The organism is Stutzerimonas sp. Brlt_14, assembly GCF_051948915.1.
Classification (GTDB): Bacteria; Pseudomonadota; Gammaproteobacteria; order Pseudomonadales; family Pseudomonadaceae; genus Stutzerimonas; species Stutzerimonas stutzeri.
Map to the genome: position 1 here is coordinate 1 of NZ_JAYJLM010000005.1, position 110597 is coordinate 110597.

115 protein-coding genes, 4 tRNA genes, 1 pseudogene and 1 riboswitch (1 of these 121 running past the window's edge) are annotated in these 110597 nt (G+C 64.5%); of the genes and pseudogenes, 79 read left to right on the forward strand and 41 right to left on the reverse strand.

What is annotated here, in order from left to right:
- From rsxC to rsxA, 3 genes are all read right to left on the reverse strand, one after another.
- A partial coding sequence (rsxC, locus tag VF716_RS13080) for an electron transport complex subunit RsxC (RefSeq protein WP_440552742.1) occupies positions 1-2154 on the reverse strand: 2154 nt, incomplete at its 3' end.
- Positions 2151-2726, reverse strand: coding sequence for an electron transport complex subunit RsxB (gene rsxB / locus VF716_RS13085; protein ID WP_011912393.1), 576 nt, complete (start codon positions 2724-2726; stop codon positions 2151-2153). The genes rsxC and rsxB, both read right to left, overlap by 4 nt.
- Complete coding sequence (rsxA, locus tag VF716_RS13090; RefSeq protein WP_011912394.1) at positions 2723-3307, reverse strand: electron transport complex subunit RsxA; 585 nt, start codon at positions 3305-3307, stop codon at positions 2723-2725. The genes rsxB and rsxA overlap by 4 nt, the downstream gene beginning before the upstream one ends.
- A gap of 231 nt (positions 3308-3538) precedes the next feature.
- On the opposite strand from rsxA, the gene VF716_RS13095 reads away from it, so the two are divergent.
- Entirely contained in the window at positions 3539-3961 is a 423-nt protein-coding gene (locus VF716_RS13095; protein ID WP_125866628.1) for a hypothetical protein, read from the forward strand.
- Between the two features lie 7 nt (positions 3962-3968).
- Here VF716_RS13095 and VF716_RS13100 read toward each other — a convergent pair whose 3' ends face one another.
- The 3 genes from VF716_RS13100 to VF716_RS13110 all read right to left on the reverse strand — a co-directional run bounded on the left by VF716_RS13100 (position 3969) and on the right by VF716_RS13110 (position 7328).
- On the reverse strand, positions 3969-5075 hold the full coding sequence (locus tag VF716_RS13100) for an enoyl-CoA hydratase/isomerase family protein (protein ID WP_111481675.1): 1107 nt from the start codon (positions 5073-5075) through the stop codon (positions 3969-3971).
- Between the two features lie 33 nt (positions 5076-5108).
- Positions 5109-5927 carry an enoyl-CoA hydratase gene (locus VF716_RS13105; protein ID WP_049325600.1) on the reverse strand — a complete coding sequence of 273 codons (819 nt, stop codon included), beginning with the start codon at positions 5925-5927 and terminating at the stop codon, positions 5109-5111.
- Positions 5928-6083: 156 nt separating this feature from the next.
- Positions 6084-7328 (reverse strand): ABC transporter substrate-binding protein, encoded by a 1245-nt coding sequence (locus VF716_RS13110; RefSeq protein WP_440552743.1) that lies wholly within the window; start codon positions 7326-7328, stop codon positions 6084-6086.
- Positions 7329-7578: 250 nt separating this feature from the next.
- On the opposite strand from VF716_RS13110, the gene ung reads away from it, so the two are divergent.
- On the forward strand, positions 7579-8274 hold the full coding sequence (gene ung, locus VF716_RS13115; protein ID WP_013982071.1) for a uracil-DNA glycosylase: 696 nt from the start codon (positions 7579-7581) through the stop codon (positions 8272-8274).
- Positions 8275-8310: 36 nt separating this feature from the next.
- On the opposite strand, the gene VF716_RS13120 is transcribed toward ung, so the two are convergent.
- The 3 genes from VF716_RS13120 to ygfZ form a co-directional block, all read right to left on the reverse strand.
- On the reverse strand, positions 8311-8826 hold the full coding sequence (locus VF716_RS13120; RefSeq protein ID WP_111481677.1) for a DUF4142 domain-containing protein: 516 nt from the start codon (positions 8824-8826) through the stop codon (positions 8311-8313).
- A gap of 142 nt (positions 8827-8968) precedes the next feature.
- Positions 8969-9805, reverse strand: a complete 837-nt coding sequence (locus VF716_RS13125) for an HDOD domain-containing protein (RefSeq protein WP_011912400.1) — start codon at positions 9803-9805, stop codon at positions 8969-8971.
- Between the two features lie 107 nt (positions 9806-9912).
- A complete protein-coding gene (gene ygfZ, locus VF716_RS13130; protein ID WP_013982073.1) occupies positions 9913-10860 on the reverse strand; it encodes a CAF17-like 4Fe-4S cluster assembly/insertion protein YgfZ in 948 nt (315 codons plus the stop codon).
- Positions 10861-11006: 146 nt separating this feature from the next.
- Between ygfZ and VF716_RS13135 the strand changes: the two genes are divergently transcribed.
- Complete coding sequence (locus VF716_RS13135; protein WP_011912402.1) at positions 11007-11261, forward strand: FAD assembly factor SdhE; 255 nt, start codon at positions 11007-11009, stop codon at positions 11259-11261.
- Positions 11245-11700, forward strand: a complete 456-nt coding sequence (locus VF716_RS13140; RefSeq protein ID WP_049325603.1) for a protein YgfX — start codon at positions 11245-11247, stop codon at positions 11698-11700. The genes VF716_RS13135 and VF716_RS13140 overlap by 17 nt, the downstream gene beginning before the upstream one ends.
- On the opposite strand, the gene nadB is transcribed toward VF716_RS13140, so the two are convergent.
- Positions 11669-13285 carry an L-aspartate oxidase gene (gene nadB, locus VF716_RS13145; protein ID WP_230486049.1) on the reverse strand — a complete coding sequence of 539 codons (1617 nt, stop codon included), beginning with the start codon at positions 13283-13285 and terminating at the stop codon, positions 11669-11671. The two genes, VF716_RS13140 and nadB, sit on opposite strands and share 32 nt — an antisense overlap.
- Positions 13286-13632: 347 nt before the next feature.
- On the opposite strand from nadB, the gene rpoE reads away from it, so the two are divergent.
- The 12 genes from rpoE (at position 13633) to pdxJ (ending at position 24064) form a co-directional block, all read left to right on the forward strand.
- Complete coding sequence (gene rpoE, locus VF716_RS13150; RefSeq protein ID WP_003282114.1) at positions 13633-14214, forward strand: RNA polymerase sigma factor RpoE; 582 nt, start codon at positions 13633-13635, stop codon at positions 14212-14214.
- A 31-nt stretch (positions 14215-14245) separates the two neighbouring features.
- Positions 14246-14833, forward strand: a complete 588-nt coding sequence (locus tag VF716_RS13155; protein ID WP_014596050.1) for a sigma-E factor negative regulatory protein — start codon at positions 14246-14248, stop codon at positions 14831-14833.
- A gap of 8 nt (positions 14834-14841) precedes the next feature.
- Positions 14842-15786, forward strand: a complete 945-nt coding sequence (locus VF716_RS13160) for a MucB/RseB C-terminal domain-containing protein (protein ID WP_125852872.1) — start codon at positions 14842-14844, stop codon at positions 15784-15786.
- Positions 15783-16235 carry a SoxR reducing system RseC family protein gene (locus tag VF716_RS13165; protein WP_013982078.1) on the forward strand — a complete coding sequence of 151 codons (453 nt, stop codon included), beginning with the start codon at positions 15783-15785 and terminating at the stop codon, positions 16233-16235. The genes VF716_RS13160 and VF716_RS13165 overlap by 4 nt, the downstream gene beginning before the upstream one ends.
- A 35-nt stretch (positions 16236-16270) precedes the next feature.
- Positions 16271-17692, forward strand: a complete 1422-nt coding sequence (locus VF716_RS13170) for a DegQ family serine endoprotease (RefSeq protein ID WP_011912408.1) — start codon at positions 16271-16273, stop codon at positions 17690-17692.
- Between the two features lie 179 nt (positions 17693-17871).
- Positions 17872-19671: a translation elongation factor 4 gene (gene lepA / locus VF716_RS13175; protein ID WP_013982080.1), complete on the forward strand. Its 1800-nt coding sequence runs from the start codon at positions 17872-17874 to the stop codon at positions 19669-19671.
- Between the two features lies 1 nt (position 19672).
- Entirely contained in the window at positions 19673-20527 is an 855-nt protein-coding gene (lepB, locus tag VF716_RS13180; RefSeq protein ID WP_013982081.1) for a signal peptidase I, read from the forward strand.
- Between the two features lie 92 nt (positions 20528-20619).
- The gene (locus VF716_RS13185; protein WP_011912411.1) at positions 20620-20997 is read left to right on the forward strand and encodes a DUF4845 domain-containing protein; all 378 of its coding nucleotides are present in this window, start codon (positions 20620-20622) and stop codon (positions 20995-20997) included.
- Positions 20994-21683: a ribonuclease III gene (rnc, locus tag VF716_RS13190; protein WP_013982082.1), complete on the forward strand. Its 690-nt coding sequence runs from the start codon at positions 20994-20996 to the stop codon at positions 21681-21683. The genes VF716_RS13185 and rnc overlap by 4 nt, the downstream gene beginning before the upstream one ends.
- Entirely contained in the window at positions 21676-22587 is a 912-nt protein-coding gene (gene era, locus VF716_RS13195; protein WP_013982083.1) for a GTPase Era, read from the forward strand. Before rnc ends, era begins: the two co-directional genes overlap by 8 nt.
- A 48-nt stretch (positions 22588-22635) precedes the next feature.
- Complete coding sequence (gene recO / locus VF716_RS13200) at positions 22636-23325, forward strand: DNA repair protein RecO (protein WP_049325607.1); 690 nt, start codon at positions 22636-22638, stop codon at positions 23323-23325.
- Positions 23318-24064 (forward strand): pyridoxine 5'-phosphate synthase, encoded by a 747-nt coding sequence (gene pdxJ / locus VF716_RS13205; RefSeq protein ID WP_011912415.1) that lies wholly within the window; start codon positions 23318-23320, stop codon positions 24062-24064. The genes recO and pdxJ overlap by 8 nt, the downstream gene beginning before the upstream one ends.
- Before the next feature lie 56 nt (positions 24065-24120).
- On the opposite strand, the gene VF716_RS13210 is transcribed toward pdxJ, so the two are convergent.
- Complete coding sequence (locus VF716_RS13210; protein ID WP_049325608.1) at positions 24121-24327, reverse strand: DUF2905 domain-containing protein; 207 nt, start codon at positions 24325-24327, stop codon at positions 24121-24123.
- On the reverse strand, positions 24312-25262 hold the full coding sequence (locus VF716_RS13215; protein WP_049325609.1) for a LysR substrate-binding domain-containing protein: 951 nt from the start codon (positions 25260-25262) through the stop codon (positions 24312-24314). Before VF716_RS13215 ends, VF716_RS13210 begins: the two co-directional genes overlap by 16 nt.
- Positions 25263-25400: 138 nt before the next feature.
- On the opposite strand from VF716_RS13215, the gene VF716_RS13220 reads away from it, so the two are divergent.
- A complete protein-coding gene (locus VF716_RS13220) occupies positions 25401-25673 on the forward strand; it encodes a hypothetical protein (protein ID WP_234462112.1) in 273 nt (90 codons plus the stop codon).
- A gap of 19 nt (positions 25674-25692) precedes the next feature.
- On the opposite strand, the gene cmoB is transcribed toward VF716_RS13220, so the two are convergent.
- The 4 genes from cmoB to lon form a co-directional block, all read right to left on the reverse strand.
- Positions 25693-26655 carry a tRNA 5-methoxyuridine(34)/uridine 5-oxyacetic acid(34) synthase CmoB gene (cmoB, locus tag VF716_RS13225; RefSeq protein ID WP_049325610.1) on the reverse strand — a complete coding sequence of 321 codons (963 nt, stop codon included), beginning with the start codon at positions 26653-26655 and terminating at the stop codon, positions 25693-25695.
- Complete coding sequence (gene cmoA / locus VF716_RS13230; RefSeq protein WP_026012591.1) at positions 26652-27395, reverse strand: carboxy-S-adenosyl-L-methionine synthase CmoA; 744 nt, start codon at positions 27393-27395, stop codon at positions 26652-26654. Before cmoA ends, cmoB begins: the two co-directional genes overlap by 4 nt.
- A gap of 65 nt (positions 27396-27460) precedes the next feature.
- A complete protein-coding gene (locus VF716_RS13235; protein ID WP_017245691.1) occupies positions 27461-27865 on the reverse strand; it encodes a protease inhibitor I42 family protein in 405 nt (134 codons plus the stop codon).
- Between the two features lie 128 nt (positions 27866-27993).
- On the reverse strand, positions 27994-30369 hold the full coding sequence (gene lon / locus VF716_RS13240; protein WP_013982089.1) for an endopeptidase La: 2376 nt from the start codon (positions 30367-30369) through the stop codon (positions 27994-27996).
- 156 nt (positions 30370-30525) lie between these two features.
- On the opposite strand from lon, the gene VF716_RS13245 reads away from it, so the two are divergent.
- From VF716_RS13245 to putP (VF716_RS13255), 3 genes are all read left to right on the forward strand, one after another.
- Complete coding sequence (locus VF716_RS13245) at positions 30526-31281, forward strand: helix-turn-helix domain-containing protein (RefSeq protein ID WP_017245692.1); 756 nt, start codon at positions 30526-30528, stop codon at positions 31279-31281.
- A 263-nt stretch (positions 31282-31544) separates the two neighbouring features.
- Positions 31545-34706 carry a bifunctional proline dehydrogenase/L-glutamate gamma-semialdehyde dehydrogenase PutA gene (gene putA, locus VF716_RS13250; RefSeq protein WP_440552744.1) on the forward strand — a complete coding sequence of 1054 codons (3162 nt, stop codon included), beginning with the start codon at positions 31545-31547 and terminating at the stop codon, positions 34704-34706.
- A gap of 258 nt (positions 34707-34964) precedes the next feature.
- Entirely contained in the window at positions 34965-36449 is a 1485-nt protein-coding gene (gene putP / locus VF716_RS13255; protein ID WP_440552745.1) for a sodium/proline symporter PutP, read from the forward strand.
- Positions 36450-36594: 145 nt separating this feature from the next.
- Here the strand turns inward: putP (VF716_RS13255) and VF716_RS13260 are convergent, their stop codons facing one another.
- Complete coding sequence (locus VF716_RS13260; protein WP_011912425.1) at positions 36595-36819, reverse strand: DUF3203 family protein; 225 nt, start codon at positions 36817-36819, stop codon at positions 36595-36597.
- Between the two features lie 224 nt (positions 36820-37043).
- On the opposite strand from VF716_RS13260, the gene VF716_RS13265 reads away from it, so the two are divergent.
- Both VF716_RS13265 and putP (VF716_RS13270) read left to right on the forward strand, forming a co-directional pair.
- Entirely contained in the window at positions 37044-39062 is a 2019-nt protein-coding gene (locus VF716_RS13265; protein WP_020309264.1) for a TonB-dependent receptor, read from the forward strand.
- 194 nt (positions 39063-39256) lie between these two features.
- Complete coding sequence (putP, locus tag VF716_RS13270) at positions 39257-40741, forward strand: sodium/proline symporter PutP (RefSeq protein WP_041755407.1); 1485 nt, start codon at positions 39257-39259, stop codon at positions 40739-40741.
- Between the two features lie 164 nt (positions 40742-40905).
- Here putP (VF716_RS13270) and VF716_RS13275 read toward each other — a convergent pair whose 3' ends face one another.
- On the reverse strand, positions 40906-41721 hold the full coding sequence (locus VF716_RS13275; protein WP_011912428.1) for a DUF1206 domain-containing protein: 816 nt from the start codon (positions 41719-41721) through the stop codon (positions 40906-40908).
- Between the two features lie 136 nt (positions 41722-41857).
- Here VF716_RS13275 and pcaQ point away from each other — a divergent pair, with 136 nt between their 5' ends.
- The 12 genes from pcaQ (at position 41858) to pcaC (ending at position 53063) form a co-directional block, all read left to right on the forward strand.
- Positions 41858-42772 (forward strand): pca operon transcription factor PcaQ, encoded by a 915-nt coding sequence (gene pcaQ, locus VF716_RS13280; RefSeq protein WP_011912429.1) that lies wholly within the window; start codon positions 41858-41860, stop codon positions 42770-42772.
- Positions 42773-42882: 110 nt separating this feature from the next.
- Positions 42883-43602, forward strand: a complete 720-nt coding sequence (gene pcaH, locus VF716_RS13285) for a protocatechuate 3,4-dioxygenase subunit beta (RefSeq protein WP_011912430.1) — start codon at positions 42883-42885, stop codon at positions 43600-43602.
- Between the two features lie 12 nt (positions 43603-43614).
- Positions 43615-44220 carry a protocatechuate 3,4-dioxygenase subunit alpha gene (gene pcaG / locus VF716_RS13290; RefSeq protein WP_011912431.1) on the forward strand — a complete coding sequence of 202 codons (606 nt, stop codon included), beginning with the start codon at positions 43615-43617 and terminating at the stop codon, positions 44218-44220.
- On the forward strand, positions 44210-45304 hold the full coding sequence (gene zapE, locus VF716_RS13295; RefSeq protein ID WP_011912432.1) for a cell division protein ZapE: 1095 nt from the start codon (positions 44210-44212) through the stop codon (positions 45302-45304). Before pcaG ends, zapE begins: the two co-directional genes overlap by 11 nt.
- Positions 45305-45314: 10 nt before the next feature.
- Complete coding sequence (locus VF716_RS13300) at positions 45315-46244, forward strand: AEC family transporter (RefSeq protein WP_020308028.1); 930 nt, start codon at positions 45315-45317, stop codon at positions 46242-46244.
- Positions 46245-46312: 68 nt separating this feature from the next.
- The gene (locus VF716_RS13305) at positions 46313-47155 is read left to right on the forward strand and encodes an IclR family transcriptional regulator domain-containing protein (RefSeq protein WP_011912434.1); all 843 of its coding nucleotides are present in this window, start codon (positions 46313-46315) and stop codon (positions 47153-47155) included.
- A 191-nt stretch (positions 47156-47346) separates the two neighbouring features.
- Positions 47347-48204, forward strand: coding sequence for a CoA transferase subunit A (locus VF716_RS13310; RefSeq protein WP_020308029.1), 858 nt, complete (start codon positions 47347-47349; stop codon positions 48202-48204).
- A complete protein-coding gene (locus VF716_RS13315; protein WP_011912436.1) occupies positions 48204-48986 on the forward strand; it encodes a CoA-transferase subunit beta in 783 nt (260 codons plus the stop codon). The genes VF716_RS13310 and VF716_RS13315 overlap by 1 nt, the downstream gene beginning before the upstream one ends.
- Positions 48983-50188 (forward strand): 3-oxoadipyl-CoA thiolase, encoded by a 1206-nt coding sequence (pcaF, locus tag VF716_RS13320; protein WP_011912437.1) that lies wholly within the window; start codon positions 48983-48985, stop codon positions 50186-50188. Before VF716_RS13315 ends, pcaF begins: the two co-directional genes overlap by 4 nt.
- Positions 50189-50410: 222 nt before the next feature.
- Positions 50411-51772 (forward strand): 3-carboxy-cis,cis-muconate cycloisomerase, encoded by a 1362-nt coding sequence (locus VF716_RS13325; protein WP_011912438.1) that lies wholly within the window; start codon positions 50411-50413, stop codon positions 51770-51772.
- An 8-nt stretch (positions 51773-51780) separates the two neighbouring features.
- Positions 51781-52569 carry a 3-oxoadipate enol-lactonase gene (gene pcaD, locus VF716_RS13330; protein WP_011912439.1) on the forward strand — a complete coding sequence of 263 codons (789 nt, stop codon included), beginning with the start codon at positions 51781-51783 and terminating at the stop codon, positions 52567-52569.
- A gap of 95 nt (positions 52570-52664) precedes the next feature.
- The gene (gene pcaC, locus VF716_RS13335; protein ID WP_011912440.1) at positions 52665-53063 is read left to right on the forward strand and encodes a 4-carboxymuconolactone decarboxylase; all 399 of its coding nucleotides are present in this window, start codon (positions 52665-52667) and stop codon (positions 53061-53063) included.
- 219 nt (positions 53064-53282) lie between these two features.
- Here pcaC and VF716_RS13340 read toward each other — a convergent pair.
- From VF716_RS13340 to metG, 4 genes are all read right to left on the reverse strand, one after another.
- Positions 53283-53356 (reverse strand) — tRNA-Gly (locus VF716_RS13340).
- A gap of 79 nt (positions 53357-53435) precedes the next feature.
- A complete protein-coding gene (locus VF716_RS13345) occupies positions 53436-54128 on the reverse strand; it encodes a pseudouridine synthase (protein ID WP_011912441.1) in 693 nt (230 codons plus the stop codon).
- Positions 54128-54334, reverse strand: coding sequence for a cysteine-rich CWC family protein (locus VF716_RS13350; RefSeq protein ID WP_020307253.1), 207 nt, complete (start codon positions 54332-54334; stop codon positions 54128-54130). The genes VF716_RS13345 and VF716_RS13350 overlap by 1 nt, the downstream gene beginning before the upstream one ends.
- A 57-nt stretch (positions 54335-54391) precedes the next feature.
- On the reverse strand, positions 54392-56431 hold the full coding sequence (gene metG / locus VF716_RS13355) for a methionine--tRNA ligase (protein ID WP_125920598.1): 2040 nt from the start codon (positions 56429-56431) through the stop codon (positions 54392-54394).
- Between the two features lie 170 nt (positions 56432-56601).
- On the opposite strand from metG, the gene apbC reads away from it, so the two are divergent.
- Positions 56602-57696, forward strand: coding sequence for an iron-sulfur cluster carrier protein ApbC (gene apbC, locus VF716_RS13360; protein ID WP_020307256.1), 1095 nt, complete (start codon positions 56602-56604; stop codon positions 57694-57696).
- 104 nt (positions 57697-57800) lie between these two features.
- Here apbC and VF716_RS13365 read toward each other — a convergent pair whose 3' ends face one another.
- Complete coding sequence (locus VF716_RS13365) at positions 57801-58010, reverse strand: cold-shock protein (protein WP_003282211.1); 210 nt, start codon at positions 58008-58010, stop codon at positions 57801-57803.
- 327 nt (positions 58011-58337) lie between these two features.
- On the opposite strand from VF716_RS13365, the gene dcd reads away from it, so the two are divergent.
- Complete coding sequence (gene dcd / locus VF716_RS13370; protein ID WP_013982166.1) at positions 58338-58904, forward strand: dCTP deaminase; 567 nt, start codon at positions 58338-58340, stop codon at positions 58902-58904.
- A 60-nt stretch (positions 58905-58964) separates the two neighbouring features.
- Here the strand turns inward: dcd and VF716_RS13375 are convergent, their stop codons facing one another.
- Genes VF716_RS13375 through napE form a run of 5 tightly spaced genes read right to left on the reverse strand, consistent with a single transcriptional unit; the run spans position 58965 to position 63069 of the window.
- On the reverse strand, positions 58965-59561 hold the full coding sequence (locus VF716_RS13375) for a cytochrome c3 family protein (RefSeq protein WP_011912445.1): 597 nt from the start codon (positions 59559-59561) through the stop codon (positions 58965-58967).
- 10 nt (positions 59562-59571) lie between these two features.
- Positions 59572-60060, reverse strand: a complete 489-nt coding sequence (locus VF716_RS13380; protein ID WP_011912446.1) for a nitrate reductase cytochrome c-type subunit — start codon at positions 60058-60060, stop codon at positions 59572-59574.
- 11 nt (positions 60061-60071) lie between these two features.
- On the reverse strand, positions 60072-62576 hold the full coding sequence (napA, locus tag VF716_RS13385; RefSeq protein ID WP_013982167.1) for a nitrate reductase catalytic subunit NapA: 2505 nt from the start codon (positions 62574-62576) through the stop codon (positions 60072-60074).
- A complete protein-coding gene (locus tag VF716_RS13390; RefSeq protein ID WP_014596119.1) occupies positions 62576-62830 on the reverse strand; it encodes a chaperone NapD in 255 nt (84 codons plus the stop codon). Before VF716_RS13390 ends, napA begins: the two co-directional genes overlap by 1 nt.
- Before the next feature lie 59 nt (positions 62831-62889).
- A complete protein-coding gene (gene napE, locus VF716_RS13395) occupies positions 62890-63069 on the reverse strand; it encodes a periplasmic nitrate reductase, NapE protein (RefSeq protein ID WP_011912449.1) in 180 nt (59 codons plus the stop codon).
- Positions 63070-63252: 183 nt separating this feature from the next.
- On the opposite strand from napE, the gene VF716_RS13400 reads away from it, so the two are divergent.
- Complete coding sequence (locus VF716_RS13400) at positions 63253-64428, forward strand: MFS transporter (protein ID WP_011912450.1); 1176 nt, start codon at positions 63253-63255, stop codon at positions 64426-64428.
- A 15-nt stretch (positions 64429-64443) separates the two neighbouring features.
- Here VF716_RS13400 and VF716_RS13405 read toward each other — a convergent pair whose 3' ends face one another.
- The 4 genes from VF716_RS13405 to VF716_RS13420 all read right to left on the reverse strand — a co-directional run bounded on the left by VF716_RS13405 (position 64444) and on the right by VF716_RS13420 (position 67198).
- Positions 64444-64938 carry a SprT family zinc-dependent metalloprotease gene (locus VF716_RS13405; RefSeq protein ID WP_011912451.1) on the reverse strand — a complete coding sequence of 165 codons (495 nt, stop codon included), beginning with the start codon at positions 64936-64938 and terminating at the stop codon, positions 64444-64446.
- A gap of 63 nt (positions 64939-65001) precedes the next feature.
- Complete coding sequence (locus VF716_RS13410) at positions 65002-65703, reverse strand: Yip1 family protein (protein WP_011912452.1); 702 nt, start codon at positions 65701-65703, stop codon at positions 65002-65004.
- A 162-nt stretch (positions 65704-65865) separates the two neighbouring features.
- Positions 65866-66465 carry a Yip1 family protein gene (locus VF716_RS13415; RefSeq protein ID WP_049339877.1) on the reverse strand — a complete coding sequence of 200 codons (600 nt, stop codon included), beginning with the start codon at positions 66463-66465 and terminating at the stop codon, positions 65866-65868.
- Positions 66466-66604: 139 nt separating this feature from the next.
- Positions 66605-67198 carry a DNA-J related domain-containing protein gene (locus VF716_RS13420; RefSeq protein WP_125853177.1) on the reverse strand — a complete coding sequence of 198 codons (594 nt, stop codon included), beginning with the start codon at positions 67196-67198 and terminating at the stop codon, positions 66605-66607.
- A 133-nt stretch (positions 67199-67331) separates the two neighbouring features.
- Here VF716_RS13420 and ttcA point away from each other — a divergent pair, with 133 nt between their 5' ends.
- The 15 genes from ttcA to nhaD all read left to right on the forward strand — a co-directional run bounded on the left by ttcA (position 67332) and on the right by nhaD (position 79040).
- Complete coding sequence (gene ttcA, locus VF716_RS13425) at positions 67332-68156, forward strand: tRNA 2-thiocytidine(32) synthetase TtcA (RefSeq protein ID WP_011912455.1); 825 nt, start codon at positions 67332-67334, stop codon at positions 68154-68156.
- 161 nt (positions 68157-68317) lie between these two features.
- Positions 68318-68446: a hypothetical protein gene (locus VF716_RS13430; protein WP_017244708.1), complete on the forward strand. Its 129-nt coding sequence runs from the start codon at positions 68318-68320 to the stop codon at positions 68444-68446.
- 266 nt (positions 68447-68712) lie between these two features.
- The gene (locus VF716_RS13435) at positions 68713-69789 is read left to right on the forward strand and encodes a 3-deoxy-7-phosphoheptulonate synthase (RefSeq protein WP_013982172.1); all 1077 of its coding nucleotides are present in this window, start codon (positions 68713-68715) and stop codon (positions 69787-69789) included.
- 141 nt (positions 69790-69930) lie between these two features.
- On the forward strand, positions 69931-70602 hold the full coding sequence (locus tag VF716_RS13440) for a DNA-3-methyladenine glycosylase I (RefSeq protein WP_020307259.1): 672 nt from the start codon (positions 69931-69933) through the stop codon (positions 70600-70602).
- A 58-nt stretch (positions 70603-70660) separates the two neighbouring features.
- Positions 70661-71026, forward strand: coding sequence for a DUF2946 domain-containing protein (locus VF716_RS13445; protein ID WP_053528126.1), 366 nt, complete (start codon positions 70661-70663; stop codon positions 71024-71026).
- Between the two features lie 105 nt (positions 71027-71131).
- Positions 71132-71683: a putative natural product biosynthesis protein gene (locus VF716_RS13450; RefSeq protein ID WP_014596125.1), complete on the forward strand. Its 552-nt coding sequence runs from the start codon at positions 71132-71134 to the stop codon at positions 71681-71683.
- 343 nt (positions 71684-72026) lie between these two features.
- Entirely contained in the window at positions 72027-72206 is a 180-nt protein-coding gene (cydP, locus tag VF716_RS13455; RefSeq protein WP_254163034.1) for a cytochrome oxidase putative small subunit CydP, read from the forward strand.
- On the forward strand, positions 72203-73834 hold the full coding sequence (locus VF716_RS13460) for a cytochrome ubiquinol oxidase subunit I (protein ID WP_254163036.1): 1632 nt from the start codon (positions 72203-72205) through the stop codon (positions 73832-73834). The genes cydP and VF716_RS13460 overlap by 4 nt, the downstream gene beginning before the upstream one ends.
- A gap of 10 nt (positions 73835-73844) precedes the next feature.
- On the forward strand, positions 73845-74987 hold the full coding sequence (gene cydB / locus VF716_RS13465) for a cytochrome d ubiquinol oxidase subunit II (RefSeq protein ID WP_053528124.1): 1143 nt from the start codon (positions 73845-73847) through the stop codon (positions 74985-74987).
- Between the two features lie 43 nt (positions 74988-75030).
- Positions 75031-75135, forward strand: a complete 105-nt coding sequence (gene cydX, locus VF716_RS13470; protein WP_003292563.1) for a cytochrome bd-I oxidase subunit CydX — start codon at positions 75031-75033, stop codon at positions 75133-75135.
- Positions 75132-75428 (forward strand): cyd operon YbgE family protein, encoded by a 297-nt coding sequence (locus tag VF716_RS13475; protein WP_013982180.1) that lies wholly within the window; start codon positions 75132-75134, stop codon positions 75426-75428. The genes cydX and VF716_RS13475 overlap by 4 nt, the downstream gene beginning before the upstream one ends.
- 105 nt (positions 75429-75533) lie before the next feature.
- Entirely contained in the window at positions 75534-76298 is a 765-nt protein-coding gene (locus VF716_RS13480) for an NAD-dependent protein deacylase (RefSeq protein ID WP_013982181.1), read from the forward strand.
- A 67-nt stretch (positions 76299-76365) separates the two neighbouring features.
- Positions 76366-76998, forward strand: a complete 633-nt coding sequence (locus VF716_RS13485) for a C40 family peptidase (RefSeq protein ID WP_011912463.1) — start codon at positions 76366-76368, stop codon at positions 76996-76998.
- A gap of 76 nt (positions 76999-77074) precedes the next feature.
- Positions 77075-77599, forward strand: a complete 525-nt coding sequence (locus tag VF716_RS13490; RefSeq protein WP_013982183.1) for a C40 family peptidase — start codon at positions 77075-77077, stop codon at positions 77597-77599.
- Between the two features lie 187 nt (positions 77600-77786).
- A complete protein-coding gene (gene nhaD, locus VF716_RS13495) occupies positions 77787-79040 on the forward strand; it encodes a sodium:proton antiporter NhaD (protein WP_125856330.1) in 1254 nt (417 codons plus the stop codon).
- A 22-nt stretch (positions 79041-79062) separates the two neighbouring features.
- Here the strand turns inward: nhaD and VF716_RS13500 are convergent, their stop codons facing one another.
- Complete coding sequence (locus tag VF716_RS13500; RefSeq protein WP_013982184.1) at positions 79063-79866, reverse strand: metallophosphoesterase family protein; 804 nt, start codon at positions 79864-79866, stop codon at positions 79063-79065.
- Between the two features lie 145 nt (positions 79867-80011).
- Positions 80012-80231: riboswitch (cobalamin riboswitch) on the forward strand.
- 118 nt (positions 80232-80349) lie between these two features.
- Between VF716_RS13500 and btuB the strand changes: the two are divergent.
- The 13 genes and pseudogenes from btuB to VF716_RS13565 all read left to right on the forward strand — a co-directional run bounded on the left by btuB (position 80350) and on the right by VF716_RS13565 (position 92521).
- Positions 80350-82202: pseudogene (btuB, locus tag VF716_RS13505) on the forward strand (TonB-dependent vitamin B12 receptor).
- 46 nt (positions 82203-82248) lie between these two features.
- On the forward strand, positions 82249-82818 hold the full coding sequence (locus tag VF716_RS13510; RefSeq protein ID WP_197861275.1) for a hypothetical protein: 570 nt from the start codon (positions 82249-82251) through the stop codon (positions 82816-82818).
- On the forward strand, positions 82815-83426 hold the full coding sequence (cobO, locus tag VF716_RS13515) for a cob(I)yrinic acid a,c-diamide adenosyltransferase (RefSeq protein ID WP_197861274.1): 612 nt from the start codon (positions 82815-82817) through the stop codon (positions 83424-83426). The genes VF716_RS13510 and cobO overlap by 4 nt, the downstream gene beginning before the upstream one ends.
- A gap of 132 nt (positions 83427-83558) precedes the next feature.
- Positions 83559-84851, forward strand: coding sequence for a cobyrinate a,c-diamide synthase (locus tag VF716_RS13520; protein ID WP_285533249.1), 1293 nt, complete (start codon positions 83559-83561; stop codon positions 84849-84851).
- Positions 84848-85495 carry a 5,6-dimethylbenzimidazole synthase gene (gene bluB / locus VF716_RS13525; protein WP_013982189.1) on the forward strand — a complete coding sequence of 216 codons (648 nt, stop codon included), beginning with the start codon at positions 84848-84850 and terminating at the stop codon, positions 85493-85495. The genes VF716_RS13520 and bluB overlap by 4 nt, the downstream gene beginning before the upstream one ends.
- Entirely contained in the window at positions 85492-86292 is an 801-nt protein-coding gene (locus VF716_RS13530; protein ID WP_011912472.1) for a cobalamin-binding protein, read from the forward strand. The genes bluB and VF716_RS13530 overlap by 4 nt, the downstream gene beginning before the upstream one ends.
- On the forward strand, positions 86289-87200 hold the full coding sequence (gene cbiB, locus VF716_RS13535; RefSeq protein ID WP_045632029.1) for an adenosylcobinamide-phosphate synthase CbiB: 912 nt from the start codon (positions 86289-86291) through the stop codon (positions 87198-87200). Before VF716_RS13530 ends, cbiB begins: the two co-directional genes overlap by 4 nt.
- Complete coding sequence (gene cobD, locus VF716_RS13540) at positions 87193-88182, forward strand: threonine-phosphate decarboxylase CobD (protein ID WP_020307266.1); 990 nt, start codon at positions 87193-87195, stop codon at positions 88180-88182. The genes cbiB and cobD overlap by 8 nt, the downstream gene beginning before the upstream one ends.
- Complete coding sequence (locus tag VF716_RS13545; protein ID WP_440552746.1) at positions 88179-89636, forward strand: cobyric acid synthase; 1458 nt, start codon at positions 88179-88181, stop codon at positions 89634-89636. The genes cobD and VF716_RS13545 overlap by 4 nt, the downstream gene beginning before the upstream one ends.
- A 2-nt stretch (positions 89637-89638) precedes the next feature.
- Positions 89639-90157 (forward strand): bifunctional adenosylcobinamide kinase/adenosylcobinamide-phosphate guanylyltransferase, encoded by a 519-nt coding sequence (cobU, locus tag VF716_RS13550; protein WP_011912476.1) that lies wholly within the window; start codon positions 89639-89641, stop codon positions 90155-90157.
- Positions 90157-91206, forward strand: a complete 1050-nt coding sequence (gene cobT, locus VF716_RS13555; protein ID WP_111481705.1) for a nicotinate-nucleotide--dimethylbenzimidazole phosphoribosyltransferase — start codon at positions 90157-90159, stop codon at positions 91204-91206. The genes cobU and cobT overlap by 1 nt, the downstream gene beginning before the upstream one ends.
- Complete coding sequence (cobC, locus tag VF716_RS13560; protein ID WP_013982196.1) at positions 91203-91781, forward strand: alpha-ribazole phosphatase family protein; 579 nt, start codon at positions 91203-91205, stop codon at positions 91779-91781. The genes cobT and cobC overlap by 4 nt, the downstream gene beginning before the upstream one ends.
- Before the next feature lie 8 nt (positions 91782-91789).
- Positions 91790-92521 carry an adenosylcobinamide-GDP ribazoletransferase gene (locus VF716_RS13565; protein ID WP_440552747.1) on the forward strand — a complete coding sequence of 244 codons (732 nt, stop codon included), beginning with the start codon at positions 91790-91792 and terminating at the stop codon, positions 92519-92521.
- On the opposite strand, the gene VF716_RS13570 is transcribed toward VF716_RS13565, so the two are convergent.
- Positions 92518-93453, reverse strand: coding sequence for a LysR substrate-binding domain-containing protein (locus tag VF716_RS13570; protein WP_440552748.1), 936 nt, complete (start codon positions 93451-93453; stop codon positions 92518-92520). The two genes, VF716_RS13565 and VF716_RS13570, sit on opposite strands and share 4 nt — an antisense overlap.
- 130 nt (positions 93454-93583) lie before the next feature.
- Here VF716_RS13570 and VF716_RS13575 point away from each other — a divergent pair, with 130 nt between their 5' ends.
- Complete coding sequence (locus tag VF716_RS13575; RefSeq protein ID WP_126526765.1) at positions 93584-93985, forward strand: RidA family protein; 402 nt, start codon at positions 93584-93586, stop codon at positions 93983-93985.
- Between the two features lie 13 nt (positions 93986-93998).
- Here the strand turns inward: VF716_RS13575 and modC are convergent, their stop codons facing one another.
- From modC to VF716_RS13595, 4 genes are read right to left on the reverse strand one after another with little or no spacing between them, the layout of a single operon-like run.
- Positions 93999-95096 carry a molybdenum ABC transporter ATP-binding protein gene (modC, locus tag VF716_RS13580; RefSeq protein WP_126526764.1) on the reverse strand — a complete coding sequence of 366 codons (1098 nt, stop codon included), beginning with the start codon at positions 95094-95096 and terminating at the stop codon, positions 93999-94001.
- Complete coding sequence (gene modB, locus VF716_RS13585) at positions 95093-95770, reverse strand: molybdate ABC transporter permease subunit (protein WP_049326320.1); 678 nt, start codon at positions 95768-95770, stop codon at positions 95093-95095. Before modB ends, modC begins: the two co-directional genes overlap by 4 nt.
- A gap of 9 nt (positions 95771-95779) precedes the next feature.
- Positions 95780-96532 carry a molybdate ABC transporter substrate-binding protein gene (gene modA, locus VF716_RS13590; RefSeq protein WP_270066708.1) on the reverse strand — a complete coding sequence of 251 codons (753 nt, stop codon included), beginning with the start codon at positions 96530-96532 and terminating at the stop codon, positions 95780-95782.
- Between the two features lie 10 nt (positions 96533-96542).
- On the reverse strand, positions 96543-97349 hold the full coding sequence (locus VF716_RS13595; protein WP_213918744.1) for a TOBE domain-containing protein: 807 nt from the start codon (positions 97347-97349) through the stop codon (positions 96543-96545).
- A gap of 155 nt (positions 97350-97504) precedes the next feature.
- Between VF716_RS13595 and VF716_RS13600 the strand changes: the two genes are divergently transcribed.
- The gene (locus VF716_RS13600; protein WP_011912537.1) at positions 97505-98053 is read left to right on the forward strand and encodes a glutathione peroxidase; all 549 of its coding nucleotides are present in this window, start codon (positions 97505-97507) and stop codon (positions 98051-98053) included.
- A 46-nt stretch (positions 98054-98099) separates the two neighbouring features.
- Here the strand turns inward: VF716_RS13600 and VF716_RS13605 are convergent, their stop codons facing one another.
- The gene (locus VF716_RS13605) at positions 98100-99401 is read right to left on the reverse strand and encodes an OmpP1/FadL family transporter (RefSeq protein ID WP_011912538.1); all 1302 of its coding nucleotides are present in this window, start codon (positions 99399-99401) and stop codon (positions 98100-98102) included.
- Positions 99402-99597: 196 nt separating this feature from the next.
- On the reverse strand, positions 99598-100443 hold the full coding sequence (locus tag VF716_RS13610) for a sulfurtransferase (protein ID WP_011912539.1): 846 nt from the start codon (positions 100441-100443) through the stop codon (positions 99598-99600).
- Between the two features lie 136 nt (positions 100444-100579).
- Here VF716_RS13610 and rnd point away from each other — a divergent pair, with 136 nt between their 5' ends.
- The 12 genes from rnd (at position 100580) to VF716_RS13670 (ending at position 110385) form a co-directional block, all read left to right on the forward strand.
- Positions 100580-101704: a ribonuclease D gene (gene rnd / locus VF716_RS13615; RefSeq protein ID WP_014596186.1), complete on the forward strand. Its 1125-nt coding sequence runs from the start codon at positions 100580-100582 to the stop codon at positions 101702-101704.
- Positions 101701-101994 carry a YcgL domain-containing protein gene (locus VF716_RS13620; protein WP_011912541.1) on the forward strand — a complete coding sequence of 98 codons (294 nt, stop codon included), beginning with the start codon at positions 101701-101703 and terminating at the stop codon, positions 101992-101994. The genes rnd and VF716_RS13620 overlap by 4 nt, the downstream gene beginning before the upstream one ends.
- Before the next feature lie 90 nt (positions 101995-102084).
- Complete coding sequence (locus tag VF716_RS13625; RefSeq protein WP_011912542.1) at positions 102085-102492, forward strand: hypothetical protein; 408 nt, start codon at positions 102085-102087, stop codon at positions 102490-102492.
- A 126-nt stretch (positions 102493-102618) separates the two neighbouring features.
- Positions 102619-103068: a YcgN family cysteine cluster protein gene (locus VF716_RS13630; RefSeq protein ID WP_013982207.1), complete on the forward strand. Its 450-nt coding sequence runs from the start codon at positions 102619-102621 to the stop codon at positions 103066-103068.
- Positions 103069-103140: 72 nt separating this feature from the next.
- Positions 103141-104361, forward strand: a complete 1221-nt coding sequence (locus VF716_RS13635; RefSeq protein WP_125919048.1) for a hypothetical protein — start codon at positions 103141-103143, stop codon at positions 104359-104361.
- Between the two features lie 42 nt (positions 104362-104403).
- Positions 104404-105420, forward strand: a complete 1017-nt coding sequence (gene ltaE / locus VF716_RS13640) for a low-specificity L-threonine aldolase (RefSeq protein WP_440552749.1) — start codon at positions 104404-104406, stop codon at positions 105418-105420.
- A 170-nt stretch (positions 105421-105590) separates the two neighbouring features.
- The gene (gene alaS, locus VF716_RS13645) at positions 105591-108215 is read left to right on the forward strand and encodes an alanine--tRNA ligase (protein ID WP_440552750.1); all 2625 of its coding nucleotides are present in this window, start codon (positions 105591-105593) and stop codon (positions 108213-108215) included.
- A 79-nt stretch (positions 108216-108294) separates the two neighbouring features.
- The gene (locus VF716_RS13650; protein ID WP_013982211.1) at positions 108295-109533 is read left to right on the forward strand and encodes an aspartate kinase; all 1239 of its coding nucleotides are present in this window, start codon (positions 108295-108297) and stop codon (positions 109531-109533) included.
- Positions 109534-109713: 180 nt separating this feature from the next.
- A complete protein-coding gene (gene csrA, locus VF716_RS13655; RefSeq protein ID WP_003283978.1) occupies positions 109714-109899 on the forward strand; it encodes a carbon storage regulator CsrA in 186 nt (61 codons plus the stop codon).
- Positions 109900-109961: 62 nt separating this feature from the next.
- Positions 109962-110052: transfer RNA gene (locus VF716_RS13660), tRNA-Ser, on the forward strand.
- A gap of 110 nt (positions 110053-110162) precedes the next feature.
- A tRNA-Arg gene (locus VF716_RS13665) sits at positions 110163-110239 on the forward strand.
- A 69-nt stretch (positions 110240-110308) separates the two neighbouring features.
- Positions 110309-110385, forward strand: a tRNA-Arg gene (locus tag VF716_RS13670).
- Between the two features lie 49 nt (positions 110386-110434).
- Here the strand turns inward: VF716_RS13670 and VF716_RS13675 are convergent.
- A protein-coding gene (locus VF716_RS13675) for a DUF4124 domain-containing protein (RefSeq protein WP_013982212.1) crosses the window boundary here: on the reverse strand, positions 110435-110597 show its final stretch. Its footprint extends 320 nt past the window's final position; only the last 163 of its 483 coding nucleotides appear in the window; the start codon falls outside the window, past its right edge — the gene reads right to left on this strand; the stop codon is at positions 110435-110437.

The following is a 110597-nucleotide window of genomic DNA, read 5'->3' on the forward strand; positions in this document are numbered from 1 at the left end:
TTCGATCTTGGCCTTTTTCAGCGCCTCGTCATCCGCTGGCTGGGCGGCGGGAGTGGGCGCGGCGCTCTGCGCGGCTGCCAAGGTCTGTTCGGCTTCGTGCAGCTGCTGACGCAGACGAGCGAGCTCGGCCTGCTGGTCGTCGTCCGGTGCTTCGAGCTTTTCCAGCTTGCGGAGCTGCGCCTTGAGCATGGCGGCTTCGATCTTGGCCTTTTTCAGCGCCTCGTCATCCGCTGGCTTAGCGGCAGGAGCGGGCGCGGTGCTCTGCGCGGCTGCCAAGGTCTGTTCGGCTTCGTGCAGCTGCTGACGCAGACGAGCGAGCTCGGCCTGCTGGTCGTCGTCCGGCGCTTCGAGCTTTTCCAGCTTGCGGATCTGCGCCTTGAGCATGGCGGCTTCGATCTTGGCCTTCTTCAGCGCCTCGTCGTCCGCTGGGCTGACGGTAGGTGCTGCGCTGGCACTTTCCTGCATGACGGCATCGAGCGCCTGCTGCGCCGCTTCGGCGGCCTTGCGCAGATCGGCGACCTGGGCTTGCAGTTCGGGTGTGTCGTGTGCGGCGAGCTGCTTTTCGGCCTTCTTCAGTGCGACCTGAGCCATGCTGGCTTCGATCTTCAGTTTCTTCTGGGTCTCCGAGAGCCCCGACTTGGGCGCTGCGCTCGGGGTCGCAGCGGTGGTATCAGAGACCACTTGCGCGCTTTCGCCCTGCGCCGCCTTGGCGCGTGCGGCGCGCTCGGCGCGGGCCTTGCGCTCGGCTTCCTTCTGTTCCTCGGCACGGCGCAGGCGCTCCTGGCGCAGTTCGAAGCGCTGCTTGGAATGCTCGGCCTTCTGCTGCTTCTGCTCCAGCTCGCGGATCTCGGCCTTGGCGGCGCGGTAGTACTGCACCAGCGGGATGTTCGACGGGCAGACGTAGGCGCAGGCACCACACTCGATGCAGTCGAACAGATGGTGGGCCTTGAGCTGCTCATGCTCCTGGCCCAGTGCAAAGAAATGCAACTGCTGCGGCAGCAGGCTCACCGGACAGGCCTCGGCGCACTCGCCGCAGCGGATGCAGGGCAGCGCTGGTGGCGGCGGAGGCAGCTCTTCGAGCGTGCTGGCGAGCAGGCAGTTGGTGGTCTTGATCACCGGCACGTCGAGGGATGGCAGGGTAAAGCCCATCATCGGTCCCCCCATGATCAGACGGTTGAGCCTGTTCTGCTCGAGTCCGGCGAACGCCAGCAGTTCTCCGGCCGGAGTACCGATCAGCGCCTCGACGTTCATCGGGCGTGCCAATGCTTCGCCGGTGAGGGTGGTGATTCGCGAGATCAGCGGCTTGCCGAGCAGCACGGCGTCATGGATGGCAACGCAGGTGCCGACGTTCTGGCAGAGCATGCCGATGTCCGCCGGCAGGCCACCGCTGGGCACCTCTTCACCCGTGAGGATCTGGATCAGCTGTTTCTCGCCGCCGGAGGGGTACTTGGTCGGAAAGACCTTGAGCACGAAGGGGCGCTCCCCGATGGCGGCGCGCACCGCGGCGATGGCCTCGGGTTTGTTGTCCTCGATGCCGATCAGCACGGCCTGCGGTTGGATCAGGTGCGCGAGGATTTCGATACCCGCCACCAGTTCGGCGGCTTTCTCGCGCATCAGCAGATCGTCGGCGGTGATGTACGGCTCGCACTCGGTACCGTTGATGATCAGCGTGCGGATGCGCTGTGTCGGTGGCGGGGTCAGCTTGACTGCCGTCGGAAAGCCTGCACCGCCGAGGCCGCTGATACCAGCCTGACGAATCAGCTCGAGCAGCGCCGGACGCTCCAGCGCACGATAATCGAGGTGGGGCTCGAGCTCGATCCAGCGGTCCTCGCCATCGCTATCGATGACGATCGCATTGGCGAGCATGCCTGAAACGTGTGGGTAGGGCTGCGGGCCGATGAAGCTGACCACGCCGGATGTCGGCGCATGGAGCGCGGCGCTGACGAAGCCGCTGGCGACGGCGATCTGCTGGCCCTTGAGCACGTGCTCGCCGAGCGTCACACAGGGTTCGGCGGGCGCGCCAAGGTGCTGCGCCAGCGGCAGAATCAGGCGCTTGGGCAGTGGCGCCGGCTGGATCGGGGTGCGGTTGGACAGCTCCTTGTGCTCTGGCGGATGGATGCCGCCGTGGATGTCCCATACCTTTAGTGAGGTCATGCCGCCTGCTCCCGGTCAGTCGCGATCAGCTGGCCGGGCGCCAGCGGCCGGTTCCACTTCCAGCTCTGCAGGTTGCTGCCGACCTCGATCATGTCGATGCAATCCACCGGGCAGGGCTCGACGCAGAGGTCGCAGCCGGTGCACTCGGAGATGATGACGGTGTGCATCTGCCGTGCGGCGCCGACGATGGCGTCCACCGGGCAGGCCTGGATGCACTTGGTGCAACCGATGCATTCGGCTTCGCGGATATAGGCCACCATCTGCGGTTTCTCGCCGCCTTCGGCATCCAGCGGTTCCGGCTCGACATCGAGCAGGTCGGCCAGCGCCTGGATGGTCGCTTCGCCGCCCGGCGGGCACTTGTTGATCTTGTCGCCGCCGGCGATGGCCTCGGCGTAGGGCTTGCAGCCCGGGTAGCCGCACTGGCCGCACTGGGTCTGCGGCAGCAAGGCATTGATCTGCTCGGCGATGGGGTCGCCCTCGACGCGAAAGCGCACGGCGGCGAAACCGAGGATGGCACCGCCAAGCAGGCACAGGGCGAGCAGTGCAAGCACTGCGATGAGAACCGCACTCATAGCTTGATCAGTCCGGTGAAGCCCATGAAGGCCAGCGACATGAGGCCGGCGGTGATCATGCCGATCGCCGCGCCCTGGAACGATCTGGGCACATCGGCAATGGCGATGCGCTCACGCATGGCGGCGAACAGCACCAGCACCAGGGAAAAGCCCAGCCCCGCGGCGAAGCCGTTCACGGTGGCGGTCAGGAAGGTGAACTCGGCCTTGTTGGCGTTGAGCAGGGCCACGCCTAGGACGATGCAGTTGGTGGTGATCAGCGGCAGGAAGATGCCGAGCACGCGATAGAGCAGCGGGCTGGTCTTGTTTACCACCATTTCGGTGAACTGGACGGTTACGGCGATCACCAGGATGAAGCTGATGGTGCGCAGGAATTCCAGGTCCAGCGGCTTGAGCACGTACTGCTGAACGAGATAGCTGCACATCGCTGCCAGGGTCAACACGAAGGTGGTCGCCAGCGACAGGCCGATGGCCGTCTCGATCTTCTTCGACACGCCCATGAACGGGCACAGACCGAGGAACTGCACCAGCACGAAATTGTTGACCAGAATGGCGCTAACCATGATCAGGGCGAGTTCGGTCATCTAGGGTCTGTTCCCGTTCCGTCGCGCTCTGCGAGAGCCGTGGGGCTAAAGGGCCGCTATTATCGGGAAGCGGCGGCGGGCATACAAGCTGCGGCAGCCGGTCGCGCTGATCCGGCGACATCTGGAGCGGGTCCAGACGCTACATGGCCGCCGGTTGTCCGCCGTTTCAGCAGCTGGCCGCTGGTTGTGGTCTGATGAGCTGGGGTCCATGACACCATCGGAGGTGTTCTCATGAGCATTCGATCATTGTTGGTCCTGCTGTGCCTCGGCCTGGGGGCGAGCCTGCAGGCGCAGGCGGATCGGCGAGACGGCGTCTGGGTGTTCCAGGCTGAAAGCCCCCGCTATTACAACCATGGTTATAGTGCCGGCTACGGCCAGGGCTACAGCCGTGGCTATCGGCACGAAAGCCGTCCGCATCAGTACGATCCGCGCAGCCCCTATTCGCACTATCCGCAGTACCCGCGCAACCTGCCGCCGCGCTATCAGAGCCAGCTGCCACCGCAGTATTACGACCGTCATCGCGGCTTCGAGCGCCGCGACCACTGGCGTCAGGAGCATCGCCATCAGCGGCCACACGTTATTCGTGATGGCCGCGACTATCGGCTGCGGCCGCACTACGAGCGGGACGGGCGCTACCAGCAGTATCGGCGCTGAGTGTGCTTCAGGGCAGATCCAGGAGCGGGTGCGCACCGCTCCATGTTGGCTCGAAGTGGGCGTCGACCACTGCCTGCGGCACCTGGTGGACGTCTGGCCAGCGCCAGTGCGGTTGCCGGTCCTTGTCGATCAGGCGCGCCCGAACGCCTTCGGCGAACTCGGGGTGACGGCAGCAGTTGAGGCTGAGTGCATATTCCATTTGCAGCGCCTGGCTCAGCGACAGTTTCCGGGCACGCCGCTGTTGCTGCCAGACAATATGAGCGCTAAGGGGGCAGCCCGTGCTGAGAGCATGGGCGGATTCGGCGAGCAGCTCGTCGCGGTCGCTCTGGAGGGCGGTCAATGCCTGCCACGCATGGGGTAGTTCAGCCACGTCCAGCAGCTCGTCGATCCGTGTGCGCCGTGGCAGCAACCGGGCATCCGGCAGCCGCTCGGCGGCCTGTCGGCCGAGTGCTCGCAGCAGGCTGTGCAGCTGGCTGTCGGCCTGCTCTTGCCAATTGATCTGCACCAGGCCGTCCAGCAGCTCGGTCTGCTGATCTTCGCGCAGACAGCGATCGGCGAGGTCGAGGTCCAGCGCATCGCGCGCGTTGATCTGTGTACCGGTGAGGGCGACAAACAGGCCCAGCCGGCCGGGCAGGCGTGGCAGGAACCAGCTGGCGCCGACATCCGTGTGCAGGCCGATGGAAACCTCCGGCATCGCCAGGCGGCTGTCCGGTGTGACGATGCGAAAGGTGCCGGCCTGTAGCAGGCCCATGCCGCCGCCCATGACATAGCCATGGCCCCAACAGATCAGCGGCTTGGGGTAGTCATGCATTCGATGGATCAGACGGTACTCGTCGGCGAAGAAGCGTTCGGCGAGCGACGGTATCGTGCCGGGCTCGGATCGGCATGCCTCCGCCAGCTTGCGCACATCGCCACCGGCGCAGAACGCTTTCGGGCCGTTGCCACGCAGCAGTACACAGACCACGGCGGGGTCGGTTGCCCAGCGATGGAACTGGTCGAGCAGGGCTTCGATCATCGGCAGACTCAGCGCGTTGAGTTGCCGTGGGGCGTCCAGAGTGGCGATGGCGATCCGCGTTCCGTGCAGCGCCGGGCGATCTTCGAACGTGACCTTCATGGGGATCCTCGTCGCCTGCGGGGTTGCCGTGGATTATCGGTTGCGCCAGCGTGGGTCGCGCTTTTCCAGGAAGGCATTGACGCCCTCAAGCGTGTCCTCGGCTTCGAACAGCTCGACGAAGGCTTCCCGCTCAGCGGCGGCGAAGGTGTCCGGGATGCGTTGGCGTGCGCCATTGATCAGGGGCTTGATCGCGCGTACGGCCACCGGACTCTGCCGAGCGACACGGGAGGCGAGCAGCAGGGCGTGGCCGCGTGACTGCCCTTGCTCCACCACCTGTTCCACAAGACCGATGCGCAGTGCGGTGTCCGCAGTGATGCGCTCGCCGCAGAGAATCATCCGTTTGGCCCAGCCTTCGCCCACCAGCCAGGCCAATGCCTGGGTGCCACCGGCACAGGGCAGCAGTCCGACCGAGGCTTCCGGAAGCCCCATCTGCGCTTGCTGTTCGGCGATCCGCAGGTCGCAAGCCAGCGCGCATTCCAGGCCTCCACCGAGGGCGAAACCGTTGATCGCGGCAATCGACACGCCGCGGAACTCGCGTAGCGCTTCGAATGCCTCGCCGAAGCGCCGAGCCATTTCGCGGGCCCGGTTGCGATCCCCGTCGGCAAACAGTTTGAGATCCGCCCCCGCGCTGAAGAACTTCTCACCCTGGCCGCAGATCACCAGTGCGTAGATGTCGTCATCATGGTTGAGATGGTCGATGACCTGCTTGAGTCCGATCAGCGACTCGCGGTCCCAGGTATTGGCGGGCGGATGGTTGATGGTGATGAGCGCGGTGTGGCCGTGCTTTTCCACGGTCAGCTTGTGGGTCAGGTCGAAGACGCCAGCCTGGTAGGGCTCTACGGCAGTGCTCATGGTCGAATCCTCGTGGCGGTTCTGGGCTCCGCTGACAGGCGACGGAGTACGTCGCACCTCTTCAGAGTCCTTCAGTGCAGCGAGGTTGCAGCGTTCCGGGCGGTCACGAAACCGGCACGGTGCGCCTGGGCGGGGCCAGTGCGCACCGTGGTTCTCTCACTGTAGCCTAGCTGGCTGGCCGGCCGCGCGGCGCTCTTCCTGCCATTCGGCCAGGGTAGGCGCCGCCTGTTCGCCGGACAGGCGATGGACGATCTCGAAGTAGTCCTGCTTGAAGCGATCCTTGAGTACTTCCTCACGGGGCTTCACGCGCACGGCGTAGACCGTCTGGACGTTCTGATGATCGAACGCTCGCCACTGCTGTTGGCCCTTGAGCAGGCTGTAGCTGTGGTTTTCCAGGGCTGCGATGACCGGCTCGCTGGCAATGGTCTTGGCGCGGCTGACCGCATCCGCCCACTGGTAGACGATGCTGTAAGCCGATGCGGCCGAGCTGGAGGGGTGCGTCTGGTAGCGCTCGCCGAAGTTGCGCACGAACGCCTTGCCGCGCTCGGAGCCTTCCAGCTCGGGCACTCGCCAAGTCCAGGGCTCGGTGCCGAGCACGCCGCGCATGATGTCCGGACCGGCCAGTTCGACCATGGACAAGGTCAGGTTGGGGACGGCAATCTGCATCTTCTTGTTCAGGCCGAGTTCGTCGGCGATGCGCATGGCGCGCACCATGTCCTCGCCGAACAGTACCAGCACCAGAACCTCGGCGCCGCTGTTGGCAGCCTTCTCGAGCGCGGCGCGGTAGTCCGACAGGCGTGCGCCTGGGAAGGCGGTGCGCACACCCTGGTGCTTGCTGGTGTCGACGGTGCCGGTGGCCTGGCGCAGCGAGCTCTCGCTGGTGTGGCCCCAGGTGTAGTCGGAGGTGATGTAGAAGTAGGTCTTGCCCGGCATGTTCTCGTTCAGGTATTGCCCCAGCACCCGTGCACTCATCCAGGCGTTGTTGCACTCGCGGAACATGTAGCGGTGCCCATCCTTGCCGGTGGTGTCGTTGGAGTACGTCAGCGTGCCGAAATAGAGGAGGCCCCGCTCCTTGGCGCGCTTGCTGGCGGCAATCGCCACCGCGCTGGATACGCCCCCGAACAGCATCGCAACGCCTTCATCAGCCATCTTGTCGACGTTGGCGATGGCCTTGTCCGGGCGCGAGGCAGTGTTCCGGCTGATCAACTGCAGCGGGCGACCCAACACGCCGCCGGCCTGGTTGATCTCGTCGACGGCCAGCAGCGCACCGCGCATCTGCGCCAGGCCTTCTTCCTTGTAGCTTCCGGTACGGGGATAGTTGAGACCAAGCGTGATGGGGTCGGCTGCCTGAGCCACAAGACAGAACCCCAGCCCTAGTGCCAGAAGGGTAATCCGGTTCATAGCATGTTCCTTGTTATCGCTTTTGTTATTGGTTTATTGGCAGTGGGCTTTTTTACCTTGCGGCTGGGGCTTGCGTCACTCTTTATGTGAGGCTCGAAAGCCATGCCTGCGTCAGTACGTGAGCCAGGCGCGATTATGACTAAAGGAGGGGGGCTGATATTGCGGCAACGCAACGATTGAGCGGTTTTGTCGTTGACAACCCCACCGAGCTTTCTTAGGGTTCGGCGGCTTGGCCAACCGGAAATCGACCATGACTCAAGACGATCGCATCAGGCTCGAGGCAGGCTGGAAGGATGCGCTGCGCGAGGAGTTCGACAAGCCCTACATGGTCGAACTCGGTGCCTTTCTCAGGCGCGAGAAGGCCGCTGGCAAGACGATCTATCCACCGGGGCCGATGATCTTCAACGCGCTCAATTCGACGCCGCTCGAGCAGGTCAAGGTGGTCATCCTGGGTCAGGATCCCTATCACGGGCCGGGGCAGGCGCATGGCCTGTGCTTTTCCGTGCAGCCCGGAGTGGCGCCGCCGCCGTCACTGCAGAACATCTTCAAGGAACTCAAGCGCGACCTGAATCTGGATATTCCGCAGCATGGCTACCTGCAGCGCTGGGCAGAGCAGGGTGTGCTGATGCTCAACACCTCGCTCACGGTGGAGCGGGGTTTGGCGGGGTCGCATGCCAAGGCGGGGTGGCAGCAGTTCACTGATCGCATCATCGAGGTAGTCGGCGAACGGCGCCCGCACCTGGTGTTCATGCTCTGGGGAGCGCACGCTCAGTCGAAGGCAAAGCTGATCGATGCGACTCGGCATCTGATGTTGAAATCCGTGCATCCGTCGCCGCTATCGGCGCACCGCGGCTTCATCGGCAACGGTCACTTCAGTCGCGCCAATCAGTTCCTTCGGCAGCAGGGCATGCAGCCTATCGATTGGCAGCTTCCGGCGCAGGTGTGACCCGATGCCGGCACGGCGGGCACCGGGTCTGACGGGTCAGTTGCGCTCGCCGTGCTTGGCCTGCAGCTCCTTGGCGTGCGTCAGGTGTTCTTCCAGTTTGGGCAGCGTCTGCTGAGCGAACTGTTTCAGATCGGCGTTCTCGCCGCTCTCTACGTAGTCCCGATACAGCTCGATGGTTTGCTCGTGGGCGACGACCTGGTTGTTGGCGTAGGCCTTTTCGAAATTCTCGCCGTCGCGCAGTTTCAGGATCATGGCCTTGGCCTTGTCCATGAGCGTGGCCTCGTCCGACATTTCGAGATCTTTCTGCTGCGCCAGCTGTGCGAGCTGCTGATTGGCTTTGGTGTGGTCGTCGATCATCTTCTGGGCAAACTGCTTCACATCCTCCGATGTGCCTTTTTCCAGCGCCATCTTGGCTGTCTCGATTTCCGCGATGCCTTTGGCAGAGGCTTCATCGACGAAGTTGTCGCCTCCCGCAGCCAGAGCCATGTTGGCTGCCAGCCCGACGAGCAAGGCGAAAGCGCCTGAGAAGATTGTCTTGGTTGTTTTGTTCATTGCCGTTCTCCTACTTCACCTGGCTCATGCCCGCCGGCAGGCGGGGCACAAGGCGCGATGCGGCGAAATTGCCGTCCCTTTTTGTGACTAGGTGCCTAGGGGACGGTTCCTCGCTTTCAGGCGAACGGCGCGGTGAAGAGATTTACTGCAGCATGGTCATTGCCGCATCCATGGCTGCGGACAGGTCCTCGTCTTCCTGCATCAGCTCGCTTGGGTCGAGCCCCAGCTTGGAAAACGCCGGGACGCTACTCCAGTCCAGCTGCGCATAGGGATGCTGCGTACCCATGTAGCTCTGCAGGGTGGCCACCTGCACGATGTCGACGTAATCGACCTTGTCCGAGTCGCGCTGGAAATTCGTGTACTGGCCGGCGACCGAGGCGATGGCATCCGGAAAATCCCAGGTGCGCAGAATTTTCTCACCGACGATGGGATGGATCTTGTCGATCACATGGTTGAGGCTGAAGGAATCCGCCAGCAGCGCGCTGTGCTCTTCTGCGTAGGTCAGGATGGGCAGGATGCCGATCTGGTGGACAAGGCCGGCGAGCGTCGCCTGATCTGGCATCAGGCGGGTGTAGTGGCGGCAGAGCACATGGCTGATCGCGGCGACCTCGGTGCTCTTGTTCCAGACTTCGCGCATCTTTCGGTCGACCACGTCGGTGGTGGCCTGGAACATCTGCTCCATCGCCAGGCCCGTGGCGAGGTTGCAGGTGTAGTTGATGCCCAGACGGCTGATGGCCATCTGCAGGTCGTCGATTTCTCGGCTGCTGCGCAGCAGCGGACTGTTGACCACCTTGATGATGCGCGCGGTAACGGCGGCATCGTTCCCGATCACCTTGCTCAGCGCGGGAATGCTGATGTTGGGGTCTTCGGCAGCCTCGCGCACGCGCAACGCCACTTCCGGCAGCGTAGGCAGGACCAGTTCATCGTTCTCGATCGCAAGGGTCAGCTCACGCTGGACTTTCTCGGCAAGGGTGCTCATGTCATTCCTTTATGTGTCGGTCAGTGTCGCTTGGGCGCTTCTGTCTGTCGGCTGGCATGCCGCTATGGTGCGCCTCTTTGGTGAATGCTTTCTGGCTCCGGTTCGCACTAGCGCTGGATTTCCTGGTCGGGATTCAGGCTGTAGGGCAGCTCGAGCAGGCTCAGCGGCAAGCCATCCGGCGAGCCGAGGTAGAGTCGGCCGTCAGCGGCAGCGTCTTCCTGCACCACGGCGAGCAATTCGATGCCATCGGCACTGGTCGCCGCCAGTACCACCTCGCCGACGCTGGAGTTATGGACAGGTGAGAACAGTTCCACACCCGGCGCCGGCAGCTCACCCGGTTCACCTTCGACGGCCAGGTGCTGCAGGCGTCGTTTGAGTTTGCCGAGATACTGCATGCGAGCCACGATTTCCTGGCCCGTATAACAGCCCTTCTTGAAGCTCACGCCGCCGAGTGCCTGCAGATTGATCATTTGCGGGATGAACAGCTCGCGCGTGCTGCCAAAGACCTGGCCGATCCCGGCGCGGACCTGATCGAGCAGCCAGCGGTTGACCGGCACCTCGCCAAGCTGCGCGCTCAGGCGGGTGCGAACCTGCTCGGCTTCTGCTTTCGGTGCCCAGAGTTCGGCGCGTCCATCGGGCAGTCGGATGGCGATCAGGCCATTGCCGCGCACGATGCTGTCCGCTGCCTGGGATAGATCCAACCCCAGGCTGACCAGCGAGCCATCTCCGCCAGCGATGCCGAATCGGCACCAGTCAGCGCTTTCGTCGCTCAGGCGAGACTTGGAAAAAACTGCGTACTTGGCGAGGTCGGCCAGCTGCGGTTGCAGCAGTTCGCCGGCCATCGCCAGCAGGTACCCGTCACCCTCCGGTACGATGCGGAAACTCGACTGCATGCGGCCTTTGGGCGTGCAGCGTGCTCCCAGGCTGGAGGTGTGCGCATCGAGGTAGTTGAGATTGCAGGTCAGCTGACCCTGGAGGAACTTGCTGGCATCCGGGCCGCGTACGGCAAGGACGCCTTCATGCGACAGAACGCAGAAATAAGCTGTGTCGGTCATGATCAGTCGTCGTCAGAATCCGGGTGGGCATCATAGCAGGCTGGCGAAAACGGTTGCGTGGGGCGGGTTCGCCGCGGGGCGAAAAAAGCGGCTGATCAGCGCAACGCAGTCGTTATAATGCGCGCCTTCTCAAAAGGAGCCGATGTATGGCTGAGCAATCCGAACTCAATCGTCTGTTCTGGCAAAGCCGTCGCGGCATGCTGGAGCTGGATGTCCTGCTGGTGCCTTTCGTCAAGGAGGTGTATCCGGGCCTCGACGAAGAAGACCAGCGTCGTTATCGCAAGCTGCTCAGTTGCGAGGATCAGGACATGTTCGGCTGGTTCATGCAGCGCGAAGAGCCCGAGGACGAGGATCTGCGCCGCATGGTTCGCATGATCCTCGATCGTGTCCAGCCCAAGTAATCCGCCTTTCGAGTGCCACTGGCGGCCGTCCGGTCTGCTGCTGGCGTTCTATCTAGCCGTTCAGGCATGCGCGCTCACGGCCATTCTGCTGTCTGGCGCGCCGTCTGCGGTACGGCTGGTCTGCCTGCTGCTGTGTTTGACGCATGCCTGGTTCGCGCTGCCGCGCCACATCCTGTTGTCCGACCCGAATGCCTGGCGCGGTCTGCGTCATGATGGGCACGGCTGGCATCTCTGGAGCGAGCGGCACGGCTGGCAGGCTGTTCAGTTACTGCCCGACAGCCTGGCGCTGCCGTTGGTGGTGGTGTTGCGCTTTCGTTTGCCTGGGCGACGCCTTGCCAGCAGTGTCTGCGTGCCTTGTGATGCACTGCCGCACGAGCAGCATCGCCGCCTGCGGCTGTGTCTGAAATTCAGTCGACGTAGGTGGGCGGCACCAGAATAGTGTCGATGGCTTCGGGAAGCAGGTTGGGGTAGTCGAGGGTGTAATGTAGGCCGCGGCTTTCCTTGCGCTCCATCGCCGAACGGATCATCAGGTCCGCCACCAGCGCCAGGTTGCGCAGCTCGAGCAGGTCGCGGCTGACCTTGTAGTTGCTATAGAACTCGTCGATCTCGCTCAGCAGCAGGCGCACGCGATGCTGGGCACGCATCAGGCGTTTGGTGGTGCGCACGATGCCGACGTAGTCCCACATGAAGCGCCGCAGCTCATCCCAGTTGTGCGCGATGATCACGTCTTCGTCGGAATCGGTGACCTGGCTGGCATCCCAGGCGGGCAGGGTCGCCGTGCTGGTGATCTGGGGCAGCTCGCGCACGATGTCCTGCGCCGCGGCGCGGCCGTAGACGAAGCACTCGAGCAGCGAGTTGCTGGCCATCCGATTGGCGCCATGCAGGCCGGTGAAACTGGTTTCGCCGATCGCGTAGAGCCCGGGAATGTCGGTGCGGCCGGCCTGATCCACGACCACGCCACCGCAGGTGTAGTGCGCCGCCGGAACGACCGGGATCGGCTGGGTGGTGATATCGATGCCATATTCCAGGCAACGTTCGTAGACGGTGGGGAAGTGGCTTTTGACGAAGTCGGCGGGCTTGTGGCTGATGTCCAGATAGACGCAGTCGATACCCAGCCGTTTCATCTCGTGGTCGATTGCGCGCGCGACGATGTCGCGCGGAGCCAGTTCTTCGCGGGGGTCGAAGCGGGGCATGAAGCGCTCGCCATTGGGCAGCCTGAGCAGTGCGCCTTCGCCGCGCAGCGCTTCGGTAACCAGGAAGCTCTTGGCCTGTGAGTGATAGAGACAGGTGGGATGGAACTGGTTGAATTCCAGGTTGCCTACTCGGCAGCCTGCGCGCCAGGCCATGGCGATGCCGTCGCCGCACGCGCTGTCGGGGTTGCTGGTGTACAGGTAGACCTTCGCGGCACCGCCCGTGGCCAGCACGACGAAGCGAGACTGAAAGGTTTCGACCTCGCCCGTGTTGCGGTTGAGCACATAGGCACCCAGGCAACGCCTGCCCGGCAGGCCCAGCTTATGCTCGGTAATCAGATCGACCGCGACACGCTGCTGCAGCAGTTCGATGTTGTCCTTCTGCCTGGCCTGGCCGAGCAGGGTGTTGAAGATGGCGGCGCCAGTGGCGTCGGCGGCATGGATGATCCGCCGGTGACTATGGCCGCCTTCGCGAGTCAGGTGGAACTCGAAACCGCCATCCTCGCGGTCAGGGCCCTCGTCGCGTGTAAAGGGTACGCCCTGCTCGATCAGCCACTGGATCGCCTCGTTGCTGTGTTCGACGGTGAAGCGTACGGCGTCTTCGCGGCACAGTCCGCCGCCAGCCACCAGCGTATCGGCGACATGGGATTCCACGGTGTCGGTGGTGTCCAGGACCGCAGCAACTCCGCCCTGAGCCCAATAGGTGGAGCCATTGGACAGGTCGCCCTTGCTCAGTACCGCAATGCGCAGGTCGGACGGAAGGTTGAGCGCGAGGGTAAGGCCGGCGGCACCGCTGCCGATGACCAGCACGTCGTATCGAAGAACCTGGTTCATGTCCATTTCCGCGGAAAAACGAACCCTAGTATATAGACGGGATGTAGCGCCAAAATAGATGACTGTGCAGTTGTCTTCTAACGAACGGAACTTTTTCGTCGGCGGACAGCTCAATAGGCAGTTATGAATGCAAACCAGCTGGCCATCGTGAATGGGCGGTGCGAGTTTGCTATGGACACCAGGACGGCGTCGTCAGCAAATCTGGCGCAACGCTGTGGTGCAATCGCCGTCAGGTATTGCAGGATAGCTTGCTAGGAGGGGGGAGAACTTTTGCGTAAAGCCCGGGTCTATTCTGGCAGGTCGGTTCACTGGTGTGAGCGACGCTGCTCCGACAAGGAGGAGCGTTCATGCTGACTCAGGAGCAGGACCAGCAACTGGTTGAACGAGTGCAGCGTGGGGACAAGCGGGCGTTTGATCTGCTGGTGATGAAGTACCAGCACAAGATCCTTGGGTTGATCGTACGGTTCGTACATGACTCCCACGAAGCTCAGGACGTCGCGCAAGAGGCGTTTATCAAAGCCTATCGCGCACTCGCCAATTTTCGCGGGGACAGCGCCTTTTATACATGGCTGTACCGCATCGCCATCAACACGGCGAAGAATCATCTGGTGGCGCGCGGAAGGCGTCCGCCGGACAGTGATGTGAGCTCCGAGGATGCCGAGTTCTACGAAGGCGATCACGCCCTCAAGGACATCGAGTCACCGGAACGCTCGCTGCTCAGGGATGAGATAGAAGATACCGTTCATCGAACCATTCAACTTTTGCCAGAAGATTTGCGTACGGCTCTAACACTGCGCGAATTTGATGGTCTTAGTTATGAAGACATTGCGAGCGTCATGCAGTGTCCGGTGGGCACAGTACGTTCTCGGATCTTCCGGGCGCGTGAAGCCATAGATAAAGCGTTGCAACCCTTGTTGCATGAATCCTGAGACAGCGGCGACAGCCAAGAGAGGAACCGCCATGAGTCGTGAAGCCCTGCATGAATCGCTGTCCGCGGTGATGGATAACGAAGCGGACGAGTTGGAATTACGTCGCGTACTCGCAGGCGACAACCCCGAGCTGCGTGCCACCTGGTCGCGTTATCAGCTCGCTCGTGCCGCAATGCACAAGGAACTGATCGAGCCGCGCCTGGACATCGCAGCTGCGGTATCGGCTGCGCTGGCCGACGAGGCTGCTCCGGTCAAGGAGCAGCAGCGTACCGGCTGGAGAAGTCTCGGGCGTCTCGCGGTAGCGGCTTCGGTCACGGTAGCTGTTCTGGCTGGTGTACGCCTGTACAATCAGAACGAAGTTGCCGGTCCGCAGCTTGCCCAGCAAGCGCCGCAGCCGACCATCTCCGTCCCGCAGGCCAATCAGGGGCCGACGGTGCTGGCTGGTTACAGCGAGCAGGCCGAGCTGCCCGCGCAGACAGCGGAGTCAGCACCGGTAGAGCGTTGGCATGAGGAGCGTCTGCCTTCTTATGTTCGTCAGCATGCACAGCAGGCTGCCTTTGGCACCGGATCGGAGAGCGCGCTGCCGTACGCTCGTGCGGCCAGCATGGAAGAACGTTAGGGAGAAACATGCGCGTATTACCGCTGTATGTGGTGATGGGGGGCTGGCTATCGATGCCGGCCCTCGCTGCTGATGCCGAGTCCTGGATGGGGCGCCTCGCGATAGCCGAGCAGCAGCAGAGTTATGCAGGGACTTTCGTCTACGAGCGTAACGGCAGCTTTTCCAGCCATGCTGTCTGGCAGCAGGTCGACGGAAAACGGGTGCAGGAGCGCTTCCTCCAGTTGGATGGGGCGCCTGCCGAAGTTCTGTTGGTCGATGGGCAGATGCAGTGCGCCACCGATGAGCTGGCGGCTCAGGTGCGCGAGGCGCAGGTGTGGCACGGTCAGCGTCTGGACCCCAAGGCACTTTCCGAATGGTACGAATTCCGTGAGATCGGTGACTCTCGTGTCGCCGGCCGTTCTGCGGTGGCGCTTGCCGTCGTTCCGCGTGACCAGCATCGTTACGGATTCGAGCTTCACCTCGATCGCGAAACCGCACTGCCGCTCAAGTCCCTGATGCTCAATGAGAAGGGGCAGCTGCTCGAGCGTTTCCAGTATGCGCAGTTCTCTACCGGTCCGATCGATACCCAACAACTGAAGCCAAGTGCCGATTGCAAGCCGGTATCGGTCAGCAAGCGTGAAGCCAACCCCTCTTCAGTCTGGCGTTCCGATTGGCTGCCGGCCGGTTTCAAGTTGCTTGACGCCAACCAGCGTCCGAGTCCCGCGTCTTCCGAAACGGTGTCCTGGTTGTCCTATGGCGACGGCCTGGCCAAGTTTTCGGTGTTTCTCGAGCCTTTGCGCGGCGCCTTGGTCGAGGATGCGCGTAGTCAGATGGGCCCCACCGTCGCCGTGTCCAAGCGCATCAGCACCGAGGACGGTGACGTGATGGTGACCGTCGTCGGCGAGATCCCGCTCGGTACGGCCGAACGCGTGGCACTCTCCATGCGTGCTGGTGCCGAACAGGCGCAGCGATGATCGAAGAGTCGGGGCGGGTCGTTGCGCTGGATGACGGCGCCGTTTGGGTCGAAACTCGGCGCAAAAGCACCTGCTCTGGCTGTTCGGCGAAGAACGGCTGCGGGCAGGGCTTGATGGATACCCTCGGGGTGCGTGAGCAACGAGGGCTGATTCGGGCGCTTAGCGACTTGCAGCTCCAGGTGGGTGACTCGGTCATCGTCGGGGTCCGCGAGGACGTGTTGCTGCGCGGTGCCGTACTTGTCTATCTTCTCCCTCTGCTCATGCTGATGGCGGCGGCAACGCTCGCCGCCCAGTTTTCTGCGCATGAACCGCTCGTCATCCTGGCGGGGTTCGGGGGATTCTTCGTTGCCTGGCTATTCGTGCGCATGAGAAGCCGAACGGTGGCAAGCGATCCGAATCTGCAGCCGGTGGTTTTGCGCGCTATGCTCGCGGGGCCTGCGAGTCCCTGAGCTTCCTTGTTTTGTCAGTGGGGAGACTTGTAGTCATGCTCAATCGAAACAGCTGCTTTGCCTTCGTGGCAGGCCTGGCCCTGTTCGGGCAGGCCGTGGTGGCGCAAGCGCAAGCGGCTTTGCCTGATTTTACGCCGCTGGTTGAAAATGCCTCGCCAGCGGTCGTCAACATCAGTACCAAGCAGAAAGTGCCCACACGTGGGGCCACCGCGCAGATTCCTGAACTCGAAGGGTTGCCGCCGATCTTTCGCGAATTCTTCGAGCGCAGCATTCCACAAATGCCGGGCGCACCGGGCCAGGGCCAGCAGCGCGAGGCGCAATCACTGGGCTCCGGATTCATCATCTCCGATGACGGCTATGTGCTGACCAACAACCACGTGGTGGCCGGTGCCGACGAGATCATTGTGCGCCTGCCCGATAGAAGCGAGCTCGAAGCCAAGCTGATCGGCGCCGACCCTCGCTCCGATGTGGCCGTTCTGAAGGTCGAAGGCAAGGGCCTGCCGACTGTGAAGATCGGGCGCTCCGACGAGCTCAAGGCTGGCGAGTGGGTGCTGGCCATCGGCTCGCCGTTCGGCTTCGACCATACCGTGACCGCGGGTATTGTCAGTGCGACTGGCCGCAGCCTGCCCAACGAGAGCTACGTGCCCTTCATCCAGACCGACGTGGCGATCAACCCGGGCAACTCGGGCGGCCCGCTGTTCAACCTCAAGGGCGAGGTGATCGGTATCAACTCGCAGATCTTCACCCGCTCAGGCGGCTTCATGGGCCTGTCCTTCGCAATTCCGATTGATGTGGCGATGGACGTGGCCAATCAGCTGCGCACCGACGGCAAGGTCAATCGCGGCTGGCTCGGCGTGGTGATTCAGGAGGTGAACAAGGACCTGGCCGAGTCCTTCGGGCTCGAGCGCCCGGCCGGAGCCCTGGTGGCCCAGGTAATGGATGGCGGTCCGGCGGCTCGTAGCGGGCTGCGCGTCGGCGACGTGATCCTCAGCCTCAACGGCAAGCCGATCGTCATGTCTGCGGATCTGCCTCATCTGGTCGGTGCGCTGAAGCCCGGCAGCAAGGCGCGCATGGAAGTGGTGCGCGACGGTGATCGCAAGACGCTGGACGTCAGCATCGGCGCCATGCCGGAGGAAGGCGAAGCGGTGGCGGCGTCTGGCGGTGGCCAGGAGCGCAGCGACAATCGCTTGGGCGTGAAGGTCACCGAGCTGACCGAGGAGCAGAAGAAGAGCCTCGATCTGCCGGGCGGCGTGGTGATCACCGAGATCCTCAATGGCCCGGCAGCGATGATCGGCCTGCGCCCCGGGGATGTCATCACTCATCTGAACAATCAGGCGATCAATTCGGCGGCGACGTTCAGCCGGGTTGCTGAGCAGCTGCCCAAGAACCGCTCGGTTTCGATGCGTGTGCTGCGTCAGGGGCGTGCGAGCTTCATTACCTTCAAGCTGGCCGAGTAAGCGCGGGTTCAGCAAACGAAGGGCGGCTCAGGCCGCCCTTCTTCGTTTCTGCCGTTTGGCCACTGGACGCAGCTGATCGTGATGCGGGCGGCTTGTGCGTGGCACTGCAGGGGCTGATCAGTTACACTTCGCGGCTATTTTCGGCGGGCAATCGGCCCGCGACTACCGAGTGTTGAGCTGTGAGTGACCTGAGTCATATCCGCAATTTCTCCATCATTGCCCATATCGATCACGGCAAGTCGACCCTGGCGGACCGTTTCATCCAGATGTGCGGTGGCCTGTCCGAGCGCGAAATGGCCGCTCAGGTACTGGATTCGATGGACCTCGAACGTGAGCGTGGTATCACCATCAAGGCCCACAGCGTCACGCTGCACTACAAGGCGCGGGACGGAAAGACCTACCAGCTGAACTTCATCGATACCCCCGGACACGTCGACTTCACCTATGAAGTCAGCCGCTCGCTGGCCGCGTGCGAGGGCGCGTTGCTGGTGGTGGATGCCGGTCAGGGGGTGGAGGCACAGTCGGTTGCCAACTGCTACACCGCCATCGAGCAGGGCCTCGAGGTCATGCCGGTGCTCAACAAGATGGACCTGCCGCAGGCAGAACCCGAGCGCGTCAAGGAAGAGATCGAGCACATCATCGGCATTGATGCCACCGATGCGGTTGCCTGCAGTGCCAAGAGCGGAATGGGCGTCGACGAGGTGCTCGAGCGTCTAGTCGCAGTGATTCCTCCGCCCACCGGTGATATCGAGGCGCCGCTGCAGGCGCTGATCATCGACTCCTGGTTCGACAACTACCTGGGTGTGGTGTCGCTGGTGCGGGTACGCCACGGTCGCATCAAGAAGGGCGACAAGGTGCTGGTGAAGTCCACCGGCAAGGTGCATCAGGTGGACAGCGTAGGTGTCTTCACGCCCAAGCACACCGCCACCGCCGATCTCAAGGCCGGCGAAGTGGGCTTCATCATCGCCGGGATCAAGGATATCCATGGTGCGCCGGTGGGCGATACCCTGACGCTCTCCAGCACGCCGGACGTGGAGATGCTGCCCGGCTTCCAGCGCATCAAGCCGCAGGTATATGCCGGCCTGTTCCCGGTCAGCTCCGACGATTTCGAGGACTTCCGCGAAGCCCTGCAGAAACTCACGCTCAACGACGCGGCACTGCAATACGAGCCGGAAAGCTCCGAGGCGCTGGGGTTCGGATTCCGCATCGGCTTCCTCGGCATGCTGCACATGGAGATCATCCAGGAGCGCCTGGAGCGCGAGTACGACCTGGACCTGATCACCACGGCGCCGACGGTGGTCTACGAGCTGCTGCTTAAGAACGGCGACACAATCTACGTCGACAACCCGTCGCGCCTGCCGGACCTGTCCTTCATCGAAGACATGCGCGAACCCATCGTGCAGGCCAACATCCTGGTCCCGCAGGATCACCTCGGCAACGTCATCACCCTGTGCATCGAGAAGCGCGGCGTGCAGCGCGACATGCAGTTCCTCGGCTCGCAGGTTCAGGTGCGCTACGACCTGCCGATGAGCGAAGTGGTGCTGGATTTCTTCGATCGTCTGAAGTCGGTGAGCCGTGGTTACGCCTCGCTGGACTACAGCTTCGTGCGTTTCCAGTCGGCGAACCTGGTCAAGCTGGACGTGCTGATCAATGGCGAGAAGGTCGACGCTCTGGCATTGATCGTGCACCGAGACAATGCGCATTACAAAGGCCGTCAGCTGACCGAGAAGATGAAGGAGCTGATCCCACGGCAGATGTTCGATGTGGCGATCCAGGCGGCCATCGGCGGGCAGATCGTCGCGCGGACCACGGTCAAGGCGTTGCGCAAGAACGTTCTGGCGAAATGTTACGGCGGCGACGTAAGCCGTAAGCGCAAGCTGCTGGAAAAGCAGAAGGCCGGTAAGAAGCGCATGAAGCAGGTAGGCAGCGTGGAAATCCCGCAAGAGGCGTTCCTCGCGGTACTGAAGGTAGATAGCTGATATGTCGATCAATTTCCCGTTGTTGCTGGTTATCGCCGTGGCCGTCTGCGGTCTTTTGGCACTGAGCGATCTGTTGTTCTTCGCACCCCGGCGTCGGGCTGCGATCGCCAACTACGAAGGGCGCACCGGGGAAATCGATCCATCGACGCTGGAGGCGCTGAACAAGGAGCCACTGCTGATCGAGTATGGCAAGTCCTTCTTCCCTGTGCTGGCCATCGTGCTGGTACTGCGCTCGTTTCTCGTCGAACCCTTCCAGATCCCGTCCGGTTCGATGATTCCGACGTTGGAGGTCGGTGACTTCATCCTGGTCAACAAGTTCGCCTACGGCATCCGCCTGCCGGTGGTGGACACCAAGGTGATCGAAGTCAGCGATCCGAAGCGCGGCGACGTGATGGTCTTCCGCTATCCCAACGAACCCAGCATCAACTACATCAAGCGGGTCGTCGGTCTGCCGGGTGACACCGTGCGCTACAGCAGCGACCGCCGTCTGTTCGTCAACGATCAGCCGGTGGCCGAAATACTGGTCGGCGAAGAGCCGGGCAGTCTCGGCAGCGCCGTGCTGTATCGGGAAAAACTTGGCGAAGTGGAGCACCTGATCCGCAAAGAAATGGGGCGCTATCGAATCGAACCGAGCCGCCAGTGGACCGTGCCGGCCGAGCATTACTTCATGATGGGCGACAACCGCGACAACTCCAACGACAGCCGCTACTGGCAGGACGACTCGATCCCCGCCGAGCTTGCTGGCATGGTTCCGGACCGCAACATCGTCGGCAAGGCCTTCGCCGTGTGGATGAGCTGGCCCGATCCGAAACTCAGCAATCTGCCGAATTTCTCCCGCGTGGGCCTGATTCACTGAAAGCTGTGAATTGCGGCCCCCGTCGAGCGTAGTGGGCTCGTTATATTTGTCCTGCCCCGATCGGTGGGTATCGTTACGACATAGAGGTCGACATGAGTTTTGCGCGTTCGCAAAAAGGGCTGTCCATGCTGAGCTGGATCATGCTCCTGGCGGTTGTGGCGTTTGTGGCCAGCACCGGGTTCAAGATGTTCCCGCATTATTTCGACTACATGTCCATGGACAAGATCATCCAGTCCGTGGAAACCGACGAAGCGCTTGAGATTCGCAGCGTCGGGGAGTTCTATAGTCATGTCAGCAAGGGGATGCAGGTGAACGGCATCCAGAATATCGATCTGAAGGAAGCGCTGAAGGTCGAGATCCAGAACAATGAATTCAGGGCACACCTGAAGTACGAAAAACGCGAGCCGCTGATCCGCAATCTCGATCTGGTGGCGAACTTCGACAAAGAATATCGCCTAAGGATGCCGTGAGCACTTCGTTAGCCCGCCTCGAGCGCAAGCTCGGCTATCAATTCAAGGACCAGGAGCTGATGCTCCTGGCCCTTACCCATCGCAGCTATGCCGGACGCAACAACGAGCGTCTGGAGTTTCTCGGCGACGCCATCCTCAACTTCGTTGCTGGCGAGGCGCTGTTCAACCATTTTCCGCAGGCCCGTGAAGGCCAGCTGTCGCGGCTGCGGGCCCGGCTGGTCAAGGGCGAGACGCTTGCCGTGCTGGCACGCGGCTTCGAGCTTGGTGATCACCTGCGTCTCGGCTCCGGTGAACTCAAGAGCGGTGGCTACCGCCGCGAATCGATTCTGGCCGATACCCTCGAGGCGCTGATCGGCGCCATTTATCTCGATGCCGGCATGGATGTCGCCCGTGAGCGGGTTATCGCCTGGCTGGCCAACGAGCTGCAGGGCTTGACGCTGGTGGACACCAACAAGGATCCCAAGACCCGCCTGCAGGAGTTTCTGCAGTCGCGTGCCTGTGAGCTGCCGCGCTACGAAGTGGTGGACATCCAGGGCGAACCGCATTGCCGCACGTTCTTCGTCGAATGCCAGGTGGCCTTGCTCAACGACAAAACTCATGGGCAGGGCGCCAGTCGCCGCATTGCCGAACAGGTTGCCGCAGCAGCCGCACTGATCGCCCTGGGCGTGGAGAATGGACATGACTGACGAGCAGCAACAATCCGAAGACGTCAGCCGTTGCGGTTATGTCGCCATCGTCGGCCGGCCGAACGTCGGCAAATCCACCTTGCTCAACCACATCCTCGGGCAGAAGCTGGCGATCACCTCGCGCAAGCCGCAGACGACCCGTCACAACATGCTCGGCATCAAGACCGAGGGCAGCGTGCAGGCGGTCTATGTCGATACCCCGGGTCTGCACAAGAATGGCGAGACCGCGCTCAACCGCTACATGAACCGCACCGCGGCCTCGGCGCTGAAGGATGTCGACGTGGTGATCTTCGTCGTCGACCGCACCCGCTGGACCGATGAAGACCAGGCCGTGCTGGAGCGCGTGCAATACGTCACCGGACCGCTGATCGTCGCCGTCAACAAGACCGACCGCATCGAGGACAAGGCCGAGCTGCTGCCGCACCTGCGCTGGCTGGCCGAGCAGCTGCCGAATGCCGAAATCGTGCCGATCTCCGCGCAGCACGGGCAGAATCTGGAAACCCTGGAACAGCTGGTGGCCGAGCGCCTACCCGAGGGCGAGCACTTCTTCCCGGAAGATCAGATCACCGACCGCAGCAGCCGCTTTCTTGCCGCCGAGCTGGTGCGCGAGAAGATCATGCGTCAGCTTGGCGCCGAGGTGCCGTACCAGATCACCGTCGAGATCGAGGACTTCAAGCAGGAAGGCCACGTGCTGCACATCCACGCGCTGATTCTGGTCGAGCGCGACGGGCAGAAGAAGATCATCATCGGCGACAAGGGCGAGCGCATCAAACGCATCGGCCAGGAAGCGCGCAAGGACATGGAGGTCCTCTTCGACTCCAAGGTCATGCTCAACCTGTGGGTCAAGGTGAAGGGCGGCTGGTCCGACGACGAGCGCGCACTGCATTCGCTGGGCTATCAGTAACACCCTCTTCGCACTCACCCGTGCGCATTGCGCACGCCCTGGGCCGCCATGCACCAGCCTGCATTCGTTCTGCACAGCCGTCCGTACAAGGAAAGCAGCGCGCTGGTCGACCTGTTCACTCCGCAGGGGCGGCTGCGCGCCGTCATGCGTGCGGCGCGGGGCAAGGCCGGCAGCCTGATTCGTCCGTTCGTATCGCTGGAAGTCGAACTGCGCGGCAAGTCCGAACTGAAGACCGTTGCCCGCCTGGAAAGCGCCGGGCCCGCCCACTGGCTCGATGGCCAGGCGCTGTTCAGCGGCATGTACCTCAACGAACTGCTGATCCGCCTGCTGCCGGCGGAGGACGCGCACCCTGCACTGTTCGAGCATTACGTCGCGACTCTGCCGGCGCTGGCCGAGCACCGGCCGCTTGAGCCGTTGCTGCGGGCCTTCGAATGGCGACTGCTCGACGAGCTGGGCTATGGTTTTGCCGTCGACATCGATATCGCCGGTCAGCCGATCGACGCGCAGCGGCTGTATCGGCTGGTGCCGGACGCCGGCCTGGAGCCGGTTGTGGGATTCCAGCCAGGGCTGTTCAATGGCGCGGAACTTCTCGCGATGGCCGAGGCCGACTGGCAGGTGCCGGGCGCGCTGGCCGCCGCTAAGCGGCTGATGCGCCAGGCTCTGGCACCGCATCTGGGCGGCCGACCGCTGGTCAGCCGCGAACTGTTCATGAATCTGAAGGAGTCCCCGCGTGACTGAAGCCAATCGAATCCTGCTCGGTGTCAACGTCGACCATGTCGCCACCCTGCGCCAGGCCCGCGGCACCCGCTATCCGGACCCGGTCAAGGCCGCGCTGGACGCCGAAGAGGCAGGCGCGGACGGCATTACCGTGCACCTGCGCGAGGACCGTCGACATATCCAGGAACGCGATGTGCTGATGATGAAGGACGCCCTGCAGACGCGGATGAATTTCGAGATGGGTGTCACTGAGGCGATGCTGGCCTTTGCCGAGCAGCTGCGGCCGGAGCATGTCTGCCTGGTGCCGGAAACCCGCCAGGAGCTGACCACAGAGGGTGGGCTGGATGTCGCCGGCCAGGAGGCGCGCATTCGCGAGGCGGTGGAGCGGTTGCGCGGCTGCGGTGCGGAAGTCTCGCTGTTCATCGATGCCGATCCGCGGCAGATCGAGGCAGCTGCCCGGGTCGGTGCGCCGGCCATCGAACTGCACACCGGTCGCTATGCCGATGCTCACAGCGTGGCGGAACGTGCCTGCGAACTGGCGCGGATTCGCGACGGTGTCGAGGTCGGTCTCAGCCACGGGCTGATCGTCAATGCCGGGCATGGTCTGCACTACCACAACGCCGAGGCCATCGCCGCCATCCGTGGTGTCAATGAGCTGAACATCGGTCACGCCATCGTCGCTCATGCGCTGTTCGTCGGCTTCAAGCAGGCGGTCAAGGAAATGAAGCATCTGATCCTCAGCGCCGCAGCGCGAGGGTGAGACAAGCCGTCCGCTGAAGAGCGCATTCGCGGTTCTCTCCGCGGGGACGGCGCTGCTCAGCGGCGGAACAGGTTGATCAGCACGGTCAGGACCAGGCTGAGAATCACCATCGAGGTGATCGGGATGAGCACCCGGCTGCGTTCGGACTCGATGCGGATGTCGCCCGGTAGCCGGCCGAACCAGTTCAGCAGCCAGGGGAAGTAGTGCCAGGCGATGCCGAGCAGGAGCAGTACCGCCCCGGCGAGGATCATCCAGCGTGCCATGTCGGTTCCTCGCTGGCTTCCGGGCGATGGCCGCCAAAACGGCTGCGGTACTCGGCGAAGGCAGCAATCACCTGGGCGGCCAACACCTCGACCGCGTCGCTGCGATTGCTACCACGCAGCAGGTTGATCCGATAGTCGCCCAGTTGCGGTAGCCCGTACTGCCCGTCCAGCCGCTGCAGGGGCGGGCGGACCAGGCTCGACGGGTAGGGCGCGATTGCCAGATCGGCGATCATCGCCGCTTCCTGGCCGGAGGTCTGTTCGCTCGAGTAGGCGATGCGGTAGCCGCGCCCGATTCGGTCGAGCGCGTCCAGGGCCTGCCGGCGCCAGGCGCAGTCCGGGCTGGCCAGCGCCAGCGGCAATGGCGTGCGCAGCGCGGCGACGCCGCCGCTGCGGCCGGCCCAGACCAGAGGTTCGCTGTGGATCGGCTCGCCCCGCGAATCGTCCTGCCCGAGATTGCCGGTAGTGATCAGCGCCAGATCCAGTTCGCCGGCATCGATACGTTCGATCATGTCGATGCTGCGGGCGACCGAGACGTCGACCTCCACGCCGGGATGGCTGCGGGCGAACAGCGCCAGCAGGCCGGGCAGGATGCGTGTGCCGACATCGGCCGGCGTGCCGAAACGCACACGCCCTTGCAACGCCGGCTGCAGAAAATGGGCGATCGCTTCCTCGTTGAGCTTGAGCAGGCGCCGCGCGTAGCCGAGCAGCGTCTCCCCAGCGGGGGTGAGGCGCACCTGACGAGCCTCACGGACAAACAGCGGGCGGCCCAGGGTATCTTCCAGCCGCTTGATCTGCATGCTGACCGCCGAGGTGCTGCGATAGATCTGCCCGGCCGCGCGCGTAAAGCTGCCGCTCTCGGCGATGGCGACAAAGGTGCGTAGCACGTCGCTTTCCAGCAACGGGGCAGTCGTACCGGGGTTGGATGGTTCCAGCATGAGCCACCATTCAATAATCTTGAACGCAGGCTTTTATATTAGTCGTTTGTTTGAACAGCGGGCGTCCGCTCATCCTGTTCGTGAACCCGTGGCCGCCATATCCATGACGTGCTCACGGCCAGCGAAACGGAGGTGAGCATGTCTACAGAGCCACGCAACATCCGATCACGGCGGCCAGTGGAGCCCCAGATTCCTGACGTCTACATGCCGGCCATGTGGCCGCTCGGTCTGCAACGCAGCCTGCGTGACTGGTACCGGGCGTGGCGGCAGCGCAGCCGTTATCGGCAGCTGTTGCGACTGGACGACGCCGAGCTGGCCAAGCGCGACCTGAGTCGCCAGCAGTTGCTCGAACGGGCGCGCCTGCCGCTGCGGCAACTCGTGGAGGGGCGGCGCCGCAAGCGTGGCGCCTGACATCATCAGGCCGAGATGCTCAGGGCTTACGTGCCAGCAGTACGGCACGCATGGGGGCCGGCAGCCCTTCGACGGTGCGGCCGTGGTCCTGAGGGTCGAGGAAATCCGGTAGCGACTGGTAGCGCATCCAGTCGGTGCTGCGCTGTTCCTCGACGCTGGTCACGCTGACGTCCACACAGCGCACGTCGACGAAGCCGGCCCGCCGCAGCCAGCGCTCCAGCGCCGGCACCGAGGGTAGGAACCAGACGTTGCGCATCTGTGCGTAGCGGTCTTCCGGTACCAGCGCGGTGTTCTCGTCGCCCTCGACCACCAGCGTTTCCAGCACCAGCTCGCCGCCGCGGACCAGGCAGTCCTTCAGATCGAGCAGGTGATCGACGGGCGAACGGCGATGGTAGAGCACGCCCATGGAGAATACCGTTTCGAAGCCTTCGAGCTTGGGTGGCAGGTCTTCCAGGGCGAACGGCAGGTGCCAGGCGGGTAGCTCTGGCAGGTAACGTTTCATCGCATGGAACTGGCAGAAGAACAGCCAGTTCGGGTCGACACCGACCACGCTGTCAGCACCGGCGCCGAGCATGCGCCACATGTAGTAACCATTGCCGCAGCCGACGTCGAGGATGCGCTTGCCGGCAAGGTCGAGATGCGGCGCGACCCGGGCCCATTTCCAGTCCGAGCGCCATTCGGTGTCCACATGCACGCCGAATACCTCGAACGGCCCCTTGCGCCACGGCGACAGCCCCATAAGCGCCTCGCGGGTGGCCTGGCGTGTGGCTTCGTCGCAGGGGGCCGCGAGGCGGAAACATTCGCGCAGCTCGATCTGCGTCGGCATCAGCGCCGGTAGCGCATCGACGGCCCGGCGCCAGCGCGGCAGATCGCCATGGCCGATGGCGAGTTTGGCGTCCAGTTGCTGTTGAACGTCGTTGGCCCAGGCAGCGAGTGGTGTGCCGGCCAGGCGCCAGGCGAGGGGAGTGAGGTCGAGATTCATGGCAGGGCGATCAGCGAAGCGAAATTCAGGCATTGGAACCAGGGCACGACCTTGGAAAAGCCGGCCTCGAGCAGGCGTTGGCGATGGGTTTCCAGGCTATCGGGCTTCATCACGTTCTCGATGGCGCTGCGCTTCTGGGCGATCTCCAGTTCGCTGTAGCCATTGGCACGCTTGAAAGCGATGTGCAGGTCGGTCAGCAGCTGCTGCTCCTCGTCGTCCTCGAAGCGCAGTTTCTCCGACAGGATCAGCGCGCCGCCCGGCACCACTGCCTGACGAATGCGGCCGAGCAGGGCCGGGCGCTGTTCGGGGGCGATGAACTGCAGGGTGAAGTTCAGCGCCACCAGCGAGCTGGACTGGAACTCCAGGGCCAGGATGTCGGCTTCTAGGACCTCCACCGGCAACAGCTCCTGGTACATGGAGTCCTGCGCATGCAGGTATTCGCGGCAGCGCTCGACCATGGCGGTGGAGTTGTCCACGGCAATCACCTGGCAGTTGTCCTGACTCACATGCCGGCGCAGCGCCTGGGTCACCGCACCCAGCGAGCAGCCAAGGTCGTACAGGCGGGTATTAGGCTGAGCGAACTGTGCGGCGATCACGCCGATATTCTCGACGATCGTCGGGTAACCAGGTACCGAACGCTTGATCATGTCGGGGAACACCCGTGCCACGTCCTCGTTGAAGACGAAGTCTTGGACACGGGCTAGGGGCTGGGCGAACAGACGGTCGGGATCGTGACTCACGGTGGCGGCGGCGTGTTGGAAAAATGGGGCGGCATTGTAGCGGAAAGCGGCTGCCTGGCCCTGCCTCAGTGCACCTCGATCCGACAATCGAACAGCCCGGCCGGCTCGCCATCGGCCTCCCAGGGGCGCTGGTAGGTCAGGTAGAGCCGACCGCTGCCGGCCTGCCGCGCTTCGAAACGCCAGGTAGAGAGCCCGTCGCCGCCGATCATGTCGTCCTTCGGGTTGCTGAACACTTCAGGCCCAAGACTGCGCAGCTGCTCCGGGGCCGACTCGTGGAGGATCCAGCGATAGCCGGTGGTCGGGTTGCTCGGCAGGCTGACGATCAACTGCTGACCGTTCTGCAGGCTCTGCGGGCAGCGTCGATCGTCGCTGAGTACCACGCTCGAAGGCGGTGCGCTCTCTTGGCCGGCGCAGGCGGTCAGCAGGGCGAGGCTGGTGGGTAGCAGCAGGCGAGGGATGTCGAAAGGCATGATCGGCACCAGTCGGAATGGAACCGGAAGGATAGCCCAAAAGCGTCCGGCTGCAGACGTGTCAGGGGTGCGGCGAGCGCAGGGCGGCTGTGCAAGCGCACCGTCCGCCCCGCGCAGGCTGTTTCTACTTAGAAGAGCACCTTGGCCACATCGGCGAAGCGCCTGGCGAAGTGCACCGTCAGCCCTTCCTTCAGGTAGTCCGGCAGCTCGTCGAAGTCGCCACGGTTGGCTTCCGGCAGGATCAGCTCGAAGAGCTTCTGCCGCCGCGCGGCGATGACCTTCTCGCGTACCCCGCCGATCGGCAATACGTGGCCGGTCAGCGTCAGCTCGCCGGTCATGGCCACTCCCTTCTTCGGCGGCTGGTTGCGTGCCAGCGACAGCAGTGCGCTGGCCATGGTGATGCCGGCGCTGGGGCCGTCCTTGGGTGTCGCGCCTTCCGGTACGTGCAGGTGCACGAAGGCCTGGTCGAAGAACTGCGGATCGCCCTTGAACGTCTTCAGATTCGAGGTCACGAAGCTGTAGGCGATCTCCGCCGATTCCTTCATCACGTCGCCGAGCTTGCCGGTGAGCTTGAAGCCGCGGTTGAGCGTATGGATGCGCGTCGCCTCGATCGGCAGCGTGGCGCCGCCCATGCTGGTCCAGGCGAGGCCGGTGATCACGCCGACGCCGGAGAGCACCTGCTCGCTGCGGAACACCGGTTTGCCGAGGTAGCTTTCGAGATCCTTCGGCGTGATCTTCAGCACCGCTTGCGGATCTTCCAGCAGCTTGACCACCGCCTTGCGCACCAGTTTGCCCAGCTGCTTTTCCAGCTGGCGTACACCGGCCTCGCGGGCATAGCCTTCGATCACCGCCTTCAAGGCGCTGTCGCTGATGGCCAGGCGCTCCTTCGGCACGCCGGTCTTGTCCAACAGCTTCGGCCACAGGTGGCGCTTGGCGATGGCCAGCTTCTCTTCGGCGATATAGCCGGACAGGCGGATCACTTCCATGCGGTCGAGCAGCGGGCCGGGGATCGAGTCCAGCGTGTTGGCCGTGCAGACGAACAGCACCTTGGACAGGTCCAGGCGCAGGTCCAGGTAATGGTCGAGGAATTCGACGTTCTGCTCCGGGTCGAGGGTCTCCAGCAGCGCCGAGGCTGGATCGCCCTGGTAGCTGCTGCTGAGCTTGTCGATCTCGTCGAGCATGATCACCGGGTTCATCACTTCGACATCCTTGAGCGCCTGCACCAGCTTGCCGGGCAGGGCGCCGATGTAGGTACGGCGGTGGCCCTTGATCTCCGCCTCGTCGCGCATGCCGCCGACGCTGAAACGGTAGAACGGCCGGCCGAGGGATTCGGCGATGGACTTGCCGATGCTGGTCTTGCCCACGCCCGGCGGGCCGACCAGCAGCACGATGGAACCGGCGATCTCGCCCTTGAAGGCGCCGACGGCGAGAAACTCGAGGATACGGTTCTTGATGTCGTCGAGTCCGGCGTGATGCTTGTCGAGCACCTTGCGCGCGCGCTTGAGGTCGAGCTTGTCCTTGCCGTAGACCCCCCAGGGCAGGGCGGTGGCCCAGTCCAGGTAGTTGCGGGTGACGGCGTATTCCGGCGAGCCGGTCTCTAGGATCGACAGCTTGTTCAGTTCCTCGTCGATGCGCTTCTGCGCGGCCGGTGGCACCACCTTGCCTTCCAGGCGCGCGCGGAACTCGTCGGCGTCGGCGCTTTTGTCGTCCTTGGTGATGCCCAGCTCGCGCTGGATGATCTTCAGCTGTTCCTTGAGGAAGAACTCGCGCTGGCGCTCGCCGATCTTGCGATTGACCTCGCCGGTGAGCTCCTTCTGCAGCTTGCCGACCTCGACTTCCTTGCGCAGCAGTGGCAGCACCTTTTCCATACGCTTCAAGACCGGCACGGTGTCCAGTACTTCCTGCAGTTCGGCGCCCGGCGCGGTGGTCAGCGCGGCGGCGAAGTCGGTCAGCGGCGACGGGTCGTTGGGGCTGAAGCGATTGAGGTAGTTCTTCAGCTCCTCGCTGTACAGCGGATTGAGTGGCAAGAGCTCCTTGATCGCGTTGATCAGCGCCATGCCGTAGGCCTTGACCTCGTCGCGCGGGTCCTCGTCGCTCTTCGGGTAATCGACTTCCACCAGATACGGCGGCTTGCGCCGCAGCCAGCCGCGGATGCGCACCCGCGCCAGGCCCTGGGCGACGAACTGCAGCTTGCCACCCTCCTGCGAGGCGTGGTGTACGCGGACCATGGTGCCATGTTCCGGCAGGCTGTCCGGGTCGAAGGTGGCCATGTCCAGCACCGGCGAGTCGACGAAGAACAACGCCACCCGCTGGTGCGGCGTCTTGGCCACGCGCTCCAGGGTCTCGGCCCAGGGATCTTCATTGACGATGACCGGCAACACCTGAGCCGGGAAAAACGGCCGGTTGTGCACCGGGATGATGTAGAGCTTGTCCGGCTGCTGCTGGTCAGGCAGCACGAGGCCGTTGGAGATGATTTCCTGATCCTGATTGATGTCGTCGTTCATGCGGCACCCGTTGCGAATACGTGCTCCTTAGATGGGTAGTGCCCCGGATGATTTCAATCCCGGCCGCGGGGTGGGCACCTTCCCCGGCGTTAGGTAGAGTGCGCACTGGCCGGCGTCTTTCATCAACGGCGACGGCTGCCAACCTCAGGTGCCCACATGCTCAATGCCCGTCTGCTTCGCCTGGATGACCAGACTCACCAGCACGCCCACGACTATCACCAGTTGGTGATGTCGCTGGCCGGTCGTGCGGAATTCGAGGTCAACGGCTCGGGCGGGGAGGTGTGCCGGATGCGCGCCTGCCTGGTGCCGGGGGATGCCGATCATGGTTTCGCCGGCATGGGCGACAACCGCATGCTGATCATCGACCTGGATGAGCAGGAAGTCGGCACCGAAGATCCCGAACTGCTGGCGCGCCTGTTCGAGGCGCCGCGCTATCCGGCGCTGGATGCCGACTTCCAGAACCTGTTGGCGTACGCCGGTGCCGAGCTGGCGCGCTACGGCAGCGATCCGCTGCTGGCCCGCGCGCTGGGTGGCGTGCTGTTACGGGCGCTGCACCTGCGGCTTTTCGGCGAAGCCCAGCAGCGCCCGGCCGGCCCGCTGGATCTGCAGCGACTGGACAGCCACATCCAGAGCAATCTGGCGCGGCGCATCACGGTCGCCGAGCTGGCCCAGGTGGTCTGCCTGAGCCCCAGCCATTTTCACGCCCAGTTCAAGGACAGCGTCGGCCTCACCCCGCACCAGTACCTGCTCAAGGCCCGCCTCGATCGCGCCGCGCGCCTGCTGCGCGAGACGCCGCTGCCCTTAGTGCGCATCGCCGAGGAGTGCGGCTTCTCCAGTCAGAGCGCATTGACCACGGCCACCCGCCGCTACCTCGGCCTGACCCCTCGCGGGCTGCGCAAGTCGGATCGCTGATCGGCCCTGGATCGCCCTGTTTTCGCGCCGGTCAGTGATTACGCAGATATTCCTGCGCCATCCTGGTGCGCTTTTGTTACCACAGCTTTTCCGCCTTCCCCTATCGGAGTTTTTCGCAAAACTTCCGTAGTTTTGCGTAAGAACGGCTCGACGCGCTGACCCTACATTCCGCTTCCCGACCTGGCTCATCGTCTTGTGCTGCATCATCAGCCCGGCCGTGGACTAGACCTATAAGCAGACACAACTCAAAAGAGGAGCGGCGCATGTTCAAGGCCGGTCACGTGCTGGATGGCGCCTTCGCCAACCAGACAGCAGCAGAATTCTATCCCGCCATCAGCGCCAACTACAGCGTTGACGAGGCCGCCTATCTCACCGAACTGCTGCAGCTCGCCGATCCGGGCGAGGCGGGCATCGCCGCCATTCGCGAACGAGCGCGCACGCTGATCGAAGCCGTGCGCGCTCGTGACAACGCGGTCGACACCCTTGATGCCCTGCTGCGCCAGTACAGCCTCGATACCCAGGAAGGGCTGATGCTGATGTGCCTGGCCGAAGCGCTGCTGCGCGTACCGGACGCGGCGACCGCCGATGCGCTGATCCGCGACAAGCTCAACGCCGCCGAATGGGAGCGCCACCTGGGCCAGAGCGACAACGTGTTGGTCAACTTCGCTGCCTGGGGCCTGGTGATGACCGGCAAGGTGGTCGATCCGGAGACTGCCGACGGCCGGCCGAAGAACGTCATCGGCCGCCTGCTCAAACGCTCCGGCGAGCCAGTGATCCGCGCCGCGATGAACCAGGCCATGAAGCTGATGGGCAAGCAGTTCGTGCTCGGTCGCACCATCGCAGAAGCCCTTAAGAACGGCCGACCGGAGCGGGAGAAGGGCTACACCTATTCCTTCGACATGCTCGGCGAGGCCGCGCTGACCGCTGAAGACGCCGCAAAGTACATGGCCGACTACCGCCAGGCCGTGGAAACCGTGGGCGCCGAGCCGCAGGTCGGGCCGGGGCCACGACCTTCGGTGTCGATCAAGCTGTCGGCGCTGCACCCGCGCTACGAAGTCGCTCAGCGCGAGCGGGTGCTCAACGAGCTGTTCGCCAGCGTCCGCGAGCTAGCCATCCTGGCCCGCCGCCTGGATGTCGGTATCACTATCGATGCCGAGGAGGCCGACCGCCTGGAGCTGTCGCTCGAACTGTTCGAGAAGCTCATGCGTGATCCGGCTATCGCCGGCTGGGGCGAGTTCGGCCTGGTCATCCAGGCCTATTCCAAGCGCTGCCTGCCGGTGCTTGTCTGGCTGACACTGCTGGGCCGCGAGCTGGGCGCGCGCATTCCGCTGCGCCTGGTCAAGGGCGCCTACTGGGACAGCGAGATCAAGCAGTGCCAGGTCCAGGGGCTGGACGGTTACCCGGTCTATACCCGCAAGGAAGGCACCGATACGTCTTACCTCGCCTGCGCCCGCTACCTGCTCTCCGAGCACACCCGCGGCGTGATCTACCCACAGTTCGCCAGCCACAACGCGCATACCGTCAGCTGCATCCTGGACATGGCCGAGCGGGCGGCGCAGCCGCGCGAATTCGAGTTTCAGCGCCTGCACGGCATGGGCGATGCGCTGTACGACACGGTGATCGAGAAGTACCGCAAGAACGTGCGCATCTATGCGCCGGTCGGCGCCCACAAGGACCTGCTGCCCTATCTGGTGCGCCGCCTGCTGGAGAACGGTGCCAATTCGTCCTTCGTCCATCAGCTGGTCGATCCGCGCGTGCCGGTCGAGTCGCTGATCGATCACCCGGTTAGCCAGCTGCGCAGGTTCGCCGCGCTGGGCAACCCGCGCATTCCGCTGCCGCCGGCCTTGTACGGCAATCGCAAGAACTCCCAAGGGATCAACATGAACATCCAACAACAATGGAACGAACTGGCCAGCGCCTATCAACCTTTCCTCGATCGTCAATGGCAGGCCGCGCCGGTGATCGGCGGGCAAACCCTGGCCGGTACGCCGTCCGAGGTACGCTGCCCCTATGACCTGAACAAGGTCGTCGGCCAGGCCCAGTTCGCCAGCGCCGAGCAGGCACGCCACGCGGTCGAGCGGCTGGCCGCCTACTGGCCGACCTGGAACGCGACACCCGTGGAGAGCCGCGCGGCGGTGCTTGAGCGTCTCGGCGATCTGCTGGAAAAACACCGTGCCGAGCTGATGGCGCTGTGTACGGTGGAAGCCGGCAAGTCGCTGCAGGATGGCATCGACGAGGTGCGCGAGGCGGTGGATTTCTGCCGCTACTACGCCCAGCAGGCACGCCTGAAGCTCGGCCGCGAAGAGCTGAAAGGCCCGACCGGCGAGCGCAACGAGCTGTTCCATGAAGGCCGCGGCGTGTTCGTCTGCGTCAGCCCGTGGAATTTCCCGCTGGCCATCTACCTCGGTCAGATCAGCGCGGCCCTGGTGGCCGGCAACACCGTGCTGGCCAAGCCGGCCGAGCAGACCAGCCTGATCGCCGCCCGTGCGCTGGAGCTGATGTTCGAAGCCGGCCTGCCGAAGGAGGCAATCGCCTTCCTGCCGGGCGATGGCGCCACCCTGGGCGGCGTGTTCTGTCGCGATCCGCGGGTGGTCGGTGTGTGCTTCACCGGTTCCACCGACACGGCGCGCATCATCAATCGCCAGCTTGCCGAGAAGGAGGGCGCCATCGCCACGCTGATCGCCGAGACCGGCGGGCAGAACGCGATGATCGTCGACTCCACCGCGCTGCCCGAGCAGGTGATCAAGGACGCGGTCGGTTCGGCCTTCACCAGTGCCGGCCAGCGTTGCTCGGCGTTGCGCGTGCTTTACGTGCAGCGTGATATCGCCGACCGCGTGATCGAGCTGCTCAAGGGTGCCATGGCCGAGCTGCGGGTGGGGCCGACCCATCTGCGCGAGAACGACATCGGCCCGGTGATCGATCAGGAGGCGCGCGAAGGCCTGCTGGCGCATATCCAGCAGCTCAAGAGCGAAGGGCGCTTGATCGCCGAAGCCCGATTGCCGGAGGGGCTCAACGGCCATTTCGTGGCGCCGGTGGCCTTCGAGATCGACGGCATTCACCAGCTGAAGAAGGAGCATTTCGGCCCCGTGCTGCATGTGGCGCGCTACGACGCGGCGGACCTGGAAAAGGTCGTCGCGGCGATCAATGGCACCGGCTACGGCCTGACGCTCGGTGTGCACAGCCGCAACGAGGAAACCGCCGAACGCATCGAGCATCTGGCGCGGGTCGGCAACCTTTACGTCAACCGCAACCAGATCGGTGCGGTGGTGGGCGTGCAACCGTTCGGGGGCTGTGGCCTGTCCGGCACCGGCCCGAAGGCGGGCGGCCCGAGCTACCTGCTGCGCTTCGCCAACGAGCGCACCACCTCGACCAACACCACGGCGGTGGGCGGCAACGCCTCGCTGCTGTCGCTCGGCGACGACTGAGCGGATTGACGCCCGCAGGGGCGTCGGCGTGTAACCGCGGGGGCTGGCTTCGGCCGCAACCCGCGCATGACATCAACCCGGCTGTCCCGGCAGCCGGCGTACAACAACAAATTGGACAGTTGGCGGACGCTCTTCCGCCACTGACGGGCCCGGGTTGGGCCTGTCGCCGGTGATGGCCGCTTTCGCCATCGCCCTCTGCCAAGGTGGCACGCGGGTTCGCTCGCGCTCCGCCGAACAACAACTAACGAGGGATTCACAATGAGCGTCAGTACACCCACGCTGATCACCTTTCTGATCTACATCGCCGCGATGATCCTGATCGGCTTCATCGCCTACCGCGCCACCAAGAACTTCTCCGACTACATCCTCGGCGGGCGCAGCCTCGGCAGCTTCGTCACCGCGTTGTCGGCGGGCGCCTCGGACATGAGCGGCTGGCTGCTGATGGGCCTGCCCGGCGCGATCTTCGTCGCTGGTCTGTCGGAAAGCTGGATCGCCATCGGCCTGATCGTCGGCGCCTGGCTCAACTGGATCTTCGTCGCCGGGCGTTTGCGTGTGCACACCGAGCACAACCACAACGCGCTGACGCTGCCGGATTACTTCTCGCACCGCTTCGAGGACGAGAGCCGCATGCTGCGGATCTTCTCCGCGCTGGTGATTCTGGTGTTCTTCACCATCTATTGCGCCTCGGGCGTGGTCGCCGGTGCGCGACTGTTCGAGTCCACCTTTGGCATGCCGTACGAGTACGCACTGTGGGTCGGCGCGGCGGCGACTATCCTCTATGTGTTCATCGGCGGCTTCCTGGCTGTGAGCTGGACCGACACCGTACAGGCCACGCTGATGATCTTTGCGCTGCTGATCACCCCGGTGTTCGTCATCCTCGCCCTCGGTGACATGGGCACCGTGATGGCCACCATCGAGGCGCAGAACCCGGCCAACTTCGACATGTTCCGCGGGCTGTCCTTCGTCGCCATCATCTCGCTGCTGGCCTGGGGCCTGGGCTACTTCGGCCAGCCGCACATCCTGGTGCGCTTCATGGCCGCCGACTCGATCAAGACCATCCCCAACGCCCGTCGCATCGGCATGACCTGGATGATCCTGACGCTGGCCGGTGCCGTAGCGGTGGGTTTCCTCGGCATCGCCTACTTCGCCGATCACCCGGACCAGGCCGGTGCGGTGAGCCAGAACGGCGAGCGGGTGTTCATGGAGCTGGTGAAGATCCTGTTCAACCCCTGGGTGGCCGGCATCATCCTCTCCGGCGTGCTGGCGGCGGTGATGAGCACCCTCAGTGCGCAACTCTTGGTCAGCTCCAGTGCGCTGACCCAGGACTTCTACAAGGCCATGCTGCGCAAGCATGCCTCGCAGACCGAACTGGTGTGGGTCGGCCGAGGCATGGTGCTGCTGATTGCCCTGATCGCCATCGGCATCGCCTCCAACCCCGAGAGCAAGGTGCTGGGTCTGGTGTCCTACGCCTGGGCCGGCTTCGGTGCCGCGTTCGGTCCGGTGGTGCTGATCTCGCTGCTGTGGAAGCGCATGACCCGCAACGGCGCGCTGGTCGGCATGCTGGTGGGCGCGGTCACCGTGGTGGTGTGGAAGGAGTTCATTGGCCTGGGCCTGTACGAAATCATCCCGGGCTTCATCCTCGCCAGTATTGCCATCGTGGTGGTGAGCAAGCTGGGCGCCGAGCCGGCCCCGAGCATCGTCAAGCGCTTCGAGGAAGCCGACGCGGATTACCACGCCGGTTGATGACCGGAGTGGGTGCGCGCTCGCTGCGCGGATAGAGGTTGGCAAGGCAGGCCCCATTTGAGCCCGCCCGGATGGATCGCCACCGACTCGCACACCAAATGGCGAAAACCCCGGCTAGCCGGGGTTTTTGTTTTCTGGCCTGAGCCTAGTCGTCCGCCACCAGATTGGAGCGATCGTCCACCGCGCCGGCGGCTATCAGATGTTCGGCTTCGTCCTCCGGCACATGGATGCTGGTGCCGTCGATGTTCATCACCGACATGCGTGCCTCCGGATCGGTGGTGATGCGCACGTCCATCAGGGCGCTGCGGTGCGTGTTGCCGTTGATGACCACGCAGCAGGTGCCGGTGGTGGTGTCGATGTCGACGGTCATGATCTACCTCCCGAAGCAATCCAGAGCCGCACGCGGCTCGCACGGCCTCTTCGTTTGGACCACGTACGAGTGGCATCGGTTGTGCCTGCCAGGGAAAAACAGACTGAAACGTTACGATATAACATGTTAGATTCTCGCCCCGCATGCCGGTGCTCGTGTCCCGATGCCGGCGCACAGCCTCTTCGGTTGCCTCGGAAGGCAACCGCCACTGTCTGGAGAATCACATGAAACTGAAGCGTCATCCCCTGGTCTGGGCGATCAGCCTGGCTCTGGTTCCGGCTGCCTGGGCCGCCGATCCGGTCGAACTGCAATCCGTCGTGGTCAGCGCCAGCGGCCTGGCCAAGCAGAGCCATGAGATGACCACCCCGGTCGCCGTGATGGAAAACGATGAGCTGGTGCTGCGCCGTGAAGCGACACTGGGCGAAACCCTGGAAAGCTTGCCGGGCGTGCGCTCCAGCAGCTTCGGCGCCGGCGCGGCACGTCCGGTGATCCGCGGGTTGGATGGCGCCCGGGTCAAGGTGCTGAGCGATGGCGTCGAACTGCTCGACGCTTCCACCATCAGCCCCGACCACGCGGTGACCAGCGAGCCCTTGCTGGCCGAGCGCATCGAGGTGCTCAAGGGGCCGGCGACCCTGCTCTACGGTGGCGGCGCCATCGGCGGGGTAGTCAACGTGATCGACAAGAAGATACCCACCCGCGTCCCGGAGAAAGGCTACGAAGGCGAGCTGGAGCTACGCGCCAACAGCGTCGCCAACGAAGGTGCCGGGGTGTTCGGTATCACTGCCGGCAGCGGCAACTTCGCCGTCCGCGCCGAGGGTACCAAGCGTCAGGCCGACCCCTATGAAATCCCCGGCTCGCCGAACAAGCAGGAAGGCTCCTACAACGACACCGACAGCTTCAACCTGGGCGCCAGCTTCATCGGCGAGCGTGGCTACATCGGCGCCGCCTACGGTGAGCAGAACAACCGCTACGGGCTGCTGGCCCACGAGCACGCCGATTGCCACACGCACGGCAGCGACTGGCATTGCGGCGGCCACGATGACGATGACGACGACCATGATCACGACCACGAACACGGCAGCGTGCCCTACGTCGACATGCGGCAGAAGCGCTGGGATCTGCGCGGCGAGCTGAGCGATCCGCTGCCGGGCTTTGAACTGGCACGGCTGCGTGTCGGCCACAGCGATTACCAGCACAAGGAGATCGAAGGCGGGGAAGTGGGCACTCGCTTCAACAACGACGCCACCGATGCCCGCCTGGAGCTGACCCATCAGCCGCTGTTCGGCTGGCGCGGCGTGCTCGGGGCACAGACCCTGCGTCGCGACTTCGAAGCCCTCGGCGAGGAGGCCTACGTGCCGCAGACGCTGACCCGCAACCACGGTCTGTTCCTGCTGGAGGAATACACCGCCGGCGCCTGGCGCTACGAACTCGGCCTGCGTCACGAATGGCAGGACATCGATGCCGATGGCCGCCCGGATACCGACCACAGTGGCACTTCGATGTCCGCCGGCGCGGTCTGGACCTTCGCTCCGCAGTACTCGCTGGGCTTCTCGCTGACCCGTTCGCAGCGCCTGCCCAGTGCCGAGGAGCTCTACGCCAACGGCCCGCATGCGGCGACCCGCACCGTCGAGCTGGGTAACGTCGATCTGAAAGAGGAAACCTCCCACAACGCCGAGGTCACCCTGCGCAAGTTCGCCGGCCGTACCACCTTCAGCCTCAGCGTTTTCCGCAACGAGGTGGATGACTTCATCTATGCCGCGGACACCGGCAACGACATCGGCGGCGGTTACCGCGAGATCGAATACCGCCAGCAGGACGCCGTGCTCACCGGCGCGGAAGGGGAGGTGCGCTTCCAGGCCACCGACGCCACCGCGTTCACTCTGTTCGGCGACCACGTGCGCGGCAAGCTTCGCGGGGACGGTGGCGACCTGCCGCGCATTCCCGCCGATCGCCTCGGCGTGCGGCTGGACCAGAGCTTTACCCCGGCGCTCAATGGTCAACTGGAGTTCTATCGCGTGCAGCGTCAGGACGACCTGGCCGACTACGAAACCGAAACCGGCGGCTACAACATGCTCGGTGCCAGCCTCGGCTACAGCGGCTCGCTGAGCCAGACCGACTACCTGCTCTATCTCAAGGCGAACAACCTGCTGGACGAGAAGGCCCGTCAGCACACCTCGTTCATCAAGGATGAGGTGCTGTTGCCCGGTCGCAACCTGACCGTAGGCGTGCGCCTGGCGTTCTGACGACACGGTGATTGCGCCAAAAGGGCTGGCACCGTTTGCCGGCCCTTTTTCGTTATAGCGGCGGCGCTGCGCTCCTGGAGAACCTGGCGGTCACGCGCACGCAGGCGGGCGACGCGCTATCCTTGCGCCCCTCGATGGTTCCGCGGCCGGGCTCGGCGGGCGGAGCGTCAGGACACACAAGGAAAACAAGTCCCATGAACGTCAGCACCCCCACTCTGATCACTTTCGTGGTCTACATCGCCGCGATGATCCTGATCGGCTTCATCGCCTACCGTGCCACCAAGAACTTCTCCGACTACATCCTCGGTGGGCGCAGCCTCGGCAGCTTCGTCACCGCGCTGTCGGCCGGTGCCTCGGACATGAGCGGCTGGTTGCTGATGGGCCTGCCCGGCGCGATCTTCGTCGCCGGCCTGTCGGAAAGCTGGATCGCCATCGGCCTGATCATCGGCGCCTGGCTCAACTGGCTGTTCGTCGCCGGTCGCCTGCGCGTGCACACCGAGCACAACCACAACGCGCTGACCCTGCCGGACTATTTCTCGCACCGCTTCGAGGACGAGAGCCGCATGCTGCGGATCTTCTCCGCGCTGGTGATCCTGGTGTTCTTCACCATCTACTGCGCCTCGGGCGTGGTGGCCGGCGCGCGGCTGTTCGAGTCCACCTTCGGCATGCCCTACGAATACGCACTGTGGGTCGGCGCTGCGGCGACCATCCTTTATGTGTTCATCGGCGGCTTCCTGGCGGTGAGCTGGACCGACACCGTGCAGGCCACGCTGATGATCTTCGCGCTGCTGATCACGCCGCTGTTCGTCATCCTCGCCCTCGGTGACATGGGCACCGTGATGGCCACCATCGAGGCGCAGAACCCGGCCAACTTCGACATGTTCCGCGGGCTGTCCTTCGTCGCCATCATCTCGCTGCTGGCCTGGGGCCTGGGCTACTTCGGCCAGCCGCACATCCTGGTGCGCTTCATGGCCGCCGACTCGATCAAGACCATCCCCAACGCCCGTCGCATCGGCATGACCTGGATGATCCTGACGCTGGCCGGTGCCGTAGCGGTGGGTTTCCTCGGCATCGCCTACTTCGCCGATCACCCGGACCAGGCCGGTGCGGTGAGCCAGAACGGCGAGCGGGTGTTCATGGAGCTGGTGAAGATCCTGTTCAACCCCTGGGTGGCCGGCATCATCCTCTCCGGCGTGCTGGCGGCGGTGATGAGCACCCTCAGTGCGCAACTCTTGGTCAGCTCCAGTGCGCTGACCCAGGACTTCTACAAGGCCATGCTGCGCAAGCATGCCTCGCAGACCGAACTGGTGTGGGTCGGCCGAGGCATGGTGCTGCTGATTGCCCTGATCGCCATCGGCATCGCCTCCAACCCCGAGAGCAAGGTGCTGGGTCTGGTGTCCTACGCCTGGGCCGGCTTCGGTGCCGCGTTCGGTCCGGTGGTGCTGATCTCGCTGCTGTGGAAGCGCATGACCCGCAACGGCGCGCTGGTCGGCATGCTGGTGGGCGCGGTCACCGTGGTGGTGTGGAAGGAGTTCATTGGCCTGGGCCTGTACGAAATCATCCCGGGCTTCATCCTCGCCAGTATTGCCATCGTGGTGGTGAGCAAGCTGGGCGCCGAGCCGGCGCCGAGCATCGTCAAGCGCTTTGAAGAGGCGGATGCGGATTACCACGCCGGTTGATGACCGGAGTGGGTGCGCGCGCGTGGTGGGCTGAAGCCCACCCTACAAACAAGCGGCCATGCAGAACCGTCATGCCAATCCTGCGTAGGGTGGGCTTCAGCCCACCGCTACGGTCGATCCGATTCAAGGCGTAAGGCATCCCGCCCGCCCACCGCCAATCCTGCTCAATCCATCACCTCGGACAAATCGATCCGCCGCCAGCGCGCTTCGGCGAAGCTGTACACGGCGAAGGCCAGCAGGCCGACGCCGATTGCCAGCAGCAGCGCGCCACCGGCGGGCATGCCCTGCAGCGCTTCCAGCGCTTCCTTGAGGCCGGGTGGGTCGGTCGGTTCGTAACGGCTGCCACCCATGAACAGCAGCCCGGCAATGATCAGAAAGGAACAGCCACGTGCAGCCAGGCCGATACGCGAGACGGGCCGAACCAGGCGCATGGTGCCCTCGTCGCACCGGAAGTAGCGCTCGAAATGCGCGCGCCATGCCTTGATCAGGTGGGCGATGCCGACGCCGAGCGGGATCAGCGCGATCGCCCAGATCAGCCAGTGCGAATGTTCCAGGCCCAGCAGCCGCATCAGGCTGTCGGTGCTGTCGCTTCCGGAACCGCCGCCGCCCTCGGCGAAACGGTCCAGGCCGCTCACCAGCAGGCTCAGGGTGAACAGCGCGAGCAACAGATTCACCACGCCGCTGCTGACCAGCCCCGTGCGCACCAGCAGGCCCTTGGCATCGCGACCGTGCCGGTCGGTATCGCCGATGCCTTGTGTCAGGCGCCAAGCCACATGGGCCAGCAGGCCGATCACCACCAGCCAGAGCAGCACGGCACCGAAGGGCTGCCCGAGCAGCTGCTGCACGGCGCCGCGGGTGTCCACGGTGTCTCCCGAGCCCAGTGCGGCCATGACGGCGAAGAATCCGACGATCACATACACCAGGCCACGCGCTGCATAGCCGCTGCGCGCCAGCCAGACCACTCCGCGGGTCACGTTCATCGTTTTCCTCCGTAGGCCATCCACCCTTTCAGTAGATGCCCTCTTTGCGTCTCGGTTCGAGTCTGCTGCGATATGGATGCACAGCGCCGTGACCCGCTGAGGCTACAATCGACCGGCACCGCCAACGGGGGCTCCGGTGAACATCGATAACCGAATCAAGTACCGTCATCTGCTCTGCTTTCTGGAAATATCCCGGCAGGGCAGTCTGGCGCGCGCCGCCGAAACACTCGCGGTGAGCCAGCCAGCGATCTCCAAGACCTTGAAGGAACTCGAGGCGCTACTTGGCACCAGCCTGTTCGAGCGCAGCAAGACCGGCGTCCGCCTGACGGCCGCCGGCAGTGCCTTCCTGCGCTACGCCGGGCCGAGCGTGCAGGCGCTGCGTGAAGGCGTGCGCAGCCTGCGAGCGGGCGAGCATGAGGCCGGAATGGTGCGCCTGGGTGTGCTGTCCACGGTGGAAAGCGCGTTACTGCCCGATGTGGTGCGTCGGCTGCATGCCCAGCATGCGGCGCTGGTGGTGAGCGTTGCCACGGGGCCGGGCGCATACCTGCTGGGCCAGCTGCGCAGCGGCGAACTGGACCTGGTGATCGGCCGGGTCACCGACAATCCGCAGATCGAGGGGCTCAGTTTCGAGCACCTCTATAGCGAGTCCATGACGCTGGTGGTGCGCCCGGACCATGCACTGCTAGGCGCCGGCGCCGGGCAGCTGGGCGATTATCCGGTGGTGCTGCCGCTGGCCGGCACCAGCATCCGGCGCTCGGCGGACAGCCTGTTCATGCAGCTGGGCATCGCTGCGCCGCCGCGGCGCCTGGAAACGCTGTCCGTCGCGTTGAGCCGTCGCTACGTGCTCGACAGCGATGCCGTCTGGGTTGCGCCACTGGATGCGGTGCGCCAGGACCTCGCCTGCGGAGAGCTGGTGGAGCTGGACCTGGGTTTGAAGGAGCCCGGCGGCTCGGTGGGCATCTGCAGCAACCCATCGCTGCCGCCCACCCTGGCCATGCAGTGGTGCTGCGAGGCGCTGCGTGAAGCAGCGGTGGTTTACCGCAATCCATAACCCCTGGGTTATGGATCGGCCCGTTCTTTTCAATTTCGGCCTGCGGCAGGCTGTCGCACACTGGCTCCGCCTTGAAGGCTTCGTGCCCAACGACAAGAAAGGAGCCTGCCATGTCCGAACCGGACACCCGCCTGTTCGTCGCCCGTGATCGCACCTGGCATCCGGCGGCGCTAACGCCCGACTACAGGACCTCCGTAGCCCGGTCGCCACGTCAGGCGCTGATCAGCATCCCCGCATCGCTGTCCGAAACCACCGGCCCGGATTTCTCGCACCTGAAGTTCGGCGATCATGACAACGATCTGCTGCTCAACTTCAACCATGGTGGCTTGCCCATCGGCGAGCGGATCATCGTCTCCGGACGGGTCATGGACCAGTACGGCAAGCCGATTTCCAACACGCTGGTGGAGATGTGGCAGGCCAATGCCGGCGGGCGCTACCGGCACAAAAACGATCGCTACGTGGCGCCGCTCGACCCGAACTTCGGCGGTGTCGGTCGTACGCTGACCGATAGCGAAGGCACCTACATCTTTCGCACGATCAAGCCGGGTCCGTATCCCTGGCGCAACGGGCCGAACGACTGGCGGCCCTCGCACATCCACGTCTCGGTCAGCGGCCCATCGATCTCCACGCGGTTGATCACCCAGCTGTATTTCGAAGGCGATCCGCTGATCCCGCTGTGCCCGATCGTCAAGACCATCGCCAACCCCGCCGCGGTGCAGACGCTGATCGCCAGGCTCGACATGGGCAACGCCAATCCCATGGATTGCCTGGCCTATCGCTTCGATATCGTGCTGCGCGGGCAGCGCAAGACCCATTTCGAGAACCGCTGAGGAGGCTCTGACATGCCCCTTGAACTGCTGCCGGAGACCCCCTCGCAGACGGCCGGCCCCTATGTGCACATCGGCCTGGCGCCGGCTGCCGCCGGCAACCCGACCCGCGAACAGGAAATCTGGAACGAGATGGCCAGGCCGGACGCGTCAGGTGAGCACATTCTGCTGCTGGGCAGCGTCTACGATGGCAGCGGCCATCTGGTGCGCGATTCGTTTCTCGAGTTCTGGCAGGCCGACAGCACCGGCCGGTATCAGCCGCGTTTCGATCCGGAGCAGTCGTTCAACAGCTTCGGCCGTACCGCCACCACCTTCGATGCCGGCGAGTGGACCCTTCGTACGGTCAAGCCGGGTGTGGTGAAGAACCGCGCCGGGATACCGATGGCGCCGCACATCAACGTGTCGCTGTTCGCCCGCGGGATCAACATCCACCTGCACACGCGCATCTACTTCGATGATGAGGCGCAGGCCAATGCCGCCGATCCGGTGCTGAACCTGATCGAATGGACCCATCGGCGCGAGACGCTGATCGCCCGACGCTGCGAGGTCGACGGCAAACTGGCGTATCGTTTCGACATTCATCTCCAGGGCGAGGCGGAAACGGTTTTCTTTGACTTCTGAGCTCAGCGCCGTCGCGGGCGTAACCAGCGAGCGGGTTGCCCCGCATATCCAGCAACGGTTTGCCGATGCCCTGCAGGCCCGTGGCTACCGTGCCGACCCGGCACAGCAGCGCGCGATCGACCAGCTCGCCGGCTGGCTCGAGCGCTGGCTGCGTGGCCGCAGCAGCTGGTTGCGCGCGCCGTCCTCCGGCGTCTACCTGTGGGGCGGCGTCGGCCGCGGCAAGAGCTTCGTCATGGACGCCTTCTTTGCCGCAGCCCCGGTGACGAGCAAGCGCCGCGTGCATTTCCATGCCTTTCTCCACGAGGTGCAGCTGCGCCTGCAGGAGATCACCGGCCAGCCCGATCCGCTGCAACTGATCGCCGCCGAGATCGCCGGGCAGAGCCGGCTGCTGTGCTTCGACGAATTCCATGTGCATGACATCGGCGACGCCATGCTGCTCGGCCGGCTGCTGCAGCACCTGGTGCAGGCCGGTGTCGGGCTGGTATGCACGTCCAACTATCCACCGGCCGGGCTGTGCCCCAACCCGCTGTATCGCGACCGGTTCAAGCCGGCCATCGCACTGCTCGAGCGGCGCTTCCAGGTGCTGCAACTCGATGGCGGTGAGGATTACCGCCTGCGCGGCGACTACCGATGGGGAGATTACGCGGTCGCGCCGGAGTCGGAGCAGGGCGCCCGGGTCGCCGCGCTGTTGCCCCTGGGCGAGGCTGCCGAGCACGATCTGATGCTGGATGTGAACCGTCGTCCGCTGCCGCTGCTGGCCCGCGAGGCGGAGCGCGGCTGGCTGCATTTCGATACGCTGTGCCGCGAACCACGCGCCAGCGCCGACTTCCTCTGGCTGGCCGAAGAGTTCCATGCGCTGGCGTTGTCCGGGGTGCCTCCGCTCGACGGGCAGGGCATCGACGTGCAACAGCGCTTTCTCAACCTGGTGGACATTCTCTACGACCACGGCAACCGGTTGCTGCTGGTGAGCGAAATGCCGTTGTCGGCGCTGCTGAGCGAAAGCGCCCACGTGGATTTCTCCCGCACCCGCAGCCGGTTGCAGCAGTTGCGCTTGCTGCCACCGGGCGATGCCCCGACCGCCTGACGAGACTTCCATGCTCGCGATCCTCGGGATTACCGCGCCCATCTTCATCCTCGTCGGTATCGGCTTTCTCGCCTGTCGCAGCGAGCTGATCAGCCGCGAGCAGGCGGCGGGCATGGGGCGCTTCGTCATCACCTTCGCGCTGCCGGCGCTGGTGATCAAGGCGCTGATCGACCAGCCGCTGGAGCAGGTGCTGAACTGGAACTACCTGTGCGCCTATGGCCTGGGCTCGCTGGCGTCGTTCGCCCTGGGCTACGGCATCTCACGCCGCGTGCGGGGCGACAGCCTGAGCGGCAGCGCGTTGGCGGGACTCGGCAGTTCGGTTTCCAACAGCGGGTTCGTCGGCTATCCGATCGTGGTGATGGTGGTCGGCTCGCCGGCCGCGGTGGCGCTCGCGCTGGGCATGATGATCGAGAACCTGCTGATGATTCCGCTGGCGCTGACGCTGACCGAACTCGGACGGCAATCGGACGCGGGCGTCTGGCGAGCACTGAGCGGCACGCTGAAAAGCCTGGTACGCCACCCGGTGCTGATCGCGATCACGCTGGGATTGACGCTGGCGGTGCTCGGGCTGCGCCCGCCGGCCGTCATGATGCGGGTCATCGACATGCTGGCGCTGGCCTCCGCACCGGTGGCGCTGTTCGTCATCGGCGCCAGCCTCAACGGCCTGCGGGTCGGCGCACTGTATACCGACATGGCGCAGCTGGCAGTGGGCAAGTTGCTGCTGCATCCGCTGCTGGTGATGGGGTGCTTCCTGCTGTTTCCGGTGAACGATCCGGAGCTGCGCCTGGCCGGTATCCTCATGGCGGCGGCACCGATGCTGAGCATCTATCCGATCCTTGGCGCACGCTACGGCCTGGAAGGACGCTGCGCGGCCGCCGTGGTCAGCGCGACGGTGCTGTCCTTCCTGTCGATCAGCCTGTTTCTCTGGCTGCTGCACTAAAGCCGCATTGGCGATTATCGGTCACTGTGTCGATAATCGCCCTACATCAGCTGTCCGGGGTTTCCGCCATGACCGACGAATCGCGCGTTTTCCAACCACCGATGGCACCGCCCATCGTCGCTTCGCCTGCCAAGCGCATCGAGGCACTGACCGGCGATCCCAACTTCATGACGTCGCTGGCCCGTGGCCTGGCGGTGATCCATGCGTTCCAGGAGCGCAAGCGTCACCTGACCATCGCGCAGATCAGCCACCGCACCGAAATCCCCCGCGCCGCCGTACGCCGCTGCCTGCATACGCTGATGAAGCTCGGTTACGTCACCACCGACGGCCGCACCTATTCGCTGCTGCCGAAGGTGTTGACGCTGGGGCACGCCTACCTGTCCTCCACACCGCTGGCGATGACCGCGCAGCCGATCCTCGACCGCCTCAGTGAACAGCTGCACGAGGCCTGTTCGATGGCCACGCTGGAGGGTGACGAGGTGCTCTATGTCGCCCGCTCCGCCACGCCGCAGCGGCTGATCTCGGTGGATCTGTCGGTGGGCAGCCGGCTGCCGGCGTACTGCACGTCCATGGGCCGTATCCTGCTGGCCGCGCTGGACGATGCAGCCCTCGACGAATACCTCGAACGCGCCGACTTGCAGGTCAAGACCAGCCGTACCCTGCATACGGCCGAGGCCCTGCGGCAGAACATCGCCGAGATTCGCCACCAGGGCTGGGTCATCATCGATCAGGAGCTGGAAGTGGGCCTGCGCTCGCTGGCGGTGCCGCTGAAGGATTCCGCCGGGCAGGTGCTGGCGGCACTCAACGTCGGCACCCATGCCGGCCGCGTTTCGCGCCAGGAACTGGAAACGCGCTTCCTGCCGGTGTTGCTGGAAGCCAGTCGCGAACTGAGCACGCGGCTGTTCCACTGATGATACGGTCCGCCTAGTCGAGATGCCGGGGACGGGGGCCAGGCGGACGTTGCAGATAAAAACGGGGGATGGCACGCTAATCCGTTCGATAATCGAACGCTATGTCGATTATCGGATTGTGGCCCGGGAGTTGGACCGTTACCGTTTTCGCAACGCAATCAGCGTACCGAAAACAACACGAGATTCGACTCATGGCTGAACTCCTTACGCTCCGCGAAGCCGTCGAGCGCTTTATCCAGGACGGTGACACGGTTGCCCTGGAAGGCTTTACCCACCTTATTCCCACCGCCGCGGCCCACGAGATCGTGCGTCAGGGCCGCAAGGACCTGACCCTGGTACGCATGACCCCGGACCTGGTCTACGACCTGTTGATCGGCGCCGGCTGCGCGAGGAAGCTGGTCTTCTCCTGGGGCGGCAACCCCGGGGTCGGCTCGCTGCACCGCCTGCGCGACGCGGTGGAGAAGGGCTGGCCGCAGCCGCTGGAGATCGAGGAGCACAGTCACGCGGATCTCGCCAACGCTTACGTCGCCGGTGCTTCCGGCCTGCCATTCGCTGTGCTGCGGGCCTACGCCGGCTCCGACCTGCCCAAGGTCAACCCGCTGATCAAATCGGTTACCTGCCCGTTCACTGGCGAGGTGCTGGCTGCAGTGCCTTCGGTACGCCCGGATGTCACCGTGATCCACGCGCAGAAGGCCGACCGCAAGGGCAACGTGCTGATCCAGGGCATCCTTGGCGTGCAGAAGGAGGCCGCCTTGGCCGCCAAACGCTGCATCGTGACCGTCGAGGAAATCGTCGACGACCTCAATGCGCCGATGAACGCCTGTGTGCTGCCCACCTGGGCGCTGACTGCGGTCTGCCTCGTCCCGGGCGGTGCGCATCCGTCCTATGCCCATGGCTACTACGAGCGCGACAACCGCTTCTATCAGGCCTGGGACCCGATCGCCCGCGACCGCGAGGCGTTCAGCGCCTGGGTCGACACCTACATCCGTGGTACCGAAGACTTCGCCGAATTCCAACGCAAGCTGGCCCAGCAGCAGGAGGCCAACTGATGAGCGCCTACAGCACCAATGAAATGATGACCGTGGCCGCCGCCCGCCGCCTCGGTAACGGCAGCGTCTGTTTCGTCGGCATCGGCCTGCCATCGAAGGCCGCCAACCTGGCGCGCCTGACCCATGCACCTGAAGTCGTGCTGATCTACGAATCCGGCCCGATCGGTGCCAAGCCGTCCGTGCTGCCGCTGTCCATCGGCGACGGCGAACTGGCCGAGACCGCAGACACTGTGGTGCCCACCGGCGAGATCTTCCGCTACTGGCTGCAGGGAGGGCGCATCGATGTGGGCTTTCTCGGCGCGGCACAGGTGGACAAGTACGGCAACATCAACACCACGGTGATCGGTGATTACCACAAGCCCAAGGTACGCCTGCCCGGCGCCGGCGGGGCGCCGGAGATCGCCGGCAGCGCCAAGGAGGTGCTGATCATCCTCAAGCAGTCGCATCGCACCTTCGTCGACAAGCTGGCCTTCATCACCTCCGTCGGCTTCGGCGAGGGCGGCGAGCACCGCAAGCAACTGGGGCTGCCTGGCAAGGGCCCGGTGGCGATCATCACTGACCTGTGCATCATGGAGCCGGAGGTCGGCACCCACGAGTTCGTCGTCACCGCGCTGCACCCGGGCGTGACGCGCGAGCAGGTCGTCGAGAACACCGGCTGGGCGATCCGTTTCGCCGAGCAGGTAACAACCACCGAGGCGCCGCGTGCCGAGGAGCTTCAGGCGCTGCGCGCGCTGGAGGCCCGCACCGCCGCCGCCCACGGTCAGCCAGGAGGTGAGGAATGAGCCGCGACGTATTCATCTGCGATGCCGTACGAACGCCCATCGGCCGCTTCGGCGGCGCGCTGGCGGGCGTGCGAGCCGACGACCTGGCAGCGATTCCGCTCAAGGCGTTGCTCGAACGCAACCCCGGTCTCGACCCGGCGGCGGTCGATGAAGTCTTCATGGGTAGCGCCAACCAGGCCGGCGAGGACAACCGCAATGTCGCACGCATGGCCGCGCTGCTTGCCGGGCTGCCGGAGACGGTTCCGGGCGTGACGCTCAACCGTCTCTGCGCCTCAGGTATGGACGCGGTGGGCACCGCTTTTCGCACCATCGCCTGCGGCGAACTGGAGCTGGCCATCGCCGGCGGCGTCGAGTCCATGTCCCGCGCACCCTATGTGATGGGCAAAGCCGACAGCGCATTCGGCCGCAGCCAGAAGATCGAAGACACGACCATCGGCTGGCGCTTTATCAACCCGAAGATGAAGGACATGTATGGCGTGGATGCCATGCCGCAGACCGCCGACAACGTCGGCGACGAGTGGGACATCAGCCGCGAGGATCAGGACGCCTTTGCCCTGCGCAGCCAGCAGCGCACCGCTGCCGCGCAGCAAGCCGGTTTCTTTGCCGAAGAGATCGTCCCGGTGGTGATCAAGGGCAGGAAGGGCGACACGGTGGTCGATACCGATGAGCACCCTCGTGCCGATACCACGGCCGAGGTGCTGGCCAGGCTCAAGCCGGTCAATGGCGAAGGCAAGACGGTCACCGCCGGCAACGCCTCGGGCGTCAATGACGGCGCGGCGGCGATGATTCTCGCCAGCGCCGAGGCGGTGCAGAAGTACGGCCTCAAGCCGCGCGCCCGGGTGCTCGGCATGGCCAGTGCCGGCGTCGCCCCGCGCATCATGGGTTATGGCCCGGTGCCGGCAGTGAAGAAGTTGTGCGAGCGGCTGAAGCTGGCCGTCAGCGATTTCGACGTCATCGAACTCAACGAGGCTTTCGCCGCTCAGGGCCTGGCCGTCATGCGTGATCTCGGGTTGGCGGATGACGATGCCCGTGTGAACCCCAACGGTGGCGCCATCGCCCTCGGCCATCCGCTGGGGATGAGCGGCGCGCGGTTGGTACTGACAACGGTCCATCAACTGGAGAAATCCGGCGGCAAGTTGGGCCTGGCGACCATGTGCGTCGGGGTCGGCCAGGGGGTGGCACTGGTGGTGGAGCGGGTCTGACAGGCCGCGGTAGCTTGGCCTGTGAATGGGCGAGGGTGGATGGGCTGAAGTCGCCCTGCGACATGCAGGCGGCAATCCGGCAGGCTGGGCTGCAGCCCACCAACCGCCGCATCCTCGCCGAGCGACGTTCACACCGGTGCCCGGATATGTTTATCCAGCGGTGGGCGCGGGCGGGCATTTGGACCACACTGATCCGTCGATCGAATAACAAGGAATCGGGTTTTGGACCGGCCAAGCAACCAACTCTTCGATGTCTATTTCACCAGCGCCCCGATGCGTGAGGTGTTTTCCGACCGCGGCCGTGTGCAGGGCATGCTGGATTTCGAGGCGGCGCTGGCCCGGGCCGAAGCGCGGACCGGGGTGATCCCCGCCACCGCGGTCGACGCCATCGAGGCGGCCTGCCATGCCGAGCACTACGACCTGTGCGCACTGGCCGAGGCGGTCGCCACGGCCGGCAATTCGGCGATTCCGCTGGTCAAGGCGCTCGGCCGGCAAGTCGCGGCCAACGACCCGGATGCCGAGAAATACGTGCACCTGGGCGCCACCAGCCAGGATGCCATGGACAGCGGGCTGGTCCTGCAGCTGCGGCAGGCCCTCGCGCTGCTCGAGACGGACCTGCGCCGTCTCGGCGACGCGCTGGCCGACCAGGCCGCGCGCCATGCCGAGACCCCGATGGCCGGGCGCACCTGGCTGCAGCATGCAACCCCGGTAACCCTCGGCATGAAGATCGCCGGCTGGCTCGGCGCCGTGACCCGTCATCGCCAGCGGCTCGCCGAACTCAGACCGCGGCTCCTGTGCCTCCAGTTCGGTGGTGCTTCCGGCTCGCTGGCTGCGCTCGGCGAGCAGGCCTGGCCGGTTTCCGAGGCATTGGCCGGTGAACTCGGGCTCAACCTGCCCGACCAGCCCTGGCATACCCAGCGCGATCGCCTGGTGGAGTTCGCCAGCCTGCTTGGCTTGATCGCCGGCAGCCTGGGCAAGCTCGGCCGCGACCTGGCCCTGCTGATGCAGACCGACGTCGGCGAGGTCTTCGAACCCGCCGCGCCGGGCAAGGGCGGTTCCTCGACCATGCCGCACAAGCGCAACCCGGTCGGCTGCGCGGTGATGATCGCCGCCGCCACCCGGGCGCCGGGGCTGGTGGCTACCATGCTGTCGGCGCTGCCGCAGGAACACGAGCGCAGCCTCGGTCTCTGGCTCGCCGAATGGGAAACCTTGCCGGAACTCTGTTGCCTGGTTTCCGGCGCCCTGAGCCAGGCGCTGATTGCCGTACCGGCGCTGGAGGTGGATGGCGAACGGCTACGCGGCAACCTGGAGTTGACCCGCGGGCTGGTGCTGGCTGAGGCGGTAAGCATCGCTCTGGCGCAGCTCGTCGGTCGCGAGAAAGCCCACGAACTGGTCGAGCAGTGCTGCAAGCAGGCGGTGGCCGAGGGCCGCCACCTGCGCGGTGTGCTGCGCGACAGTCCCGAGGTCAGCAGCCGATTCAACGATGCCGAACTGGATCGCCTGCTCGATCCGGCCAACTATCTGGGCCAGGCGCGCCGCTGGGTCGAGCGCGCCGTGGCCGAACACCATGCCCTGAACGAGTGAGAACGACGATGCCGAGCGTACAACTGGCCGATGTCAGCCTGAACTACCGATTCGACGGCCCGGAGAGCGCGCCTGTGCTGGTGCTCTCCAATTCCCTGGGCACCGACCTGCACATGTGGGACGCGCAGATTCCGGCCTTCGCCGAGCATTTCCGCGTGCTGCGCTACGACACCCGCGGCCATGGCGCTTCGGGCTTCACGCCGGGGCCATACAGCATCGAGCAGCTGGGCCATGACGTGCTCGGTATGCTCGCTGCATTCGGCATCGAGCGCTTCTCCTTCTGCGGGCTGTCCATGGGCGGACTGATCGGCCAGTGGCTGGGTATCCATGCCGCGGACCGCCTCGAGCGCCTGGTGCTGTGCAATACCGGGGCGAAAATCGGTACCGACGAGGTCTGGAACGCGCGCATCGAGGGCGTGCTGACCGGCCGTGAGCAGGCCATGCGCGACATGCGCGATGCCTCCATCGCGCGCTGGTTCACGTCGGCCTTCGCCCAGGCCAACCCGGCGGTGGCGGCGCGTATCACCGAGATGATCGCCAGCACCGCGCCGGATGGCTACGCGGCCAACTGCGCGGCGGTGCGCGATGCCGATTTTCGCGAGCAGCTGGGTGCGATCAAGGCGCCGACCCTGGTGGTCTGCGGCACACAGGACCCGGTCACGACGGTCGAGCATGGCCAGTTCATGGAGCAGCGCATCGCCGGCGCCAAGCGGGTGGATTTCGACGCGGCGCACCTGTCCAACGTTGAGGCGGGCGAGGTCTTCACCCGGGCCGTGCTGGATTTTCTTCGAGGCTGAGCGCTGGTCGTTCAGTCCACCGCAACCTCTAAACACTGCTTATCTCGGCGGACCGGCCTCAGTCGCCGGCTCGCCCTGACAGGAGACGCCCCACAATGGACGAGAAACAACGCTACGAAGCCGGCATGCAGGTGCGGCGCGCGGTGCTCGGCGATGCCCATGTCGACCGCAGCCTGAGCAACATCAGCGAGTTCAACGCCGAGTTCCAGGAGATGATCACCCGCCATGCCTGGGGTGATATCTGGACCCGGCCCGGCCTGCCACGCCACACCCGCAGCCTGATCACCATTGCCATGCTGATCGGCATGAACCGCGAGGGCGAGCTGAAGCTGCACCTGCGCGCCGCGCGCAATAACGGCGTCACCCGTGAGGAGATCAAGGAAGTGCTGCTGCAGAGTGCCATCTACTGCGGCATCCCGGCGGCCAACGCCAGCTTCCACTTGGCCGAGGAAGTCTACGCCGAGCTGGGCGTCGAATCGCTCGGCGAGTCCTGAACCCACTGCGCCAGCCGTTCTCGCCCCACCCACGCCCCGTACCGCCTTACCGGTGGCCGGGGCGTTTTGCCTGGCGTCCTAGCGCGGGATGCCACATACCCCGGCAACGTAATGCGGCCATGCCGGTGGCGGCGGCGTAGGGCCTGGCGGTGGATAGCTCAGAAGCAAAAACCAGAAACGAAAAAGCCTTGTAAAAACAGGGCTTTAACGATAGGTGACTGGAGCGGGCGAAGGGAATCGAACCCTCGTCATGAGCTTGGGAAGCTCAGGTAATGCCATTATACGACGCCCGCTCAGGGGTGCCTTTTTACCAGAAGGCTGGGATGAAATGAAGCGTGGCGGCAGGTTTTTCTGGCCGGTGGCTATGGGCGGTCAAATTTGTGCGATCTCGTTGTCCGTCAATGGTCGGTAGCAGCCGGGTGTCAGGCTGGCATCCAGCAATAGTGGGCCCATGCTCTCGCGGTGCAGGGCGGTGACCTTGTTGCCGAAGTGGCCGAACATGCGTTTGACCTGGTGGTAGCGCCCTTCATGCAGGGTCAGGCGGGCTCGGCGAGGGCCCAGCAGCACCAGTTCGGCCGGTAGGGTGGTGAGATCCTCGAAACGAAAGTACAGGCCTCGGGCGAAGGCCCCGACGCAGCCGGGATCGATCTCGTCTTCGGTTTCCACCAGATAGACCTTGCCTTGCAGGCTGGTCGGCTGAGTCAGGCGGCGTGACCACTGGCCGTCGTTGGTCAGCAGCATGAGGCCGGTGGTATTGAAGTCGAGGCGGCCGGCGATATGCAGGTCATCCTTGTCCGGTTCATCGATCAGGTCGATCACCGTGCGATGTGCGGCATCACGGGTGGCGCTGACGCAGCCGGGGGGTTTGTGCAGCATCACATAGCGGGCGACCTTGCCCGGTTGCAGAACCTGACCATCAAGTTCGACACAGTCGAATATGCGCACCTCCCGGTCCAGGGTGCGAGTGACTTCGCCGTTTACTCGTGCTCGGCCATCGCTCACCAGCCGGCGGACGTCCTGGCGGCTGAGCTGTGCGCGGCTACCGAGATAACGATCGAGGCGCATCAGCTTTTGGCTGCGGTTTCACGACGAGCGCAGCGAGGACAGATGCAGGCCCGGTTTCTGAGGGCAGCGGGAATGCCGTCGAGCGTGTCCTGGGGAATGGTGGTGGTAAAGCACCAGCATGGCTGGTCCGCGGCGGGATCGCACTCGGCGCACTGGTTGGGCTGGCCGCAGAGCGGGCAGCGTGACGAATCTACAGGCTCGCTCATGGCATTTCCGTTTAACGACGAGCTTCGCGTGCCGGCGGGCCGGCACGCGAAGCCGGGTTACATGACGCGCTGGCCGGGCTTGGCGCCGTTATCCGGGCTGAGCAGATAGATCTCGCTGCCGCCAGGGCCTGCCGCCAGCACCATGCCCTCGGACATGCCGAACTTCATCTTGCGCGGCGCCAGGTTGGCGACATACAGGGTCAGCCGGCCTTCGAGCTTGCTCGGGTCGGGATAGGCGCTCTTGATGCCGGAAAAGACATTGCGCGTGGCATCGCCGATATTCAGGGTCAGGCGCAGCAGCTTGTCGGCGCCCTCGACGAACTCGGCTTTCTCGATCAGGGCGATACGCAGGTCCACCGCGGCAAAGGTGTCGAAGTTGATCTCGGCGGCCAACGGTGCCTTGGCCAGTTCGCCGTTGCCAGCTGGAACAGCGGCTTCGCTGGCGGCCAGATCTTCCTTGGAGGCTTCGATCATGGCGTCAATCTTAGCCGGCTCGATGCGGGTCATCAGCGGGGTAAAGGCGTTGAGCTTGTGATTGGCCAGCAGCGTGGCATGGTCGTCCCAGCTCAGCGGCGCTACGTTGAGGAACTGCTCGGCAGCGGCCGCCAGGTTCGGCAGCACGGGCTTGAGGAAGATCACCAACTGGCGGAACAGGTTGACGCCCAGGGCGCAGATTTCCTGCACCTCGGCCTGCTTGCCCTCGACCTTGTTCAGCGCCCAGGGCGCCTTGTCGGCGATCCAGGCGTTGGCGCGGTCGGCCAGGGCCATGATCTCCCGCATGGCGCGAGCGAAATCACGCGCCTCGTAGGCGTCGGCAATGCTCGGCGCGGCGGCTTGGAAGGCTGCCCAGAGTTCCGGCTCTGGGTTGGCCTCGACCATCACGCCGTCGTTGCCCTTGTGGATGAAGCCGGCGCAGCGGCTGGCGATATTGACCACTTTGCCGACCAGGTCGGAGTTGACCTTCTGCACGAAGTCGTCGAGGTTCAGATCGAGGTCGTCGACGCCACGGCCGAGCTTGGACGCATAGTAGTAGCGCAGATATTCGGGGTTCAGATGGTCGAGGTAGGTGCGCGCCTTGATGAAAGTGCCGCGCGACTTGGACATCTTCTGCCCGTTCACCGTCAGGTAACCATGCACGTTCACCGCGGTCGGCTTGCGGAAGCCCGCGCCGTCCAGCATGGCTGGCCAGAACAGAGTGTGGAAGTTGATGATGTCCTTGCCGATGAAGTGATACAGCTCGGCGCTCGAGTCCTTGCTCCAGAAGGCGTCAAAAGAAAGCTCGGGACGACGCTTGCAGAGATTCCGGAAGCTCGCCATGTAGCCGATCGGTGCATCCAGCCAGACGTAGAAGTACTTGCCCGGCTCGCCGGGGATCTCGAAGCCGAAGTAGGGGGCGTCGCGGGAGATGTCCCATTCCTGCAGGCCACCGTCGAGCCACTCGGCGATCTTGTTGGCCACCGACTCTTGCAGCGCGCCGCCGCGGGTCCATTCCTTGAGCATCGCCTCGAAGTCGGGCAGCTTGAAGAAGAAGTGCTTGGAGTCCTTGAGCACCGGGGTGGCGCCAGAGATCGCCGAGCGCGGGTCTTTCAGCTCGGTGGGCTCGTAGGTGGCGCCGCATTTCTCGCAGTTGTCGCCGTACTGGTCCTCGGCACCGCATTTGGGGCAGGTGCCCTTGATGAAGCGGTCGGCAAGGAACATGCCCTTTTCGGGATCGAAGTACTGTGTCACGGAGCGGGTGGCGATGTGCCCGGCGTCGCGCAGACGGGTGTAGATCAGCTCGGCCAGTTCGCGGTTCTCTGGCGAGTGGGTGCTATGGAAGTTGTCGAAATTGACAAGGAAGTCGGCGAAATCGGCGCTGTGCTCGGCCTGGACGTTAGCGATCAGCTGTTCGGGGGTGATGCCTTCCTTTTCCGCCCGCAGCATGATCGCCGAGCCATGGGCGTCGTCGGCGCAAACATAGATGCACTGGTTGCCGCGCAGCTTCTGGAAGCGTACCCACATGTCGGTCTGAATGTACTCGAGCATGTGGCCGAGGTGGATCGAACCGTTGGCATAGGGCAGGGCGCTGGTAACGAGGATCTGGCGGGCTTCGGACATGGGGACTCGGCAGTCGGAATGGCGAAAGAAAGTCTGCAACTATATAGCTCTGCCACGGTTTTTTCACCCGCGTGACCAAGGTTGGCCGTAGTCCCGGTCGTCGGTGGGCTCGGAACTACAGGGCAGGGTAAGATGCCTGTCTGATTTGCTCGGTCTTTCCAGGAGTAACCATGTCCGTCACCCGCGAAGCTGTGGAAACCGTACTGCGCCAGTACACCGACCCCCATCTGAATCAGGATCCGGTGAGCGCCGGCTGTGTGCGTTCAATCGACATCCAGGGCGACCGGGTCAGCGTGCAGCTGGAGCTGGGCTACGCCGCCGGGCTGTTTCGCAGCGGTTGGGCGCAGATGCTGGCGATGGCCATTGAAGGGCTCGAGGGCGTCAACCGTGCCGATGTGCAGGTGGACTGCGTGATCCGTGCGCACAAGGCGCAGGATCAGGTGCCGGCACTGGCCAATGTGAAGAACATCATCGCGGTGGCGTCCGGCAAGGGCGGCGTCGGCAAGTCCACCACGGCGGCTAATCTGGCGCTGGCGCTGGCCCGTGAGGGGGCGCGGGTCGGCGTGCTGGATGCCGACATCTACGGGCCGAGCCAGGGCATCATGTTTGGCATCGCCGAGGGCACCCGGCCGGAGATCCGTGACGGCAAGGCGTTCATTCCATTGCAGGCGCATGGCGTGCAGGTCATGTCGATGGCCTTCCTCGCCGATGACAAGACGCCGATGGTCTGGCGCGGGCCCATGGTGTCAGGTGCGCTGCTGCAGCTGATCACCCAGACCGAGTGGAACGATCTCGACTACCTGGTGGTGGACATGCCGCCGGGCACCGGGGATATCCAGCTGACGCTGGCGCAGAAGGTCCCGGTGACCGGCGCGGTGATCGTCACCACGCCACAGGACCTGGCTCTGCTGGATGCCAAGAAAGGCGTGGAGATGTTCCGCAAGGTCAATATCCCGGTGCTGGGCGTGGTGGAAAACATGGCCATCCACATCTGCTCCAACTGCGGTCATGCCGAACACCTGTTTGGCGAGGGTGGCGGCGAGAAGCTGGCTTCGCAGTACAACGTCGATCTGCTGGCCTCGCTGCCGCTGTCGATGGCGATCCGCAGTCAGTCGGATGCCGGCAAGCCGACCACCATTGCCGATCCGGACAGCCAGATCGCCATGATCTATCAGCAGATGGCGCGTACCGTCGGCGCTCGCATCGCCCAGAGGGGGCAGATCATCGCCCAGTCGATGCCGAAGATCGTGGTGTCCGAGGATTGAGTCGACAGCCTGCGGGCGGCGTCAGCTCGCCGCCCGCAGGCTGAAGGAAATCGCAGGCACAAAAAAGCCCCGCCGAAGCGGGGCTTTTTCAGAGAAGCCTCAGGTTAGATAACCTGAACTTCCTCAGCTTGCATGCCTTTCTGGCCGCGGGTAGCGACGAAGGAGACTTGCTGGCCTTCTTTCAGGCTCTTGAAGCCGTCACCCTGAATGGCACGGAAGTGTACGAAGAGGTCGTCACCGGATTGCGGAGTGATGAAGCCGAAGCCTTTCTCATCGTTGAACCACTTAACGGTACCGGTTTGGCGATTGGACATTTGATGTCTCCTTGAACCAAGTTTTGAAGAATAAAGTGCGGGCTAAAAGGCCCGAACATCACTGTGTGCAAGGAGATAGGAGTCGTATCGATATTTGGATCGAAATCTAAACATGTAGCGATTCACGGTGACACATGCAGCAGCAGCCCAGTAACAATACCGTTTTTCTGGAGCAAAGCGAGCTTTATTTTGGATTTCTTCGCCGAGTGGCTGCTGCTGGCTGTGACGGCCGTTGCGGCGCGCCAGTAGCCAGGCTTTGAACACCCGCGCCAGGCTCGGTAAGATGCGCCTCTTCGCAGGCCCATTAACCTATTCAGGACGCCAGCCATGAGCATCAAATCGGACAAGTGGATTCGCCGCATGGCCCAGGAACACGGCATGATCGAGCCTTTCGTCGAGCGCCAGGTGCGCAATGAAGGCAATGACCGGCTGATCTCCTACGGTGTCTCCAGCTACGGTTACGATGTGCGCTGCGCTGACGAATTCAAGGTCTTCACCAATATCAACTCGGCAACGGTGGACCCGAAGAATTTCGACGAGAAGAGCTTCGTCGATATCAAGAGCGACGTCTGCATCATCCCGCCGAACTCCTTCGCGCTGGCCCGCACCGTCGAGTACTTCCGCATTCCACGCAACGTGCTGACCATCTGCCTGGGCAAGAGCACCTATGCGCGCTGCGGCATCATCGTCAATGTGACGCCGCTGGAGCCTGAGTGGGAAGGGCATGTGACCCTGGAGTTCTCCAACACCACCACGCTGCCGGCGAAGATCTACGCCAACGAAGGTGTGGCGCAGATGCTGTTCCTCGAATCGGATGAGGAGTGCGAGGTGTCCTACCGCGACCGCGGCGGTAAGTACCAGGGCCAGCGCGGCGTGACGCTGCCGAAGGCCTAAGCTTTTCCGGATGTGAAAAAACCTGGCCTGAGCCAGGTTTTTTTTGCGCCGATCTGCCGGTTACCAGCCCGGCACCCCTCGCATGTCCGGCAGTTTGTGGGCGATGCCCTTGTGGCAGTCGATGCAGGTCGCCTCGCCGCTGGCCAGGGCGGTGGAGTGGAACTCCGCTGCGCGCTTGCCCTGCCGGGTAAAGTCCATGTAGTCGAAGTTGTGGCAGTTGCGGCACTCCAGCGAGTCGTTCGCCTTGAGCCGTGCCCATTCGTGCTCGGCCAGCTCGCGGCGTTTCTCGAGGAATTTCTCGCGGGTGCTGATGGTGCCGAAGATCTTGCCCCAGACTTCCTTGGAGGCCTGCATCTTGCGCGCGATCTTGTCGGTCCACTGGTGTGGCACGTGGCAATCCGGGCAGGTCGCACGCACGCCGGAGCGGTTGCTGTAGTGGATGGTGTCCTTGATCTCCATGAACACGTTGTCTTCCATCTCGTGGCAGGAAATGCAGAACGCCTCGGTGTTGGTGGCCTCCAGCGCGGTGTTGAAACCGCCCCAGAAGATAATCCCGGCGATGAACCCGCCAAGCGTCAGCGCGCCGAGGCTGTAGTGGACGCTCGGTCGCCGCAGGACGGCCCAGTAGCGTTTGAAAAACGACTTGATCGACTTCATCCAGGCCCCCTCAGTTTCCGCCGGTGGATGGTGAGGTTTCCCGGTACAGCAGCTCGTCGATGTTCTTGAAGCGGTTTTCCACCAGCGGCTTCACATCCTGCTGCGGCACGTGGCACTGCGTGCAGAAGTACCGTCGTGGCGCCACCGCGGCGAGGGTCTGCTGATCGCGGTCGGTGTAGTGGGTGATGCTGATCATCGGTGCCTGGGCGCGGGCGCTGTTGGCTCGGCTATGGCAGCTCAGGCATTTGTTCGCGTTCTTGTCGACGTGATAGCCGCGGATGCTGTGAGGGATGGTCGGCGGTTGCTCCGGGTAGTTGCGTTCGCGCCGGACATCCTTGTTTTCCTCGTCGTGCAACGGCGGCGGGGTGAATTCCTGGGTGATGGTGCCGCCCGGGCGTCGGCCGTCCGGCGCGGGGGCGTCGAGGGGGTAGTTGGTTTCGGCGGCAACAGCCAGACCGAACACCGCGAGCAGGGTCAGCGGCAGTAGGCAGAATTTCATGGCGGCTCTCCTCAGGCGATGCTGACCACTTCGATCTTCACGGCGCATTTCTTGAAATCGGTCTGTTTGGAGATCGGGTCGGTGGCATCGAGCGTGACCTTGTTGATCAGCTTGTTGGCATCGAAGAACGGGACGTACACCAGCCCCATTGGCGGCTTGTTGCGCCCGCGCGTTTCGACCCGGCCCTGCATCTCGCCGCGTCGGCTGACGATCTTGACCACACTGCCGCGGCGCACGTTGAGCTTGCGCGCATCCTCGGGGTGCATGTAGACGAGGGCGTCAGGAACCGCCTTGTGCAGTTCGTCGACACGCTGCGTCATGCTGCCGGTGTGCCAGTGCTCGAGCACCCGACCGGTGCTCAGCCAGAACGGATACTCTTCATCCGGCACCTCGGCGGGCACCTCATAGGGAAGCGCGAAGATGATCGCCTTCTTGTCCGCATTGCCATAGAACTGCACACCGCTGCCGGCTTCGACGTAGGGGTCGTAACCCTCGCGGTAGCGCCACTGGGTCTCCTTCTCGTCGACCACCGGCCAGCGCAGGCCGCGTTCACGATGGTAGACGTCGAACGCCGCCAGATCGTGGGCGTGGCCGCGGCCGAACTCGGCGTACTCCTCGAACAAGCCCTTCTGCAGATAGAAGCCGAATGCCTCCGCCTCATGGTTGGCATAACCCTCGGCGATTTCGTCGTTGGAGAAACGATCGACCTGGCCATTCTTGAACAGCACGTCGAACAGCGTCTTGTCCTTGAACTCCGGCGCCTTGCTCAGCAGCTCCGCCGGCCATACCTCATCGACGCGGAAGCGCTTGGAAAACTCCACCAGTTGCCACAGATCCGAGCGCGCCTCGCCGGGTGCGGTGACCAGCTGGTGCCAGAACTGGGTGCGGCGCTCGGCATTGCCGTAAGCGCCTTCCTTCTCCACCCACATGGCGCTGGGCAGGATGAGGTCGGCGGCCTGGGCGGAGACCGTGGGGTAGACGTCCGACACGATCACGAAGGTTTCCGGGTTGCGCCAGCCTGGCAGGATCTCCTGCATCACGTTGGGACCGGCCTGCATGTTATTGGTCACCTGTGTCCAGTACACCTTCAGCACGCCGTCCTTGAGCTTGCGGCTCTGGTCGACGGCGTGGAACCCGGGCTTTTCCTGGATGGTGCCTTCGGGCAGCTTCCAGATCTTTTCGGTAATGGCGCGATGCTTGGGGTTGGTGACGGCCATGTCCGCTGGCAGGCGGTGGGAGAAGGTCCCGACCTCGCGCGCGGTGCCGCAGGCCGAGGGCTGGCCGGTGAGCGAGAACGGGCTGTTGCCCGGCTCGCTGATCTTTCCGGTGAGCAGATGGATGTTGTAGATCATGTTGTTCGCCCAGACACCGCGGGTGTGCTGGTTGAAGCCCATGGTCCAGAAGGACATCACCTTGACCTTGGGGTCGGCGTACAGCTCGGCCAGGGCCTTCAGGCGCTCGGCCGGTACACCTGATTCCTTGGCGGCGTGTTCCAGGGTGTAGGGTTTGAGGAACTCGACGTAGTCCTCGTAGCCAATGTCGGTCCAGGTGTTGGCCACCGCGGCATTCTCGGCCTTCAGCTCCAGTGGATCGGTCGGACGCAGGCCGTAGCCGATGTTCGTGGCACCCTTGGCGAATCGGGTGTGCTTGTCGATGAACTCCTTGTTCACCGCGCCGCTCTGGATGATGTGGTTGGCGATGTAGTTGAGGATCACCAGGTCGGTCTGCGGGTTGAAGATCATCGGGATGTCGGCCAGCTCGAAGCTGCGATGCTCGAAGGTGGACATCACCGCGACCTTGACGTGTGGTGCGCTCAGTCTGCGGTCGGTGAGGCGCGTCCACAGCACCGGGTGCATCTCGGCCATGTTCGAGCCCCACAGCACGAAAGCGTCGGCAGCCTCGATGTCTTCGTAACAGCCCATCGGCTCGTCCATGCCGAAGGTGCGCATGAAGCCGAATGCTGCCGAGGCCATGCAGTGGCGCGCGTTGGGGTCGATGTTGTTGGAACGAAAGCCGGCCTTCATCAGCTTGTTCGCGGCGTAACCTTCCCAGATCGTCCACTGCCCCGAACCGAACATGCCGATGGCTTCCGGGCCGCCAGCCTTGAGTGCCGCCTTGTACTTTTCCTCCATGATGTCGAAGGCCTGATCCCAGGTGACCGGCTGGAACTCGCCCTGCTTGTCGAACTTGCCGTCTTTCATGCGCAGCAGGGGCTGGGTGAGGCGATCGGTGCCGTACATGATCTTCGACAGGAAGTAACCCTTGACGCAGTTGATGCCGCGGTTGACGTCCGCCTTGACGTCGCCGTGCGTGGCGACCACCCGATTCTCTCGCGTCGCCACCATCACGCCGCAGCCCGTGCCGCAGAAACGGCAGGGGGCCTTGTCCCACTTGAGGTTAGTGGCGTCCGCTTCGGTGACCAGATTGCTCGCGGTCGAAGCGATGGGCATGCCGGCCACGGTCGCCGCGATGGCGGCGGCATTGGCCTTGGCGAATTGACGTCGGGTAAGGCTCATCAGGCGTCTCCTTCGAGGAGTTCTTCGTGGTAGACCAGGGCGGCGTTAAGGACGCCAGGCAGCTGCTGGATGTGGTCGATCGCAGCGAGGATGCGCGACTCGTGCTCGGCCTCGAGCACCACCACCAGCTTGCCGCTGGGGCTTTCCTGATGCAGCTCGAGACCGGGTAGCAACTGGAGGTTGGTTTTCAGCGCGGCCAGCCACTCGGGGCGGCAGTGCACCAGGAGGCTGGCGATATGCAAAGGGTGTCCCATCACGCGTTTCCGTCTGGCTTGGTGGCAGGGCGTGAGCGCCCCGGTCAATGGTGCGGGAGCTAGGCTGGGCCCGGCGGCCCGAAGATCATCTGCACGATCCAGACGATGAAACCGTAGCCGCTGACCAGCGCGACGCTCAGGATGGGAAACAGAAACACGATCAGGAAGACGAACAGGCGGGTCTCGTCCCGCTTGGTCGAGGCGACAGAGGGGCGGGTGTCATTCGGCGTTACTGTCATTGTTCTACTCCGACTGGCATATAGGGGAGTCTAGTCACTGACCAACATAGGGCAATGTTCGTTTCGATAGTTTTGCAGTCGGCGCGGTCCCATTGACTGGCGACTCACTCGATCGGCGCGCGGCGACGGGGCAACCGTGCTAGCCTGCGCGGCTTTTTTTGCAGCCTGCTGCAGGCGTTGACGATGATCGAAACCTCCCACCTCAAACGCGGTACTGCCGCCTATCGACGCGCCACGCTGGCGCTGTTCTGTGCCGGCTTCGCCACCTTCGCGCTGTTGTATTGCATCCAGCCGTTGCTGCCGTTGCTGGCCGCGCATTTCGCCGTTTCCGCGGCCAATAGCAGCCTGGCGCTGTCGCTGACGACGCTGTCGCTCGCACTCTGCCTACTGATCTCCGGCGCGCTGGCCGAAAGCTGGGGGCGCAAGCCGGTCATGGCTGCAGCGCTCGGGTTGGCGAGCCTGCTCGGCCTGGCATGCGTGCTGGTGGAGTCCTGGCATCTGCTGCTGCTATTGCGCACGCTGTTGGGCCTGGCGCTGAGTAGCCTGCCGGCGCTGGCGATGGCCTATGTCGGTGAAGAGTTCGACCCGGACTCGCTGCCGGCGGCGATGGGGCTGTACATCGGCGGCACTGCTCTGGGTGGGATGCTCGGGCGTTTGCTGTCCGGCCTGTTAAGTGATCTGGGCGGCTGGACGCTGGCGCTCGGCGGTATCGCCGCGCTGGGAATGGTGGCCTTGAGCCTGTTCGTCTGGTTGCTGCCGGCGTCGCGCCACTTCAAGGCGCAGCCGCTCTCGTTGACGGTCCTGCTGGCCAATTTCCGCCTGCACCTGTCGAACCCGGTCCTGCGCAGCCTGTTCCTGCAGGGCTTCCTGCTGATGGGGGGCTTCGTCGCGCTGTTCAATTACATTGGCTTCCGCTTGGCCGGCGCGCCATTCGGCCTGTCTTCCACGTTCATCGGTCTGTTGTTCGTCGTCTATCTCGGCGGCATTTTCAGTGCCGGCTGGGCAGGCCGTCTGGTGCCGCGCTTCGGTGCGCGGCAGGTTCTGCGCGGCGGCGTGGCGCTCATGCTGCTCGGCGTCGGGCTCTGCGCAACGCCCTGGCTGGCCAGCATTGTCGTCGGCCTCGGCGTGTTCACCCTCGGTTTCTTCGCCGCGCATGCAGTGGCGAGCGGCCAGGTCGGCAGTCATGCCCAGGGCGCGCGTGCGCAGGCCTCGGCGCTTTATCTCTGCGCCTATTATCTGGGGTCGAGCGTGGTGGGGTACGGTGCCGGGTATGTCTGGGATCACGCCGGCTGGCAGCCGTTGATGGCCCTGCTGGCGGGGCTGTTCGTCATGGCCGGCTGGCGGGCGCGAGCACTCTGAGCAACCGCGACGGCTTCATTCGCGGCGCTGTTCGCCAGTGAACGACAGCGTCGTCTTGCAGCGCCGACAGTAGTAGCGTCGACCCTTGGCGACCAGCGCATGGCGCTGCGGCGTGAAGGCGAAATCCTGATCGGAGCAGCTGCAGCGATAGACGTAGCGTGTGCCGACGCGGCGGCGTATCGCATAGGTGTGGCAGCGATCCGGTGGCAGCTCGTAGACACCGCGCATGATCAGTTGCCATTCCTCACCGTGGGGCTGAATCCGTGCGCCGAACATCTGATGCGCCACTAGGTGCGCCACCTCATGAGCCACGGTCTGGCGCAGGAAGTGTTCGGTGTTCTCGCGGTAGAGCTGTTCGTTGAAACGCAGCAGATTCTGCTGCAGGTGAGCCACGCCGGCCTTCTGGCCGCGCAACTTCAGGCTCACCTCGGGGCGGGGGAAGCGGCGCTTGAAAAATTGCTCGGCCAGCGCGTAGCAGGCTTCGACGCGGGCATTGAGACGCTCGGGCATTGAGGCAACTCCTGGGAGCGCTGCATTATGCCAAAGCGCCTCGGGGCCGAGCAGTCTCGTTGGTCACTCGTTCGGTCGTTCGTTGAATCGGCGTTCGTTGTCCAGACCGCCCGGTTCGTCCTGCGGGCGATTCTCCTCGAAGCCGTAGCTCTGGTTTTCCGGCGTATTGCGCTCATAGGTGGGCTCCAGCACCTGCAGCCAGAACAGGATCATCGGCACCTTCAGGTTGACCAGCACCAGCAGCCCGACAGCCCAGGTACAGGCGCCGTAGAGAAAGGTGTTGCGGTTGTCGATACGCATGAATTTCGGCAGGCCGACAAAGAGCAGGTAGGTCGAGTAGACCCCCGCGGCCACGATCACCAGGATGGCGATCCAGCGCGTCGGGTACAGCGCGCCAAGCCCGGCGAGGAAGAATGGTGTGATGACGTAGGCGGTGAAGCCGACACACTGGTTGAATGTCGGGCGGGCGTCGAAGGTCCGCGACATCCAGCGCAGGAAGAAGCCCATGATGAAGGTGCCGAGGATGATCGTCAGATAGATCAGCAGGCTCAGCTGGAACGCGCTGCGGGTGTCGAGCCAGATGCGTTCGTTTTCCACCAGGCTCCAGCCTACGTAGCGGGTGCCGATGAACATGCAGATGGCAGGCAGCAATGCCCAGAGCAGCAGATGGACAAGGTAGTTGGAGCTGTTCTTCTCCTCGTCGCGGCGAATGTCGGTCCACGCCTTGTCGGGGCGGGTTAGCAATGTGAAAAAGTGCGGGATCATACCGAGTCTCCGTCTGCCTTGAGGGCCGCTGCGCTACGAGTCGCCAGCGGCGTTATGGCTTTAGAACGGCAGATGCGGCGAGGGTTTCCCTGTCGTTTCGTCGCGCTCCCTTGGCGAGTACGAAAAAGGCCGCCCGAAGGCAGCCTGATCAAGCGCAGCGGCTCAGCGCACGTAGACCGGGCCGATGCCCATGCCCCAGGTGATGACCGACAGCGCGATGATGGCCACAAGCACCACCAGCCCCACGGCAAGCACCGAGCTGGAGAACATGAAACCCTCGTCTTCCGGGATGTTCATGAACTTCGGCAAGCCAACGTAGAGCAGGTAGGCCGTGTAGCAGACCGCCGCGGTGCCCACCAGCATCCCGAGCCACAGGTGCGGGTAGAGGCCGGCGAGCCCGCCGATGAACAGCGGTGTCGCGGTGTACGCGGCGAATACGATGCACTGCGTAAGCGTCGGGTTGGCGTCGTAGGTGCGCGCCATCCAGTGGATGAAACCGCCCATTACCGCCACACCGGCCAGCATCGCGAAGTAGGAGAGTATCGCCAGCTGCATGCAACTGGCCTGCGTCAGCTTGACCGGCTCTCCACCGCCGATGCTCCAACCCACCTGGGTCGCGCCGATATAGGCCGAGACAGCGGGTATCGCTGCCAGCACCAGTACATGGGTGAGATACATGTGGCTGACGGTTTCTTCCTCGCCACGTATCTCGTTCCACTCCTGCCCGGGATGGGCGAACAAACCCCAAACGTGATTGATCATGCCAGCGTCTCCTCTGTTTTGGAGGGTCGCTTCGCCTGGCGGTCGTCATCGGAGGACGGCGCGTGCGACCTTATGCCGCAGTATAGGAATGCAGCTCGCGGATGCATCCGCAGCATTAGAGCGTTTCGAAGCTATGCGGTCAGTGGTAATAGCGCGCGAGTATTTCCATGGCCAGGTTGATCGACTGCAAGCGCTGAGTGCTCCCGCCGCGATCCGGGTGATGCAGGCTGACCAGCTGGCGGTAGCGATGCTTGATCAGTTCCAGCGTCAGTGGCTGGGACGAGCGGTCCAGCTCGAACAGCTCGAGCGCCGCGCGCTTCTCGTCGCTGCCCTGCATGCGCGTCCAGAAACTGGCCAGCAGGCGCTCCACGTCGTCCTCGTCGGTATCCCGCAGATTGCTCAGGTCAAGGTAGTACTCGCGCAGCGCATCCTGTTCGGTGAGCCCGGCACTGGCCGCCGAATAGGGCAGCAATTGCACATGCAATGGATTGATCTGCAGATGGCCGCTGGCCTCGGCCCAGAGTCGGTCGCGCAGCAGGTACAACGCGTTGAACACCAGGAAATGCGTGCGGAAAAGCACCAGCTTGTCGGTCAGCGGCAAATTGGGCACGTGCGTGCTGTGCCGTCGCTTGAGCTGTTGGATCAGCTCGTATTCGCTGCGGCCCTCGGGCTTTTCCTGCAACAGCAGGAGCAGATGGTCTGGCAGATCCAGTGCGGGGGAGAGGTCGTCCATCGGCCGAGACTAGCACAGGGCCAGCAACGGCGGGTCAGGGCTGGTTCACATCGGCCACACGGCGAACGGGCTGCGGTCGGGTCTGCTTTACGCGTAAAATGCGCGGTTTTCGCATCTCACCCGGACACCTGACATGGGCAACCTCTCGGTCAACCAGAACAAACTGCAGAAGCGCCTGCGCCGCCTCGCCGGCGAGGCCGTCACCGACTTCAACATGATCGAGGATGGCGACAAGGTCATGGTCTGCCTGTCCGGCGGCAAGGACAGCTACACCATGCTCGACGTGCTGCTCTATCTGCAGAAGGTCGCGCCGATCAGGTTCGAAGTGGTCGCGGTGAACATGGACCAGAAGCAGCCGGGGTTCCCCGAGCACGTCCTGCCTGAGTACCTGAAGTCCATCGGCGTCGAGTACCACATCATCGAGAAGGACACCTACTCGGTGGTGAAGGAGAAGATCCCGGAAGGCAAGACCACCTGTTCGCTGTGTTCACGTCTGCGCCGCGGCACGCTGTACACCTTCGCCGACGAGATCGGTGCGACCAAGATGGCGCTCGGGCACCATCGCGACGACATCCTGGAAACCTTCTTCCTCAACATGTTCTACGGCGGCACGCTGAAAGCCATGCCGCCCAAGCTGCTCTCCGACGATGGACGCAACGTGGTGATCCGGCCCCTTGCCTACTGCAGCGAGGCAGACATCGAGGCGTATTCGAAGATGAAGGAGTTCCCCATCATCCCGTGCAACCTCTGCGGCTCGCAGGAAAACCTGCAGCGCCAGGTGGTCAAGGAAATGCTGCAGGAGTGGGAACGCAAGTCGCCGGGACGCACCGAAATCATGTTCCGCGCGCTGCAGAATGTGGTGCCCTCGCAACTGGCCGATCGCAATCTCTTCGACTTCAAGAGCCTGCGCATCGACGACAGCGCCACGCCGCGCTTCGTCGATGTGATGAGCCTGTAGGTCGCGCTAGCGGTTTCCGCAGGGCGGGCTTGTTCAGCCCGCCATCGTCATTCATCGCATCGCCTCGGTGGGCTGAAGCCCACCCAGCGAGCTTTTTCGCCACGCGGGTTGAAAGCCGCACGCCTGGCGGAGTATGGTTCGGTCATCTTCTGGAGATCAGCATGTCCCTGAACCCTGTAGCCCTCAACGTTGTCGATGCCGGTGCCATTCGCACCGTGGTCGTTCGTGGGCAGCAGGTTGCCGCCGCTGGTTATTACTTTGGGTATTGGTTTAGCCACAGGCGCGCCTGATACCCCACAGGCGCCCTAGCAAGCAGGGTCGCCACCAGAGCAGTTTTCGAACCCCCGGTCGGCCACCCGACCGGGGGTTTTGTTTTTTCGGCCATCCGATGGCCATAACGCTACGAGGAACACGCCATGACCACCTACCGCATCGATCGTTACTACCGCTACGACTGGCGATTTAGCCGCTTCGACGTCAAACAGCCCTCACGCGACCGAACACCCGAGTAGCGCCGCCGCGGACCACCCGCGCCGGCAGAAGGAACCGCCAGATCATGAATGCATCCGCCACCGTACTTGCCAAACAACCCGCCGCCACCGCCGAAGCCAGCGTCGCTCGCCGCAGCGCACAGCCGCTGCCAAGCCCCGCCGTATTGCGCCAGCGTCTGCCCTTGAGCGACGCCCTTGCCGCACGCATCCGCAACGACCGCGACGCCATCCGCGCTGTACTCGACGGCCACGATCCGCGCCTGTTGGTCGTCGTCGGGCCCTGTTCCCTGCACGATCCCGTCGCCGCGCTGGAATACGCCGAGCGCCTGGCCGCGCTGGTGCACGAAGTCAGCGACCAGCTGTTGCTGGTGATGCGCACCTATGTGGAAAAGCCGCGCACTACCGTCGGCTGGAAAGGGCTGGTCTACGATCCGCATCTGGACGGCAGCGGTAACATGGCCGAGGGGCTGCATCTGTCGCGGCGGCTGATGCTGGATATTCTCGAAACCGGTCTGCCCATCGCCAGCGAACTGCTGCAGCCGCTGGCTGCCGGGTACTTCGACGATCTGCTTGGCTGGGCCGCGATCGGTGCACGCACCAGCGAATCGCAGATCCATCGCGAGCTGGTCAGCGGGCTGGACCTGCCGGTGGGCTTCAAGAACGGTACCGATGGCAGCCTCGGCATCGCCTGCGACGCGATGCGTTCGGCCGAGCACCCGCACCAGCATTTCGGCATCGACGAGCTCGGCCATCCGGCCCTGCTGCAGACACACGGCAATCCGGATACGCATCTGGTGCTGCGTGGTGGGCACGGCGCACCCAACTACGATGCCGCCAGCGTCGCCGCCGCACGTGCCGCCCTCGCGCAGCAGGGCATCGCACCGCGAATCATGGTGGATTGCAGCCACGCCAACAGCGGCAAGAACCCGCTGCGCCAGCCGGCAGTGCTGGAGTCGGTCATCACCCAGCGCCTGGCCGGCGATGCGAGCTTGCGCGGCGTGATGCTCGAAAGTCACCTGTTCGATGGTTGCCAGCCGCTCTCCGGCGAGTTGCGCTATGGCGTGTCGATCACCGACGGCTGCCTGGGCTGGAGCGGCACCGAGCAGCTGCTGCGCGAGGCAGCCGAGCGATTGCGTGGTTGAGGCATCCGGGGCGGGTGAGGGTGGGCAGGCCGTGGCGTAGCGGTCGCCATCCACGCCTGCGGGCGGTCGGAGTGCCGGCTTGCAGGCAATCGCCAACCTCGGCACCCTTTGCCGTCGCTTGATCAACCGAAAGGCCCATCCATGCACGACTACAAATGGCTGCACGAATACTGCCTCAATCGCTTCGGTTCCGCGGCGGCGCTGGAAGCGCGGTTGCCGCAGCCGCGCAGCACCGATGAGCTGCGAGCCGTCGCGGACGATCGCTACCTGTCGCTGATCAGCCTGCGCATCTTCCGTGCCGGGCTCAAGCACAGCCTGGTGGACGCCAAGTGGCCGGCCTTCGAGCAGGCGTTCTTCGGTTTCGATCCGGAAAAGGTGGTGCTGATGGGCGGCGAGCACATCGAGCGGCTGATGCAGGACGCCCGGTTGATCCGTCATCTGGGCAAGCTCAAAAGCGTACCGCGCAATGCCCAGTTCGTGCTGGACGTGGCCAAGGAGCGGGGCAGCTTCGGCAATCTGCTGGCGGACTGGCCGAGCAGCGACATCGTCGGCCTGTGGCGCTATCTCGCCAGGCACGGCAGCCAGCTCGGCGGCCTGTCGGCGCCGCGCCTGTTGCGCATGGCCGGCAAGGACACCTTCGTGCCCAGTAATGACGTGGTAGCCGCGCTCAAGGCACAGGAAATCGTCGACAAGGTGCCCAGCAGCCAGCGCGATCAGGCAGCGGTTCAGGCGGCCTTCAATCAATGGCAGGCCGAAAGTGGCCGCCCGCTCTGTCAGCTTTCGGCGATGCTGGCCTTCACCGTGAACCACTGAGAACGCTGCGACGGTTTGGCACAGCGCTGCGTGAATAGGCGCGGTGTAGAGTTCAAACATGACCATCGTCAAAGACAAACGTGCGCAGATCGTATGGGTGCTTCTCACCTGCATCCTGCTCAATGCCTTTGTCTGCAGTCTGAACCATGCCAGCCATGTGGGTTTCGAGCTGGCCATGGGGCAGGACGCCTTCTGTTTCACCGATGGCACGTCATCCGGCGGCAAGATGCCCGCTACAGGTGCCCATGACTCCCCCGAACAGGCTTTCGACTGCCCGCTGTGCAGTTCGCTGTTCCTCGCCGTCGTCGTGCTGCTGGCCCTGGGCTGGCTGGGCCGGCGGGCGAGGGTGCCGCTCGCGCGCCCGCGCGATGATCTGCGCGGCCCGCGCCAGCAATGGCCGGCGCTGAATCCGCAGGCTCCCTGAAGCTTTCCTGACTGACGTACCGCCGCCGCTGTTGCGCCAGTGCTGCAGTCGGCCGGCCAACTGTCGGAACCCTCCGACGGCACGCTCGCTTCAGGGGATTTCAGCATGACCATGATGGAACGCTTCACCCGCGCCGAGAGCCGCGTCAGCTATCGGCTGCCTTTCCCGGACTACCCCAGCAACGCGCGCAGCTTCGTGCATCTGGATGCCAAGCTGCTGCCGTACTGGCACGCGCTGTTCGACGTCTGCCCGCGTCTGCTCAGGCTCGACCCACCGGACGGCCTGCAGATCTTCCGCCAGTTCATGACCTGGGCGTATGGCTGCCAGCTCGCCCTCGACTGGACCTTCCACCTCGGCGTGTGCCGCTGGCTGCTCGCTTCGGACTATCGCGAGCTGATCGAGGCGCAGGACATCGAGGCGATGATGCTCGCCGCCGCGGCGCGCTGGGTAGCCAGCGACGACAGCCCGGCCATCGGTATCGTGCTGGCCTGGCAGGCTGGCGACGAGCCGGTCTTCGACTGGAAGCCGCGGGTTCGCCAGGCCGCGCGGTTGACAGCACAGGCCGAGGAACTGCCGCCGACGCGCTGGGACTTCGCCTGGAGTCCGCTCGCCGCCAGCGGCGGTAATGGCTTTCGCCGCTGGCTGCGTGTGCCATGACCGCGACCGGATGCCGCATCCCCAGGTTTTCTGCTGCCTTTGCATGGGGCCTGCCGGTCGCGCCGCTACGTTCTGCAAGCGACGCCGCGCGGCGATCACGGCCGGCTCGGCGGGGTGGGGCAGGCTGTCGCAGTTGTCGCCAGATCCGGCGCTTCCGACACTGCGCTCGCCCTGAACCCGAGCAGTGCTTCCACGGGTGGGTTTGGGGCGCGGCGATTGAGTCCGGGCCGCGTGTCCGGGTCCCGGCCCTCACCCCAAGGGGGCCTTCAATCGCAACTGGCGGTGATGGCAGCAGGCGTTGCGGCAGGTTTCTGCCGGGCGTCGGGCGAGCCGGGAGGTAAGCATGTTCAAGTCATCGCTCAGGCGAGACGTCGTGCTGGTAGTGCTGGTCAAGGTCGCAATCCTCATAACCATAAAAAACGTCTGGTTCGATGCACCCAGCATTCCCGAGAACGGTTCGGTGCACGTTGCCGACCATTTGCTTGATTCGCGGGGCTCAAACCCCGAGGGAGGGCCGAGATGATCTCGGAAAGCGTTGTCGATTTATCGCGTCTGCAGTTCGCCATGACGGCTATGTACCACTTTCTCTTCGTGCCGCTGACCCTGGGGCTGGCGTTCCTGCTGGCCATCATGGAGTCGGTCTATGTCATGACCGGCAAGCAGGTCTACAAGGACATGACCCAGTTCTGGGGCAAGCTGTTCGGCATCAACTTTGCCCTGGGCGTCACCACCGGGCTGACCATGGAGTTCCAGTTCGGCACCAACTGGGCCTATTACAGCCACTACGTCGGCGACATCTTCGGCGCGCCGCTGGCCATCGAGGGGCTGATGGCGTTCTTTCTGGAGTCGACCTTCATTGGCCTGTTCTTCTTCGGCTGGGATCGGCTCAGCAAGGTGCAGCATCTGGCCGTAACCTGGCTGGTGGCGCTGGGCTCGAGCCTCTCGGCACTGTGGATTCTCATTGCCAACGGCTGGATGCAGAACCCGGTGGGCTCGGAATTCAACTTCGAGACCATGCGCATGGAACTGGTGGACTTCGGTGCGCTGCTGTTCAACCCGGTGGCGCAGGTCAAGTTTGTCCACACGGTGTCGGCTGGCTACGTCACCGGCGCGATCTTCGTGCTGGCGATCTCGTCCTTCTATCTATTGAAGAAGCGCGACCTGGGCTTTGCCCGCCGCTCGTTCGCCATCGCGGCGGTGTTCGGCCTGGCGTCGACGATCTCGGTGATCATTCTTGGCGACGAATCCGGCTATGAGATCGGTGATGTGCAGAAGGTCAAGCTGGCGGCCATCGAGGCCGAGTGGGAGACCCACCCGGCACCGGCCGGCTTCACCCTGTTCGGCCTGCCGAATCAGGACGAGCAGCGCACCGACTACGCGGTGAAGATCCCTTACGTGCTGGGGCTGATCGCCACCCGTTCGGTGGATGAGGAGGTCAGGGGCATCAAGGACCTGATCGCCGAACACGAGCTGCGCATCCGCAACGGCATGCTCGCCTACGAGCGCCTGCAGGTCCTGCGCAGTGGCGACAAGTCGGCCGCGGCGATTGCCGCCTTCAACGAGGTCAAGCAGGACCTGGGCTACGGCTTGCTGTTGAAGAAGTACACCGCCGATGTGGTGGACGCCAGTGACGAGCAGATCCACCGAGCCGCGCTGGACACCATCCCTGATGTGTTCAGCCTGTTCTGGACCTTCCGCGTGATGGTCGCCGCCGGTTTCCTGATGCTGGTGCTGTTCGCCCTGGCCAGCTGGGCTTCGATCAAGCGCAATGCCGAGCGCAAGCCCTGGCTGCTCAGGTTTGCGCTGTTCAGCCTGCCGCTGCCGTGGATCGCCGCGCAGACCGGCTGGTACGTCGCCGAGCATGGCCGCCAGCCCTGGTCCATCGCCGAGGTGCTGCCGACCCATCTGTCCACCTCGACGCTTGCCGCCGGCGATATCTGGGGGTCGCTGATCGCGCTGGTAGCCTTCTACAGCCTGCTGCTGGTGGTGGAGATGTTCCTGATGATCCGCTTCGCCCGCCTCGGGCCGAGCAGCCTGCACACCGGTCGTTATCACTTCGAGCTGCAGGCCGCCGGCCAGGCGAAGAAGTTGCGCGATGCGGTCGCCGTGCCTGCCGCCAAGGGTGTTCCCACCGAACCGTCCGCCGTGTGAGGGAAAGAAAATGTTCGACTACGAGGTTCTCAAGCTGGTCTGGTGGGTGCTGATCGGTGTGCTGCTGATCGGCTTCGCCCTGACCGATGGCTTCGACATGGGCGCTATGGCACTGATGCCCTTCGTCGGCCAGACCGACAACGAGCGGCGCGTCGCGATCAACACCATCGCGCCGCATTGGGATGGCAACCAGGTGTGGTTCATCACCGCGGGCGGCGCGCTGTTCGCTGCCTGGCCGATGGTCTATGCGGTGGCCTTCTCCGGGCTGTACTGGGCGATGCTGCTGGTGCTGTTCGCGCTGTTCTGCCGGCCGGTGGGCTTCGACTACCGCAGCAAGGTCGAGGACCCGCGTTGGCGCAACGCCTGGGACTGGGCGCTGTTCGTTGGTGGGGCGGTGCCGGCGTTGGTGTTCGGCGTTGCCTTCGGCAACCTGTTTCTCGGTCTGCCGTTCCAGCTCGACGAATTGATGCGCTCGACCTATCACGGCTCGTTCTTCGCACTGCTCAACCCGTTCGCGTTGCTCTGCGGCGTCGTCAGCCTGAGCATGCTCAGCGCCCATGGCGGCGCCTGGCTGATGCTGCGCACCGACGGCGCGCTGGCCGAACGCTCGCGGCAGGCAACACGGCTGTGTGCGCTGGTATTCCTGCTCGGTTTCGCCGCCGCCGGCGCCTGGCTGGTGTTGGGGGTTGAGGGCTTCAGCCAGCTGTCTGTCAGCGATCCGGGCGCGGCACTCAATCCGCTGCTGGACAAGCAGGTAGCGCAGGACAACGCCGGCTGGCTGGCCAACTATGGCCGCTATCCGGTCACTCTGATCGCGCCGGCTGCGGGCATCCTCGGGGCGTTGCTGGCGCTGCTCGGTGCCAGTCGCAACAGCGGTGGAGTGAGCTTTCTCGGCACCAGTCTGATGATCGTCGGCGCCATCTGCACTGCTGGCTTCGCGCTGTTCCCCTTCGTCTTTCCGTCGAGCCTGGACCCGGCCTCGAGCCTGACCATCTGGGATGCGGTTTCGAGCCACAAGACCCTGGGCATCATGTTCGTCGTCGCCTGCCTCTTCGTGCCGCTGATCGTCTGCTACACGCTGTGGAGCTACGTGCGCATGTGGGGCCGGCTCACCCAGAAAACCATCGAAGCCAACCCTCACGGGCTCTACTGATCGAGCGGGCGGGCTTCCGTACTCGCCCGCCAAGGAGACGACTATGTGGTACTTCACCTGGATACTCGGCGTGCTGCTGGCCTGCAGCTTCGGCATCATCAATGCGCTGTGGCTGGAAGCCACCCAGGATCTGGATGCCGAGCCGTGAGCGGCATGGCGCACCGGCTGCTGTACCGGACTCCCGCGCGGCTTCTCTCTCTGCTGCTGGCGTCACCGCTGGCGCTGGTGCTGCTGATCCATCCGGCGGCGATGCTCGACGGACAAGGCGGCTACAGCCACCCCCAGCTGATGCTGGTGATGTGGGGGATTTCCGCAGGTTTCGTGCACGGCGTCGGCTTCGTTCCGCAGTGGTGGGGCTGGCGCTGGCTGCTCGGGCCACTGCCGGCCTGGCTGTTCTGCGCGCTGGGCTATGCCGTGCTGGCGCACGCGAGGCTGGGCTGAGCGGGCTCGGGTGCTCGGGCAGACAGATGCCCTGGTTCGTGGTCTGATGGTGACAACCCCGCGGCGTGGCCGCGGGCCAGTCATCGAACCGGGCTCGCCGTCATCATGGACATCGACAAGGCCGCGCGGGCGCTGGCCGCGGCCGAACGCCTGCTGATCATCACCGGAGCCGGGCTTTCCGCCGACTCCGGGCTGCCCACCTATCGTGGACTGGGCGGGCTATACAACGGGGCGACGGACGACGGCGTGCCGATCGAGGTGGCGCTTTCGGGGCCGACGCTGCAGCGCCAACCGGCGCTGTGCTGGAAATACCTCGCCGAGATCGGCCGCGCCTGCCTGCGCGCCGAGCCCAACGCCGGCCATTTCGCCATTGCCGAGTGGCAGCGGCAGAGGCCCGGCACCTGGCTGCTCACGCAGAATATCGACGGCTTCCATCGCCGGGCCGGCAGTCCGCCCGAGCGCCTGATCGAGATTCACGGCGAGCTGGCACCGCTGTCCTGCATGGCCTGCGGCGAGGTTGACAGGCGCCCGTTGGCCTCGCTGCTGGACGAGCCATTGCCGCCACGCTGCGAGGTTTGCGCCGGCGTGTTGCGGCCGGCCGTGGTGCTGTTCGAGGAGATGCTTCCGGAGCGCGCCCTGGCCCGCTTGCAGGAACAATCGCGCATTGGTTTCGATGCCGTGCTGGTGGTCGGCACCACCGCCAGCTTCGGCTATATCCTCGAACCGATATGGCGTGCCCGGCAGAGCGGGGGCCTGGTCGTGGAGGTGAACCTGCAACCCACCGACATCAATCCGCTGGCAAACCTCAGCCTGCAGGGAAGGGCCGCAGACGTTTTGTCGCACTTATTACGTCACATTTCATCCGATTGAATTTGATCATCGAAGCGATAGCGGGCATAGTCGCGGGCACTTTGAAATCACCGACACGGTCGTGCCCATGCGCCAACGCTTCGCACCCCTCGTGCCTCTCGCACTCATCGCCCTGCTGACGGCCTGTGCTGGTCAGCCTGTACAGACCGAGCAGCAGATCGAATCGCCTCGGCTGTCGCAAAACCATCCCCTGGCTGGCTTCGACTTCGCGGCCCTTGACAAGAGCGAAGAAGAGTCGCTGGCCGAGCTGACCGACGAGCACGAATACCAGTTGCCGGAACTGGCCGACAGCATCCTCGAACGCGGCTTTACCCTGGTCGGTACGCCTTATCGCTTCGGCGGCAATTCGGTGAAGACCGGGTTCGATTGCAGCGGCTTCGTCGGCTTCCTGTTCCGCAAGGAAGCAGGGCTCGAGCTGCCTCGCTCCACCCGCGAGCTGATCAACCTCGACGCGCCGGTCGTCAAACGCAACGAGCTCGAGCCGGGTGATGTGGTGTTCTTCAACAACCGTGGCCGTGGCCGCGTCAGCCACGCCGGCATCTACATCGGCGACGACCAGTTCATCCACGCCTCCAGCAGCCGCAGCGGCGGCGTGCGCGTCGACAGCCTGGACGACAAGTACTGGCGCGCCAGCTACATGGAAGCCAAGCGCGTGCTGGCGCTGGCTTCGGAGCTGACCCCGCACACCGCGCACCGCTGACAGGACGATCTGCGGGGGTTGCGTCTTCCCCCGCATGCCGGCAGAGTGATGGCTCGTTTGCCTGGACCGCTCTGCCATGCGCTATCTGGCCCGTTCCACCCTCGTGGTTCTTTTCGCCTTGCTGGCTGCCTGTGCCGGCAAGCCGCCGGCGCCGCCAATCGCCGAGGCGCCTAGCACTCCCCACGCCATGCCCGGTATCGCCGAGGATGTGCTGTTCAGCGCACTCGGGCTGGTCGGTACGCCCTATCGCTGGGGTGGCAACACGCCGGACAGCGGCTTCGACTGCAGCGGGCTGATCGGCTACGTCTACCGTGGTGCAGCCGGTATCGATCTTCCTCGTACCACTCAGGAAATGAGCAATCTGCGCGGGCCGAACGTGCGTCGTCACGCGCTGCAACCCGGCGATCTGGTGTTCTTCGCCACCAACGGTGGGCGCCGCGTCAGCCATGCCGGCATCTATGTCGGCCAGGACCGTTTCGTCCACGCGCCTTCGTCCGGCGGCACCGTACGCCTGGACAGCCTGACCGCCAGTTACTGGCAGAAAAGCTACCTCGGCGCCAAGCGTGTGCTCGACCACGAGCAACTGGCACGCAATCCCTGAAATCGACCGTCCTTTCAACGTGCCGGTTCGTCGCCTTTAGTCCTGTTCATATCCTGCAACAGTCTGCGTTTGACATGCGGTGATATCGCTTCGCCGGCCGTTTGGCTACCATGCGCATCCCCAATTCCTCACGTGCGTCGATCCGTCGCGCGCAGACCCTTTTCCCACTTCCTCCTTTAGGTGAGTTATGCCTGTATTGCTGACGTACGTGCTGATCGCACTGGCGGTGGCGGCACTGCTTGGTGTCGTGCTCGAAGAAATTACCCATGTGAACAAGGCCAAGGTCACGCTGTTCTTCGGCACCCTGGCCTGGTTGCTGCTGTTCATGTTCGCCCCGGCAGGCGAGGTGCGCGAAACCGTGCTGGAAAGCCTCAACGAGAACATCGCCGAGATTGCCGGCTTGTGGATATTCCTGGTGGCGGCGATGACCTTCGTCGCCTACCTGAACAAGAAGGGCATGATCGAGAACCTGATCTACCTGGTGTTGCCCAAGCGGATCAGCGAGCGGGCCTTGCTGTTTCTCACGGCGACCTTCTGCTTCGTGTTCTCGTCGCTCGCCGACAACATCACCGCGACGCTGGTCTCCATCACGCTGATCCTGTCGTTGCAGCTGGATCGGGCCAAGACCATCAAGTTCGCCACGCTGGTGGTGTTCGCGGTCAACTCCGGCGGCGTCGCGCTGATCACCGGTGACGTCACCACGCTGATGATCTTCCTCGCCGGCAAGGTGGCGATTCTCCAGCTGCTGGCCCTGGCCGTGCCCGCCTTCGTCGCGGTGATGGTGCTGGCGGCGATGCTGTCGATCGGCATGAAGGGCGAAGTGGTGGTGCAGGGCCATCGCAACGATGTGCGCGGCGTGGATGTGGCCATCGCGCTGATCTTCCTCTGCACCATTCTGAGCACCATCATCGGCAACTTCCTGTTCCAGATTCCGCCTGTGCTGACCTTCCTCGCCGGGTTGTCGGTGATGTTCCTGGTGGCGCGCTTCTTCAGTGATGACAACGATTCCGACCCGATTCTCGAGTACGTGCGCCAGGTTGAGTTCGAGACGCTGTTCTTCTTCCTCGGCATCCTGCTGCTGGTGGGCATGCTCAAGGAAATCCGCGTGCTCGACGGGCTGGTGCACATTTATGACCAGGTGCCGGCGGTGATGTCCAACTACCTGATGGGGGTGATGTCGGCGGCGATCGACAACGTGCCGCTGACTGCCGCGTTGCTCAAATCCGGGTTGGAAATGGGCGTTGCCGAATGGATGGTGCTGACCTACGCGGTCGGTGTCGGCGGTTCGCTGCTGGTGATCGGTTCGGCCTCCGGTATCGTCGCGATGAGCAAGGTTCCGGGGCTGACCTTCGGTAGCTACCTGCGGCACATGCTCTATCTGTTCGTCGCCTTCAACATCGGTTTTGCCGGCGTTTACCTTATCGGTCTGTCGATAGGCTGATCACCCCGCGCGAGCGCCGGGATCACCAGCTCAGGTTGAAGTGCGAACCCAGCACGAAACGGCCAGCGGAAAGATCCCAGCGCTCGACGCAGACCTTCTTCTCATCGCCCGGGTGCAGTTTCAGCCGGTTGAAGGAGTTCGGCGAGGTGCCGCGCAAGCGAGTGGAGAGCGTGGTGCCGGCCTGCACCATCCAGATTTCGCGGGCGAGCCCGGGATACTGCCTGGACAGCGGCAGCACGTAAGGCAGGTGGATATGCCCGCCCATGACCAGGTCCAGGCCATGCTCTGCCCAGCGCTGCAGCGCGGGTTCGGCGCCGTGCTGCAGGTTGCTCAGGTCGCTCGGCACCATGGCGCCGAACGGCTGATGCGCCACCACGATGCGAATCTTGCCCGGGTCGCTTTCCTCCAGACGCCGCGCCACGCGCTCCACCTGCCGTGCCGTTACCACGCCGTCCTTGTGCCGGCGGGGATGGGTGGTGTTGAGCCCGATCACCAGCATCTGTTCGTTCTCGAAGACCGGCTCCAGATCGTCACCGAAATGCTGCCGGTAATTGCCGTAGGGTGTGAACAGGCGTGCAAAGACGTTGTACAGCGGGATGTCGTGGTTGCCCGGAATCACCAGCGTATCGCCGACGCCATCGGCCTCCAGGCGGCGGACGAAGGCGGCGGCACTGGCGAACTGGCCGCGGCGGGCGCGCTGGGTGATGTCGCCGGAGAACACCAGCAGGTCTGCTCGATGCTCGCGTACATGATCCTCCAGCGCCTGGACCACGGCGGGTTGCTCGGTGCCGAAATGGGTGTCGGAGATCTGCACGATGCTGGTCATGGGCTTGGCTGATGGTCCTGGCTGATGGCTGGCATTGTTGCATTCGAAGCCTTTCGGCGTCCGCCGTTCCAAGCGGCGAGATGCAAGCGGAAATTGCAGAGGCTGCGCGGCAACCTCATGGTTGCGCGATGTTCGACCTTGGACTAACCTCCGCGTCGCCTCAGGTGCCCCCTGGCCTTGTGCCAGACGGGTGAAACAGGGAAGCCGGTCCATTCTCACGAAGATTCCGGCGCTGCCCCCGCAACGGTAGGCGAGTCGAGAAACCGCAACGGCCACTGTGCATGACGCATGGGAAGGCGCGGTTTCGGGATGCCGCAAGGCATACGCTCGCAAGCCCGGAGACCGGCCTGTCGCATTTCACTGACAGTGCGGCGGGCGCTGGGCGGGTGCGTATCCCTCGCGGTATTCACTTCCTTTTGCGGTTCCTCCGTCTGTCTTCGTCGACTTTCAGTCGTGCGGGTGGGCACGACGGAGACCTGAACCTTGACTGGCAAGCCCCGTTTCAAGCCAGCGGCCTATGTGCTGCTCGGCAGTTTTCCCTTTTCCATCGGCCAACTGGCCGCAGCCCCGCTGGACCTCGAACAGCAGGTGGTGACCGCCACCCGTACCGCGCAAACCGCCCAGCAGAGCCTGGCCGCAGTCACCGTGCTGGACCGCGAGCGCATCGAGCGCAGCCAGGCGGCTTCGTTACCCGAGCTGCTCAAGCAGGTGCCTGGCGTTTCGCTGGCCAACAACGGCGGGCCTGGCAAGTCCACCGCGCTGTTCATGCGCGGCACCGAGTCCGACCACGTGCTGGTGATGATCGACGGTATCAAGATCGGCTCGGTGTCCGCCGGCGGGGCGGCCTTGCAGGATCTGCCTCTGGAGTTGATCGAACGTATCGAGGTGGTACGCGGCCCGCGTTCCAGCCTGTACGGCTCGGAAGCCATCGGCGGGGTGATCCAGATCTTCACCCGCAAGGGCCAAGGGCAGGGCGTCAAGCCGTTCTTCTCCGCCGGCTACGGCACTCATGACACCTACACGGGCAGCGCCGGCGTTTCCGGCGGCGACGGCCGTGGCTGGTACAACCTGGGCGTCAGCGGTTCGGACACCGACGGCATCAATGTGAAGTCGGCAGGCACCAGCGGTTATGAAAACGATGCCGATGGCTATCGCAACCTGTCTGCCACGCTTGCCGCCGGCTACCGCTTCGACAATGGCCTGGAGCTGGACGCCAACCTGCTGCAGGCCAAATCGCACAACGATTACGACAGCGTGAACAGCCGACGCACGTCTGGCTTCGGCGCCAATGCCGATGGCGAGTCGAAAGTGTTCGGCACGCGCGCGCGCTTCAGCCCACTGGAGCCCTGGCGGGTAACCCTGCAGGCCGGGCGCAGCGAGGACAAGTCCGATGCCTATCAGGACGGGCGATTCAGCTCGCGTTTCGACAGCCGTCGCGACTCGCTGGCCTGGCAGAACGACATCGACATCGCCGCGGGCCACATGCTGACGGTAGGCGCCGACTACCAGCGCGACGAGATCAACGGCACCACAGCGTACGCCGAGGATTCGCGCGACAACTTCGGGCGTTTCGTCCAATACCTGGGCGAGGCCGGCCGCCATGACTGGCAGCTGTCACTGCGTCGGGACGACAACGAGCAGTTCGGCCTGCACGATACCGGCAACATCGGCTACGGCTATGCGCTGACCGACTGGCTACGCGCCACCGTCAGCTACGGCACGGCATTCAAGGCGCCAACCTTCAACGAGCTGTACTTCCCGGACTACGGCAACCCGGCGCTGGACGCGGAGACCTCCCGCAGTCTCGAAGCCGGCCTGGCCGGTCAGCACGGTTGGGGACACTGGGCGGTGAACGCCTATCGCACCGTAGTGGATGACCTGATCGCCTATGACGCCAGCATCTCCGCTCCGGCCAACGTGCAGGAAGCGCGTATCCGTGGCGTCGAGCTGGTGCTCGGCAGCCAGCTGCTGGGCTGGGACTGGAACGCCAACTACAGCCTGCTGGAGCCAGAGAACCGCTCCGCTGGCGCCAACCGGGACAACGAACTGGCGCGTCGCGCCAAGCAGCTGTTCAACCTCGACCTCGATCGCCGGCTCGGTGCCTTCAGCGTCGGTGCCAGCCTGCATGCCGAGGGACAGCGCTACGACGATCTGGCCAACACCCGCGAGCTGTCCGGCTACGCCACCCTCGATCTGCGCGGCGAATACCGTATCACCCCCGAGTGGCGCTGCAGGCGCGCGTCGCCAACCTGCTGGATGCCGACTACGAGACCGCGGAGGGCTACAACCAGCCCGGCCAGGCGGTCTACCTGACGGTGCGCTACCAGGCCTTGTAAGACTGCGGCGCGGGCATGTCGCCCGCGTCCAACAAAGGAGACTGCCATGATCAAGCTTGCCCCGAGATACCAGCTGCTGGTGGGCCTTGCGCTCGCTGCGCTGCTGGCCATGACCCGCGGACAGCACTTCGCCAGCGTCAACCTGCCCAGCGCGTCCTGGGCGGTGTTCTTTCTCGCCGGTGTGCTCGTACGGCCGAAGTGGATGTTTCCGGCGCTGTTTCTCGAGGCTTCGCTGCTCGATTTCGCCGCCATCCAGTGGGCGGGTGTGAGCGACTGGTGCATGTCGCCGGCCTACTGGATGCTGGTGCCGGCCTACGGTTCGCTGTGGCTGGGCGGGCGCCTGTATGCCCGCTGGCATCGCGACCAGTTCAGCAGTCTGGCGACCCTGGCCTTGTGCGTGATGGCCAGCGCCTTCGTCTGCTACCTGTTCTCCGGCGGCGGCTTCCTCTATTTCTCCGGGCGCTACCCCGAGCCGAGCCTGATGCTGCTGGTCGACCGAATCGCCACCTACTACCCGCGTTACTTGTCATCCCTGGCGCTGTACGTTGGCGTTGCGGCGCTGTTGTTCATCGGCCTGCGCGCCTGGAGCGCCCAGCGCGGCGAGGCGCGGGCATGAGCGAGTCGAGCGAACGCGACGAACGCCACAAGGCGCGCATGCAGCGCAAGAAGGCTCTGATGGACGAGAGGATCGCCGAGGCGCAGGACGAGTACGGCCTGCTGCTGGTGCATACCGGCAACGGCAAGGGCAAGAGCAGCTCGGCCTTCGGCATGCTGGCGCGTGCGCTTGGCCATGGCATGAAGGTCGGCGTGGTGCAGTTCATCAAGGGCGCGGCCAGCACCGGCGAGGAGGCGTTCTTTCGGCGCTTTCCGGACGAGGTGCGCTACCACGTCATGGGCGAGGGCTTTACCTGGGAAACCCAGGATCGCCAGCGCGACATCGCCAAGGCCCGCGAGGCCTGGGCGGTGGCGGCCGAGTTGCTGTCCGATCCCGAAATCGGTCTGGTGGTGCTGGACGAACTGAACATCGCCCTTAAGTACGGCTACCTGGAGCTCGCGCCAGTGCTTGCCGACATCGAATCACGGCCGCTGCTGCAGCACGTGGTGGTCACCGGCCGCGGCGCGCCCGACGGACTGATCGAGGCGGCGGACACCGTCACCGAAATGGGCCTGATCAAGCACGCGTTCAAGGCCGGGGTAAAGGCGCAGAAAGGCGTTGAGTTCTGATGCTCTCGTTCGCCATGCGCCGGGCCTTGCGTCAGCGCCGTTTGCCGTACTGGACGTACTGCTGCGCGGCGCTTCCTTGCGCGCACATGGGCGAAACGAGATGAATCGCGATGAACAGCAGGAGAGACCGCGATGACCAGTAGAAACTGCCCGGCGCTGTTGATCGCCGCCCCTGCATCCGGCCAGGGCAAGACCACCGTCACCGCTGCGCTGGCCCGGTTGCATGCGCGGCAGGGCAAGCGCGTACGGGTGTTCAAGTGCGGGCCGGACTTTCTCGACCCCATGGTTCTGGCCCGTGCCAGCGGCCGACCGGTCTATCAGCTCGACCTGTGGATGGTCGGCGAGGAGGAGTCGCGACGCCTGCTCTGGGAAGCGGCGGGCGAGGCTGACCTGATCCTGATCGAAGGGGTGATGGGCCTGTTCGACGGTGCGCCTTCAGCCGCGGACCTGGCGCGGCGCTTCGGCGTGCCGGTGCTGACGGTGATCGATGGCTCGGCCATGGCCCAGACCTTCGGCGCGCTGGCCCACGGCCTGAAGAGCTTCCAGCCGGACCTGCCGTTCGCCGGCGTGCTGGCCAACCGGGTCGGTAGCACGCGGCACGGCGAGATTCTGCGCGACAGCCTGCCGGAGTCGATTCGCTGGTACGGCGCCTTGCCGCGCAGCGTCGACATGGAGCTGCCGAGCCGCCACCTCGGGCTGGTGCAGGCCGAGGAGCTGGCCGATCTCGATGCGCGCCTGGATGCCGCGGCCGATGCACTCGCGCAGAGCGCGGAAACCGAACTGCCCCCGGCCGTCAGCTTTGCGGCGCCGACTCGCGTTTCGTTGGAGCCGCTGCTGGCCGGCGTGCGCATCGGTGTGGCGCGCGACGCCGCCTTCGCCTTTCTCTATCAGGCCAACCTCGACCTGTTGCAGGCGCTGGGTGCCGAACTGCTGTTCTTCTCGCCGCTGCGCTTTGCCCGCCTGCCCGCGGTGGACAGCCTGTACCTGCCGGGCGGCTACCCCGAGCTGCACCTGCGTGCACTGTCGCGCAACGGACCGATGGCCGAGGCGATCCGCGCGCATCATGCAGCCGGCAAACCCATCCTGGCCGAATGCGGGGGGATGCTCTACCTGCTCGACGGGCTGACCGATCGCGGCGACGAGCGAGCCGAGATGCTCGGCCTGCTGCCCGGCGAGGCGCGCATGCAGCAGCGCCTGAGCGCACTGGCGCTGCAGGAAGTGGAACTGCCGGAAGGGCGATTGCGCGGCCACACCTTTCACCATTCGATGCTGGAATCGCCGCTGCAGCCGCTGGCACGCGGCGAGTGTCCGAACTACAAGCGCACCGCCGAGGCGGTCTATCGAAGCGGGCGGCTGACCGCGTCCTACATCCATTTCTACCTGCCGTCCGATCCGCTGGCGGCCGCGGCGCTGCTCAGGCCATGAGCGCACACGCCTTCAGCGCCGAGGAGCGCGCCGCGGTCTACCGCGCCATTGCCGAGCGCCGTGACATGCGCCATTTCGCGGGCGGCGAGGTAGCACCGGAGTTGCTGTCGAAACTGCTCAACGCTGCGCACCAGGCACCCAGTGTCGGCCTGATGCAGCCGTGGCGTTTCGTTCGCATCACCTGTCCGACACGGCGTCAGGCCATTGCCAATCTGGTGGGCGAGGAGCGCCAGCGCACGGCCGTGGCGCTGGGCGAGCGGTCCGCCGAGTTCCTGCGACTCAAGGTCGAGGGCATCGAGGACTGTGCCGAACTGCTGGTCGCCGCGTTGATGGATGGCCGCGAGGGACACCTGTTCGGCCGCCGCACCCTGCCGGAAATGGATCTCGCCTCGCTGGCCTGCGCGATCCAGAACCTGTGGCTGGCCGCCCGTGCGGAAGGCCTGGGGATGGGCTGGGTGTCGCTGTTCGATCCCTTGGCGCTGGCTGCGCTGCTCGGCATGCCGGAAGGCGCCAAGCCGGTGGCGATCCTCTGCCTCGGCCCGGTGCACGAATTCTACCCGGCGCCGATGCTGGCGCTGGAGGGCTGGACGACGCCGAGGCTGCTGCACGAACTGGTTTTCGAGAACGGATGGGAGGTGACATGAGCAAGGGGCCGCAGCGGATCGTCTGTCTGTCCACCGAGACCTGCGAAACGCTCTACCTGCTGGGCGAGCAGGCGCGCATCGTCGGCATTTCCGGTTTTACCGTGCGCCCGCCGCAGGCGCGCAAGGAAAAGCCCAAGGTCAGCGGCTTCACCAGCGTCAAGCACGAGCAGATCCTGGCCCTGAAACCGGACCTGGTACTGGGCTACTGCGATCTGCAGGCCGACATGCTCGCCGAGCTGGCCCGCGAGGGGCTCGAGGTGCATCTGTTCAACCAGCGCGACATTGCCGGCATCCTGCGCATGATCGAGACGCTCGGCGCACTGGTGCACGCCAGCGAGCGCGCGCGGGCGCTGACCACCGAGCTCCAGGCCGGGCTGGACGTCATCCGCGCCAGCGCGGCCAGCTTGCCTCGCCGGCCGCGGGTGTATTTCGAGGAGTGGAACGAGCCGCTGATTTCCGGCATCGGCTGGGTCAGCGAACTGATCGAACTGGCCGGCGGCGAGGACTGCTTCGCCGAGCTGGCGCCGTTCAAGCGCGCCAAGCAACGCATCATCGAGGATCCGCAGGATGTGGTGCGGCGCGCGCCGGAGCTGATCGTCGGCTCCTGGTGCGGCCGCCGTTTCCGCCCGGAGCAGGTGGCGGCCCGACCGGGCTGGCAGGCGATCCCGGCGGTACGCAATGGCCAGCTGCACGAGATCAAGTCGCCGGACATCCTCAACCCCGGCCCGGCGGTGCTGACCGATGGCGTGCGGCAGCTGCATGCCCTGATTCGCGCGTGTGCGGAGCGCCCTGAGTGAGCGTGTTCCTCAGCGTCATCGCGGCGCTGCTGCTGGATGCGCTGCTGGGTGAGCCGAAGCGGGGCCATCCGCTAGTGGCCTTCGGACGCCTGGCCGACCGCCTGGAACGGCATTTCAACGGTGCTGCGGGCCGTGGCTGGCGCAGCCATGGGGTGACAGCCTGGTGCCTGGCCGTGCTGCCGCTGACGCTGCTGGCCTGGCTGCTCAGCCTGTTGCCGGGCATCGGCTGGCTGGCGGAGATCGTGCTGCTCTATCTGGCCCTCGGCCTGCGCAGCCTGGGCGAGCATGCGCTGCCGGTGGCCCAGGCGTTGTGGCGCCACGACCTGCCCGAGGCGCGTCGGCGGGTGGCCTGCATCGTCAGCCGAGACACCAGCCAGCTGGATGAAGAGGGCGTGGCCCGTGCCGCCACCGAGTCGGTGCTGGAGAACGGCAGCGATGCGGTGTTCGCCGCGCTGTTCTGGTTCATCGTCGCGGGTGCGCCGGGTGTGGTGCTGTACCGTCTGAGCAACACGCTGGACGCCATGTGGGGCTATCGCAACGCGCGCTTCGAGCGCTTTGGCTGGGCCGCGGCGCGCATCGACGATCTGCTCAATTACGTGCCGGCACGGCTGGTCGCCCTGACCTATGCCTCGCTCGGCCGGACCCGTCGCGCGCTGCGTTGCTGGCGTACCCAGGCGCCCTTGTGGGACAGCCCCAACGCCGGCCCGGTGATGGCCGCAGGGGCCGGTGCGCTGGGCGTGGTGCTGGGCGGCGCGGCGATCTATCACGGGGAACTGCATGCCCGGCCGGAGCTGGGCCGGGGCAGTGCCCCGCAGGCGCGGCATATCGAACATGCGCTGGATCTGGTCTGGGCCGGTGTCGGCGTCTGGCTGCTGGTGCTGCTGTTCGGAGGCTGGCTCTATGCTTGAGCACGGCGGTCGGCTGCGGCTGGCCGCGCAGCGCCACGGAATCCCGTTGTCGGACTGGCTGGACCTGTCCACCGGCGTGGCGCCCTATCACCCGGACCTGCCGACCATCACCAGCGATGCCTGGGCACGCCTGCCGGAGCCCGATGATGGGTTGGACGCGGCGGCGCAGCAGTACTACGGGGCACGCGCGGTGCTGCCGGTGGCCGGCTCGCAAAGCGCCATCCAGGCCTTGCCGCGGCTGCGCGGACCGGCGCGGGTCGGCATCGTCTCGCCCTGTTACGCCGAACACGCCAAGGCCTGGCGGCGTGCCGGTCACCGAGTCGTCGAGCTGTGCGAAGCCAGCGTGCCACGGGCGCTGGATCAGTTGGACGTGCTGCTGGTGGTCAATCCGAACAACCCAACCGGGCAGCTGATCGCAGCGCAGCGCCTGCTGCAATGGCGCAGCGCACTGGCGACCTACGGGGGCTGGCTGGTGGTGGACGAAGCGTTCATGGACTGCACGCCCGAGCACAGCCTGGCCGCGCACAGCCATCTGCCGGGGCTGGTGGTGCTGCGCTCGTTCGGCAAGTTCTTCGGCCTGGCGGGTGCGCGATTGGGCTTCGTGCTGGCCCATGCCGGTGTCCTGCGTGCGCTCGCCGAGCTGCTTGGCCCCTGGACGGTGAACGGCCCGACGCGTCAGCTCGGCCGCCAGCTGCTGGCCGACCAGACCGGGCAGCAACGGCAGCGTGAGCGCCTGCACGGCGATGGCCAGCGCCTGGCCGAGCTGCTGCGGCGACATGCGCTGACTCCACTGGGAGGCTGCGCCCTGTTTCAGTGGTGGGTCGCTGCCGAAGCCGCGCAGTTGCACGAATTTCTCGCCCGCCGCGGCATCCTCACCCGGCTGTTCGCGCAGCCATCCAGCCTGCGTTTCGGGCTGCCGACCGACGCCGGTTGGCAACGTCTGGACCACGCACTGCAGGCCTATCGGGAGCAACATCCATGACCACGCTGATGGTGCAGGGCACCACGTCCGACGCTGGCAAGAGCACGCTGGTGACCGCGCTGTGCCGCTGGCTGGCGCGCCAGGGTGTCGCGGTGGTGCCGTTCAAGCCGCAGAACATGGCGCTCAACAGCGCGGTGACCGCCGACGGCGGCGAAATCGGCCGTGCCCAGGCGGTACAGGCGCAGGCCGCCAACCTTGCGCCGCACACCGACATGAACCCGGTGCTCCTGAAGCCCAACAGCGACATCGGGGCCCAGGTGATCGTCCATGGCCGCGCGGTGACCAGCATGGATGCCGCTGCCTACCACGACTACAAACGCGTCGCGTTGCAGGCAGTGCTCGACTCGCACCGGAGGCTTTCTGCGGCGTATCGCGTGGTGATGGTCGAGGGCGCAGGCTCGCCTGCGGAAATCAATCTGCGCGCCGGTGATATCGCCAACATGGGCTTCGCCGAGGCGGTGGACTGCCCGGTGATCCTGATCGCTGATATCGACAAGGGTGGGGTGTTCGCACACCTGGTCGGGACCCTGGCGTTGCTCTCGGAAAGCGAGCAGGCGCGCGTGCAGGGCTTCGTCATCAACCGTTTTCGCGGCGATATCACGCTGCTGCAACCGGGGCTGGACTGGCTGGAGCAGCGCACCGGCAAGCCGGTACTGGGCGTGCTGCCGTACCTGATGGATCTGCACCTGGAGGCCGAAGATGCCATCGATGTGCGCCAGGCCGGCAAGTCCGCCGAGGTCCTGAAGGTGGTGGTGCCGGTGTTGCCGCGGATCAGCAACCATACCGACTTCGATCCGCTGCGCCTGCATCCGCAGGTCGATCTGCAATTCGTCGGACCCGGCCAGCCCGTTCCCTCCGCGGACCTGATCATCCTGCCCGGTTCGAAAAGCGTGCGTGCCGACCTCGCCTGGCTGCGTGCCAACGGCTGGGAGGCGGCGATCCAGAAGCACCTGCGCTACGGCGGCAAGCTGCTTGGCATCTGCGGTGGCCTGCAGATGCTCGGCACGCGCATTGCCGATCCGCTCGGGCTGGAAGGCCCAGCGGGAGAAAGCGCCGGGCTTGGTCTGCTGGACTTCGCCACCGTGCTCGAAGCCGACAAGCAGCTGCGTAACGTGCAGGGCCGGCTGCTGCCGGAAGCTGTGCCAGTCACCGGCTACGAGATCCATGCCGGCGTCAGCACTGGGTCGGCCCTCGCGCGGCCCGCGGTGCAGCTGGACGACGGCCGCAGCGATGGCGCCATCAGCGCCGATGGGCAGATCCTCGGCACCTACCTGCACGGCCTGTTCGAAAGTCCCGATGCCTGCGCCGCGCTGTTGCGCTGGGCGGGGCTTGAAGCAGTGCAGCAGGTCGACTACCACGCGCTGCGTGAGCGCGACATCGAGCGGCTGGCCGATCTGGTCGAGACGCATCTGGACACCGCGAAGCTGCGCCGATTCTGCGGACTGGGAGGCTGACGATGCTGGAACTGATCCTAGGTGGTGCCCGCTCGGGCAAAAGCCGCTTTGCCGAACGTCTGGCTGCCGAAAGCGGCCTGGCGGTCACCTATATCGCCACCAGCCAGGCGCTAGATGGGGAGATGAGCGCGCGCATCGCCCATCATCGGCAACGGCGCCCGGTGCACTGGTCGCTGGTGGAGGAACCGCTGCAGCTGGCGCGGGTACTGCGCGAGCAGGCCGCGCCGCAGCGCTGCCTGCTGGTCGACTGCCTGACTCTCTGGCTGACCAACCTGCTGATGCTGGACGACGCGGCCCGCCTCGCGGAGGCGCGTGATGCGCTGCTCGAGTGTCTGCCTGAGCTACCGGGGCGGATCATCCTGGTCAGCAGCGAGACGGGCCTCGGCGTGGTGCCGCTGGGCGAGCTGACCCGTCGCTACGTGGACGAGGCCGGCTGGCTGCACCAGGCGGTGGCGGATCGGGCGCAGCGGGTGACCTTCATGGTCGCCGGGCTGCCCATGACCCTGAAGGGAGCACAGTGATGCAAGAGTGGTGGAACGAACCCTGCCGGCAGCCGGACGAAGCCGCGCGTATCCGTGCCATGGCGCGCCAGGATCAGCTGACCAAACCGCGCGGCGCGCTGGGCCAGCTCGAGGCGCTGGCGGTGAACCTGGCGGCGCTGCAGGCATGCGACCGGCCCGCCGTCGAGCGGCTGCACCTGTGCGTCTTCGCCGGTGACCACGGCGTGGTCGAGGAGGGCGTTTCCGCCTATCCGCAGGCGGTCACCGGGCAGATGTTGCACAACTTCGTCGCCGGTGGTGCGGCACTCTCCGTGCTGGCGCGCCGGCTCGGCGCAGTGCTGGAGGTGATAGACCTCGGCACCGTGGAGCCGCTGGAACTGGCCGGTGTCACTCATCTGCGATTGGGGCCGGGCACGGCTAACTTCACCCGCGAGCCGGCCATGAGCGAGGCACAGCTGGATCAGGCGCTGGCGGCGGGGCGGAGCAGCGTCCAGCGCGCAGCGGCGAATGGCGTGCAGCTGTTCATCGGCGGCGAGATGGGGATCGGCAACACCAGCAGCGCCAGTGCCCTGGCCGCGGTGCTGTTGCCGCGCTCACCGCTGACCCTGGTCGGGCCGGGGACGGGCTTGGATGTACCCGGGGTGCGACACAAGGAACAGGTCATCCAGAGCGCCGTGCGGCTGCATGCCGGGCATTGCGGCGTGCCGCTGGAAGCCCTGCGCCGGCTTGGCGGCTTCGAAGTGGCGGCGTTGACCGGCGCCTATCTCGCCTGTGCTCAGCAGGGTATCCCGGCGCTGGTGGACGGCTTCATCTGCAGCGTCGCGGCGCTTTGCGCGGTGCGCCTGAACCCGGCGTGTCGGGCCTGGCTGCTGTTCGCCCATCGCTCCGCCGAACCGGGGCACCTGGCTGTGCTGGAGGCGCTCGAAGCGGCGCCGCTGCTCGATCTGGGCCTGCGTCTGGGGGAGGGCAGCGGTGCGGCGCTGGCGGTACCGCTGCTCCAGCAGGCGTGCGCATTGCACAACGAGATGGCCACCTTCGCCGAGGCGGCGGTGGCGGACCGGCCGGCATGAGCACACGCATCGACCTGCTGCGCCATGGCGAGACCGAGCGGGGCGGCGGCTTTCGCGGCAGCCTTGACGACGCCCTGACCGCTCACGGCTGGCAACAGATGCGCGATGCGGTGGCGCTTGCCGGCCCCTGGGACGTGCTGGTCAGCTCACCGCTGCAACGCTGCGCAGCTTTCGCCCGCGAGCTCGCCGCCGAACGTAGGCTGCCGCTCCACATCGAGCCTGAGTTGCGCGAGCTGCATTTCGGTGCCTGGGAAGGGCGCAGCGCCGCCGAGCTGATGAGCACGGATGCCGAGGCGCTGGGACGCTTCTGGGCCGATCCCTACGGTTTCACGCCGCCTGGTGGCGAGCCGCTGCTGCGGTTCGAGGCGCGCGTGCTGGCGGCCATCGAGCGTGTGCGCCTGCATTTTGCCGGCCGACGCGTGCTGGTCATCGGTCACGCCGGGGTGATGCGCCTGCTGCTGGCGCAGGGGCGGGGATTGCCGCGGGAGCGGCTGCTGGAAGTGAACGTGGCCCACGGCGAATTGCTGCCGCTCAGTCCTTGTCCGGCGGGCGAACCCGCTGCCCTGGACGAATAGGTGTGTCGATGCTGCCGCTGTTGATCGCCCTGCAATTTCTCACCAGCCTGCCAATCCGGTTGCCTGCCATGCCTACGCCGCGGCAGCAGGGCCGTTCGTTGCTGCATTATCCCGCGGTGGGCCTGTTTCTTGGCGCGCTGCTCTGGCTGGCGGCGCTGCTGCTGGAAGGTGCATCGCCACTGCTGCAGGCGGCATTGCTGCTGGCGCTGTGGGTCGCATTGACCGGCGCACTGCACCTCGATGGTCTGGCTGACAGTGCGGACGCCTGGCTCGGCGGCTTCGGCGACCCGGCGCGTACGCTGGAGATCATGAAGGACCCGCGCAGCGGCCCGGTGGCCGTGGTGGTGCTGGTGCTGCTGCTGTTGCTCAAGTTCAGCGCCCTGCTGGTGGTGCTGCAGGCGCAGCAGCCCGCCGCGCTGGTCCTGGCGCCCCTGCTCGGGCGCGCGGCGCTGCTGGCGCTGTTTCTCTGCACCCCTTATGTGCGCCCGAATGGCCTCGGCCAGGCACTGGCGGCGAACCTGCCGCGCAGCAGGGCCTGGATGGTGCTGGCATTGGTCGTTATCGGGTGCCTGCTGCTCGGCGCCACCGGCTTGCTGGCCCTGACGCTGGCCGGCGTGACCTTTCTGCTGGCGCGTCGCGCCATGCTCCGCCGCCTCGGTGGCACCACGGGCGATACCGCCGGTGCGCTGCTGGAGCTGGTGGAATGCGCCGTGCTGGTCGGGTTGGCGTTGCAGCTTTAGCCCTCGACCGTCACGCGACGGTCGAGCACGGGAGCATGCTGGGCCATCAGCTCGACGACCCAGTCGATGAACACCCGCAGCTTGGCGCTGACATGGCGATTCGGCGGAAACGCCAGGTACAGCGGCATCGCATCGAGTTGCCAGTCCTCCAGCAACGGCACCAGCTCGCCATTGGCCAGATGCGTCTTCACCATGTAATGCGGCAACCAGAGCACGCCCAACCCGGCCAGCCCCGCGGCCAGACAGGCGTTGCCATCGTCCACCGCGAGCACGTAGCGGCCATGTACCCGGATGCGCTCGTGCTGCCGCTGCATGACGTACGGCGTGGGCTTGCCGGTGCGTCCCCAGAGAAAGCCGACCACGCGGTGATGGCTGTTTTCCAGTTCGCTTGGGTGGCCCGGTACCCCGGCACGCGCCAGGTAACTCGGCGCCGCGTACACGCCCAGGCTTAGGTCGCCGACGCGGCGGGCGATCAACGACTGGTCGGTGAGTTCGCCGCCGCGCACGACGCAGTCCACGTTCTCGCCGATCAGGTCCACCCGCCGATCGCTGACGCCCATGTCCAGCTGGATGTCCGGGTACCGGGCATGAAACGCCGGTAACGCCGGTATCAGGATCATGCGTGCCAACGGGCTGGGCACGTCGACGCGCAGGCGTCCCCTCGGCAACGCCGCAGCGGCGGACAGGCTGGTCTCGGCGTCGTCCAGATCCGCCAGCAGGCGCAGCGCCCGTTCGTAAAAGGCGGCACCGTCGGCGGTGACGTTGACCCTGCGCGTGGTGCGGTTGAGCAGGCGGACACGAAGCCGAGCCTCCAGTTGCTGGACCTGCTGGGTCACGCTGGTCTTGCTGATGCGCAACGTTTCCGCAGCCTTGGTGAAGCTGCCGGTTTCCACTACGCGAACGAAGGCCTGCATCGCATCGAAACGGTCCATCGTCACCCCAGGATTGTTTGGTTTGAGCAAACAGTGTTGAGCGCACTCGCGCGTTTATCCAGTGTTCGTCGAGTTCTACAGTGAATTCTCACTTGAACGGGTCGCCTCGACCCTTGCTGGAGGTTTGCACATGACACAGCGTGACGTTGTTTTTCCGCCGGGACGCCAGGCACTCTACGAGCACAACCGCTATTCACCGGCCATCCGCGCCAATGGCCTGCTGTTCGTCTCCGGGCAGGTCGGCAGCCGCGAAGACGGCTCGCTAGAGCCTGAGCTGGAGGCTCAGGTCCGGCGCGCCTTCGACAACCTGAATGCGATTCTCGAGGCTGCAGGCTGCACCTTTGAGGATGTCATCGACGTCACTGTGTTCATGGTCGATCCGCAGGCGATCTTCGAGCGGGCCTGGAACCTGGTGGTGTCCGAGTACTGGGGGCAGGCACCGCATCCGACGGTTACCGCCGTGGGCGTGACCTGGCTCTATGGCTTTCAGTTCGAGATCAAGGTCATCGCCAGGCTGCCCGATGCGGCCTAAGCGGCCGCGACGTTCAACCCAGCAAGGCGACGGTCTTGATCTGTGCCCACAACTGCTGACCGGGGGTGACCGCCAGCTGATCCGCCGACCGCCGGGTGATCCGCGCCAGCAGCGGCGTGCCTCCGGCATCCAGGCGCACCAGCACGTGCGCGGGGGTATCGGCCGCTACCACGGCTGCGACGCGCGCCGGCAGCAGGTTGGTGATGCTGCTGCCTTCGGCGCGCTGCAAGGCCAGGCTTACGTCCCGCGCATGCACGCGAAAGCGCAGACGCTGCCCCGGTGCTTCCGGGCGCTGCGAAACCAGCACTTCGCCACCGGGGAAAGTCAGTCGGGTCAGATGGTAGTGGGCGTCGTGCCCGGCGACTTCGGCCTCGACCACCACGCCGGCGTCCTCGCTGAAGGCGGTGGGCAGGTCCAGCCGCGCCAGGGTCTCGCGCAGTTCGCCCTGGGCGATGGCCCGGCCCTGCTCCAGCAGCACCACGTGGTCGGCCAGCCGCGCCACTTCGTCCGGCGAGTGGCTGACGTAGAGCACGGGGATATCCAGCTCGTCGTGCAGGCGCTCCAGGTAGGGCAGGATTTCGTTCTTGCGCTTGAGGTCCAGCGCCGCCAGCGGCTCGTCCATCAGCAGCAGGCGCGGGCTGGTCAGCAGCGCGCGGGCGATGCCGACACGCTGGCGCTCGCCGCCGGACAGCCGATCCGGCATGCGTTCGAGCAGGTGAGCGATGCCCAGCAGTTCCACCGCCTGCTCCAGGGCCACGCGCCGAACGCTGGCCGCCACACGGCGCATGCCGAACTCGAGATTGCGTCTCACCGACAGATGCGCGAACAGGTTGGCGTCCTGGAACACGTAACCGATCGCGCGCTGATGCGGTGGTACGAACAGCTTGCGCGCGCAGTCCTGCCAGTGTTCGCCGTTGACGCTCAGCTGGCCGCGGCCAGAGCGTTCCAGCCCGGCGACGCAGCGCAACAGGGTGGTCTTGCCGGAGCCTGAATGGCCGAACAGCGCGGTGACACCACGGCCGGGCAGCTCCAGGTCGACGTCCAGGCTGAATTCGGCATAGTCCAGGCGAAAGCGTGCGTGGATGGCATTGTCGTAGGTGTACCCGCTCATCCGCGCCACCCTTGTCTGAATCGGCTGCCGTAAAGCATCAGCAGCACAAGGAAGGAGAACAGCAGCATGCCGCCGGCCAGCCAGTGGGCCTGGGCGTACTCCATGGCCTCGACGTGATCGTAGATCTGCACCGAGACGACCCGGGTCTTCTCCGGAATATTCCCGCCGATCATCAGCACCACGCCGAACTCGCCCACCGTGTGGGCGAAGCCGAGGACGCTGGCCGTGACGAAACCGGGGCGGGCAAGCGGCAGTACCACACTGAAGAACGTATCCCACGGACCGGCTCGCAGCGTGGCGGCGGCTTCCAGCGGGCGTTCGCCGATGGCCTCGAAGGCGTTCTGCAAGGGCTGCACGACGAAGGGCATGGAGTAGAGCACCGAGCCCACTACCAGCCCGGCAAAGGTGAATGGCAGCAGGCCGAGGCCGAGGCTTTGCGTCAATTGTCCAATGGGGCCGTTGGGCCCGAGGGCGACCAGCAGGTAGAAACCCAGCACGGTGGGTGGCAGCACCAGCGGCAAGGCAACCACGGCGCCGATCGGACCTCGCAGTCGAGAACGGGTACACGCCAGCCACCAGGCCAGCGGTGTGCCCAGCAGCAACAGTAACAGGGTGGTGACGCTGGCCAGCTTGACCGTCAGCCAGATGGCCGCGAAATCGGTACCGTCGAGCATGTCGTTGCCTCACTCCACCGCATAGCCATATTCGCGGATCAGCGCCTTGGCGGTTTCCCCCCTGAGGTATTCCAGCAGCGCCCGCGCGGCCGGGTTGCCCTCGCCATGGCGCAACAGCAGCGCGTCCTGACGGATCGGCGCGTGCTGGTCTGCCGGCACCACCCAGCCCGAGCCTTTGCCGATGCGTCCGTCTTCGATCACCTGCGACAGCGCCACGAAACCGAGCTCGGCATTGCCGCTGGCGACGAACTGGTGGGTTTGCGCAATGTTCTCGCCCTGCACGAAGCGTGGCCGCAGTTTCTCGCGCAGGCCCAGCCGGTCCAGCGTGGCCATCGCCGCAGCGCCATAGGGAGCCGTCTTTGGATTGGCCACGGCCAGGTGACGGAAATCGCCGCCGGTCAGGACCTTGCCTTGCGGGTCGACGTACCCCTCGCGGGGCGACCACAGCACCAGGGTGCCGATGGCGTAGGTGAAGCGGCTGCCGGCCATGCCGATGCCGTCGTGCTCCAGCCGCAGCGGGGTGCTGTCATCGGCGGACAGCAGCACGTCGAAGGGGGCGCCGTTGTGGATCTGCGCATAGAACTTGCCGGTGGCGCCGAACGCCAGCACTGCGCGATGGCCGGTGTCGCGGGCGAACGCCGCGGCGATCCTCTGCATCGGCGCAGTGAAATTGGCGGCGACCGCGACCCGCACGTCGTCTGCGCTGGCAATCAGCGGTAGACAGAGCAGCAGGGCGGCGCATAGGCGACGGATGGGGTGCATGAGGTGTCCTTCAGTCGACGGCGATGATGACGTGGGAGGCCTTGATCAGCGCGGTGCACGGCTGACCCACGGCCAGTCCCAGCTCTTCAGCGCTTTCATTGGTGATGACGGCGCCAAGCGTACGCTCGCCCGGCAGCGCCAGCTTCACTTCGCTGTTTACCGCACCGGGCAGCAGGGCGCTGATGGTGCCGGTGAGGCGATTGCGCGCGCTGATTTTCACCTCCGGATCGGGGGACAGCAGCACGAAGCTGGCCTTGATCAGCGCGATTGCGGTCTTGCCCGGCGCCAACTGCAGTTCGTCGATGCTGTCGTTGGTCAGCGTGGCGGTGATGGTCTGGCCGGCGCCTATATCGAGGCTCAGGCTGCCATTGACGGCGCCTTTGCTGACAGCGGTGATGCGGCCGCGGAACTGATTGCGCGCACTGGTCTTCATGGCGATGGCCCTCAGCAGTCGATCGATGTCGTCGAAGCCTTCGGTGCCCTCGGCCAGCTGGGCGAGGAAGCGCTCGTACTCGACCTGCATGCGCCGCCAGACGTGAAGCATTTCCCGGCCGAAATCGGTCAGGCGTGTGCCGCCGCCCTGGGCGCCGCCAGCGGAGCAGACCACCAGTGGGCGTTCAGACAGGTTGTTCATGGCATCCACCGCATCCCAGGCGGCCTTGTAGCTGAGCTTGATGGCCTTGGCCGCCCGGCTGATGGAGCCAGTCGCTTCGATCTGCTCCAGCAGGTCGATGCGCTTGCCGCCGAGATAGCCTTTCTCGCCCCGGTTGAACCAGAGCTGGCCGTCGATTCGCAGTGGCTGATGGGCATCGGACATGTGCGGGTCTTCGAATCCGTGTCGGTGGGGGATTGTGGCGGGCGCTATATCGTCTTGTATATAGCGCTGTCGAGGTAGTGCGCGTCGGAAGTTGCCGATTGCCCATCGAGCGGTGGCGGAGTAGCGTGGAAGCTCCCTGTTTCAGGAGCTCAGTCATGAAGCTTCTCACGCTCATTGCCCTGTCTGCGCTCGCCTTGCCGGTAATGCCGGCGGCGGCCAGCGAATGTCCGGCCGTGCTGCAGCACGAGATGCCGAAGCTGCGCTCCAAGGACAGCGTCGATCTGTGCCAGACCTTCCAGGGCAAGGCGTTGGTTGTGGTCAATACTGCCAGCCACTGCGGTTTCACCCCGCAATTCAAGGGCCTCGAGGCGCTCTATCAGCGCTACAAGGGCGACGGCTTGGAGGTGCTGGGCGTGCCATCGGACGACTTCTTCCAGGAGTCGGACGATGAAGCCGAGACAGCCGAGGTGTGCTACGTGAACTACGGCGTGACCTTCACCATGACCCAGACCCAGGCAGTGCGCGGGCGTGACGCCACGCCGCTGTTCCGCGAACTCGCGGAGCAGGCTGGACAGGCGCCGCGCTGGAACTTCTACAAGTACGTGGTCGATCGGCAGGGGCGCGTCGTCGCGCATTTTTCCAGCAAGGTAAATCCGGATGATCCTCGCTTGATCGCGGCGGTGGAAAAGGCGCTGGCGAGGTAGAAACGAAAAAGCCCCGGAGAACCGGGGCTTTTTTGTAGCGCTTGGATCAGAAGCGGTAGCTGAGCGAGGCACCGAAACCGTGGGCGCTGTTTTCGTAATCGGCGCTGTAAACACCCTTGGTTGGGTGTTCACGGCGGACCTTGGTGTCTTCTTCCCACAGATAGGAATAGGCAAGGTCAACGGTGATGTCGTCCGTTGGGTTCCAGCCCAAGCCGAAGCTCACTGCGGTACGGTCACCAGTTGGAATACGAGGCGAACGATCGACGTTATTGGTGGGGCTCTGATCGAATGCTAGACCGGTACGGAGGGTCCATTCGCGGTTCAGCTTGTAGGCGGCGCCGAGCGCATAAGACCAAGTGTCACGCCAGTCTTGATCTTCGACAATAGGTGCGAGACTGCCCTGAAGCGGTGCTGGGATGCCTTCGTTTTCGATGATGATGGCTTCGAAGCGGCTCCAGCGCGTCCACATGGCGCCAGCGTAAAGAGTCCACTGATCGTTGAGCTCATGAGTCAACGATACGTCCACCGACTCAGGGGTATCGAGGTCAAGAGACGCATCGTACTTGCCGGTGGCGCCTGCAAAACCAGCGCCTGACAGCTTGGTATCACCTTCGAGTGTGTATTTGACTTTCGAATGGTAAGTAATCCCGGCGCGGGTCTGCGGGGAAAATTCGTAAAGCACGCCAGCGTTGAATCCAAGCGCCGTGTCGTCGCCCTTTACCTTGACACGGCCATCGGCAGTGCCTGGCGAGGTACGGTTAAGCGCTGCGCTCTCAAGTTGGCCGTCGATGCGGTTGATCGTCGGACCGAAGCCAATCGATAGCTGCTCATTGAAGCGATAGCTAACCGTTGGTTGCACGGTTACTACGCGTACTTCGCTGTAATCACCGTGGTAGCGGCCCTGGAAGCCGTTCTCGTAGTCGGTGATCATGCCGAACGGCACATAAAGGCCGACCCCGACGGCCCACTTTTCATCGATTGGCTTGACGTAGTAACCCATCGGCACGGCAGTAAACGGGACCATATCGCCGTCGTTGCTGCCATTCAGCGGCAGGCGCGCACCGCCGAGAGCGTCTATTTGCGGAGTCGCAGCGGAAGCGTTCTTGATCTTCGTCTTCGCATGGATCGCTGCCATGCCGAAGCTGACTTCTTCACGCTTGAGGCGGGACATGCCGGCCGGGTTGCCGAAGAGGGTGGTGGCGTCGTCGGCGGAAGATGAGCGGCCTGCGAAGGAGGTGCCCATGCCGCTGATGCTTTGCTCGTTGAGGGCGAAACCGGCTGCCATTGCCTGGCTGGACAAGGCGCCTACGGCTACCGCGAGTGCGGTCTTCAACCATGTTGTTTTCATTGTTGTACTACTCCGGGATAAAAGCGGGTCGGAACCTAGCAACTTTCTCGGACAGGTAGCAAGACAATGAATTGCAATTTTTCGTAAAGATGGCGACTAACGGTTGTGAAAACAAATGTAACTTCGGCAAAACCGCAGAGGCGTATTGTGACTCGTCAGCCACGCGGCGCCTGCTGGCGCCGCGTGGTGGTCGGACTCAGGCGCGAGGCCGCCGGGTGTCGGTGATCCACTCGCTCCAGGAGCCGGGATAGAGCGTCACCAGCGGATAGCCAGCCAGACACAGGGCAAACAGGTTGTGGCAGGCGGTCACGCCGGAGCCACAGTAGGCGACGGTGCGCTGGGGTGGCTTGTTGCCCAGCAGCGGTTCGAAGCGCCTGCGCAGCTGTTCGACCGGGAGAAACCGGCCGTCGTCGCTGAGATTCTCGGTGAACGGAACGCAAGTGGCATTGGGGATGTGCCCAGCGATCGGATCGATGGGTTCGACTTCGCCGAGAAAGCGGGGCAGCGCGCGGGCGTCGAGCAGCGCCAGTTGGGGATCGTCGAGGCGCTCCTGAAGCGCGGAGGCATCGATGATCAGGCTGCTGTCGGCGCGCCCGCTGAAGGTGCCTGGCTCAGTATCGGGGATCGCTTCGTCCATCGGTAGACCGGCTTCGCACCACGCCTTGAGGCCGCCATCGAGAAGGTAGATGCCGTCGCGTTTACCGAGCCAGAGCAGCAGCCACCATGCCCGTGCGGCAAAGGCACCGGGGCCGTCGTCGTACAGCACCACGTCGCTGTCGTCATCGAGGCCCCATTGGCGAAAGCGCGCTGCCAGCCGCTCCGGATCCGGCAGTGGGTGCCGGCCGGTGACCCCAGGGGTGACCGCGCCGGATAGGTCCTTCTCCAGGTCGGCGAACCGGGCGCCGGGAACATGGCCCTGGCGGTAGCTGCGCTCGCCGTAGGTGGAATCTTCCAGGGCGAAGCGGCAATCGAGAATGCGCAGCGCGGGATCGTCCAGGCGCCGGGCCAGTTGCTCGGCTGTGATGAGTTGTGCAAGTGGCATCGTACGCCTCCGGGGAAACATCGCTAAACACTACCAGCGTGCGCGCCGGCCATGAATGCCCGGCCGGTCGGATGCTCGATATATACTGCGCGCCTCGTTCGGCCGCGCGCCGGTCGTCAGCCGAAAAGGAGGCCGTGTGGCCATCGAAACTCAATGGGTCGTGGATGATGCACATCTGGCCCGCCTCTGCGCCGAATGGCGCCAACTGCCATTTGTGGCGGTGGACACCGAATTCATGAGGGTGGACACCTTTTATCCCATCGCCGGGCTGGTGCAGGTCGGTGACGGGCGGCGCGCCTATCTGATCGACCCGCTGGCGGTGCGCGATTGGCATCCGTTTGCCACACTGCTGGACGATGCTGCTGTGGTAAAGGTGCTGCATGCCTGCAGCGAGGACCTCGAAGTGCTGCTGCGCCTGACCGGCAGCCTGCCGCAGCCGCTGTTCGATACCCAGTTGGCCGCCGGCTACCTGAACATCGGCTTTTCCATGGGCTATTCGCGGCTGGTCCAGGCCGTGCTTGGCATCGAACTGCCCAAGGGCGAAACGCGCTCGGACTGGCTGCAGCGGCCGCTGAGCGAGATGCAGGTGCGCTACGCCGCCGAGGATGCGCAGCACCTGGCCGAACTCTACGAAGCGCTGCTGCCGAAGCTGTCGGACGACAAGCGAGCCTGGGTGCTGGAGGACGGTGCCGAGCTGGTCGCCAACCTGCAGCGCGAATCCGACCCGGAGGAGGCCTATCGAGAGGTCAAGCAGGCCTGGCGCCTCAAGCCTCAACAGCTGGCCGTGCTCAAGGTGCTGACCGCCTGGCGTGAGCGCCAGGCCCGAGCGCGCAACCAGCCGCGCAATCGCGTGTTGCGCGAGGCCAGTCTGTGGCCGCTGGCGCGTACCCAGCCGTGCGATCTGGTTACGCTGGCGCGCATCGATGAGATGCATCCGCGCACCGTACGCCAGGATGGTGAAGCCTTGCTGGCGATGATCCGCGAGGCTGCCGCGACGCCCGAACAGGATTGGCCGGCGGCGCTGCCGGAGCCGTTGCCGCTGGAAGTTTCCGGCGTGTTGAAGAAGTTGCGGGCGGTCGGCCAGCGCGAGGCGAAGGCGCTGGATATCGCGCCGGAGCTGATGCTGCGCAAGAAGACCCTGGAGGCACTGCTGAAAAGCGGTTACCCCGACGGCCCTTATCAACTGCCCGATTCGCTGCGCGGCTGGCGCCGCGAGCGGATGGGGCAGGCCCTGCTGGATGTTCTGGAAAAACGCTCATGAAACTCATCTGTTCCATTTACAAGAGCCCCCGCAAGGACGGCATGTACCTCTACGTCGACAAGCGCGATGCGCTCAAGCGCGTGCCCGAGGGCTTGCTCGCCGCATTCGGCGCGCCGCAGCTGGCATTCGAGCTGGTGCTCACCCCGGAGCGCCAGCTGGCGCGCGAGGACATCAACAAGGTGCTCGCCAACATCGAGGCGCAGGGCTATCACCTGCAGATGCCGCCGGCCGAGGACGAGTACATCGAGCACCTGCCCGAGGAACTGCTGCGCATGAACGATCCCATGTGAAGGTGCCCGGCCAGGCATGACCGGGGACAAGGTCGTGCCGGCGGATCGGACTATTCTGAAGTCGTCCGCACATGCATAGGGAGACGGCTCATGAAAACGCGTTCCTGGGTACTCGGTTCGATCCTTGCCGGTCTGGCGATGTCTGCCAGCGCGCAGCCGGCGCCGGCCTACGACAACGAAGCCTGGCAGCAGCACTGGCAGAAGATGCAGGAATATCGTCAGGCCTGGCAGGCCGCGAAGACGCCGGAAGAGCGGCAGAAGCTGCGGGACGAACACTGGCAGAGCATGCAGTCGACCATGGGCGCCATGGGAGGCTGCCCGATGGGCGGCCCGGGTGCCGGCATGGGCAAACAGGGCGGCAAGCCGATGCAGGGGGCAATGGGCGGCGGCCGCATGATGGCGGCACCGTCCAAGGAAATGCTCGACATGCGCATCCAGCACATGGAGCAGATGCTCGAGCAGATGCGCAGCCATCGCGACATGCTCGACAAGCAGTAATCCGCCGCGTGGCTGCCTGCCGCTCCGGCCGGCGGCCACGGCTCAGACCTTGATCCGCCTGCCGGCTATTGGCCGGATATCCTGCAGTGGCTAGACTTGCCGCTTTTTCCCGGTAGTGACAGAGAGATGGCGGCCAAAGTCGAACCCTTCTGGAAGCGCAAGACCCTCGCCGAGCTCGATTCGGCCGAGTGGGAGTCGCTATGCGACGGCTGCGGCCTCTGCTGCCTGCAGAAGCTCGAGGATGAGGAAGATGGCGCCGTGTACTACACGCGCATCGCCTGCCGCTTGCTCGATCTGAAGACCTGTCAATGCAGCGATTATCCCAATCGGCGCGCCAGCGTACCGGACTGCATTCAGCTCAATGCCCAGGACGCCGCACAGTTCAAGTGGCTTCCGCCCACCTGCGCCTACCGCCTGGTGGCCGAGCGCAAGGACCTGCCGCTCTGGCACCATCTGGTCTGTGGCGACCGCGAGGCGGTACACGTCGAGCGCATTTCCCAGGCCGGCAGGATGCTCGCCGAAGGCAGCGTTGCCGAGGAGCATTGGGAAGACCACCTGATTTTCCGTGCTGGTTGAATCTAAGCGCCGATTGCATCGTCTCAAGATCAGCACACCCCTCGCGTTATCCGATCCGTGGAGTTCTCTTCGATGCTTGCTCGACTGCTGTCGCTGTTCGCTCTCGTTCTTTTCATCGTCGGCCCGGCACAGGCGGCCAAACGGGTCGATCTTGACTATCACGTGCGCTTCCTCCCGGCGGAAGATCAGGCAGTGGTGCAGCTGATCCTGGAGAAGGGCGAGGCGGTCCGCAGCCTGCAGTTCAACCTGGGCGACGAGGGTTACTACAGCGACTTCCAGGCGGACGGCGAATGGCAGCAGGAGTCGCCGGCACTGGGCACCTGGCGACCTGCCCCCGGCAAGGCGACCCTGAGCTATCGCGTTCGCATCAGTCATCCCCGTGACAACGGGCGCTTCGATGCGCGGATGACGCCCGATTGGGCGCTGTTCCGCGGCGATGATCTGGTGCCGCCGGCGCGGCTGGATCAGGTCGATGGCGTGAGCTTGGTGTCACGCATCAGCTTCGAGCTGCCGGAAGGCTGGAAGAGCATCGAAACCGGCTGGCCGCGGATCGGCAAGAACCGCTTTCGCGTGGACAACCGCGAGCGTCTGTTCGATCGCCCGACCGGCTGGATGCTGGCCGGCAAACTGGGCACCCGTCGCGCCAAGCTTGGCGAAACCGAGGTCACCGTCGCAGCGCCGGTAGGCGAGGGCGTGCGGCGGATGGACATCCTGACCATGCTTACCTTCGTCTGGCCGCAGGTGCAGAGCGTCTTTCCCCGCGATCCGGCAAAGCTGCTGATTGTCGGCGCCGGCGATCCCATGTGGCGCGGTGGGCTCTCCGGACCAAACTCCCTGTACATGCATGCCGACCGCCCGCTGGTCAGCGAGAACGGCACAAGCTCGCTGGTGCATGAGCTGGTGCATGTGTTCAGCCGCATCAAGGACACCGATCGCAGCGACTGGATCAGCGAAGGGCTGGCCGAATACTACGCCATCGAAGTGGTGCGCCGTGCCGGAGGGATGAGCGAGGATCGTTATCAGGCAGTTCGGGAGCATCTGATCAAATGGAGTCGCAAGGTCGATAGCCTGCGCACCGAGCATTCCACCGGCCCGATTACTGCGCGCGCCGTGTTGCTGTTGCAGGATCTGGACAAGGAAATCCGCCAGCGCAGCAAGGGGCGGCATTCGCTGGACGATGTCGCGCGCGGCCTGATGCGCATGGATACCGTCAGCACGGACGACTTCATCACCATGACCGAAACGCTGCTTGGCGGCGGCTCGAAGGCGCTCAACACCCGACTGCTGCGCTGATTCCGAATCGCCAGGGTCAGCCCGCCCCATGAGGAGACCTCTGTGACCATCATCGATCTTCGCAGCGACACCGTCACTCAGCCGTCCAGCGCAATGCGTGAAGTGATGTGTTGTGCTGTGACCGGTGATGACGTTTACAGCGAGGACCCGACGGTCAGCCTGCTCGAGAGCCGCCTCGCCGCGAGTCTGGGGTTTGCCGCAGGGCTCTTCGTTCCTTCGGGGACGATGAGCAATCTGCTGGGGCTGATGGCGCACTGCGAGCGGGGTGACGAGTACATCGTTGGCCAGCAGGCGCACACCTACAAATACGAAGGCGGCGGAGCAGCGGTGCTGGGCTCGATTCAGCCGCAGCCGATCGAAATGGAGGCGGACGGGACGCTGGACCTTGCCCGCGTCGAAGCGGCGATCAAGCCGGACAACTTCCACTTCGCCCGTAGCCGTCTGCTGACGCTGGAAAACACCATGCAGGGCAAGGTGCTGCCGCTGGACTATCTTGCCGCGGCTCGCGACCTCACGCGCCGGCACGGCCTGGCGCTGCATCTGGATGGTGCCCGGCTGTTCAATGCGGCGGTAAGGCTCGGTTGCGATGCCCAAGAGATCACCCGGCATTTCGATACGGTTTCGGTGTGTCTGTCCAAGGGGCTCGGTGCGCCGGTGGGGTCGGTGCTCTGCGGTGGCGAGGCATTCATCGGCAAGGCGCGGCGCCTGCGCAAGATGGTCGGCGGTGGCATGCGCCAGGCTGGCGTGCTCGCCGCCGCCGGGCTCTACGCGCTGGAGCACAATGTCGCTCGGCTCGCCGAGGATCATCGTCGCGCCCAGTGGCTCGGAAAGGAGCTGGCCGCGCTTGGGTTCGCGGTCGAGCCCGTGCAAACCAACATGGTTTATGTGGCGATGGGTGACAGGGCTTCGGCATTGGCGGAGTTCTGTTCGACGCGTGGCATCCGGCTGACCCCTTCGGCACGGCTGCGTCTGGTGACCCATCTCGACGTGCACGACGAGCACCTGCCGATGGTGGTGCGTGCCTTCGCCGAATTCGCCGGGAACATGAGCGGCAATTGACGTCGAATTGCTTGATTCAATCGCCTTTATCCCCTATACCCGGCGCGCAGGCCCGATATAATGCGGCCCTTTGCCGGCTATCCGTTGGATAGTTGCGAACCGGCTTTCGGTGGTCCCGCCTCGCCGTGTCGTTTTGCAGCCGTTCGGCCGCAGTCCTCTGGAAGAAATCTATGAAAAGCGCAGAAATCCGTGAAGCCTTCCTCCGCTTCTTCGAAGAGAAGGGCCACACTCGCGTGGCCTCCAGTTCGCTGATTCCGGCGAACGACCCGACCCTGCTGTTCACCAACGCCGGCATGAACCAGTTCAAGGACTGCTTCCTCGGCCTGGAGAAGCGCGCCTATACCCGTGCCACCACCAGCCAGAAGTGCGTACGTGCCGGCGGCAAGCACAACGACCTGGAAAACGTCGGCTACACCGCGCGTCACCACACCTTCTTCGAGATGCTCGGCAATTTCAGCTTCGGCGATTATTTCAAGCGCGACGCGATTCACTACGCCTGGGAGTTTCTGACCAGCGACAAGTGGCTGAACCTGCCCAAGGAGAAACTCTGGGTGACGGTCTATGCCACCGATGACGAGGCCTACGACATCTGGACCAAGGAAGTCGGCGTGCCGGCCGAGCGCATGGTGCGCATCGGTGACAATAAGGGCGCGCCCTACGCTTCGGACAACTTCTGGGCGATGGGCGATACCGGCCCTTGCGGTCCCTGCACCGAGATCTTCTTCGACCACGGCGAACACATCTGGGGCGGTCCGCCCGGTTCGCCAGAGGAAGACGGCGACCGCTACATCGAGATCTGGAACAACGTGTTCATGCAGTTCAACCGGACCGCGGACGGTGTACTGCACCCGTTGCCGGCACCGAGCGTCGATACCGGCATGGGCCTGGAGCGCATCAGCGCCGTGCTCCAGCACGTCAATTCGAACTATGAAATCGACCTGTTCCAGAGCCTGCTGAACGCGGCGGCGGACGCCATCGGCTGCGCCAACGAAGGCCAGGCTTCGCTGAAGGTCGTTGCCGACCATATCCGTTCCTGCGGCTTCCTCATCGCCGATGGCGTGACGCCGTCCAACGAAGGCCGTGGCTACGTGCTGCGCCGCATCATTCGCCGCGCCTGCCGCCATGGCAACAAGCTCGGCGCCAAGGGCAGCTTCTTCCATCGCATCGTCGCCGCGCTGGTAGCGGAGATGGGCGACGCCTTCCCCGAACTCAAGCAACAGCAGGCGCATATCGAGCGCGTGCTGAAGAATGAGGAAGAGCAATTCGCCAAGACCCTGGAGCAGGGGCTAAAGATCCTGGAGCAGGATCTGGCCGCGCTTGCCGGTAGCGTCATTCCCGGCGAGGTGGTGTTCAAGCTTTACGACACTTACGGCTTCCCGGTCGATCTGACCGGTGACATCGCGCGCGAGCGTAATCTGACTCTGGATGAAGAGGGCTTCGAGCGCGAGATGCAGGCCCAGCGCGAGCGTGCCCGCTCGGCGAGCGCCTTCGGCATGGACTACAACAGCCTGGTCAAGGTGGAAGGCGAGACGCGCTTTATCGGTTACCAGGGCACGTCGGGCAGCGGCAAGGTTCTGGCGCTGTTCAAGCAAGGCATGCTGGTCGATAGCCTGAGCGCTGGCGAGGAGGGCGTCGTGGTGCTCGATCAGACGCCGTTCTACGCCGAATCCGGCGGGCAGATCGGTGACTGCGGCTACCTCGAGGCACAGGGTCTGCGCTTCGATGTGCGCGACACCAGCAAGGCTGGTGGCGCATTCCTGCATCACGGAATCGTCGACAGCGGCACGCTGACCACGGGCGCGCAAGTCGAGGCGACGGTCGACGCTTCAGTGCGCCAGGCTACGGCGCTCAACCACTCGGCGACCCACCTGCTGCATGCTGCGTTGCGTGAAATTCTCGGTGATCACGTGAGCCAGAAGGGCTCCTTGGTGGACAGTCAGCGCCTGCGCTTCGACTTCAGCCACTTCGAAGCGATCAAACCGGAGCAGCTCCGCGCACTGGAGGATCGCGTCAATGCCGAGATCCGCCGCAATTCGGCGGTAGAGATCGAGGAAACCGATATCGATACCGCCAAGGCCAAGGGCGCAATGGCGCTGTTCGGCGAGAAGTATGGCGACACCGTTCGGGTGCTGACCATGGGTGGCGGTTTTTCCGTCGAGTTGTGCGGTGGTACCCACGTGAACCGCACCGGCGACATCGGCCTGTTCAAGATCACCAGCGAAGGCGGCGTGGCCGCTGGCGTGCGGCGGATCGAAGCGGTAACTGGCGCACCGGCGCTGACCTACCTCAATGACGCCGAGGAACAGCTGAAGCAGGCGGCCAGCCTGATCAAGGGCAGCCGCGAGAATCTGTTGGACAAGCTCGGTGGCCTCCTGGAGCGCAACCGTCAGCTGGAGAAGGAGCTCGAGCAGCTCAAGGCCAAGGCCGCCAGCGCTGCAGGTAATGATCTGGCGGCATCGGCGGTTGAGGTGAACGGCATCCGCGTGCTGGCGGCGCGTCAGGACGGGCTCGACGGCAAGGCGTTGCTGGCGCTGGTCGACCAGCTGAAGAACAAATTGGGCAGTGCGGTCATTCTGCTGGGCGGGGTTCAGGACGATAAGGTCGTCCTGGTTGCCGGCGTGACGCAGGACCTGACCTCGCGCCTGAAGGCCGGGGATCTGATGAGGCAGGCCGCTGCCGCGGTAGGCGGCAAGGGCGGTGGTCGCCCGGATATGGCCCAGGGCGGCGGTACCGATGCCGCCAAGCTGGACGAGGCGTTGGCCTTGGCCCTGCCGTTTGCTCAGCAGGCACTTTGATTAAGTTGCCGGAGGCGCCTCCGGCATCTGCAGGTTGTTTGTTTAATGAATGCCCTTTGCGGGCTCTAGGCGGCTAACAATGGCTTTGATCGTACAGAAGTTTGGGGGCACCTCGGTCGGCACCGTCGAGCGAATCGAGCAGGTGGCCGAAAAGGTCAAGAAATTCCGCGACGGTGGCGATGACATTGTCGTGGTCGTCTCGGCAATGAGCGGCGAAACCAACCGTCTGATCGATCTGGCCAAGCAGATCAGCGAGCAGCCGGTTCCGCGCGAGCTGGACGTCATGGTGTCCACGGGCGAGCAGGTGACGATCGCCCTGCTGGCCATGGCGCTGATCAAGCGCGGCGTTCCGGCGGTGTCCTACACTGGCAATCAGGTCCGTATCCTCACCGATAGCGCCCACACGAAGGCGCGCATCCTGCAGATCGATGCGCAGCGCATCCAGCGCGACATCAAGGCGGGGCGTGTCGTCGTTGTGGCTGGCTTCCAGGGTGTGGACGAGAAGGGCAACATCACCACGCTGGGGCGCGGTGGCTCCGACACCACCGGCGTGGCGTTGGCGGCAGCGTTGAAGGCCGATGAATGTCAGATCTACACCGATGTGGATGGCGTCTATACCACCGACCCGCGCGTCGTTGCCAAGGCCCAGCGTCTGGACAAGATCACCTTCGAGGAAATGCTGGAAATGGCCAGCCTTGGCTCCAAGGTGCTGCAAATCCGCGCGGTTGAGTTCGCCGGCAAGTACAGTGTCCCGCTGCGTGTACTGCACAGCTTTCAGGAGGGTCCGGGTACCCTCATTACCCTTGATGAAGAGGAATCCATGGAACAGCCCATCATTTCCGGCATCGCCTTCAATCGTGACGAGGCCAAGCTGACCATCCGTGGGGTGCCGGACACGCCCGGCGTAGCGTTCAAGATTCTCGGGCCGATCAGCGCCGCGAATGTGGAAGTGGACATGATCGTGCAGAACGTCGCGCACGATAACACCACCGATTTCACGTTCACCGTGCACCGCAACGACTACAACAACGCGCTTCAGGTGCTGCAAGGGATTGCCGCCGAGATGGGCGCCCGGGAAGTCATTGGTGACACCAACATCGCCAAGGTGTCTATCGTCGGTGTCGGTATGCGTTCGCACGCGGGCGTCGCCAGCCGGATGTTCGAGGCGCTGGCCAAGGAAAACATCAATATCCAGATGATTTCGACGTCCGAAATCAAAGTTTCGGTTGTCATTGAAGAGAAGTATCTGGAACTTGCAGTACGTGCGTTGCACACCGCATTTGAGTTGGATGCGCCGGCTGGCAATACTGCGGAGTGATTCGCAGAAGGCGCGCTAGTCCGCGCCTTCTGTCGTATTGGGCCGTGCTAAAAGGAACTTTAGGCTCCCGAGCGCGGGTCAATACCTGGTGAAAGGCTCTAGCTTCATGTTTTACGGGACATTTTCCGTATTTATCTTTGCAGACTGTTTACTGAACTGAATCCGTTTAAGGAGAAAGGAATGCTGATTCTGACTCGCCGGGTAGGAGAAACCCTGATGGTGGGTGACGATGTGACTGTCACTGTGTTGGGTGTGAAAGGAAACCAGGTACGTATCGGCGTCAATGCGCCCAAGGAGGTGGCGGTGCATCGCGAGGAGATTTACCAGCGGATCCAGAAAGAGAAGGATCAGGAACCAAGCCACTAATTTTTCTGTAATTTTTGGCTTTGCAAACGGGGTAAAGATGGGTATGATGCGCCCCGTGTTGCGGAGAGGTGGCCGAGTGGCCGAAGGCGCTCCCCTGCTAAGGGAGTACACCTCAAAAGGGTGTCGGGGGTTCGAATCCCCCCTTCTCCGCCATTTTGCGTTCTAGGGTTTTTGATTCTTGCGTCAGCCTGCTTTCAGATGGAAAGCGCCACGGCAAAGTGCTTGACCATCATTGTTTACTCCCTATAATGCGCACGCTCAGCGCACTCATAGCTCAGCTGGATAGAGTACTCGGCTACGAACCGAGCGGTCGGAGGTTCGAATCCTCCTGAGTGCGCCATATTCGAATGACTGGCATCTTGCGAGTCGCTCGGGCAACCAGCAGTGATCTGGTTTATCAAGCGCTTACGCACTCATAGCTCAGCTGGATAGAGTACTCGGCTACGAACCGAGCGGTCGGAGGTTCGAATCCTCCTGAGTGCGCCAATCAAGAGAAGGGCCTGCAGCGATGCAGGCCCTTTTTCGTTTTGGCGAGCTAGCGCTTGCCCAGCACGCAGCCGTGTTCATCGAAGCTGACCGTGCGCACCTGCCCCTTGCCGTCCCGAAAGCGCAGGCGGTCTCTGCCGTTGGTGCTTGTGGTGCTTTCCGGTCGGCCTAGCGCGCTTTCCACGTCGCTGCGTGTCATCCCCGCACGAATG

Excerpts from the sequence above, each read along its gene's own strand:
- modC (WP_126526764.1), bottom strand. The coding sequence starts at position 95,096 with ATGAGCGGGTACACCTACGACAATGCCATCCACGCACGCTTTCGCCTG.
- VF716_RS13630 (WP_013982207.1), top strand. The coding sequence starts at position 102,619 with ATGGCGGCCAAAGTCGAACCCTTCTGGAAGCGCAAGACCCTCGCCGAG.
- csrA (WP_003283978.1), top strand. The coding sequence starts at position 109,714 with ATGCTGATTCTGACTCGCCGGGTAGGAGAAACCCTGATGGTGGGTGAC.
- VF716_RS13265 (WP_020309264.1), top strand. The coding sequence starts at position 37,044 with ATGAAACTGAAGCGTCATCCCCTGGTCTGGGCGATCAGCCTGGCTCTG.
- VF716_RS13450 (WP_014596125.1), top strand. The coding sequence starts at position 71,132 with ATGACCATGATGGAACGCTTCACCCGCGCCGAGAGCCGCGTCAGCTAT.
- apbC (WP_020307256.1), top strand. The coding sequence starts at position 56,602 with ATGTCCGTCACCCGCGAAGCTGTGGAAACCGTACTGCGCCAGTACACC.
- VF716_RS13405 (WP_011912451.1), bottom strand. The coding sequence starts at position 64,938 with ATGCCCGAGCGTCTCAATGCCCGCGTCGAAGCCTGCTACGCGCTGGCC.
- VF716_RS13100 (WP_111481675.1), bottom strand. The coding sequence starts at position 5,075 with ATGAAGGTCACGTTCGAAGATCGCCCGGCGCTGCACGGAACGCGGATC.
- metG (WP_125920598.1), bottom strand. The coding sequence starts at position 56,431 with ATGTCCGAAGCCCGCCAGATCCTCGTTACCAGCGCCCTGCCCTATGCC.
- VF716_RS13245 (WP_017245692.1), top strand. The coding sequence starts at position 30,526 with ATGCTCAATGCCCGTCTGCTTCGCCTGGATGACCAGACTCACCAGCAC.
- VF716_RS13445 (WP_053528126.1), top strand. The coding sequence starts at position 70,661 with ATGACCATCGTCAAAGACAAACGTGCGCAGATCGTATGGGTGCTTCTC.
- VF716_RS13380 (WP_011912446.1), bottom strand. The coding sequence starts at position 60,060 with ATGAAATTCTGCCTACTGCCGCTGACCCTGCTCGCGGTGTTCGGTCTG.
- VF716_RS13410 (WP_011912452.1), bottom strand. The coding sequence starts at position 65,703 with ATGATCCCGCACTTTTTCACATTGCTAACCCGCCCCGACAAGGCGTGG.
- VF716_RS13500 (WP_013982184.1), bottom strand. The coding sequence starts at position 79,866 with ATGACCAGCATCGTGCAGATCTCCGACACCCATTTCGGCACCGAGCAA.
- VF716_RS13485 (WP_011912463.1), top strand. The coding sequence starts at position 76,366 with ATGCGCCAACGCTTCGCACCCCTCGTGCCTCTCGCACTCATCGCCCTG.
- VF716_RS13610 (WP_011912539.1), bottom strand. The coding sequence starts at position 100,443 with ATGCCACTTGCACAACTCATCACAGCCGAGCAACTGGCCCGGCGCCTG.
- VF716_RS13165 (WP_013982078.1), top strand. The coding sequence starts at position 15,783 with ATGATCGAAGAGTCGGGGCGGGTCGTTGCGCTGGATGACGGCGCCGTT.
- cobU (WP_011912476.1), top strand. The coding sequence starts at position 89,639 with ATGCTGGAACTGATCCTAGGTGGTGCCCGCTCGGGCAAAAGCCGCTTT.
- VF716_RS13220 (WP_234462112.1), top strand. The coding sequence starts at position 25,401 with ATGTCTACAGAGCCACGCAACATCCGATCACGGCGGCCAGTGGAGCCC.
- VF716_RS13480 (WP_013982181.1), top strand. The coding sequence starts at position 75,534 with ATGGACATCGACAAGGCCGCGCGGGCGCTGGCCGCGGCCGAACGCCTG.
- lon (WP_013982089.1), bottom strand. The coding sequence starts at position 30,369 with ATGAACGACGACATCAATCAGGATCAGGAAATCATCTCCAACGGCCTC.
- VF716_RS13390 (WP_014596119.1), bottom strand. The coding sequence starts at position 62,830 with ATGGGACACCCTTTGCATATCGCCAGCCTCCTGGTGCACTGCCGCCCC.
- VF716_RS13120 (WP_111481677.1), bottom strand. The coding sequence starts at position 8,826 with ATGAACAAAACAACCAAGACAATCTTCTCAGGCGCTTTCGCCTTGCTC.
- VF716_RS13530 (WP_011912472.1), top strand. The coding sequence starts at position 85,492 with ATGAGCAAGGGGCCGCAGCGGATCGTCTGTCTGTCCACCGAGACCTGC.
- VF716_RS13415 (WP_049339877.1), bottom strand. The coding sequence starts at position 66,465 with ATGATCAATCACGTTTGGGGTTTGTTCGCCCATCCCGGGCAGGAGTGG.
- cobD (WP_020307266.1), top strand. The coding sequence starts at position 87,193 with ATGCTTGAGCACGGCGGTCGGCTGCGGCTGGCCGCGCAGCGCCACGGA.
- VF716_RS13185 (WP_011912411.1), top strand. The coding sequence starts at position 20,620 with ATGAGTTTTGCGCGTTCGCAAAAAGGGCTGTCCATGCTGAGCTGGATC.
- era (WP_013982083.1), top strand. The coding sequence starts at position 21,676 with ATGACTGACGAGCAGCAACAATCCGAAGACGTCAGCCGTTGCGGTTAT.
- cobC (WP_013982196.1), top strand. The coding sequence starts at position 91,203 with ATGAGCACACGCATCGACCTGCTGCGCCATGGCGAGACCGAGCGGGGC.
- VF716_RS13620 (WP_011912541.1), top strand. The coding sequence starts at position 101,701 with ATGAAACTCATCTGTTCCATTTACAAGAGCCCCCGCAAGGACGGCATG.
- nadB (WP_230486049.1), bottom strand. The coding sequence starts at position 13,285 with ATGAACCAGGTTCTTCGATACGACGTGCTGGTCATCGGCAGCGGTGCC.
- VF716_RS13490 (WP_013982183.1), top strand. The coding sequence starts at position 77,075 with ATGCGCTATCTGGCCCGTTCCACCCTCGTGGTTCTTTTCGCCTTGCTG.
- VF716_RS13155 (WP_014596050.1), top strand. The coding sequence starts at position 14,246 with ATGAGTCGTGAAGCCCTGCATGAATCGCTGTCCGCGGTGATGGATAAC.
- VF716_RS13510 (WP_197861275.1), top strand. The coding sequence starts at position 82,249 with ATGATCAAGCTTGCCCCGAGATACCAGCTGCTGGTGGGCCTTGCGCTC.
- cmoB (WP_049325610.1), bottom strand. The coding sequence starts at position 26,655 with ATGAATCTCGACCTCACTCCCCTCGCCTGGCGCCTGGCCGGCACACCA.
- VF716_RS13435 (WP_013982172.1), top strand. The coding sequence starts at position 68,713 with ATGAATGCATCCGCCACCGTACTTGCCAAACAACCCGCCGCCACCGCC.
- VF716_RS13125 (WP_011912400.1), bottom strand. The coding sequence starts at position 9,805 with ATGAGCACCCTTGCCGAGAAAGTCCAGCGTGAGCTGACCCTTGCGATC.
- VF716_RS13635 (WP_125919048.1), top strand. The coding sequence starts at position 103,141 with ATGCTTGCTCGACTGCTGTCGCTGTTCGCTCTCGTTCTTTTCATCGTC.
- pcaF (WP_011912437.1), top strand. The coding sequence starts at position 48,983 with ATGAGCCGCGACGTATTCATCTGCGATGCCGTACGAACGCCCATCGGC.
- pcaH (WP_011912430.1), top strand. The coding sequence starts at position 42,883 with ATGTCCGAACCGGACACCCGCCTGTTCGTCGCCCGTGATCGCACCTGG.
- VF716_RS13095 (WP_125866628.1), top strand. The coding sequence starts at position 3,539 with ATGAGCATTCGATCATTGTTGGTCCTGCTGTGCCTCGGCCTGGGGGCG.
- putP (WP_041755407.1), top strand. The coding sequence starts at position 39,257 with ATGAACGTCAGCACCCCCACTCTGATCACTTTCGTGGTCTACATCGCC.
- modA (WP_270066708.1), bottom strand. The coding sequence starts at position 96,532 with ATGCACCCCATCCGTCGCCTATGCGCCGCCCTGCTGCTCTGTCTACCG.
- rpoE (WP_003282114.1), top strand. The coding sequence starts at position 13,633 with ATGCTGACTCAGGAGCAGGACCAGCAACTGGTTGAACGAGTGCAGCGT.
- napA (WP_013982167.1), bottom strand. The coding sequence starts at position 62,576 with ATGAGCCTTACCCGACGTCAATTCGCCAAGGCCAATGCCGCCGCCATC.
- VF716_RS13170 (WP_011912408.1), top strand. The coding sequence starts at position 16,271 with ATGCTCAATCGAAACAGCTGCTTTGCCTTCGTGGCAGGCCTGGCCCTG.
- VF716_RS13420 (WP_125853177.1), bottom strand. The coding sequence starts at position 67,198 with ATGGACGACCTCTCCCCCGCACTGGATCTGCCAGACCATCTGCTCCTG.
- cydB (WP_053528124.1), top strand. The coding sequence starts at position 73,845 with ATGTTCGACTACGAGGTTCTCAAGCTGGTCTGGTGGGTGCTGATCGGT.
- VF716_RS13460 (WP_254163036.1), top strand. The coding sequence starts at position 72,203 with ATGATCTCGGAAAGCGTTGTCGATTTATCGCGTCTGCAGTTCGCCATG.
- VF716_RS13430 (WP_017244708.1), top strand. The coding sequence starts at position 68,318 with ATGTCCCTGAACCCTGTAGCCCTCAACGTTGTCGATGCCGGTGCCATT.
- putA (WP_440552744.1), top strand. The coding sequence starts at position 31,545 with ATGTTCAAGGCCGGTCACGTGCTGGATGGCGCCTTCGCCAACCAGACA.
- ygfZ (WP_013982073.1), bottom strand. The coding sequence starts at position 10,860 with ATGACCGACACAGCTTATTTCTGCGTTCTGTCGCATGAAGGCGTCCTT.
- VF716_RS13520 (WP_285533249.1), top strand. The coding sequence starts at position 83,559 with ATGACCAGTAGAAACTGCCCGGCGCTGTTGATCGCCGCCCCTGCATCC.
- modB (WP_049326320.1), bottom strand. The coding sequence starts at position 95,770 with ATGCTCGACGGTACCGATTTCGCGGCCATCTGGCTGACGGTCAAGCTG.
- VF716_RS13300 (WP_020308028.1), top strand. The coding sequence starts at position 45,315 with ATGCTCGCGATCCTCGGGATTACCGCGCCCATCTTCATCCTCGTCGGT.
- putP (WP_440552745.1), top strand. The coding sequence starts at position 34,965 with ATGAGCGTCAGTACACCCACGCTGATCACCTTTCTGATCTACATCGCC.
- VF716_RS13400 (WP_011912450.1), top strand. The coding sequence starts at position 63,253 with ATGATCGAAACCTCCCACCTCAAACGCGGTACTGCCGCCTATCGACGC.
- VF716_RS13135 (WP_011912402.1), top strand. The coding sequence starts at position 11,007 with ATGGCTGAGCAATCCGAACTCAATCGTCTGTTCTGGCAAAGCCGTCGC.
- VF716_RS13545 (WP_440552746.1), top strand. The coding sequence starts at position 88,179 with ATGACCACGCTGATGGTGCAGGGCACCACGTCCGACGCTGGCAAGAGC.
- VF716_RS13160 (WP_125852872.1), top strand. The coding sequence starts at position 14,842 with ATGCGCGTATTACCGCTGTATGTGGTGATGGGGGGCTGGCTATCGATG.
- VF716_RS13350 (WP_020307253.1), bottom strand. The coding sequence starts at position 54,334 with ATGAGCGAGCCTGTAGATTCGTCACGCTGCCCGCTCTGCGGCCAGCCC.
- VF716_RS13600 (WP_011912537.1), top strand. The coding sequence starts at position 97,505 with ATGAAGCTTCTCACGCTCATTGCCCTGTCTGCGCTCGCCTTGCCGGTA.
- bluB (WP_013982189.1), top strand. The coding sequence starts at position 84,848 with ATGAGCGCACACGCCTTCAGCGCCGAGGAGCGCGCCGCGGTCTACCGC.
- VF716_RS13315 (WP_011912436.1), top strand. The coding sequence starts at position 48,204 with ATGAGCGCCTACAGCACCAATGAAATGATGACCGTGGCCGCCGCCCGC.
- pcaD (WP_011912439.1), top strand. The coding sequence starts at position 51,781 with ATGCCGAGCGTACAACTGGCCGATGTCAGCCTGAACTACCGATTCGAC.
- VF716_RS13605 (WP_011912538.1), bottom strand. The coding sequence starts at position 99,401 with ATGAAAACAACATGGTTGAAGACCGCACTCGCGGTAGCCGTAGGCGCC.
- VF716_RS13625 (WP_011912542.1), top strand. The coding sequence starts at position 102,085 with ATGAAAACGCGTTCCTGGGTACTCGGTTCGATCCTTGCCGGTCTGGCG.
- alaS (WP_440552750.1), top strand. The coding sequence starts at position 105,591 with ATGAAAAGCGCAGAAATCCGTGAAGCCTTCCTCCGCTTCTTCGAAGAG.
- recO (WP_049325607.1), top strand. The coding sequence starts at position 22,636 with ATGCACCAGCCTGCATTCGTTCTGCACAGCCGTCCGTACAAGGAAAGC.
- VF716_RS13235 (WP_017245691.1), bottom strand. The coding sequence starts at position 27,865 with ATGCCTTTCGACATCCCTCGCCTGCTGCTACCCACCAGCCTCGCCCTG.
- pcaG (WP_011912431.1), top strand. The coding sequence starts at position 43,615 with ATGCCCCTTGAACTGCTGCCGGAGACCCCCTCGCAGACGGCCGGCCCC.
- VF716_RS13570 (WP_440552748.1), bottom strand. The coding sequence starts at position 93,453 with ATGGACCGTTTCGATGCGATGCAGGCCTTCGTTCGCGTAGTGGAAACC.
- cydX (WP_003292563.1), top strand. The coding sequence starts at position 75,031 with ATGTGGTACTTCACCTGGATACTCGGCGTGCTGCTGGCCTGCAGCTTC.
- cobO (WP_197861274.1), top strand. The coding sequence starts at position 82,815 with ATGAGCGAGTCGAGCGAACGCGACGAACGCCACAAGGCGCGCATGCAG.
- rsxA (WP_011912394.1), bottom strand. The coding sequence starts at position 3,307 with ATGACCGAACTCGCCCTGATCATGGTTAGCGCCATTCTGGTCAACAAT.
- nhaD (WP_125856330.1), top strand. The coding sequence starts at position 77,787 with ATGCCTGTATTGCTGACGTACGTGCTGATCGCACTGGCGGTGGCGGCA.
- cobT (WP_111481705.1), top strand. The coding sequence starts at position 90,157 with ATGCAAGAGTGGTGGAACGAACCCTGCCGGCAGCCGGACGAAGCCGCG.
- VF716_RS13305 (WP_011912434.1), top strand. The coding sequence starts at position 46,313 with ATGACCGACGAATCGCGCGTTTTCCAACCACCGATGGCACCGCCCATC.
- VF716_RS13310 (WP_020308029.1), top strand. The coding sequence starts at position 47,347 with ATGGCTGAACTCCTTACGCTCCGCGAAGCCGTCGAGCGCTTTATCCAG.
- VF716_RS13365 (WP_003282211.1), bottom strand. The coding sequence starts at position 58,010 with ATGTCCAATCGCCAAACCGGTACCGTTAAGTGGTTCAACGATGAGAAA.
- VF716_RS13650 (WP_013982211.1), top strand. The coding sequence starts at position 108,295 with ATGGCTTTGATCGTACAGAAGTTTGGGGGCACCTCGGTCGGCACCGTC.
- VF716_RS13110 (WP_440552743.1), bottom strand. The coding sequence starts at position 7,328 with ATGAACCGGATTACCCTTCTGGCACTAGGGCTGGGGTTCTGTCTTGTG.
- VF716_RS13595 (WP_213918744.1), bottom strand. The coding sequence starts at position 97,349 with ATGTCCGATGCCCATCAGCCACTGCGAATCGACGGCCAGCTCTGGTTC.
- VF716_RS13275 (WP_011912428.1), bottom strand. The coding sequence starts at position 41,721 with ATGAACGTGACCCGCGGAGTGGTCTGGCTGGCGCGCAGCGGCTATGCA.
- VF716_RS13210 (WP_049325608.1), bottom strand. The coding sequence starts at position 24,327 with ATGGCACGCTGGATGATCCTCGCCGGGGCGGTACTGCTCCTGCTCGGC.
- dcd (WP_013982166.1), top strand. The coding sequence starts at position 58,338 with ATGAGCATCAAATCGGACAAGTGGATTCGCCGCATGGCCCAGGAACAC.
- VF716_RS13215 (WP_049325609.1), bottom strand. The coding sequence starts at position 25,262 with ATGCTGGAACCATCCAACCCCGGTACGACTGCCCCGTTGCTGGAAAGC.
- ttcA (WP_011912455.1), top strand. The coding sequence starts at position 67,332 with ATGGGCAACCTCTCGGTCAACCAGAACAAACTGCAGAAGCGCCTGCGC.
- VF716_RS13345 (WP_011912441.1), bottom strand. The coding sequence starts at position 54,128 with ATGCGCCTCGATCGTTATCTCGGTAGCCGCGCACAGCTCAGCCGCCAG.
- lepB (WP_013982081.1), top strand. The coding sequence starts at position 19,673 with ATGTCGATCAATTTCCCGTTGTTGCTGGTTATCGCCGTGGCCGTCTGC.
- cydP (WP_254163034.1), top strand. The coding sequence starts at position 72,027 with ATGTTCAAGTCATCGCTCAGGCGAGACGTCGTGCTGGTAGTGCTGGTC.
- VF716_RS13105 (WP_049325600.1), bottom strand. The coding sequence starts at position 5,927 with ATGAGCACTGCCGTAGAGCCCTACCAGGCTGGCGTCTTCGACCTGACC.
- VF716_RS13565 (WP_440552747.1), top strand. The coding sequence starts at position 91,790 with ATGCTGCCGCTGTTGATCGCCCTGCAATTTCTCACCAGCCTGCCAATC.
- VF716_RS13375 (WP_011912445.1), bottom strand. The coding sequence starts at position 59,561 with ATGAAGTCGATCAAGTCGTTTTTCAAACGCTACTGGGCCGTCCTGCGG.
- pcaC (WP_011912440.1), top strand. The coding sequence starts at position 52,665 with ATGGACGAGAAACAACGCTACGAAGCCGGCATGCAGGTGCGGCGCGCG.
- ung (WP_013982071.1), top strand. The coding sequence starts at position 7,579 with ATGACTCAAGACGATCGCATCAGGCTCGAGGCAGGCTGGAAGGATGCG.
- napE (WP_011912449.1), bottom strand. The coding sequence starts at position 63,069 with ATGACAGTAACGCCGAATGACACCCGCCCCTCTGTCGCCTCGACCAAG.
- VF716_RS13440 (WP_020307259.1), top strand. The coding sequence starts at position 69,931 with ATGCACGACTACAAATGGCTGCACGAATACTGCCTCAATCGCTTCGGT.
- rsxB (WP_011912393.1), bottom strand. The coding sequence starts at position 2,726 with ATGAGTGCGGTTCTCATCGCAGTGCTTGCACTGCTCGCCCTGTGCCTG.
- VF716_RS13575 (WP_126526765.1), top strand. The coding sequence starts at position 93,584 with ATGACACAGCGTGACGTTGTTTTTCCGCCGGGACGCCAGGCACTCTAC.
- VF716_RS13260 (WP_011912425.1), bottom strand. The coding sequence starts at position 36,819 with ATGACCGTCGACATCGACACCACCACCGGCACCTGCTGCGTGGTCATC.